Source organism: Shewanella sp. 1CM18E, assembly GCF_023161665.1.
In the GTDB taxonomy this organism is placed as follows: domain Bacteria; phylum Pseudomonadota; class Gammaproteobacteria; order Enterobacterales; family Shewanellaceae; genus Shewanella.
Genome location: NZ_JALNTW010000003.1, coordinates 57,672 through 173,014 on the forward strand (window position 1 = coordinate 57,672; position 115,343 = coordinate 173,014).

Consider the following 115,343-nt stretch of genomic DNA (forward strand, 5'->3'; position numbering starts at 1 on the left):
GCATCGCAGTTCCTTGCGAGCGCTGAAGAAGGTCAAGCAGTGCAAGTGTATGTTGAGCCAAATAATCACTTCCGTTTACCAGAAAATCCAGACACGCCGGTGATCATGGTTGGTCCGGGTACCGGTGTTGCGCCATTTAGAGCCTTTATGCAAGAGCGTGCAGCGCAAGGTGTTGAAGGTAAAGCGTGGCTATTTTTTGGTAACCCACATTTTGAACAAGACTTCCTGTATCAAACGGAGTGGCAACAATATCTGCAAAGCGGTGAGCTATCACGTATCGACTTAGCATTCTCTCGTGATCAAGAACACAAGGTTTATGTACAGCACAAGATTGCTGAGCAAGGTGAGCAATTGTGGCAGTGGCTAGAAGACGGCGCGCATTTCTATATTTGTGGTGACGCAGAGCGCATGGCTAAAGATGTACACCAAGCTCTGCTAGATGTGGCGGTTAAGTTTGGTAATAAAACGCCTGAGCAAGCAGAGCAATATTTAGAAGAGTTAAGAGCCGCTAAACGTTACCAAAAAGACGTTTATTAAGGCCAGCTTGTAGCTGAAGCGTAATGATGAGTGACGCCATGCTAAAGCGGGCGCAAAACAAAAAGAATTTTAAGAGAGTACCTTGCTATGAGTGAGCAAAAGTTAGCAGTAAACGAATATTTAAAAACCGATAGTGATTACCTGCGCGGCACAATTCAAGAAGGCTTAGATACTGCAGTGACGGGTGCTTTTAGTGAAGGCGATCAGCAGTTAATTAAGTTCCACGGTTTTTATCAGCAAGATGACCGCGATTTACGTAATGAACGTAAAGAGCAAAAACTAGAGCCATTATATAGCTTCATGTTGCGTGCCCGTGTTGCTGGTGGCGTATGTTCGCCAGAGCAGTGGTTAGCAGTTGATAAAATTGCCTCAAACCTTACTAGCTCAAACAGTATTCGTTTAACCACCCGTCAAACGTTTCAGTACCATGGCATTCCAAAGCGTAACCTAAAAACCATTATTCAAGATCTTGACCGTGAAGCACTGGATTCAATTGCCGCATGTGGTGACGTTAACCGTAACGTAATGTGTAACCCAAATCCGGTTGAATCTAAGCTACATCAGCAGGCTTACGCTTACGCAAAGCAGCTGTCAGACAATATGCTGCCGCACACAAAAGCCTACGCAGAGATCTGGCTAGATGATGAAAAGTTGGTGACTACCGAAGGTGAAGAAGTTGAGCCGGTATATGGTAAAACTTACCTGCCACGTAAATTTAAGATGGCCGTTGCTGTGCCGCCAGATAACGATGTAGACGTTTACACTAATGACCTTGGTTTTGTTGCTGTCGCTGACGGTGATGAGTTAATTGGTTTTAACATGGTTGCTGGTGGCGGCATGGGCTCAACCCACGGTGAGGTGGCTACCTTCCCGCGTTTAGCCGATGATTTTGGTTATATAAAAGCCGAAGATACTCTTAAATTTGCTGAAGCCGTTATGACCATTCAGCGTGACTGGGGTAATCGTGAAAACCGTAAACTGTCGCGCTTAAAGTACACCATAGTTAAACATGGTTTTGATAAGTTTAAAGCGGAAGTAGAAGCTCGCACAGGGATCAAGTTTGAGCCTAAGCGTGATGTGGTGATCGGCGATCGTGGTGATCGTTATGGTTGGAAGCAAGGTGTCGATGATAACTGGCACTTAACCTTATTTATTGAAGGTGGCCGGGTTAAAGATTTACCGGGTCAACCATTGCAAACGGGTTTACGAGAAATAGCCAAGATCCATAAAGGTGATTTCCGTATGACCTCCAACCAAAACATCATTATTGCAGGCGTCCCCGCTGCCGATAAAGAACAAGTTGAAGCATTAGCAAGACAACATGGGCTAATGGGTAAGCTTATTACTGAAACTCGTGGTCACTCAATTGCCTGTGTTGCACTGCCGACTTGTGCTTTAGCAATGGCTGAAGCTGAGCGTTATTTCCCGGACTTTTTAACTAAAGTTGAAGCGCTACAAGATAAGCATGGTTTCTTAGACCAAGGCATTGTTATTCGCATGACGGGTTGCCCTAATGGCTGTGCACGTCCATTTGCTGCCGAAATTGGTCTAGTAGGTAAGGCGCCTGGTCGCTATAACCTGTATTTAGGCGCGAGTTTTGAAGGTACACGTTTGAATAAACTGTACCGTGAGAATATCCAAGAAGCGGAGATCCTTGCGGAACTAGATGCCCTGTTTGCGCTATATGTTAAAGAGCGTGAAAGTGGCGAAACTTTTGGTAATTACACTGTGCGTAGCGGTGTGGTTACGGCAGTCATTGATGCTGCTAAGGACTTTCATGGCTAACTTTGAATCCACAGTTAACGCTGAGCCAGCAGAAACTGTGATTAGCGCTGATGAGCTGCAAGCCTTACTCAGTGCACCTAAAGTTGAGCAACAAGCTGAACTTGCTCGGGTTAACGTTTTTTTAGCAGCGTTGACCCCAGTACAGCGAGTGAAGTGGGCGTTGCAATATTTACCGGGTAATCATGCGTTATCGTCAAGCTTTGGTATTCAAGCTGCAGTGATGCTGCATATGGTGAGTACTGAAAAAGCTGATATCCCGGTATTGCTAACCGATACAGGTTACTTGTTCAGTGAAACTTATCAGTTTATTGATGAGCTTACCGAGCGACTCAGTTTAAACCTTAAAGTGTATGCTTCACCTTTTAGTGCAGCTTGGCAAGAAGCGCGTTTTGGCAAGCTATGGGAGCAAGATATTGATGGGTTAGATAAATACAACCAAATCAATAAAGTTGAGCCGATGCAGCGAGCTTTAAAGGAGCAAGCTGTAGGCACTTGGTTTGCAGGGTTGAGACGTTCGCAGTCGAGTACCCGTGAAGATTTACCGGTATTAGCTATCCATGGTCAGCGTTATAAAATTCTGCCGATTATTGATTGGAGTAATAAGCAGGTACACGAATACTTAACTCAATTTGAGTTGCCGTATCATCCGTTATGGGATCAAGGTTACGTGTCGGTTGGCGATACCCATTCAAGCAAGCCGCTTGAGTTAGGTATGAGTGAAGAAGAGACCCGTTTCAACGGTTTAAAGCGTGAATGTGGTTTGCACTTTGATATTTAGCGAAAGCTTACTCAGTTCTTCTATGATGTAGAAAAGCCAACTCAGTAAGGCTTAAGTAGTACCAATATGCTACTTAAGTCGATTTGCTTTTTAATCTTTAAGCGTGTTTCTTGCCTCTTAAGTTGTTTTGTAAGTTTTTGTAATTAAATAAATTTAGTTCTTAAGTATTAATCTTTGTTTATTTTTGTACATTATTACTCACAAGGTTATGCACAGACGTTTTTTTTAGGCTATAGTTCAAAGTTCCCGTAGATGGTTTTAGGAAACTGTTCTGTATCAGGTCTAAATAGACTCAGTGATTTTTAGTCTTCCCCTGATTAAGTCGCACAAGCTTAATCAGCTAGAAATTACAGGCAGAGCTGTCAGTATCGAATAAACCAAGTTCGATTGTAAACGTCACATTTTGGCAGTAAACAGACGTTAGAATCGAACATATTGATTGGCTTGCTGGCGCTAGCTTATCAAGCAAACTATCCCCAGGTAACTCGCAGTTGCAGAGTTACCTGGGGTTTTGTTTTATAGCGCTGCTACTTTCCTCACTGTGAGTTTGTATATCTCCCCCGCTGTTACTCTCCTTCTATAGCATTAGCTGGTGTTTACCCGCTCCCTCGTGCTAACGACTATGTATGCTAGGTGCTTTATATTGGCTCTGTGTAGATACTGAAAAGCTAAATGTGCTTTTGCTTAAGTTGGTAATAAGTAGGAATAATGTTGTAGTATTGCAGCGCTAATGGCTTGTTTTTATTTTTACTGGATTAATTGAATTATAAATGGAGTTTTGAATGAATAAGATGCTTATCGCGGCAGCAGTTGTTGCTGCAGGTGCTGGTGGATATTGGTATAGCCAGCAATCGGCACCACTGTCGACAAGCGATGACGTAGTCCTTAGCTACGTACCGGCTGATACCCCTATATTTTCCGCTCAATTACAGCCATTTCCTATTAAGTCTTATATCAATTCTCTATCAGAAGCTTATCGACAGTACCCAGCAGGTGCGTTTAGCGAGCTGGAAAATGAACCAGATGAGCGGGCGCAGTTTTTTGTTAGCTTACTAAAATCATACGCAGACTCGATGCAAGACGGCGATACTTTCATTAAAACCTTTGGTCTTGCTGAAGATATTCGCAGCTACTTTTATACCCTTGGCGCTATGCCAGTGCTTAAAATCGAGGTTGAAAATGCAGATGCAATTTGGGCATTACTAGATAAAGCAGAAGCTGAAAGTGGCTTAGCTCATACCCCGGCTAATTTAAAAGGTGTGGATTACCGCAGTTATCAGCTTACAGATCCTGAAGATCGGGAGCAGATTAGTTTAGTATTTGCAGTACATGATGGCATGTTTACTACCACATTAAGCACCTCGTTTATTGATGCTAGTGTGCTTGAAAATGCACTTGGGGTGACCCCGGTGGATAACTCGATTGTTGATGCCAATATTATTGAAGGCATCATCAAAAAACATGGTTTCACTAACGATGGTGTTACCTACATTAATCATCAAGAGATCGTGACTGGATTAACTAGCACCGACGGTAACCAACTGGCGGGTCAATTATCAAAGCTTTATGGCATCATGGGTGAAGATCCTATTCAAGATTTAAAGTCGCCAGCATGTAGTTCGGAGCTTGCTGCAATTGCTAACAATTGGCCGCGTACCGTTGCTGGTTATGATGAGCTAAACGTTACAGAAAACAGCAGCTCGTTTGGCTTTAGAACGGTAATTGAAGGTGAAAACAAACTGCTACTTGATGCTTATCAAAAGCTACGCGGCTTCCTACCTGCTTACACTCAAGATGTAGATAATAGTGTGTTTAACATTGGCTTAGGCATTGATGTGACTCAAATGGTGCCATCTTTAACTGCTATTTGGGACGATATGCTTACGCCTGAATATCAGTGTGCTGCGCTAGCTTCAATGCAAATGCAGATGAGCCAGCAAAGCCCGGCAATGCTAGGTATGTTTACCGGTATGGCGAATGGCGTTAAAGGCGTAGGTGTCTCGCTCATTGATTATAAAATTAGTGATGATGTCAATTCCCCTCAGCTAGAAAGCTTAGATGCAGTCGTGAGCTTATCTGCTGATAATCCTGCCATGCTATTTAATATGGCGAAGTCTTTTGTACCAGAAATGGCTAGCATTCAATTGTCAGAAAACGGTGATGCGATTGATTTAAAAACCATACTGCCTATTCCGCCTGAAATGAATATTTCACCTAAGTTGGCGTTAAAAGGTAAGCACTTGGTGTTGTTTTCGGGTGATAAAGGCGCTGCAATTGCTGACAGCCTAGCCAGTGAGCAACTGGTTAATAATGGCATGATGGTGGTTTCAGCTGATTACATGAAAATGTTCGATCCACTGTTAACTTTTATCGAGATGACAGGTGAGCCAATTCCTGAAGAGCTAGAAGCGATGCAGAATTATGATATTCGCACCAAGTTCACTGTCGATGTTGCTCCAGAAGGCTTTGAAATCGACACCCATATGAATTCACGTTCATCTAAGTAAAAAGCTTATGCCATAATAGCTTACTCGCCAGCCTAAAGAGGCTGGCGTTTTATATTTTAAGCAGAGTGATTGGTTGGAGCATCGATGGTGGCACAAGTAGTAAGTGGTTTATTTTTAAAAGCCAATGAAGTGAGAGTAGTGAGCTTGTCTGGCAGCCGCAGCGAGCACCAAGTTATAGCACCTAAAGTGAATAAATTCAGTTTGCTTAAAAACCCGCAGCAGGCTGATGTAAAACAGTTTATAGCTCAGCTACAAACTTATTTGGCTGAACATAATGTTGAAAAAGTGGTGTTGAACCGACGAGCAACGACTGGGCAAGGTGCTGGTGGTGCTGGGACGTTTTTAATGGAAGGGGCGATCTTAGCAAGTATTGATATTGCAGTAGAGTTTGTTCACCCAGCAACCCTTAGAGCCACAGATAAACGCTGTGGTGCACTAAAACCTGCTAAACCTACGACGGTTGATTTAGGAAAAGCCTATGATTTAGCATTTGAGGCTTTAGTGGATTAGTATCGACAAGTAAAAATGATCTTTTGTCGGCGACCTGCGTATCACAAGTTAACTAACGATTTACGCTGGCATCGCTTACTGATGAGCTTAGCTAAGTAAACGGAACTATTTAAAAGGGATAGGTAGATAACCATGATTAAACTGCTTTCAAAACTGACACTAACTGCACTTTTTTGTCTGTCTTTTACGGCTCAAGCAACTGATTTAAAAGTTGGCGATGTTGCGCCTAATTTCAAGCTACAAGCAACAGATGGTCACTTTTATCAATTGAGTGATTACAAAGGTAAACAAAACCTAGTGCTAGCTTGGTATCCAATGGCGAACACCCGAGGCTGTACTTTGGAATGTAAGTCGCTAGTGGAAAAGGGTCATCTTATCCGTAAGTACAACGCGGTTTACATGATGGCGAGTGTGGATGATTTAGAAGACAATCAAGCATTTGCTCGTGAGCAAAAAGCAGACTTTCCAATGCTAAGTGACCCGACTAAAGAGACTGCCAAGGCTTATGATGTGCTCAATCTTGTACGTGTTGCCAACCGAGTGACATTTTACATTGGTAAAGATGGCAAGATCCTAAAGATTGATGAAGACATTAACGCTAAGACTGCGGCTGAAGATATCGCGGCAACTCTAGCTGAGCTTAATGTTGAAAAGGCTGAACAAGAGTCTGAGCCAAACATTAGTGAAACAGCACAAGTTGAATAAGCTCTTTAGCTAACAGTTTAACGCAAATAATTAAAGCCCCGTAATACCACTATTACGGGGCTTTATACTGCAAGGTATTCACTTCTTTTTCGGCTAATTAAGTCGATTAATACTGGTCTTTTAATACTCGTCTTCGGTTTCACCTTGAACGCGGGCTTTACGCTCTTGTTCTTCCTCAAATGCTGCCTGAATCTCTGCTAGCACTGAATCGATATCTGCGCTGTGTTCACTTTCAACAAACTCGCCAGTAAGCTCGGTATCTGGTGTTAACTTACCTGACTCAAACTTAAGCCACATCTCTTGTGCGTATTTGCTTTTACGCAGTGACGGTGCGAATTGGCCATAATATTGGGTCATATTATTCACATCACGTAGTAGCATACGCTTGGCGTTATTATTTGCGGCAGCATCAACGGCTTGTGGCAAATCAATAATCACAGGGCCAGTATGATCCAGCAACACGTTAAACTCAGATAAGTCACCGTGAATAAGACCTGCACATAGCATTCGCTGCACATCTTTCATCACCATTGCATGATGAGCAATAGCGACCTCTGGCGTCAGGGTGACATCGTTAAGTCGTGGCGCAACGTAACCCGCTTCATCGGTAATGAGCTCCATTAGCAATACGCCGTCAAAACAGCCGTAAGGGGTCGGTACTCTTACGCCTGCGTAGGCAAGCTTAAATAGTGCATCCACTTCAGCACTTTGCCAGGCTTGTTCTTGTTCTTGGCGGCCGTAGTTAGAACCTTTTTCCATGGCTCTTGCACGGCGAGAATTACGACTTTTGCGTCCTTCTCTATATTCGACCGCTTTTTTAAAGCTGCGTTTATCAGCTTCTTTATAAATTTTTGCGCAGCGCACATCGTCGCCACATCTAACTATGTATACATCGGCCTCTTTGCCGCTCATTAATGGACGAATCACTTCGTCAATTAGTCCTTCATCAACCAGAGGTTGGAGTCGTTTTGGGGTTTTCATAGCGCTCTTATACCTTAGTTGGCCCAGCGATGGAAAGGATTGAATTATTATCGCTGAAAAAAATGGTATTTATCGCTAATACTAAGGGGATTTTGTTAACGCTTTTCGGTTGTCGCAACGGCTACAGTTCCTTTTAGTGGCGCAAGTGAGCGGTTAAGTTTTTGAGCCAAAATAATAGCCCCGACATTACTGTCTTCAAAAGCAAATTGGTGCAGTTGAATTGCTGGTGCTATCCCAACACCCGAGATCAGTTGACCATCTGGGCTATACACTATGCCACTGCTTAATTCGAGCTCAATTCCGCTGTGGGGCAAGGTCACTTTATAACGCGGGCTTAAGCTGCCGCGAGTGGCGCTGCCTACAAGCTCAACATTGGGCCAGTTTTGAGCCGCAAGGGCTATCCATTCGCACTCTTGTTCGCAGTCGCTATCAATTAACAAACTAAGCCGAATCTGCTCTGATGTGGCGGCAGGTATAGTTTGTGTGTTTATTTTGGGCTTATCATTTATTTTAGTGGGAGTATGCAGACGAGCTTGAAAGTCACTCAATGCCGTGGATTGTTTGAGCTGATTATCAAAGCCTTGATTAATCAGGTTAGTTTGTTCAAAAAAGTTGAGTTTATTAACCGAAGTAAAATGCTTGGGTAATTGCTCTGCACGTGAATGTGAGTGGCGCTTGTACTGCAGTACCCCAATTGTTTGCGGTTGGTTGGGCTGACCAAAGTGCATTTTTAGCCACGCCATTAGTTGTGGTTGCGGCTGCTTAATGGTGCGAATATCTATGGCTAAAGGCTGAGTATTTGGTTCGATAGGTTTTGCTAATAATTCGCTTAGTTCATCAAGAGTGGCAGGGGCAATACTGTCGTTTAAGCGGATGAGCTTGTGAGCTATTTGGGATTCAAGTGAATGAGTCTCTGGCGAATGCTGCTTAGTTATTGCAGCAGGCTCAGGGATGGCGCGAGTCAATTTAACAGTACGCTGTATCTGATTATCACCGTTACTTAAGGTAATGATACTGTCTGTTTTGTAGGGTAGGCCTATATCTTGTCTTAGCTTGGAGATTTGTTGTAGCCAGTGTACCTGAGCCGCACTAGAGAGTTTTACGGAGTCAGCTAGGTATGCTTGGCTGGCAATTACCCAGCGTTGTAGTGGGAGGCCATCGATATGAGTGATGTAGGGGAAGTCGAGATATAACTCTTGGGCTATAGCTGAGTGATTTAGCTTATCTGATGCATTTATCTTCCCTGATTCATTTATCTCAGTAGGCTTATTTCCGCTAACTGACAAGGCATGCCAGTGTTGACCATCAAAGCGCAGGATTAACGGTAAAAGCAACGCGGATTCATTTACAGCAGGGCGTGTGATGCTGGCCCCTGGGTCATTGAGTTGACTGATAATGCTTTGTAATGCGTGTTCTAGCTCTATAGTTTGGCTCAGCTGAGGTGCTGTTTTAGCCAGTTTTTGGCTTGATTGGGTGACAGATTCTAGACTTGCTGGCTTTATTACTGCAAATGCCGAGTGCTGCTTAATAGCATTTAAAAATAATGCGATATCTTGCTGGTATTGCTGCGGGGTTAATTCAGTTTTTATGCTAGATGGCGAAAATGACAGGTAAATAAGCTGAGCGGCACTCATGCAAATGAGTACCGCAAAAGCGTTAATGATCCCCTTAAAGCTCAAAGTCATAATCCACCCTAAACAAATCAGCTCTGTTGCACTTTTTTAGGTGCTGTTTATATAGCGTATCTCTTATTGCGGGCTCTTATTCTTGCGAGCTCAGCTTTAGCGTTATAAAAACTATTCAGATCTGATTTAGATGTTGTTGATATCGAGCTTTATGCGTCATGACATAATATTTAGTCTTATTACAAAATGTCGTTAATCGACACCCCGATACCAATTCGTTGGTTATGTACATTGTAGTCGATTAAACTTTCACCGTAGCCATTAAAGTACTGGGTATATAAACGTAAGTTGCCTAAAATAGGGTAGCTCCAGGTAAACTCCACTGCACCATGGCTTGGATGTTGAATAAAATTACGCAACATTAACGTAAATCTATGTTCATCAAGCCCATATACCCCAGTGAATTCAATATTGCCCATGTAGTCGTTTATGTCAGGGTTATCGTCTCCTCGTGGTGATTCAGGCGTTTCTTTTTCATCTTCAGGAATACGCCACCAAGCTTTAGCCTCTAATGCAAACGGGCCGTTATCGAATACCATCATGCCGTATAATCGATTCCAACTACGTGATCGCGAGCCTGACTGACCATTAGACTGATGAACTGCACCGACTCCCCAAAACGAGTTGGTTAATGGGCCTAGTTGCCAGTCGTTAGTGAACACCATAAATATCTCAGGTTCGTGGTTGGTTTCTCGAAAGGGTGAAGAAATATCTTTGTTATATACCTGCCAATAGGATTGGTTGGTATAGGCTGCAAACAGGTGACCATTATCGCCAAATACGTTGTGCCAAAGCGGGAATTTGAAGCTGATTTGAAACTTAGCTTCCATGTTATCTAAGGTAAATGGTTGTTCACTGGCTTCTTCCTCAAACGGCGCCATGTTTGGTGACTTACTATAGGTCACAGGCAGAATATAATTCACTTTATGTGGGGTGATCACATAGGGCAGATCGCCGGTGGCTTTTTCATCGGAGATCCGCTCATCTACTAATGATTGCTGTTTTTTCGGCGAAACTTCTATCTCTGTTTCGGCTGGTTCTGTTTTAGGTTGCGCCTGTAGGCTAAACGCGCAGCCTAAACCTATAGCTAACAATAGCGCAGCTGATTTGTTCATAACATTCCCTGAATTTTAAGTTGAATTACAGCTTTTATTGTTTGTAAGAGATTCTACCTAGCTAAAAGTTGCTTTAACAGTGGTTAAGCAAGTTAGTAACATTTATGCCTACGCTTTGTGATTGTTGATAGATAGCAATCGAAAAGGTTTTGGCTAGATTGAAATGCGATAACTTAGTGCTAAAAAACACGAAATAGTGGCTATGGCCTAGCTAGGATTTATAACGGAAATAGTTAAGTTCTTATTTTACAGATAGTTATGGTGTTTTCTTGTGTTGTAGAGAATTAATGCTAACAAGCTAAATAACAAAAAGTTATAAAAAGTAATAAATTTCTATTTATTATGGAATAAGGAGGCGGCTATATTTCAGCATAACAAATAAGAGTGAGGAAGCGTTATGGAGATTGTAGCTTTACCCGGTCAAGCCGCCACAGGAAAAGTCTGGCTAGTTGGCGCGGGGCCTGGTGATGTTGATCTACTGACAGTTAAAGCCTTTAGAGTTCTGCAAAGTGCCGATGCAGTGCTATATGATGCCCTAGTCAGTGAAGATATCCTTGCGCTTATTCCAAAGCATGCTGAAAAAATTGCAGTGGGTAAACGAGCGGGTAAGCACAGTGCTGCTCAGAGCGAAATTAACCAACTGCTGGTGACCAAAGCTTACACCCGAAAAAATGTGGTGCGCTTAAAAGGTGGTGATCCATTTATCTTTGGTCGTGGTGGTGAAGAGCTTGAAACCATTGTTGCCGCTGGTGTCGACTTTGAAGTTGTCCCGGGGATCACGGCCGCTAGCGGTACCGCTGCTTATGCGGGGATCCCACTGACCCATAGAGATTATGCTCAAGGGGTTAGTTTTATCACTGGACACTGCAAGCTTGAAAGCCGCCCTATGGATTGGCAAGCATACGCTAACCCTAACAATACCTTAGTGGTGTATATGGGGATCCTTAACGCCGAGTTGATTAAACAAGGATTAATGGGGGCTGGGCGAAGTGCTCAGACTCCTGTGGCTATCGTATCGAAAGCGACAACATCAAATCAGCAAACCTTTATCGGCACCTTAAACAATATTGATGAATTAGCCAATCATCCAGATCTTGTGATGCCAGCCTTAATGGTGATTGGCGAGGTAGTAGAGCTTGCCGGTAGCTTAAATTGGTTTACCCCAGATAATAGCCAACTCAATAATCCTGAGTTAGCCGCACAACTTAAATAATTGATTGAAGAATACGGAGAACTAGCATGGGCGCAAAAGAGTTAAGCCATTTGCAACAACTGGAAGCTGAGAGCATTCAAATTATTCGCGAAGTGGCGGCTGAATTTGATAATCCTGTGATGATGTATTCCATCGGTAAGGACTCTTCTGTGATGCTTCATCTAGCTCGCAAAGCATTTTATCCAGGAAAAATCCCCTTCCCACTGTTGCACGTCGATACAGATTGGAAATTTAAAGAGATGATCGCGTTTCGCGATGAGCAAGCGAAAGAATTTGGCTTTGATCTGTTAGTACACAAAAACCCAGAAGGTTTAGAGCTAGGGATTAACCCATTTGAACACGGCAGTGCTAAGCACACCGACATAATGAAAACCCAAGGCTTAAAACAAGCACTGAACAAATATGGTTTTGATGCTGCTTTTGGTGGCGCACGCCGTGATGAAGAGAAATCGCGCGCTAAAGAGCGAGTGTACTCGTTCCGCGATAAGCACCACACTTGGGACCCAAAGAATCAACGCCCAGAGCTATGGCGTACTTATAACGGTGCAGTAAATAAAGGTGAAAGTATTCGTGTATTCCCGCTATCAAACTGGACTGAGCTTGATATTTGGCAGTACATCTATCAAGAAGATATTAAGTTAGTGCCACTGTATTTTGCTCAAGAACGCCCAGTTGTTGAGCGCGATGGCATGATGATTATGGTAGACGATGACAGAATGCCATTGGCTGAAGGTGAGCAACCAAAGCAAGAGTTAGTGCGCTTTAGAACTTTAGGCTGCTACCCACTAACGGGGGCGATGCATTCAGAGGCTGACACGCTAGAAAAGATTATTGAGGAGATGTTGTTGACTCGCTCAAGTGAGCGTCAAGGACGTCTTATCGATGCTGATCAAAGTGCCTCTATGGAGCTTAAAAAGCGTCAGGGATATTTCTAATATCCCGTAAGGGATGTGGCTAAAGAATTCTAAGGGATCATTATGAACCAAGCAGTAACCAATAACGCCCGCTTAGCGGCAGAACTTGAAGATTTAGGTGTTAAACAATACCTGTCATTACAGCAAAATAAGGGCCTATTACGCTTTTTGACTTGCGGTAGTGTTGATGACGGTAAAAGCACCTTAATTGGCCGTTTATTACATGACAGCGCCCAAATTTATGAAGACCAGTTAGCAAGCTTAAAAAGTGATAGCGCTAGACTTGGCACCACAGGTGAAGAAGTCGATTTAGCCCTGTTAGTTGATGGTTTACAAGCTGAACGTGAGCAAGGTATTACCATTGACGTTGCTTATCGTTACTTCTCAAGTGACAAGCGTAAATTTATTATTGCCGATACCCCAGGTCACGAGCAGTACACGCGCAATATGGCAACCGGTGCTTCAACCTGTGACTTAGCGGTTATCTTGGTTGATGCGCGTTATGGTGTACAAACTCAAACTCGTCGCCATGCTTTTATTGCTTCACAACTGGGTATTCGCCACTTTGTTGTAGCGGTAAACAAAATGGATTTACTTGGCTTTGATGAAAAAGTCTTTAACGATATTCAAGCTGAATTTGCCGAGTTTGCCGAGCAATTAGGTGACTTGGATATTCGCTATGTGCCGCTATCAGCACTTAAAGGCGACAATATTGTTGATAGTAGTGAGCACACGCCTTGGTATGACAGCGGTACATTGCTACACCTTTTAGAGACCATAGATACACGTCGTGAACTAACGAGTCTGCCTGTGCGTTTTCCGGTGCAATATGTTCAGCGTCCCGATTTAGATTTTCGTGGTTTTTCAGGCACATTAGCATCTGGCGTAATTAATGTTGGTGATGAACTGGTGGCACTGCCATCGGGTAAACGCAGCAAAGTGGCGCGTATTGTGACTTTTGACGGCGATCTTGAACAAGCGATTGCTGGGCAAGCTGTGACCTTAACCCTTGAAGATGAGATTGATATTTCAAGAGGTGACTTGCTATCACAGGTTGATAACGCACCTGAACTTGCGAACCAGTTGACTGCTGACATTGCTTGGATGGATGAAAAGCCATTACAGGTTGGCCAGCTTTATGATTTAAAAGTGGCGGGCAAAAAACTTCAGGCGAGCGTGGCTAAAGTAGATTATGTAGTTGATATTAATACGCTTGAACGTAACCAAAGCAATGATATTGGTTTGAACGATATGGCTCGAGTAACCCTAGAGCTTAATGAGTCGATTGCAATTGACCCTTATACGCTAGTACGTGATACCGGCGGCATGATCTTAATCGACCGTTTATCAAATGCCACAGTTGCAGCAGTTATGGCCGTTTCGAGTAAAAGAGAGCAAAGCAGTACTCAACAATACAGTGATTTTGAGTTAGAGCTTAACGCGCTTATTCGTAAGCAATATCCACACTGGCAAGCAATCGATATCAGCAAGGTTGACCGTTAATCATGGCTGATTTGTGGGTGTTATCGTGCATATTATTTGCCTTAGTCGCCGCCTTAATGGCGGGGCTATGGACACCTGCAGCTTTGTTTTTTATTGCTTCATTAACCACTTACCTATTAGGCATGGTTGAGCTGGAAACTGCGCTTGCAAGTTTTACTAATGCCAGTTTAGTGACTTTAGTGCTGCTAATTATGTCGACAGCAGCACTGGAGAAAACCTCTTTATTGGGTAAGTTAAGCCAAATGGTTGGTCGCGGATCTTTAGCGTCAACCATGGCAAAGTTGGGCCTTTCTACGGCATTACTATCGTCCTTTACCAATAATACCGCGGTGGTTGCATCGCTTATTGGTGTGGTGCGGCGTAATCAAGCTCACGCGCCAGCCAAGTTACTATTGCCGCTGTCTTATGCGGCGATTTTAGGTGGCACGCTAACCTTAATTGGCACCTCAACTAACCTAATCGTTAACTCCTTTGTTGAAAATGCTGGCCTTGTGCCATTGGGCTTTTTTGAGTTCTCGATGATTGGGATAGTTATCGTTACCGCTGGTGTTGGGTTGCTGGTTTTGCTGGCTAACTGGTTACCAGATAGACGTGAAGAAACCGCTGATGAAACCTTACCTTATTTACTTGAGGCAAGAGTGGCTAAAGAGTCACTACTGATTGGTCACAGTGTGCAAGATAACCGTTTACGCGCACTAAAGAAGTTGTACCTTGTAGAGCTTGAGCGCAGCGGTATTCGCATTTGCCCGGTGCCGCCACACTTAGTGCTACAAAGTGAGGATGTATTGCGCTTTAGTGGCGCGGTAGAGTCGGTGGAATTACTTCATCAATTTGATGGTTTAGAGTGGTTCGGTAAGCAGCAGGCAAAAGGACAAAATCTGATTGAAGCTGTGTTGGCACCAAGCTCTAGCCTAGTTGGTCGCTCCTTAAAAGAATCGACCTTTAGAGAGAAATTTGATGGTGCGGTTCTCGCCATTCGTCGCGGTCATCATCCGCTTAAAGGCGGTTTAGGCGATATAGAGCTACAAGCGGGCGATGTATTACTTATTACCCCTGGTGACAGCTTTAGTCGTAATACTAAGTTGGCATCTGAGTTTGCCGCAGTAAGCGGTTTAGACTTAAGCGTCAGGCTAGATCCGCGCCGAAGCCAATGGGTTCTTGGTGGTTTTCTTATTACCATTTTGGCGAGTTTGACCGGTGTTTTACCGCTGGTTAAAGGGCTTATCTTACTGTTGATGAGCTATATAGCGATTGGTGCGGTCAGCTTGTCGGAGCTTAAGCGGCGTTTTCCGTTTGAGCTAGTGGTCATAGTGGGCAGTGCGTTGAGCTTAGCGAATTTGATGTTATCGACAGGGCTGGCTGATGATATTGCGACATTTATTCTTGGTTCAATAAATGGCTACGGCGTGTTTGCCGCGTTTGTTGCTGTGTATTTAATGACATTGTTGTTAACAGAGCTTATTACCAATAACGCTGCTGCCGCACTGTCTTTTCCGGTCGCCTATGCCATCGCAATGAGTTATGGCGTCGATACCAGGCCATTTATTTTAGCCGTTGTTTTTGGTGCGAGCGCTAGCTTTATTTCACCTTACGGTTACCAGACTAATTTGATGGTGTATAACGCGGGTAATTACCGATTTAGTGATTTTGTTAGGGTAGGCTTGCCTTTATCAGTGCTTTATTCCGCTATCGTATTGTTATTGGTTCCAGTGTTTTTTCCTTTTTAATTAAGGCTATGCAGGGCTAAGTTGAATTGAGTAGAAATTGATATTTCGAATATTGAATTTAGCGAATTTTACAGCTGTATTTATAGATAGAATTTTGGGAGTTTTTATGTCTGATATTGTTTGGCACCAACATAGTATCGATCAGCAATCGCGTGCAGAGCAAAAAGGGCAGAACCCTATTTTGTTATGGTTCACCGGCCTTTCAGGTTCTGGTAAATCGACCTTAGCTGGAGCGCTAGAGCGTGCACTGTTTGATGCCGGATTTCATACTTATTTGCTCGATGGTGACAATGTACGCCATGGCTTATGCAAAGATCTAGGTTTTAGCTTGGATGACCGCGATGAGAACTTACGCCGTGTAGGTGAAGTGGCAAAATTGATGGTAGATGCAGGTTTAGTAGTGCTGTCGGCCTTTATCTCTCCGACTCGCGAAGAACGTGAGCGTGTGCGAGCATTATTTGAAGACGGCCAGTTTATTGAAGTGCATGTTTCAACGCCAATTGAAGTGTGCGAAGCGCGTGATCCAAAAGGCTTGTACAGTAAAGCGCGCGCTGGCGAGATTAAAGATTTTACTGGGATTTCTGCACCATACGAAGTGCCTACTGCTGCGGAGCTCACCATTGACACAAGTAAAGGTGATTTGGCTAATCAAGTACGAGCATTACTAGACTATTTAGCGGCGATTCAAGTGATTGATTCTGAAAAGTTAAAAGCGGTAGTTTAGCGACGACTTATAGAAACTAAAGAGATGGGCTGCACTTTTGCAGCCCATTTTTATGCTTGAAGACTTACAGTAAATCGAGGTTATTCAACTTTAAAGTCATGTGAAAACAGGGCTTTCATTGCTTTGATGTAGCTTTTATCGGTATTGAAATGGACTAATTGAGCCAGTTCATCACCGATAGGGGTAAAGCGGTAATAGCTAAAAAATAGTTGGCCGCTTTTTGGTGTTAGCTTGAGCTTGCTATCGCCAATTGCAAAGTGGATTGGGGTTTTACTGCTAAGCAGTCCAGTTTCTAACTCACTGCGATGTAACAGTCCTGCATCGACTAAGGTGAGGATATTGGAGTAGGGCAGGCCAAACTGCGATAAGCCAATATTTCTTGAAGTGGCTTTTTTAAATAATTGCCCAAATCCACCTGCATGTCTAAAGCCGATAATGAGCTTGAAGCGGCTTTCGGTATTGATAAGCACTGACATGCCTAAGGCCTTTTCTAAAATTTGCGCCTCTTTATGGGTTAGCTGCTTTAGTGTGCTTAATGTGCGTAGGCTAAAATTTCCCGGTGAGGTGATTTCATTAGCTAATATTCTCCCCCATAGCTCCTGCATTTTTCGATTATGGATTTGCTCTGCTAGCTGAAAAAACTGATGCGCCCAGTCCGGATCAAGATCGACACCAGTGACATCTGACGGAGTATGGCTAATGGCAATTTTGTAAATGGTTTCTAAGTTTTCTTGGTATTGGCAAGCTAACTTTTGCGCGCGAAATGTAGCTCGCTCAGCAATCGATGCATTGCTTGCACGGTAGTCATCCTCACTTGCTAATCCTAACATTCGCCCGAGCAGTAAAGCCTTTTTTCGAGCTGATGCATCAGTGGCTTTATTGCTATCTTTTGTTGCATGCGCCACCGCGCCGTCTGTTGCTGTTTCAACCATGGAGCCATTCGCCATTATCAATAATTGTTATTACGCCAATTGTGTTATCTAAAAACAGTTAACTCATACTCGGCTAACTATGGCCGATAGTAATTAAATTATCGGCAATCACTATTAATTCTTGATAGCCGTTAATTTGCTGCACTTGGTCTCACTTTACCAAAGTGGGCAACTTCTTCACCTTGGTCGGGATGACGCGGTACGTTAAGCGCTAACATCAGTGAGCAAACAGCAAATCCTGCACCGATATAAAATACCATTTGCGGCGATGTTAGCCATAAAAAACCGAGTAACGCGGGGATCACGACTGCTGCAATATGGTTAATGGTGAAGCTAACAGACATAGTTGCTGCAATATCTTTAGGATCTGCAATTTTTTGAAAGTAGGTTTTCATCGCAATGGCCATAGCAAACAACAAGTGATCGATTACATAGAGGGCTGCGGCTAATTCAGCTTGTTCAACAAGGGCATAGCTAACAAATACAGCGATAAGACCAACATACTCAATAGTTAACGCATTTCGCTCACCAATGCGGCCAATAAAACGGCCGATAGCAGGGGCAAATAGCAGGTTCACCACATAATTTATTAAAAATAGCGACGTAATTTGGGTGATGCTATAGCCAAACTTTTCAACCATCATAAAGCCTGCAAACACCATGAAAATCTGTCGCCTCGCCCCTGAAAAGAAAGTCAGCATGTAGTAAAGCCAATAGCGTTTTCTTAGGATGATTTTCTTATGCTGCATCTCACCTTGGTTAAAGTTAGGAAAGTAATAGCTAATCGTTAGCACCATTAATAATCCTAAGCTGCCGATAATGGCGTACATCCATTGATAGTCGAGCTTTAGCCAGCTCATGACTAACCAAATACTGCCATAGCCCCCAAGAGCCGCGGCGCTGCGCCATGCTAATGCCTTGCCCATAAACGCAGCTGTGTCTTGTTTATCTACCCATTGCAGAGTCAAAGATTGGTTTACGGTTTCAAAATAATGAAAACCTACCGACATCAATACGGTAGTGATATAGAGACCTAATACTTGTGGGAAAAAGCCGGTAATAGCCACACCGATACATAAAACCGCGAGAGATAATAGCGCAAACGCCTGCTCTCGGATCAGCAATAAAACAAAAATAGCGGTAAAGGCAAGAAACCCCGGTACTTCGCGCAGGCTTTGCAAAATACCAATTTCTGCACCGGTAAATTGCGCTCGCTCAATGACAAAGTTGTTCAATAATGCCTGCCATACAGCAAACACCAGTGACATGATAAATGTCATCCATAGGAGTAGTTTTTGAGGATCATTTCTCATTGGAGTTCCTATCAGTCACTTGCAAACCGGTTGATTTCAGTGCTGCTTTTCTTGGGGATTTAGGCGAAAGAGCAGTATACATGAGTCATCTCTTATTATTAGACCTGAGCGGTAATGAGCTGGTGGCAATAGTAACAATTTACGCATCAGTTGTTTGATCCCCCTTTTTATAAGCTAAATAGCAGGACCTCCACGGTTGGCAATATTTCGCCATTTAGCCCTCGTCATTATTGAGTCATTGATTGTCACTGGTTTTGAACTGTCCCCTTCTTTGATACCTAAGTAGTACTCTTGTGCTAAATGTAAGTTTTCTGTAAATGATAATGTAAGTCATTCTCATTAGGTGTAGTTTGTCTGCGAATTTAGGGGGAGCTGTTTAAGTTGGTTTATAGAGTGCTGAAATCGCCTGAAAGTATATGTACTACTTTATTTTCAACACTTTATTAATTGGCTTACGGCGCAGAATCAAAAATGAGAGACGTCTATGAAGTCCATTTCAAAGCATGCCAAGCTGAACATGCTAGCGCTAGCTATTGCCAGTGTATTTAGCTCGAGCGCATTATCAGCAAGCGATCCAGAAGCATTAGCCGCAGCGATTGCTAAACAAGAAGCAGAGCTTTCGGCCTTGAAAATCCAGTTACAACAGTTGGCAGAACAGCAAAAGCAACAACAAGCTTTATCTGACAGCCAAGCTGAGCAGTTTGCTATTGCAACAACGCCAAAGGAGGCTGAATCATCTTCAAAAAGTCACTGGGATAAATTTTCATTTAAATCCTATGGCAGCGTGATTTATACCAGCGATGAGTATTACGACAATGTTCAAGATACTAGCCCTGAGCGACGTAATCGTTTTGACTTAGAGCGCATTGTTACTGAATTTGGTTACCAGTTTAATGATCAATGGGATATGGAGGTCGAAATTGAGTATGAGCATGGTGGTACTGGCAGCTCGTTAGAATATGACGGCTTTGATGAGTTTGGCGAGTTTGAAGCTGAGGTTGAAGCAGGTGGTGAGGTGATGATCGAGAAAGCCGAGATCCGCTATCGCCCAAGCGCAGCCTTTGGCGTTAAGTTCGGTAATATTCACCTTCCAGTCGGTCTGAGTAGTACGCTACACAAACCCAGTCAATACCTTACGGTGCAACGCCATAAGAGTGAAGCCGCCATGCTACCTGCTGTATGGAACGAAAATGGTATTGGGATCTTCGGTGAAGTCGCGAATTTTCATTATCAAGCTCAGGTTGTTAGCGGCTTAAACTCAGAGTACTTCCGCACTTATAACTGGGTGGCATCTGGTCACCAGAAGCGTTTTGAACATGTTAATGCTGACGACCTTGCTTACGTTGTTCGCCTTGATTATGGCAACTTTAAAACAGGCTCTGCGTTAGGAGCATCTTATTATTATGGTAATACCAGCGGTAACCGTCATAAGACTAACAAACTCAGTGCTGACGGCACTGTAGAAATTCTGTCTGTGGCTGGCGCTTTTGTGGAAGGACCGTGGATCCTACGCGGGCAATACCTATACGGAACGCTTAGTGACAGCGATGCCATCACTCAAGCGAATAAAACCACTCCGGGACTTAAGCCGGGCAACTTCGCTCAAGTTGGTTCAAAATCTGAGGCTTTCTTTGTCGAAGCGGGTGTTGATCTCGGGCAGTTCACCGCTATTCCTATTACAGTATTCGCCAATATCGATTACTCCAACCCATTGAAAGAAGTAGAAACCGGTGTCGCAACCAAGCGCTATGAGAATACTTGGATCAGCGCCGGTGTTAACTACTTTCCTATCCCCGAAATTGTCATTAAAGCTGAAGCTGGTGTGCACCAAGTTGCCGTTTCGGCAATTCCTGACACCAACTTTTTTGCTTTGGGCGTTGGTTATCAATTCTCGCTTTAAATAACATAATAAATGGAGTTTTTATGAAACACTTTACTCATTCTGCGCTTGCTATTGCCCTTATTTCTGCCCTGTCAGCCTGTGGTGGTTCAGGCTCTGACGATACAGCTATCGTTGAGCCTGATACCGGGTTTAGCTTTGCCGCCACAGAGATGATCACCAACCTGACCGATGAGGTGATTGTGGCTGGCTACTCAGATCTTGCTGCAAGTGGCGAAGCCATGCTTCAGGCCACTCAAACCTTAGTTAATACGCCAACACAAGCTAATCTGCTCGCCGCGCAACAAGCATGGAAAGCTGCCCGCCAGCCATGGGAGCAAGGTGAGTCGCACATCTTTGGTCCGGTAGACTCTTTAGGTATCGATCCACACTTAGATAGCTGGCCGCTAAATACCACTGATTTAACCACGGTTCTTGCCAATAATACCGGCTTTGATGCGGAAACAATCAAAGGTTGGAATGATGATGTGCAAGGTTTTCACACTATGGAATACCTGCTGTTTGGCGACGGTGTTGCAGATAACAGCAAGGATATCTCAGAGTTAACAGCAAATGAGCGTGATTATTTAATGGGGCTAGCTGAAGTGTTTCGCGATTATGCCAAAACCCTCGACGACGCATGGTTAATTAGTTATGACGGCCAAAGTGGCAAAGCTTATGGCGAATTACTGAAAAACTCAGGCGCAGATGGCAATACATTTTATAGCTCTGAAGTTGGCGTAGTTGAAGAGCTGATTAACGGCATGATTGGTATTGTAGATGAAGTGGGTAATGGCAAAATTGCCGATCCATTTGGTGATTCATTAGCTAAAGCTGACACCTCAAAAGTGGAGTCACAATATTCTTGGAACTCTTTAACTGACTTTAGCGATAACATTATTGGTGTGCGTAATGTTTACCTTGGTGAGTTTGAAGGCGGTGCTGATAAACAAGGGATTATTGATTTTGTTAATGCTGCCAACCCAGAGCTGGCGACTCGAGTAAAAGCTGAAATTGATGATGCGATTAGCAAGATCCAAGCTATTGCTGGTGACAATGATATGCCGTTCCGTCAAGCGATTAGTGACGCCGATGGTCGCGTACGCATTCAAACTGCCGTTGATTCATTATCAACTCTGCAAGCTAGCTTAGAGTCTGACGTACTGCCACTGCTAAAAGAGTGGAAGATCTAACAACACAATACATTTGGAGGTCAAATTGACCTCCTTTTTCTCATTTAAAAACCTTGTATTTAAAGTGGTTAATTAACCTTTGTAGACTTTTAACTCAGCGTTTGAGAGCGAGAGGTCTACAAATGAGTGTGGAACAACATATGGCAATCGTACTTAAAACAGACATTAACGTCGTGCAGTCAGAGAGTCGTTTTAAAATAAGTTTAATTAAAAAATTAGTTGTTAACTTGAGCAAAGTTGTATTGGTATTGGGCCTTGTAAGTTTGAGCGCTTGTGGTGGCAGCGGTAATGATGAAACGCCAATACCAGAGGAGAAAGTTTACCCAGATTACACTGATATTACTGCCAGTGGTGGCGATACCACGACCTTTGATGCGTCTGAATCTGGCCATGGCTTTTCAACTCCAGCGCCCAATTTAACCGATGCAGAGTTAGCGCTGCATTTAGAGGGCGACTTAAGCTTTGAAACCGCTTTTACTACGGCGCCTAATAGCGCTCATCCAGAACTTGATGGTTTAGGCCCAGTGTTTAATAACGCGGACTGTAATTCTTGCCATCAGCGTGATGGGCGTAATTCCACGCCGACAATTCCAGCAGGCCAAAGCCGAGTAAAGCTTGGCTCTGACGCTGGCATCTTTTTGCGGATCAGCATGGCACCAACAGAGCCTTGTGTGGCTGGCACTTCAAGCAACGATTACTGCGCACCTATCCCTGTGCCGGATTTTGGTGGGCAGCTATTTCATCGAGGCGTGCTGCAAGCCCGTCCTGATTGGCAGCAAAACCAGTTTATTGGTCAAGCAGATGTTTATTTATCCTATGAAACTAAAGTTGTTACCTACGATGATGGCACCAGCGTTACGTTAAAGAAGCCGTTATTTGCAGTGGAAAATCCCTATGACGCACCCGGTGAAACGATAGCCAGCGCGAACATCACCTCTAATTTGTTGCAAGATGATGTATTGATGGGCTGGCGTAATGGTATGCCGGTATTTGGTTTAGGATTGCTCGAGGCGATAGCTGAAGCGGATATTCTTGCTAATGTTGATGAACATGATACTGATAATGACGGTATATCCGGCCGCGCCAATTATGTTTTTGATGCGGTGAAGGCTAAGGCTGGTGACTCTCATCCTGTCTCGTTAGGGCGCTTTGGTTGGAAAGCTAATACACCAAGCGTAAGAGTGCAGTCTCTTGGGGCGCTGCGAGGTGATATTGGTGTAACTAATCCGCTATTTCCTAACGAAAGCATTGCAGGTACGGCGCTACATGATTCATACCTGACTCGTACCGGCTTTGTTGACACGGGCACAGGTGTAGACGGTGAACCTGAGGCAAGTGCAGAGTTTAGTGACTCAGTGGTATTTTATGCCGAAACGTTAGCGGTACCAGCAAGGCGTAACGTTGCTAATAGTAATGTAAGAGAGGGCGCTAGGTTATTTGAGCAGCTCAATTGCACTGGCTGCCATAAACCCAGTTTTGTAACCAAAACTTCGGGCAATATTGGTGGTAGCCCAATGAGTCCAAGTCATATGGGACAAACCATTTATCCGTTTACCGATATGTTATTGCACGATATGGGCGACGAACTCGCTGATGGCAGACCTGATTTCTTAGCTGATGGAAATGAGTGGCGTACTCGTCCGTTATGGGGCATAGGTTTGACCCAAACGGTTAATCCACAAGCAGGTTTCTTACATGATGGCCGCGCAGCAACATTGGAAGAAGCGATTTTATGGCACGGTGGTGAAGCGCAAAAGAGTCAGCAGGACTTTATGGCTTTAACTGCAGAGGAACGCTCGCAAGTTATTGATTTCTTAATGTCACTATAATCAAGATTCGCATATCTGATACCGCCATCTTCGGCTATAAAAACAGCGGACTACCTCTTTTGAGGAGTCCCGCTGTTAATTTTGTGAACTAGATAAAGCTAATTTGGATTATTCCCCCCTACCTCGTGATCTGTTTCATGTAATCTTTTAACTAAATAACCTATGATTTATTGACTAAATGTATTCGCTTTAAAATTAATACTTCATGGAGATGTCTGGTGAGCAAAATTGTTATTGTTTATTCAAGTGTACATGGCCAGACTCGCAAAATTAGTGCTTATCTAGAAGATAAGTTAACGGCTGCGGGCAATAGTGTCACTGCTGTAGGTATTGCAGATAAAGTGGATTTGGCTGAGTTTGATAAAGTGATTATTGGTGCCAGCATTCGTCATGGTAAGCATAATCCAGCAGTTTATGACTTTATTGAAGCAAACCAAGCGCTATTAGAACAAAAGCCAAGTAGCTTTTTTTCGGTTAGCTTAGTGGCGCGTAAGCCATTAAAAAATACTGCTGATACCAACCCGTATATGCGAGCTTTCTTTGAGAAGTCTGCTTGGGTTCCTAAGCTTGCTGAAGTATTTGGCGGTAACCTAAATTATCCAAGTTATGGCGCAATGGACAGAAATATCATTCGCTTTATTATGTGGATCACTAAAGGCCCTACAGCCGCCGATACCAATGTTGAGTATACGGACTGGCAAAAAGTTGATGCTTATGCAGATAGCATCAATCAGTTAACGGCTTAAATTGTAAAAGGTAGAGCAGATGGCGCAGTCTATGTTTAAACGCTTGGCGAGAAAATATATTGATTTGCAGCATGTTTTAATCATCCTAACCTCTGCTTATCTTATCTTTACTAGTAGCTGGGTCCTTATTGGCCGTAGTCTTAGGATTAATGCCAGTATTTGGGATACCAGCCATGTATATCTAGGTTTAGTTGGCGCGTTTTTCTCTATCACATTTCTTATTTCTAACAGTCTTAAAGGCAAGTGGCGTCAGTACTTTCCTTGGCTGGTGGCAGATTTCTCGCAGTTAAAAGCTGATCTTGTGGGCCTAACTAAAGGTAAAATTCCAATTGCTGGTGGTAGAGGTTTATTCAGTATTACCGAAGGCATTGGTATGTTGTTGTTTGTTGCCGTTGGTGTAACTGGCTTGCTGTGGTTTGCCACCCAAGGCACCAGTGCTGCATTAATGTGGCGTGGTTATCATATCGATGCTGCACATGGCTTTATCGGATTTATTATGCTGCACGCAGTCTTTGCCTGTTTGCATCTGTTGGACTTTATTCGTAATTAACTGTATTTGGGTAAAACAATTCTTTTAAATTGGCTGTAATGTCTTTAACTTAATAGATAAGGGATTAAAGTTAAGGAGCTGCTTTGCGGCCAACGGTAGTGCATTTAATCGATGATACTAAGCTCGGCGGCGTTAATTTAGCGCTGGAGAGCCTGGCTGCCTCTGCATTGCAACAATCGTTTAGTTTTAAGCTTATTTACCGCCAATTCAATTCCTGTTTCTTCAAGCGTTACCAAGCCGATATTATAGTGCTGCATGCGGCTGCTAGTTGGCGCAAACTGCCTGCATTCCTAGCATTAAAACTTGCCAATATCGGTACGCCAATACTTTATCAAGAGCACCATTACTGCAGAGAATTTGTTCGTCATTGTGTACTGTCGCCAACTCGTTTTGAATTTATGCTGAAACTGACTTATCGGTTGATGCACAAAGTGTTGTTAGTGTCTCAATCTCAGCAAGATTGGTTAACTGAGCTTGATGTGATTGCTGCGGATAAAATGGCGTTGCTAGGTCAAGGTAAAGAGCTAAGTGCTTTTACTGCATTGCCGGGTAAAGTCGATACAGAGAGTTTATCTCAACCCTTAGCTTATGAACGAATGCAAGAGATAACTCAAGCGCCGGTTCAAGTGCCAGCTCAAGCAGCAGTCCAATCGCAAAGCTCCCCTGTAAAGCTGTTGGCATATGGTCGTTTAAGCAAGCAAAAAGGCTTTGATTTATTGATTAAAGCTATGGCTAAACTACCTGCTGAGCAAGTGCAGTTGTCTATCGCGGGGGAAGGTGAGCAGCGTGAGGAACTCATCCATCTTGCTAAGGGGCTTAGCCATGTTGAGTTTGTGGGTGAGGTGCAAGATGTACCAAGGTTTTTAGCGAGTGGAGATCTGGTTATTATCCCCTCTCGCTGGGAGCCATTTGGGTTAACTTGTATTGAAGCAATAGCGGCAGGTAGGCCGGTAATTGTGGCTAACCTTGACGGCTTAGCTGATCAGGCTAGAGCTTTACGATCTCATTCATTATCTTCGACTCCAGCTTCGTCATGTGGAGCTAAAGAGTCACAAGCCGTTAAGCTACTGGGCGAGTTATCGGTTACAGGTATTGAACAGACAATTTCGCAAGTCATTAATGGTGAGCCGTTACAAGTATCTTCTGAGCAGAGAGCATATTGCGAGGGTGTATGGAAATTGGTATTAGATAATTGGCGCCTGCTGCTGGAGCAAGTAATGGCAGCGCACAAATAAAGCAGTATTGAAGCCTTAAATTTAGAGACTAACTTTATAGATTAAGTCGCTTTTAGCTTAACTGTTGAGTTATTTAAGGTGGTTTTTTTCATTAAAAAAGGCGCTGATTAGCGCCTTTTCTTTAACTATTTTCAAGCTAAAAGCTTGCTAGCAAATTGATAAGTTTAGATTACTTATGCTCTAGCGCTAGGTAGTTCATTAGGTCAATCAATTCACCTAAAGTGCGGATTGACCCCATGTTGATTTGGTACTTATCGTTAACGATGAATGAAGGTACGCTTTGTACTTTAAATTCACGTTGCTGAGTGCGCCATAGTGCTAGCTTGGCATCAGTCTCTTTGCTGTCAGCAACTTTGTCGTATTGCGCTGAATCAACACCAAACTTAGCAAATACCGCTTTGATATCGTCACGGCTCTTAATTGGCTCTTCATGCTTATGCCCTGGTGCGCTATGGTCGTGTTTCTCACCGTTTTCGCCTTGGATTACTTTGAACATAGCGTCAGTTAATGGCTTTTGATTCTTTAAAGATTGAATCACAGCAAGTGAGCGCATTACTTCAGTATTGATTTCAGTATTTGCGAAATCTACGTGCTTGCTGTCAAAAGCAACCTGCTTGTTAAGGTTTGCCTTAATATCAGCCATGTACATCTTTTCCATATTGAAGCAGTTGCCACAATAGAAAGAGTAGAATTCAGTTAGTTTAGGTTCGCTGCTAGGCGCTTTATCTGAAACAACTGTGAAGTGTTTACCTTCGATAAATTGTGCGGCAAAGCTGCTCAATGGAGCAACGGCTAATGTTAACGCTAAAGCAATATGTTTAATCAAACTTTTGTCCTCTAAGTGACGTCTGTATAAGTAGTCAAGCGATAACGAATAATACAAATATTATTCATCCGTTACAGCAAATTACATTGTTGTTAAGAATAAAACCAATTGCTTAATTATGACTGAAATTAGTGATTAGTACATGCTTTAGAGTGTGACCAATATAATGCTTTTAAGCGGAAACATAGATTTTCATTTTAAACTTTGTCGCACTTCACAATCTGACTTTAAAAACACGAGGCTCGGGAACTTTCATGATTTTTGCCGATATAACCAAGTTGAAAAAAGGCTAATGGCTAATGGTTATTAGCTGAAAATAAAAATGCGACCTCATCCATGAGGTCGTGATACTTGGTTGGAAGGCCTAGTATTTAAAGTTTTTGAGCTTACTTTGCCATTACGAAGTCATCTAATAGAATCACATCGAATGCGCCACTGGTGGTGCTATCTACTGCGGCGACACCATATACGCCACCGTTTTCAAGCGTGATAGGCAACGGACCTATGGCGACAGTTTTTGTATCTGCTACCGTTACACTTACTACATAGTCACCAGCAGCTACGCTTAGGCTGCCTGATGTCTCTCTAAAAGGTACATCGGTAAGTACCGGCGTTGCGTCCGAAATATCACTGGTCGCCGTAAGATAAACATCGACTTCAGGTGCAGAGTAAGCGGTGTGCGATACCGTTAATTTGGCTTCGGTCGCGACCATGCGTGGCTGCTCCATAATGATCCAAGGTTGAATGTCATTGTCTGATAGTGAGCCAGTTGCGAAAATTGAATAGCTTGCTCCTAGATCGAGTTCAAAAGGCGCTTTATCGATAACCACAACGCTGTTATCGGCACTCGCAGCCACAGTTGCAGTGTGCTCACCCTCAGGAATATTGACGTAACCTGCAATACCTTTAAACATCAAGTTGCTGATCGCCGCCGTACTATTACCATCTAAAAATACATCTACTGCAGGGGCGTCCGCGACGGCATGAATGACTCTGATATCACTACCGCTGCTTTTATCATTCAGCAGTAGTTGTCCCTCTGGGAGGGCGACCAATAAAGCAACCGGTGAGGCGCCTGACCAAGTATTGGGAATGGCTGAAATAAAGTAATCCCCATCGTCGGCTAAGGGAACGGTACCAGAGTCAAACACGACATCTTTGGCACCCGACGCAGTGATGCGAATTTGGTAATCGGCAGCGGGAACTTCAAGTTGCGGGCTAGCATCCATATAGTTGGCAGACAATGTGGGATCCATCATGCTGATATCTGCCCCTGGCTCCGTTACATACACATCAACTAGTCCTAAAGCTGGCGAGGCATGTAATACCTGTACTCGGGCGTAATTTTCGGCAATATCTTGCTCCGGGTTCTCAATCAACTTAAGCATTAGCGTGTCGTCAGCAACACTGCCAAGTGCTACTGCTGTGTATTCCATGTCTTCTGCAGCATCTAATTCAGCGGTTAGTACTGTGGTTGTGGTGCCATCTGCGAGCTGAGCGTCAACTGCAACTGAGTAGCTGCCTGCGGTTACAGTTGCTAAGCCGCTAGACATGGCATAGTCAACATCATCAACAAAGCTTCCTCCATTGGCTAACACATTAACTAGTGGTGCATCGCTACCTGCATGGATCACTCGTATTTCCGCTTCAGCGACTTCAATCGGCGGAACGGGAGTAGGTTGGTTATTGTCATCGTCATCACTACATGCGGTTAGACCCAATACAGATATGGCTGCAACTGAAAAGTAACGAGTTAATGGGGTTGAAAAAGTCATGTGGATTATTCCTTGATGTTAGGTTTCGACAAACACTACGCAGCCAAAAATTTTTAAGATCAAAAAATAAACATATTTTTTACATTTTATAATTTAGCTAAATACCATGACTCAGCTAAACGCCCATAAATTGTGGGCGTTTAGTTGCTAAAGAGAGGTGAGTAACTAACAGAGGCGAGCTATAGAGGCAAAAACCTTCTAATGTGCTTATTTAGCTCGGTTCAGTCGAGTGTTGTTTGATTAGTTTACGTTCTAAAATACTAGAGGCGATAAACATGCTGACATAACCAAATCCAAGCGCGAGGATCACCGCAACGACATTGTCTGTATGCAGGCGCAAAATGTAAAACATGATAAGTAAGGTGACGACGCCAAGAATGCGGATCAGTAGACTTTGCATAAATAAACCATGTGCTTTGATATAAGCCACTTGGAATGCATTGAGCATCATAAATATAAAAAATAGCGCAAAGTGCATCAAAATTGGCGCTGCTTGGGCGTAAGCTTCAGGGAAAACAAAACTGACAATATTTTTGCTAAAAAGTAGCAATATAATCAGCAGACTAATGCTAATCGCTAAACTGAGTTTTATAAACCAGCGGCGGATTAATACGATTTGTTGGTGTTGATTTCCACGGATACATTGCGCCAACTCAGGCAGTATGTAGCGATAAACCGGAAATACAAATAGCATGGTAAAGTATGCCAGCATAGGGCGTACAACCACCTGAAAGTCCCCCAGTTCATCGATAGTAAAATAACCAATAGTCAGCAATACCGTGATGTAAACCATTAAAATACTTGCGCCTACTTCCAAGGATGACATTACGCTTTTTTTGACAAAATTACGCATATCAGTATCAAGCTGCACCGGGGCTAACGGGGTTGTGGCGATCTGTTTTCGGCGTTGAATGAACATAAATGCAGCTACGGCGAAGTTAGATGAAATTAAGCTGTAAAACAGTGAGGCAAGAGGTGTTTGACCAAACCCGTAATAGCAAGTTAAAAACAGTATCACTTGCACTAATGGTTCTAACCACGTGGTTTTATTGGCGATATCATAAAGGCGGTACATACCAATTTGATTGGTAAAATATACTTTGAAGCCCATTCCCAAAATCACACCCACTAACTGAATATATTCCACATCAATATTGAGTTGATGTTTAATATAGGGCAGCACTAATCCCCAAGTGAATAGCACCATAGTGATCAGTGAATAACGGAAAATATTGGTAATGTCGGCATCATTTTTAGTTTGTGAAAAGCTGACCACCATAGAGGCTCTAAATCCACTAAGCAGGATCAGTGACATAGAGATAATGTCGACAACGGTGTGATACAGGGCGAGATCGCTTTTTGCAACCCACTGCGCCAGCCAGATTTTAAATGCGAGCCCGAGTGAAACGCTGGCTAGAGTTGCCCAAATAGCATTAACAAAAGCGTGCTTAACTCGCGCGAAAGGTGTTTCAGTCATGTTGTCGCATTACTCAATAAACTGGCGATGGGGTGCTAAATATTAATCATTCAAACTCACAGTGCTAGTTTTGTTAGCTAAAGGTGTGAGCTGACAATAGTTATCAGCGACTCTAACTTTAATCGTTGGATAACTATTAGCGTGAGAAAAGTGTAATTTACACAATTACACTTTTTATGTTTAGCGTGAACGGAACCAGCCTGTGATTGAAAAACGTTGCGATGGGCAAAATGGAGCCAGATAGGTTACAGCGTGTACATGTTTAACATCAAACAGGGTCATTGAGTTAAATTCAGGTGTCCAAGCATCTCTAGGAGTTCCGTCATCTTGGTAAAACTGCAGCAGCCCTCCCCAGTCAGGATGCCATTTAGGGGTAAAGCCCAGCACAAAGGCAAGGATTCGACCTTCTCGCTCAACCACATCCCTATGTCTGGTTAGAAAGTTTCCTGGTGTATATCGCGTACCTTGAGCACTGGCTAATTTAATATCTGGTCTATCTGAAATATACCTAATATTTTCTAGCAAGCTATCGGAGTTTAAGTAGTTTTTAACTGTATTGAGTAATTCAGGGCTAGAGGGAGTAACCATATGACGGCCATACCAAAAACCAACCCCTCTTGATGCATCTTGATATAGATTTTGAAATAGTGATTTTTGGGCGTTACTGGTCATATCCCTAAGTTCTTTGTCTGAAGAAACTTGAGGCCGGCCGTTTTGGGTGTAGGCATGAGAGAATTCTGTTTCAGATGTAAGGCATTGATTAATTCTGTTTGCGTCTTCAGGAAGCCAAATATCACTTATTTTTATGCGATCATCTTTTTTATATCGGCTTTTTAGTGCATCCCAATCTAGGTTAGGTGAAAATGATATTGTCAAAATGAGCCTCCAACATATAAATAAACTTATATTTATACAAAATGTTAGACATTAAAAAATTCCGCATACTAAGCTACGGATGCCGTCATTTTAATATATCAGATGCTGCGAAATTGTTAATCAAATTGTTTTGAAAGTATTTTATTAAACTTACCTCAATCGAATACGCGTGGACAGGCTGAGTAATCATTAAAAGCCTCATCCCAACGTCTAACATCATTGGCGCGGCGCCAGCGTCCGTGCCAAAACTCCATCATGCAACTGCCATCATCAATTTCGACTAAAAAGGTGTCTTGCTCTTTTACTTTTTCGTAAGGCGGGTAATGCTGACTCTTGCCCCAAGTGATCCCGCCACGGCTATTCGCCCATCTTTGCCAGAAATCATCGAGAGTTAACCACTGTTGGGTTTGTGCTTGCCAAGCCATAGATTGCCCTGATTGCATTACAACCTGTCCGTTATATTCACCGTCAGCTTGTGCTGCCAATTGTTTTATAGGGCTAAACACTAGTAAGGCGAAGGTAGCGCAAAGTAACGTTAAAAATTGTGTTGTGGATTGCTTAAAGTTTCGAGCCATGGTTTAACTCCTTTTGTTTGGATACAAATTATCAGCGGTTAACTGCTGTGCTTGTTGCCAATGTTGTTTGTTTTTAAGCATAGACCTAAAAATGAGTGATTAAATAACTGCAATTTGCGGCCAAGATCGACCCATTACCGCAGTTGAGCGGTTAACAATCTTATTTTTTAGAATATTAATTGTACAATTTTGCGTTATTTATTCTAATTAGTGGTTGTTATGCTGTGGTTATTACAATCAATAAGGCATAAACAATGGAACTACTTACCCAACATCAAGCACATAAAGCAATGGATGGTGATGGCGTGAATATTCGTCGGGTCGCCGATTTCAATAAGCTAGAGTTCGATCCCTTCTTGATGATCGATGAAATTAAATCAGATGATAAGTCTGATTTTATCGGTGGTTTTCCGCCGCACCCCCATCGAGGTATTGAGACTTTTACTTATATTTTAAAAGGTGGTTTTGAACATAAAGATCAGTTAGGCAATGTTAAGGCGATTCGTGCCGGCGATGTGCAGTGGATGAGTACAGGTAGTGGTGTGATCCATTCTGAGATGCCGCTTGCAGACAGTCATGAAGGGCTGCATGGTTTTCAAATCTGGTTGAATATGCCAGCAAAAGACAAAATGCGCCCAGCGCGTTATCAAGATTCAGGCGAGCTAGTTTTGCCTGAACTCACGGAAGCGGGTGTGCACTTTAAGGTGTTGGCCGGTAGTTGGCACTTTGGCGAGCAAACCTTGATATCGCCTTTATCTGAGCTGGCCGGTAGTGCAAAAATCGCAGATCTTACATTTAAAGCCAATGCTAAAGTTGCTCTCAACCTTGGCGTTGATAACAATGAAAATCAGTTTGTTGGCGTATATCTATATAGTGGCTCGCTGCAACAAACATCGTTTACTAGTCGTGACTCAAACCAGCAAAATGTTGCGTATCCAGCTGGGCAACTATTGGTATTAGATAGTCAAACTCCGCTGCAGCTGCAAGCGGGGGATGATGGTGCGGGGTTGTTACTATTAACTGGGCAAGCGATTAATGAAACTGTGGTGCATATGGGTCCGTTTGTGATGAATACTCAAGCTGAGATCCGCCAAGCCGTTGAAGATTATCAAATGGGCGCTTTGGCCAAATCAACGAGTGATAATTTAGAGCGGTTACATATAAATGCGAGCGAGTATGCTCGTATTTTTATTGGCTAAGCCTTACTATCCAAATCATAAAAGGTATATAAATTTTAAGTGTTATATCACTGAAATTAGATAGTGATTACGCTTATTGGAGAGGGTTAATGGCACTGTGCTTAAATATGTTTTTATTGCCGAATGAGCACATTCGATTTTTAAAAGCGAACCCACAAATGCTGGAAGCCTATTTGCAAGGGCAACAGCCTGATGTTACTCAGCTAGAGCAAACTTTATTCAGTAAAGTGATTAGCTTATTTAAAGGTAGTATTGAGCAAACGATTCCTGAAGATTGGCCGCTAGCCAATATTGTTATGATTGGCCCTGAGGTTGATCATCGCAATGTCGATTTACACCATTATATTGTTAATAATACTGAGGCGCGGGTAAAGGGCGCTGGCAGTGTGTTTCAAACTTGGCTAGATATCAGTCATCACGATGCAATTAAAATGGATGCAGCCAATGAGTCATTTGCGTTTCAAAGCCATGTTTTACCTGAATTACAGCAATTACTCTCTGAGTTAAATGAGCAGACTGTGCGAGATAGGTTCGATGCCTGGCTGTTTATTCATAATCCAGATTACCAGCCACAAGCAATAGAATATCAACAGCTGTGGCAAGGTTATCAGCGCTTTAAACTTGGAGTTTCTCAAGCTGTTGAGCAGAATTTGGGATTAATGTGGGTGACGCAGTAAAGTGAGTCGATTGAAAAGTAGGGTAGCAGCATGAGTTTATTTAAGTTCGGTCTAAGCGCGGATAAATCCGCGATGATTAAGCGCGAGTTAGGCAAAAATGCCGCTGCATACTTTGCAGCTATGCAAGTTGCTGAACAAGCCTTTTTCGCTGAAATAACCAATGAGCAGAACCAACAGTCTTTGGCTTGGTTGCAATTACGAAGCCGCTTAATCACGCGTATCGACGATAGCGAGCTTGCTCGCCTTGATGATTTTGATATAACGCGAGTCCAAAGCGTTACCCCGTCGCTTAATGGTCAGTTACGTCAGGTAACGGTAGTAAATTTAGAGACATTAGACGCAGCAATTGAAGATATTAGCAGTCAGGCTTGGCTAGGTTTCGATACAGAAACCGCCGCCACATTTGAAAAGGGGCGACGTAATACCAATCCGATTTCATTAATCCAAATTGCCACTGCGACTCATTGTTACCTGTTTCGAATGCAGGCTGAAAATATCGAGGCATTCAAGGCGGCATTAATGCCAATTTTGAGTGCTGATAAACAATTGAAAGTTGGTATAGGTTTGCGTAGTGATATTAACGCTATGAAACGCGACTATGGGATCTGTATTAGCCATATACTGGATTTAAATTGGCTAATGAACCAGCTTGGCGCACCTAAGCAATTAGGTACCCAGCAGATGGCAGCGACAGTTATAGGCTTAAAGCTACCGAAAAGTAAAAAGGTGACGCTATCGAATTGGGCTAAACCCTTATCTGAGCCCTTAAGCGAGTTACAACTACAGTACGCAGCAGCTGATACATTAGTGGCGTTAGATATTTTACACGGGCTGATTGAGCAAATTGCGCCTTTTAAAAGTTTATGGCCAAAATCATTATCTCAGCGCTTAGCAGAGCTAGGCTGCTAAGCTTATTTAGCAAGGCTATTAATTTTTTAGTTTGCTAACAGGGTTTGATTGTTAAAGCCGCTTTGCACTAAATACGGAGCAGGTAAAAGCTGCCAAAATAACAATAAGTCGTATGACTACAAGGAATCAATCAATGCGATATACAGGCCAATTAGTACGATGGAACGATGCTAAAGGTTTTGGATTTATTCAGCTAAAAACTCACTCTAAGACTAAGACTGACACTAATACGCAAGCAGATAAAGAAGTGTTTATTCATGTATCAGCTTTGCAAGATAAGCAACGTCGACCTCTGGTCGGTGATGTTATCGAGTTTAATATTTGCTCTGATAAGAGTGGTCGGCCAAGGGCTGAATTTGCGCAGATAGGCCAACATGTTGATCAGCAAACATCTTCTAAAGCGGTGTTAGTCGATAGTGGGCTAACAACGTCAGCGAATACTGAGCACAACAAAGCCGTTAAAGGTGTGCTTATTCGCATCATTTTGATGTTAGCCGCACTGGCTATTGCCAGTTTTGCCTCTAATAGCATTATGGCTGCTAGCCTGACAATACAACAAGCCTATGAGCAGCAACAAAGTAATCAGCAAGTTCAGGGAACTGGGGTCGTGACTCGAATTTTACCTGATGACAATGAGGGGAGTCGTCATCAGAAGTTTATTGTTAAGCTGGCTCATGGCCAAACTATTCTAATCGCTCACAATATTGATTTAGCCCCAAGGATCCCGGCTTTAAATATTGGCGATACTGTGGCATTTTTTGGTGAATACGAGTGGAATAAGCGTGGTGGTGTTGTGCATTGGACCCATCATGATCCTGCTGGCAGACACATTGGTGGCTGGTTAAAACATAATGGTAAAACTTACCAATAGTTGCTTTTATTACTTACAAAACCACTTATCTAAGTAGGTGGTTTTGTTTATAGCTCATCTAAATAGATCTACGTTAGCGCGAGTGTGACAATAACCTCGCAAACCTCGAGTTTTACTCCGATATTCGCCTTGGCTATTTATTGCTGGGATCTTGCAGCGAGTGATTATGTCGTGGCTGCCGCAACTGCTTGAGTAACTGCTCTCCAAACTGATATAAGCTTAAGCCACTTAATACAAAACCAGCGCCAATATCTAAGTAGGTGGTTTTGTTTATAGCTCATCTAAATAGATCTACGTTAGCGCGAGTGTGGCAATAAGCTCGCAAACCTCGAGTGCTACTCCGATATTCGCCTTGGCTATTTATTGCTGCGATCTTGCAGCGAGTGACTATGTCGTGGCTGCCGCAACTGCTTGAGTAACTGCTCTCCAAACTGATATAAGCTTAAGCCACTTAGTACAAAACCAGCGCCAATTATTAGCGATTGGCTGATAGCTTCATCATTTAGTAGAGCGCCTAATATCATTGCAAATACAGGGGTAATTAGGGTTACTAAGGCTACCGTGCTGGCATTTAGGTACTGCAAAATATAAAAGTAAGCAATAAAGCCAAGCAAGGAGCCAAACACGCCAAGATAAACGATGGCTACAATTGATCGATCTTGCCAGCTGGTAATTGTTAAATTGCCATCGAATATCAGCCAAATCAATGCAAACAATGGCGTTGAAACTACCAAGGCCCCAACAGTGCTAGCCAAAGGGTGAATATTAATTTTTACGGTTTTTATTAATACGCCACTCAGACTAAATAGCACGACAGCAATAAGCACCAACACTAGACCTATCCAGCTGTCTTCATCTATTGATAATTTTGATGAACACACTATAGCTAGGCCGATAAAGGCCATTACAAATGCCGATATACGCATCATGCCAAATTTGGCTTCATTGAGCAGTCGTTGGGCGATTAACCCTGAAAGTAGTGGAGATAAGCCAAAAATAAGCGACATAACCCCCGAAGGTAAATATCGAGCGGCAAAATAGCTTAATGACATACCACCAACAATACCAATGGCGGAAAATGAGTAAAGTTTAAAAGCAGTAGCAGTGCAAGGCAGCCTGATGCGGGCGAGCAATAAAATACCTATACCAAGTACCAGAGCAATCAGCATGCGCAATAACACCGCCAAAGTTGGATGCACGGTTTCACTGCTCCAAACTATGCCTAATGGCGTGGTAGACCAAATGAGTACCACGGCAAAAAATGCTATTGGGACTAATCTCGGTAGTGCGGCTGTAACCATCTTTAGCTCCTTGCTGGCTCAGGTTTCGATGAGCGGCTTACATAGATGCACACGCATAACAGGGTATGACTATGTGCAGTAGTGATAAACCAAAAAGGAAGCAAGGCGGAGTGATGAACCATACCGCATTGCTTACTTTGCGGTATGGATTCGAGAACTAACTAAATGACTCTTATCTCTCCGCTAATAAACATAGCCAAAGCACACAGCGATTAAGTCGCAGTGTTTTAACGAATGAGAGATCTGTAAAAATGTCATATATTGCTTAAATGCATAGGAAGTTGTCGAAGCTTCAATAGTCTAATTGTTGTGCGGTATAGTCAATAAGCAATGACTAAATAAATGCGAGATAAAAGCGTATTTAATATGAGTTTTATTCAAGATCAAATCGCTTGAAAGTTGGCGTGAACAAAAAGATTAAACAGGTAGATAAAGCAAGCTGCAAGCTAATGAATCTTGATTGCGAGTTGTAGATAGTCAAAAGGGGCAAAGCCCTTCAGCTTTTGCCCCTTTTGGTGTTTGCGGTTGTAAGACCCTTTGCCTTTTTTCGGCTTTTCCGTTCGGGTTCGAAATAGTGAACTGGTAACGATAGCCTTTAAAGCGTTATCTTTTATGACACCGCGACCACTTTCATGCTCAATCGCAGTATTAGTTTGATGTTTAGCCATCAATATCTCCTTGTGTAAACTGCTTCAATCAAAATAAAAAGCACCACCTTAATATAACGTTATTAAGGTAGTGCGATTATACGCCGTTTTTATCTGGCGACTAGCGATTTGTTGCGCTATTTTTAAGCGATAATTTTACTGCTTAAAATATAATGGTGTATAGGTAACCTGCGGTAATTGCCATACCTAAAATCACAGCAAGAAACGCAGCAATCATTTGGTTTTTAAAGATAGATTTAAGCAAAATAACTTCAGTTAAACTAGCACCAGCACTACCAATAATTAATGCCATCACTGAGCCTAATGCCATACCTTTAGCGACTAATGCCGAGCTTAAAGGGATCACAGCTTCTGCGCGAATGTAGAGTGGGATACCAATCACAGCAGCAATCGGAATGGCATACCAAGTGCCTTCACCTGCGTACTTAGCAATTAAATCTGTTGGAATAAATCCGTAGATAAATGAGCCCAGTAAAATACCTATCATTAAGTATGGAAGCACTTGTTTAAAGTCTTTCCAAGTTGAACGCCATACACGCATCCAGCGGCTATCTTCTTTGACAACAGGGCTAGAGTCGCAGCAACTTGCAGCAGCTTCAACTTTTGGTGCACAGCAGCTTGTTGGTGCGGCAACGGCTGGTTCTGCACAACAACTTGTAGCAGCAACAACCGGTGCAGCGTCTAGTTTAGTCTCTTGTTTAGCCTCTTGTTTAAGTGCCGTGCAGCAACTGGTTTCTGCTTTTGCTGCTACTTTTGCTGTATCACCGCAACTCGTGCCGCAACTTGACGGTTCAGCAGCTTCATAAGCTTCTGGTTTTACATAACGTTCAAAACCAAGCTTCTCAAGCACATAACCCGCTGTTACAGATACCGCCATAGCCACAACAAAGTAAAATAGTGCGACTTTAAAGCCAAAGGTCACGATAAACAGACCTATGATAATTGGGTTTAATAGTGGGCTGGAGAACAAGAACACCATCATAGGACCAAAACCTGCCTTGGCTCGCAATAGCCCTTTTAAGAAAGGGATGGTTGAGCAAGAACAAAATGGCGTAATAGAGCCCAGCAATGCGGCAATGATGTAGCCTTTACCTTTTTTTGAACTCAGAATTGACTGAATTTTTTCTGGCGGAATATATTCTTGCAGTATGCCAACAATATAGCTAATCGCTAGAAATAGTAGCGTTAATTCTGCAGCAAGAAACAAAAACATGCCGGCAGTATCTTTGGCCATAGCCATGATTTCAGGAGTCATAATAGTTACCTCAATATTATCTTTTTGTTATTTCCGGAATTACCGAAATAACGAAGTTGGGTAGATAATAGTCCGATTTAAAAAACTGTCAACCATTATTTCGAATAATATCGAAATAATGGTTTTAGATGTGAGTTCATCAAGTGGTAGCCGCTGAGCTACTACTTTAATTCCTGGGCGTAAAATGATGAGGTCTATAGCTAATCTTGTTGTTATCTTTAATCTTCTCTATGATTAAAAAAATATGAAATTGAGAGAGTTACCATGCTTGACGCAATATGCTTGTTCGATGAATCGAACCCTATTACGTATTCAGTTTTTAAATTTCAAAAACTCGATGAGCTGGATATTGAAAAATATCGGCAAGTTTTGGTGTGCCCAGTTTGTGCGGGTAAAGCCTATTATCGTAAAGCATCCAAAGATGGTAAGGCCGCCTGTTTTGGTTCGCGTTACCATCAATCCGACTGTCGTGAGTTTAAGCCTTCTGCCGCAAAAGTGCGTGAAGAGTTGCATGCCGTAGAGGTCAATCAGCTATTAGTTGATAGTGACGCCATGATTATTGATTTTAGCCGCAGGCCAAGTATTGCCAGTGCTCAAGCGGGTAAGTCTAAAAAAACTGCCGTTGCTAAGGTCACCGATAATAAGCCCGCTGCAAATAAGCACGTTGAGGCTAAGGCTTTAAAGTCTGAGCAACAAGAGGTTCATCAGCCAACATCGGCGCTGCAGGTTGAAGAGCAAACTCAAGCTAGTCCAGAAAAGCGCATTGCTAAAGAAGGGCTTGAGAAAATTTTGCATAGCCTGATGCGCGGCAGTGAGCTAGCAAGTTCAGATCTTTGGGTATACACAGATGAAAAGTATCGTTGGCGCGCTAAAAACCTATTCGTCAATTTTGCCGACGCAGCTCCAACCGATAATGGTTCACCTAGGATGTACTGGGGCACGATTTCTCATACCGATAAAGAAGGGCTTTGGCTAAACCCGGCCGATAGCCAAGAGGTCGGCATTCCAATTGATGGAATTAAAGCGCAATTACAGCAGCGTTTTGGTTTAACTGAGCGGCGTGACTTTGAAGGCGCAGGCATTATTTTGCTCGGTAAGTGTTTTTGGAATAAAGCTAAAAACCGCAAGATTATTCAATTGTGGAATAAAGACCTAAATCGTATGTTTATTTCTAAAGTGGAAGACAATGAATAGGTTAATTTCATTGTTGATTAATAACCACACAAATGAACGGTGATTTTGATGAACTTCACTCAAAATGGCCTATAATTTTTGATCAAATAAAATTAAATTTATTTGAATATTTTCAGTGTTTTGGCTGTTTCTTTTGCTTGGGATTTATAAAAATTCAACCTTAAGGGATATTTATTATTGACTCAGGGGCAAATGGGGATTACTTTCTGCGCGATGTTTTTACTAGGGCGCTAAAAATAGCCCGTAAAATTCAAGGTATCGGCAGGTATCTCAACGGTAGAGCAGCAATTAAACTTCGCAAATAATTGCGTGAGTTTGGTGATTAATTGCCATTTTGGCACTTTATTTATAAGGACGTTAACGCATGTCTGAACCGACAGCATTAAGTCTTATTCCACCTGTGGTGGTTTTGGTGTTAGCAATTGTGCTGCGCCGCCCAATCCTCTCTTTGATTATCGGTGCGTTAGTAGGTTTGGCTATGTATCAGCCAGAAAACTTACTGACTAATTTTGCTGATACCTCTTTATCTGTGATGACTGATGAAACTATCGGTTGGTTGATTCTAGTTTGTGGTGGCTTTGGTGCTTTGATTGCTCTGCTCGTGCGCACGGGTGGCTCAATGGCGTTTGGTCGCTATGCATTAAAGTTTGCCAATGGGCAAAAGTCATCACTATTTATGACCTTTATCTTGGGCGCAATCATCTTTATTGATGACTACCTAAATGCGTTAACCGTTGGCTCAACCATGAAGCGAGTAACCGATAAGTTTAAAGTTTCTCGTGAGATGCTTGCTTATGTGGTCGACTCAACTGCTGCACCTGTGTGTGTATTAGTGCCTTTATCGACATGGGCGGTATTCTTTGGCGGCTTGCTAGTTGATAACGGTATTGCCGAACAAGGCCAAGGTATTGCTGTTTATATGCAAGCGATCCCGTACATGCTTTATGCATGGCTTGCCGTTGCTATGGTATTGCTGGTTATTTTTGGCATAGTACCGGCATTTGGACCAATGAAGAAAGCGCAAATTGCCGCAGCTGAAGGTAAGCCTGCAATTAAACAAGTGGATTTAGATGAAGTACAAACTTCAGATGAATATGCGCTTAAAGCGATTGAAGATGAGTTCAAGCAAGCTGAAACGGGCGGCAAGTTACATAACTTTTTCGTGCCAATTTTATTGTTGGTCGGCTTTACTGTGTACTTCGATATTGATGTGCTAAAAGGTTTGATTGCAACGTTAGCAATTACATTACCTTACTATGGCTTGCAAAAACTGATGCCACTATCAGAAATGATGGATCAGATGATTGACGGTTTTAAGAGCATGTTGCCTGCTATAGGTACCGTTATCGCTGCGTTTATCTTTAAAGATGTGTGCGACAAATTAATGCTACCTCAATACGTGATTGAGAGCTTAAGCCCGTTTATGACGCCGCAATTATTACCTGCTGTGGTGTTCTTAAGCATGTCGATTTTGGCATTCGCAACGGGTTCAAGCTGGGGTATTTTTGCGGTATCAATTCCGATTGTTATGCCGTTGGCGCAATCTGTTGATGCTAATATTCCATTGGTGATTGGCGCGTTATTGTCAGCATCATCATTTGGTAGTCAGGCGTGTTTCTACTCCGACTCTACGGTACTGGCCGCTCAAGGCTCAGGATGTAACTTAGTTAGCCATGCGGTCACTCAGTTGCCTTACGCACTGATTGCAGCAGGTTTGACATTTGTCGGCTTCTTACTAATGGCATAATGCTTTTAGCTAAAAGTGTTCATGAAAAAAACCACTCAATAATCGAGTGGTTTTTTTTGTTCTTTTTATTATTTGTGTAGATAAAATTAGCAATAGCTTAATTTTTATAAATTTTTTATTAGTATGCCTTGCTTTACACTTTTGACGTTTCCTTTGTTACAAAAAAAATACTTATCGTTGACCTTGTTGTGACAAAGTTGTAATTTTGTTGTCAAGATCAGGTGGGACTTGATCAAATAAAGAAACTCAATCTAAAGAAATTGAGTTCTAAATCAACAAAGGGAATGTTCAATATGACGTCAATTAGCAGTTTATCTAAAGCTGTCAGAGTTGCTTTGTTAGCAACGACGAGTGCAGCATTAATGACAAGTGCAGGGGCTTACGCCGAAGAGCAAGAAAACGAAGGCTTTGAAAGAATCGAAGTAACAGGTTCTAAAATTAAGCGTATTGGTGAGCTATCACCTACACCTGTAACAGTAATTACAGGCGCGCAAATGATGGATATGGGTATCACTAACGTAGCTGATATTCTTAACAAGCTTCCATCGTCAACTGTTGGTATTTCACCAGAAACATCAAATAATACGATTTTTGCAAGTGGTTTGAACAAAACTGACTTACGTGGTTTAGGTTCTGATCGTACCCTAGTACTGGTAAATGGTCGTCGCTTTGTTGCCGGTTCAAATGGTGACTCTGCGGTCGATTTGAATACGATTCCAACCGCTATGGTTGCTCGTATGGAAGTGATTACTGGTGGTGCATCTGCTGTTTACGGCTCTGATGCAATCGCTGGTGTAATTAACATTATTACCCGCACAGATGTGCAAGGTGTTGAACTTGACGCATCTTACACTCAACCAGAGCAAAGCGGTGGTGAAGAAAGCCAGTTCTCTATAACTGCTGGTGGCAACTTCTTAGACGATAAGTTATCAACAGTATTTAACTTTACTTATGCAGAGCAAAAAGAGCTTCGCCCAACAGATAGAGACTTTTTAGATAATCCTGTAAGCAGTATCTACAATCCAGATACTTCGGAAGGTGCACCGACACGTATTCCTTATGAAGGCCGCAAGCCGCTATCTTGGATTAATGAAGCAGGTACATTCTTTGGCGGGGACGGTAAACAATATACCTTCGGCTCAGATGGTGCCATGAGAGAGTTTGATTATGGTGAAGGTCTAATCGAAGGTCCAGGCAACAATGGTAATTACTGTGGCCCAAGCTGTGAAGGCTATGACCCTGTAGATTATGGTTTCATTCGTACGCCACTTGAGCGTATGGTTTTCACCTTAAATACTGATTATGAATTGAATGATGATCACAAGATTTTCACTGAAATTACTTATGTAGACTACCAGTCAAATGGTGAAAGCACGCCAGTATTCCATACTTACAATCCAATCATGGCCGATAATGCTTTCCTTCCAGAGGAAACGAAGCAATTAATGGCTGACACCGGAATGGGCGCGTTAAACCTTTATCGTATTGATAGAGAGTTTGGTAACCGTACTTATAACCAAGATCGTGAAACCATGCGTTTCCTTGTTGGTATTGAAGGTGTTATCAATGATGACTGGGATTACTCTTTCCACGCTCAACGCGGTCAGTTAGAAGAGACTAGTCTTTGGAAAGGTGAGATTTGGGCAGATCGTTATGATCAAGCTAAAGATGCAATCTTCGATGATGCTGGAAACATTGTATGTCGTGATGCTGACGCTCGTGCAGCAGGTTGTGTACCATTAAACTTACTTGGTGAAAACCAAGCGAGTCAAGAAGCGATTAACTGGGTGAGCACTAGTGCTGGCCAGACAGCTAAGACGACACAAACAAGTGCTGGCTTAGTCGTTAGCGGTGCACTATTTGACTTACCTGCAGGTTATGTAAGTGCTGCATTCAGTGCTGATTACCGTAAAGAAGAGTCTGAAACAAACCCAGATCAAGAGCTAATTGATGGCACTATTTTTGGTAACACAGCTAACCCAATGCGCGGTGAGTATGATGTAACTGAATTTGCCGCTGAATTTAGCATCCCTCTACTATCTGACATGTTCCTAGCACACGACTTAGGTCTTGATCTTGCGTATCGCTGGATGGATTACAGCACTGCTGGTCAAGACGATGCTTGGAAAGTTGGTTTGAACTGGGCACCAATTGAAGATCTACGTGTACGTGCGACTAAATCAAAATCAGTACGTGCACCTAATATCGGCGAGCTATTTAGCCCTAAAGGTCAAACTTTTGCTAGCTTTACCGATGTATGTGACAAAATTAACGTTGAACTAGGTCCTGATGACAATCGTAAGAAAAACTGTCAAGCAGCAGGTTTACCTGAAGGTTGGAACCCAAGTGATTCTTGGTATCTAAGTAACCACCCTGGGTACAACGCGGGTAACCCAGATCTTAAAGCTGAAACCTCAAACGATTACACCATTGGTGCGGTCTACACTCCTAGCTACCTAGATGGTTTCTCGCTTACAGTCGATTACTGGGCATTTGAAATTTCAGATGCAATTAACTACATCACTGTTGGTACAGCTGTTAAGTATTGTTATGACTCAGAGTCACTAGACAATATTTACTGTGACCTATTTACCCGTGATGCAACTTCAGGTGACATCGTTGACTTCGTTCAAAGCCCTGTAAACTCTGCATCATTTGATGTTAAAGGTTTAGATATTGAGAGTCAGTACAACATTCCTACTGATAGCTTTGGTGATTTCCGCGTTCATTTGATTGCGACTTACCTAGAGCAGTGGGAGTTCAACCCAACTGGGTTTGAAAGTGATTTACAAGTTGAAGTTGGTCAATATGAAGATCCACGTTGGAAAGCAATGTTTAGCTTAGGTTGGCAATATGACTCGCTAAACCTAGAAGCGCGTGCTAACTACCGCCATTCAGCTGTCGCTGATAATGAGTGGAAGCCTGAGAACAACAATTACAACGATATTCCATCGCACACTGTTTGGGACTTCACTGGCTCATATGACTTCACTGATGACTTTACATTACGCTTTGGTATCAAGAACGCATTTGACCTAGAGCCGCCACGTAACCCATATGTATATGATGGTGACGGTTACTACGATACAACAGGTCGTGCATTCTTCTTAGGTGCAAACTACAGACTTTAATTTGAGTTAGCGATAATTCGCTAGTAAAAATTAGTCGTATCATAAAAACCAGTAGCAATCGCTACTGGTTTTTTTCGTCTATAAATAGTTGTTTAAGGTTTAAGGTTTAAGGATTGTTTGATATAAGCCAATCAATATAAAAATTGCTTCATTCGATTTAGCCAATATTATTCTCGCTGAAAGTCTCTCTAAGCAACTTAATTAATGCGCGGCTCTTTTCTGGCAAAAATTGCTTAGAAGGGTAGATGAGTGTCAGCTTTATCTCTGGGAGTTTTTCGTTAATCAGTATTGCTTCAAGCTCGCCTGATTGCAGCGCATCTTTGACTAAGATGGTCGGTAGTAAGGCTACACCTTTGCCTGTACTCGCCATATGCTGAATTAAACGTAGATCATCGGAGCATAACCTAAGTGTTAAGTTGTCGGGTAGAGATGCCTGGTTATAACGGCTAACCATGAGTGGGTGATGAGTAAGCTCGCTAAGCTCTGTGATACTTGGATGACTTTGCAGGTATTGCTGTGAGGCAACTAAACTGCTGGGAAAACGCAGCAGTGTTTGCTGCACATAGTCCTCGTTCTGCACTTTTACCCCATCGGGTAAGATCTGAATATCGATATTTTGTCTCTTAAGATCAATGCTCTCTTGGCAATGCAGTACTTCTAGCTGTACGTCTGCAAATTGCTCAAGGTACTTTTCTAATAAGAGAGCGAACATATTTGAAGTAATAAGTGCGGCAGGTACCGCCACTCTTAACACGCCTTGTACCGACTTTTGTTGATTACTGAGTAACTTGGCTGCTTGGGCGACACCCGTTAAAGGTTGATTGATTTGCTGATACAGTAAACGGCCATTTTCAGTGAGCTCTATCTTACGAGTGGTGCGAATTAGTAGTTGGCAACCTAGCGACTTTTCTAGCTCTTGTAAGCGTCTGCTGACTTTTGAACGTTGTAAGGATTGCTGTTTAGCCGCTGCGCTGATCCCGCCATGCTGCACAGTCAGTACAAATAGCTGTAAGTCATCCATACTAATATTCATTGTCCTACCTGTAGGTTGTAAGCGGCCTATTTATCATTCTATTTAATCTAATTAGTAATATCTATACTACGCAGCCCTCAGATTGACCTTGGATTGATTCATGCAAACCGCAGAACATGCTTTTCGTCGTTGGATGCAAAGCCTCATTATTCTTTTTGTTATTTTGGTCGGCTATATCGTAATTGCAGATCGTTATGCGCCGCTAACCACTGAAAGCAGGGTGCAGGGCTATGTGATTCAATTGGCTTCTGAGGTTACTGGTACGGTTGTTGCCGTGCAGGTTGAGAATAATCAACAGGTCAGTAAAGGCGATAAGCTCTTTAGCATCGATAAGCAAAAATACCAGCTAGCTGTCGAGAAAGCACAGCTCACACTGGAACAAGCTTTTGAGCAAGAGCAGGCCATGTACGCAAAAGTCGCTGCAGCAAAAGCCAATGTGGCAACCAGCAAAGCGGCGTTTGATAATGCCAATAGCGAGTACTTACGTATTAGTCAGCTAGCTAAGCAGCAGCTGGTCTCTGTTTCTATGTTAGATAACGCCTTAGCCAATAATAATGCCTCACGTTCAAGCCTCGATGCGGCTAAGCAAGAATTACTGGCACTTAAGGTGCAGCTTGGTCGTGCGCCGGGACAGAGTAACGGCGTTCGTGCGGCGCAAAATGCACTCAAGCAGGCCAAGCTAGATCTTGCTCATACACAAGTGTTTGCGCCAAGTGATGGGGTGGTGACTAACCTGCAGCTGGAAGTCGGCAGCACTGCCAACGCTAACATGCCTCTACTGACTTTCATTCCTACCGATTCGTTGTGGGTTGCGGCTGACTTTCGAGAAAAGGCGGTGGCTAAGATCAATAAACAGTCAAAAGGATTAGTGGCATTTGATGCTTTTCCCGGGGAGGTATTTGCTTTTAATGTGCAAAGTCGAGACTTTGGCGTAGCGGCGGCGCAGCAAAGCCCAAATGGGCAGTTGACTCAGGTAGAGGTCAATAATCGTTGGGTCAGAGATGCTCAGCGAGTCAGAATTAACCTTGCTAGCGAGCATGCGTTACCTAAGCCACTATTTGTCGGCTCGCGCGCGACTGTGGTGCTATACCCAAGTGAGAACTGGCTATGGGGCTTACTTGCAAAAGCCCAAATTCACCTTGTTAGCCTGCTGCACTATATCTATTAAATCCATTGCTTAATCTAATGATTTTTAGCTGAAGAAGGAGATTGTTGTGCAGCAAGAAACCTTATTAAAGACTCAACGGATCTGGTTTGGTACTGTGCTTGGGCTCGCTGTCACTTTAGTGTTTGGCTGGTCAAATGGCATGTTTGTCGCATTGCTGCCTATGTTTGTGTTAACTCAAATTGATAGGTGGAATAGCGGCTTAATAGCGCAGTTAGTGATTGCTGTTATTTGGGTTTGTATCCAAGTGACCTTCATTATAGGTTTCTTTCAGCCGTACCCCTTGTTAATGACGTTAGTGGTAGCAATTATGCTGCTGTGTAAGTGTATCGCTATGACCCATAAAAGCAGCTATCTGTTTGGTTATGTAGGGTTACTTATGGGCTCAATCCTGCTCAACTATGGCAGTTATCAGGGCTTTGATTTAGAAGACTTTGTGATGGGGCTGGTGGCTTCAGCGTTGTTAACTGGGCCCGTTGTTGCAATGGCATTTTACCTGTTTCCAGAGCCTTGCAACACTGAGCCTTTGTCGCATTTAGCAAACCAAAATCAAGCGAAAACCCATAATGACAATCAACGTAAAGATCATTTAGGCATGGTCAGGCAAGCAGCGCTTGGTTGGATAGTTGCCATGGCGGCATTTATTTTGTTTCAGGTAGCTGATCTAAATGACTCGCTATCAGCGCAAGCGTCAATATTGATAGTGTTAGCGCCAATGACGTTTATCGGCTCTATGGCGGTGGCCAAAATTAGAATCCTAGGCACTTTTTTAGGCTGTTTAGCTGGGATGATATTACAGCTGACTTTATATAGCCTAGCGAACAATATGATTTTGTTTTTGTTGGGCTTTGCTATTGCTGCGGCGATTTTTTGTCGTTGGCTGGCGATAGGTGGCATAAAAGCGGGAATTGGCTTTTCGGCAATGTCTGCACTCACTGTGCCGTTAACCAGCAGTTTTGTGCCTGAGCAACAAGATGCCTTTTTCTCTATCTGTTATCGCTTTAGCTCTATTGTTGTGGCTGTGGTGGTGACTTCACTATTGATATGGCTGGTGCACCACTTTTTAGTACGGGTGATCAGGTTTAAGTCATTAGCCGCTTGTTCGGTAACAGGATAAGCGGCTAATACCTTGTGATAAATCAGACCTCATTAACCACTAGCTTGCTGCTTGTTTTAGGTTCGACAGCCCAAATACTATTGGGCTCGCCCAGTGCAGTGCGGCGCTGGGTTTTGATTGCTGCGAGGTAAAAGATCCCAGCAAACAGTAAAGCCATTAGCTCAATTAATCCGCCACTAAAGTCAGCTGGCGCCCAAGATGTTAATCCCGGCACCCATAGGGTTAATAGCGAGCTTATTGGGATTAACAGGCAGCTCAGTGCCAGCAGTTTGAGTAGGTGAATTGCTGCAACGGCAGCCCCTCGTGCAAAGCTATAGATAAGCGCGGCAAAGAAAACCAGGTAATAACAGCTTAAATAGTGCTGGTTAATCTGCTCGTTGAACAAATACAGCCACTTTGTCGCAAGCATTGCGCTACTCACCCCAAGCATAGAGCCTAAACAAATACCAATGGTGAGTGACGACATAAAGCGCACCGAGCGTTTTTGCTGCGGTTGTTTTTGACGTCGCTTTTCAAGCCAAAGTAGATTGCCACTGTAAAATAAAAATGCCCCTAATAGACCAAGGCTAAAGTAAATCCAACGGGTGAATCCGCCGCCATAATTACCAAAGTGCAGTGCAAAAAAGCTATTAACGATATCGCCATATGGACCGTCTTTTGCTTGATGAACAGTGCTAAATTCAATTTTATAGGTATAGGGATTTAGATAAATGTAATCGCTATAGCCACCGCGCATCACTCGGTCATTGGCAACCACTTCCACTGCAAGCGAGGGCGTGGTGCTAGATAACTTATCGTATTCCATGCTCTTGATTTGGTAATCACTTGCTAGCTGATTAACCCATTCGATATGCTCATTAATTGAAGGTAACTGAGTGACGGAATACTCAATATCTGACTTTGCTCTTGGCTCAAACATAGCTTGCTCACCATAAACTTGCTGCAGCCCACCATAAAAAGGGTCGTGAAAAGCAAACACGACTACAGTCCAGGCTATGATGAGGTGAAACGGCAAGCTAACCACACCAACGAGGTTGTGACTATCTAACCAAAAGCGGTTGGCACCTTTATGTTGGCGTAATGCAAATAAGCTTTTGACTAAGGTTGGCAGTAATACAATGACCCCAGATACTAAAGCAATAAAGTAAAGCAGCGCCGCTAGGCCTAAAATCAACACGCCAATGTCTTCATGACCAAGCTTGCCGGGGATCGCCGCGGTGCGATGTAGCTGATCGATAAGCTCGCCTAACTCATTGGTAGTACTTAGTTGAGTCGTAATATTGCCGTCATCATCTAATGTTGCATGGCGTAAACTATCATCGAGTCTAAAACCGCGTCCGCCGCCTTTCTCAAACCATGTGAGTGGCGATAAATCTGCAGTAAAATTGACCTTAAAGCCATCGGCGGCCTTGTCGTATTGATTAACGGCTTTGCTAATTAATTGATCGTAATCTTGCAGTGCGATTGGGCTTAGCTGAGTGTGCGGTGGGGTTGCCCATTGTTCAATTTGCGGCTTGAACATGGTGAGTGCACCGGCGAAAAAGGCGATGAATAATAGCAGTCCTGTGGTGATCCCTGTCCAAGTATGAATCGATTGATAAGTTCGCAATACATCTGAGCGAATTTTCATTGTAACCACCACAAAAAAGCAAAAATTGAATAAACCAGTGCATTCGCACCTAATAAGGTTATAAAAGCGGTTTTAGCACTGCGAAATAGAAATACGCCAGCCAAAATTGGCAACCAGATCAAGCTAATCATCCACATATTGAACTGCACCTTGACCGGTGCATCGATACCATCTGGGCCGAACCATGCAAACAGGGCAACGCTTCCATAAGCAAAACTTAAGCCTAAAAAGAGGGCTATAAAGCTCTTGCGCCACCAATGAGGCTGAATTTTGTGTTGCTGAACACTTGGCATTAGCACTCTTCTCGGCTATCAAATAAGGTGGAAAGCGGCAGAGCGATTAACAAGGTCATGGCTGTAAATAGCCAAGTAAAGATTGCGGCTGTGGGGGTAAGTAGTTGCCACCAACTTAATAGTGCAAATAACAGCAGGCAAGCGCCTAACCAAGCTAGCACCTTGGGTTGAGGTTTTCGTAGCAAGCGCTGATGTTTGCTAGTGGCATAAATCAGCCCACTACCAATCGCCGTCAGAATGATTGCGGCTAGTTGAAACCCTTCCATTTGTTTCCTCTCTTGTGATCAATATTTCAGATTTGTGTAAATGGTAATGTAAATGTGAACTGTTCGCAATTGCGAGTCATTATCATTTACTGTAAATTACTGCCGCAACAAATTGATACTGACTTTAACTACTTGTAACTAGAGGTAACCCATGGAATTAAGGGTGTTTAGAAGAAATCTTGTTGTCACTGCTATCTTATGTAGTCCTATTTTTACGCCAGCTTATGCTGACAATATGGTGCCTGATGCAGGGATTGAGGTGATTACTGTATACGGTGAAAAGGTTGAGCGTAGCCTAAAAGATACCACTTCATCTGTTGCGGTTATTGATAAAGAGACCCTAGACAGTGGCCAATATCAGTCTGTTTCAGCTGCATTGTCAGAAGTGCCGAACATAGTGGTCACCACTGGGGCGGTTCCTGATGTTCGTGGTGTAACCGGTAATGGTAGCGCGACAGGTTTTAACTCTTTTACTGGTGGTGCTAAAGCGCGTGTTTCGACCTTAGTTGATGGCGTAGCAGAACCTTTTGTTGCTGACCTTACTGGTGATACTGGTCTTTGGGATATTGAGCAAATTGAAGTATTTCGCGGCCCGCAATCAACCATTAATGGTCGCAATAGCATTGGTGGTACGGTATTTATTAAAACCGCCGATCCGACCTTTGACTGGCAAGGGGCGGCGCGTATAGGTTATCGCGATCAAGATAGCTTTGTAGATAGCGCGGTGATGTTGTCGGGCCCGATTCTAGAAGACCAATTAGCATTTCGTATCACTGGCCAAAATGTAACGGGTAACACTTACAATAAAGGTGAAGTTTACTCAACCAACCCAAAAACCTTCGACCAAAATGAATTAGATACCAATCGCTGGCGCGGTAAGCTGTTGTGGCAACCTGCAGGGCTTGAAGACTTAAGCATTCAATACAGTTTTGCTTATAACGATGAACGTGGCGACTCAGGGCGTAACTACTTTAAAGGTGACGACCCTTGGGCCTATGAGCCAATTTTTCAACGTTATATTAAAACCAAATCAAGTACTCATTCAGTCAACTTTGATTACCAGCTTAGCGAGGGCCAAGCATTAGATCTGCTGGTCGCGTATATGGATTACGATTGGGGCTTTGACTCTTACGAGCCCATTGCCACAGATGAAGCTACCGTGGCAATGAATGATAAAAGCTACACGGTTGATGGAAAGTACAGCTTTGGTCTAAACGATAGAGATTTCAATGGTTTTGTTGGCCTTGCTTATTACAAGCGAGAACAAGATTTTAGCAGTGTTGGCGGCTTTAGTTATGGTGGTGACGACAGCAGCACTTCATCATCGGTTTATGGTGAGCTGACCTATGCATTGGCCGATAAGTGGTGGTTAACCGCGGGTGGTCGTGTAATGCGCGACGAGCAAACTCGTAACTTTGCCATGCAGTTTCGTGGCAGCGCCGTTGATGAAATTTTAGATAAAGCCAAAACCGTTGCTTTACCTAAGCTTGTGCTGCAATACGGTTTGAGTGACAGCACAACGTTAGCCCTAAGTGGTCGTCAAGGCTATAACGCCGGCGGTGGTGCACTAGCGCTGACGCCGGGTGGTGGTGATTACTACTATTACGATGAAGAGTCGGTTGATACTTATGAGCTCAGTTCACGTAGTAGTTTTGATAATAGTAACGTTAGCTTAAATGCTAATTTATTCTATAACGACTATGACGGTTACCAAGCTTCAAACAGCTTACGCCGGATCACTAACATCGATAAAGCTGTCACCTATGGTTTGGAGCTAGAATTTATTGCCATGTTGGGCAGTGACTGGCAACTGGTGTCTGGAGCGGGTTGGTTAGAGTCTGAGATCAAACAAGCCGATCCAAGTTACGGTGACATTATTGGTAACGAGCTAAACTCAGCGCCTAATTTTACCGCTAACTTAGGACTAAAATACTGGTTTAATGATGAAATCACCTTTGGTGTATCAGGCAATTATGTTGATGAGTATTTTGCGGATATTGCCAATACACCTGAGCGAGTTGCAGGTGATTACATCGTAAGTCGCTTAAATATTGATTACCAAACGGAGCAATGGCGTATAAGTGCCTTTGTAAACAACCTGTTTGATGAAAAAGCACTGACAGTAAACGAGCCGCCGGGGCGTGGTTATGATCACGGTTATGCCGCTGTCGTTGACCCTCGTAATATCGGTGTGTCAGTGATGTATAGCTTTTAATCGCTAATTTATACGAAGAAAAGGAAGCCTAGGCTTCCTTTTTTATTGATGAAAAATTTACGAGATACTTTCAGATGCTGTTAAAGGTAGTGGTTTTCTACTTGATGAGATCACTTCATCTTTTGCTGCTAGCCAGGCAAAACCGCCCCAAAATAAACTGCATACTGCGCAAATTATTAAAGGTAATTGCCAACTGGCAGTTTGCTCATGTAACTCACCAATCAGCATGGGACCCGTCGCTGCAACAAGGTAGCCTGAAAATTGTGCCATGCCCGATAAAGCTGCAGCTTGTTGCGCGTTAGAGGTGCGCAAACTGATTAGGGTTAGCGCGACAATAAAGCCACCACCGGCACCAAAGCCAAATAACACCGCCCACAACAGCGCCATTTTCGGCATTATGATTAAGCCTATAATTGCAATAAAGGCCATTAAAGTAAGCCCCAAACTTAATAGGCGTTTATCTTTGAGTTTACCCATAAACGGAATAAGCACTAAAGCGGGAACGGCAGTAAACAGCTGTAATACACCGTGAATAGTGCCAGCTTGATGATGGTTAAAACCGCTATCAACCAATATGGTGGGAAGCCAGCTAATAAAGATGTACATCAAGAAAGAGTTTAATGCCAAAAATAGCGTGACGTGCCATGCACTTGGCTCGCGCCAAAGGTAGCTATGACTATCTAACTGTTGAGTATCTTTAGTGGGGGCGGTGTGGTTACGCATTTGGGGTAACCATACCAAAATGGCGATAACAGGAAATATCAATAAACTCGCTAAAGAAAATGCCCAATTAGGTATAAAACTGATGGATATTTGGTTTGCTAGCTCTGCCAGCGGGATAGCGAGTCCGGCGCTCATAGCTGAACCAGCCCCCATCATTAATACGTAAATCGAGGTCATGGTGGCGATACGAGTAGGAAAGTCTCGCTTAATCAAGCTCGGTAGCAAAACATTAGCAATGGCAATGCCGGCACCAATAATGACAGTGCCAGTAAATAGGCCTGTTGAGCTGCCAGTTGAGCGCACGATCAGGCCACTAATGATAAATAACAGTGATAGCATCAGTGCTTGCTCTAAACCGCGTTTCGCGCCGATTTTCGAGGCGACGGGAGAGAAAAAAGCGAAAGCTAATAGCGGTAAAGTGGTTAACATGCCGGCTTGGGTTGCCGAGAGGTGTAGTTCAGCTCTAATGGCATCAAGTAGCGGACCAACGCCGGTAATAGGGCTGCGCAAACTGATAGCAATCAATAGTACGCCCAGCACTAAAAAAGCGCTGCTGGCAAAACGAGAAGGATGCGATAACGACATAATAGGCACCTTGTTCAATAATAAAGTGCGCTAGCTTACGCTTCTAACTGCTTACTGTATTGAGCTATAGTGACTCCATATTGCTAAAAACGGTCAAGTTCTCATGCTAGATACCCTATCATCCATCAATTTTGACTCCGATGATTATCCGCAAGCTGTGGTTGCCACTCGCTTTATTGCTGAACAAGAGTATGCTGAGACGCCGGTGCATCAGCATCATAAGTGTCAGTTGGTGCTTGCCCTTAATGGCTATGTAAAGTGTAAAATTGCAGATGCAATCTGGATAGTACCGCCTAATTGTGCCGTTTGGATCCCAAGCCAAGTCCCCCACAGTAATCAAGTGTCTAAAAATGCCAATGTGTGCATGCTGTTTGTTGATCCTGCGATTGAGGGAATGCCCGCATCGAGTTGCACATTATCGGTGACACCACTGCTAAGAGAACTGATTGCTCATTTAACTGAAGTTGAGCAAAACTACCCCAAAAACAGTGCGACCGATAAGTTGGTCGATGTGTTGATTGAACAATTACGCTCTATGCCAACTGAGCATTTCGATTTTCCGCTGCCAGCAGAACCTAGATTAAAAGCGATTGCGAACCGCTTATTATCAGCGCCGGAAGATAGGCGGACTGTAGGGCAATGGGCAAGTGAGTTTGCCATGAGTGAGCGGACACTATCTCGATTGGTTAAGAATGAAATTGGCCTGACATTTGGGCGCTGGCGAGGACAGCTGCATATCGTCCTTGCCTTGCAAAAACTTTCCACCGGCGATTCAGTACAGCGTATTGCCGATGAGCTAGGTTATGAGTCTGTAAGCGCTTTCATTACGTTTTTTAAGAAAACATTAGGTAAATCACCAAAACAATATATGAAGCTTAAAGAGCCATAACTTTAGCCCAATGAGTGTTCAGCTTTTACAGCTTAATGGTTTCTTTATAGCTGCCGCAGTGAGGCAGACCGCACATTTCATCGTAGGCAGTTTGATACTCAAGCTCTGCGGTTTGATACTGATGACTTCTTAGTAACTGCTTAGCTTGAGCGAGTGACGATACACACTGAATACTCGCCTCTTCATTAAGTTCGATAAAGTTGTTATTGCCATCCACACTGCCTACTAAATAGTGAGTGGCATCTGCTACACCAATGATTTTAGGTTGGGTATTTAAAGATGCTAAAGATTGCGTAACCTGAGGACTATTCATACTTTGCTCCTTGTCGTTTTGGTGCATTACGCCTCTGGTTATCAAATGGTTCAAAAATTCAGCAGTTTGTTTTCTCTAGTGAAGATTAATAAAGTTTAAAAGTCAGTTTTTGAAGAACTAGGTATACTCAGCACCATGGCAGGTTAGCCATTGATTTGTTGGAGAATATAAATGCAGTTTAAGACGGTTATGGTTCCGGTAGCGTTAGCGGTTGGCTTAAGTGGTTGTGGTTATTTTGGTGGCGATGAAAAGCAGCAATTAGAGCAAGCTTGGTTAGCAAAAGATGAGCAGCTGCAGCAGGTTATTGAACAGATCCGTAGCCAAGGCATTGCAGCCGTTGCTAAAGGTGCAGATGCTGGCAGCGTTGCAGCTTGTGTGGCGGGTAAGCTTGAGATGGATCCACTAGGTGAGCTAGTAAACGTTGAAGGCGCTTTAGTTGAGTCGGCAAAGGTTGCTGAGCTAATGAGTGAGCTTGAAGGGCTAATGGAGCAAGATTTTAGCTTAGAGAATATGTCGAGCTTAATGCAAAAAGGCGCAGATGCTGCTGCGTACGCCAAGCAGATTATTGCCGATCAAGGCATTGAAAAAGGCCTTGAACACTTGCAAAAAATGGCCACGGCTAGCGAAGAGTTTGCTAGCCAAGATTTAGGCGCGCATTTCCAGCAGCTATTAAGCGAGTGTCAGACAAAGTAAGCGTTTGCAACCACCATGCAGACCTATTTATGTTGTTGACCAGCGGCGTAAAAGATTTGCATGGGTTTTAGTGATTAAATCGAATTCTTGATTTTTTCCATGCTGCTGCATAATGGCTTTTCTGGCGCAATCGAGATCATACAACATCTCTCTTTGCTCACAGCCTGAAACAAAGCTTTCAATCCAAGTTAGGGCAACAAGGCGTTGACCCTGTGATACTGGGTTTACTCTATGTAATGTGGTGCTGGGATAAATTATCGCATCGCCAGCATTGAGCTTGTACGGCAACTCTACTCCCCCAAGACTCATCACTAGCTCACCGCCTTCATAATCTTCAGGTTCACTGAGAAAAATAGTGCAAGAGATATCGGTTCTTACCATCTGCTCACCGTGCATTAAGGCATCATCAATATGATTGCCATAGCCACCATTATCAGCTGATTGGCTGACAATAAATGGCATCATTTTTTTGGCATAGGTTAGTGCACTAAATTGTGGGTGTTGGGTGAGTTGCTGCAATAAATTCAGCTGCAATTGTTCGTTCACTTCGGCTGCTGCTTGCCATTGCAGATTGTGTTTTACTCCCTGGGCATGCCAGCCAGCGGTCTGTTTACCGCAATAAAACTCGCCTTGAGCGATAGTCTGTTTCAAGCGGCTGATTTGTTCTGCACTCAATACATTATTAATTATTTGGATCATAAGTTTTACCCAATAAAGCCCATCAAATGATGGGCTTGTGATCGTGAGGACTCAATTACTGCTAGAAGGTGTAATTAACGCTAAGGTTTAATGCGCGCGGAGTATTAGGCTGCACGGTAACCCAGTTTGCACCTGCTTCAACTCGGTTTTTGTCCAGTGCATTGTTAAGCACCATAGCAAAGCGCCAGTTGTCTAGGGTGTAGTAAGCGCCGACATCAAACTCAACATAACTCGGTAAATTGAACTCACGTTCGTTACCATCAGTTTTGTCTGACTCGTAACGAATACCTAAGCTAAACGACAGCATGTCGTTTACGTTAAAGTTGTTCCACAGTGCTGCAGCATGCTTGGGGGTATTGTTAACTTGTACGTCTTTAAATTCACCAATGGTATTGTGCGCGTCAGTGTAAGCGTAACTTAAGGTGACGTCGTAATGGTCGTTAAGGAAGTAAGTTGAATCAATTTCGACACCTTGTGATTCAAAGCTTTTACCTGTGTTTTGCAGTAGTTGCCACTGGTCGTCAACTCTAACGAACTCGGTACTATTCTCTCTTTCTAGACTGAACAAGGTTAGCGCAGCGGTAAAGTCACCGTTAAGTAAATCTGCTTTGGCACCCACTTCATAGTTAAAGCCTTCAACCGGTAAATACTCTGTGCCATCAATACCATACTGGCTGATGTACCGAGCGCTAACGGGTTCGTACGCTCGGCTCATTGTGGCGAATAGGTTGATATCTTTAGTGATGGCTTGGACAACACCAAGATCCCAGATCATATCGTCATATTTCTTGTTATAGGTTTCGCCACTACGCTGCTCAGTTTGTTCTTGAGCGATATAGCCAAGACCTGCGACAAAGGTGGTACTGCTGGTAAGTTTTATGCGATCTTTAAAGTAGATATTGGTATCAGTTTGATTTTTATCTCTGGCGTTTACCTCAAATAGACTTGCTGGAATTTCACCAACTAACTGGTTTTCAGGGTTAGCAACTGAAATGATATTTTTACCTAAAGCATCATCATTCTTTTGGAAATTACGCGCAAAGTTAACTTTCATATCACGGTAGTTGTAACCAAGCAGCACGTGGTGCTCCATACCGAATAACTGTGAGCGACCCTGTAGGCTGATATCAAACAAGTGATAGCTATCGTTACCTGCACTATAAACCCACTTACGGTCGATAAACTCATCACCAATTTCATTGTCTAGGCCTGAACTATCAGAAATATACAGATCAAGCGCGTTAGACTTAGTTTTGTTATAACGATATTGCCCCGCTAGTGCCCATTCAGAATTAAAGGCATGGTCGACTTTGAGGCTAAAGCTCTGTGAGTTGTTGTCACCGTTATCTTTTTCACTACCATAGTATTGGCCGCGGTTCATTGGCTCACCATACTCACTTAGATCACCGCTAAAGTAGTTACTGGTAAACACACCGTCAGCGTAGCCACTGCCACCGGTTAGTTGGCGATCGGCATATTCAAATCGCGGTGTAATGCGAGTATTTTCGCTGGCAACCCAAGTAAAGGCGAGATCCGCTAAGGTCTCTGTTTGTTCTCGACGCTCTTGGAAGTGATCGCCCGATGGGGTGTATTTAGCGAGTAAGCGATACAAGTAATCGCTATTGTCGGCAATTGAACCTGTGGTATCTAAATTAAAGCTGGTGTCGTTACGTTCAAAATAACCCGTGTCGTCAGATAAATAGCTTTTGTTTCTAACGCCAATAGTGGTTTCATTAAATTCTTGCGGCTTTTTGGTAATGATATTGATGATACCGCCACCCACGCCAGCGCCGTACAGTAAGGCTTCTGGACCGCGCAAGAAAGTAACACTTTCGGCATTAAATGTGGTTGGTAAGCGCGAACCTGTACCGCCTTCACCACCTTGTAAAGAGCGCATACCATCGACCATAACCGTATCGATTTTAGTGCTCACACCGCGAGCATTATAGCTACGATCTGCAGGGCCATTACCCCTAAAACCCGCGACATAATTGAATGCCTGTTTAACATCTTCAATAGCGCGTAGCTCAAGATCTTTAGCATCGAGAATAGTCACCGAACGACCAACATCTTTTATATCAACATCCATCTTGGTGACGGTTTGATCTTGGCGATTCATTTTATTGGCACGCTGACCATGAACCTTAATCCGTTCGATATTGTCATTAGCTGCAGCTTTTTCGCTAGTAGATACTTGCTCAGCGGCGAAAGCGGGGGCGGAGATCAGCATTGAAGAAACTAGCGCACTATGCAGCAAATGTTGTTTGTTGGCTTTGGGTAGGGGCATGGTTTTAAACTCTTTAATTATGAAATATTTGTTAACCTTTTGTTTGGGTGCGAATGATAATTATTAGCAACAACTACGTCAATTAAATAACCTTGCTTTACACATTGTTTACATTGTATGTGGGTTATATAGCTAATTATCTGTATTTAATAACTTTGTTTATAAATCTCAATCTGTGCGATGTTTGATTTTGTTTTTGGGATTAGTCGCGGTAGCTAATACATGACTTTGTAGAATTAAGCTCGGTAAAGCTGCTGGACTTACATACAAATAAAGTGCAGGGAAAGGTGTGGATGATGATTGCAGATACAAAAAAACCTCCATTTGGAGGTTTTTTGTTTAGCTAATCGCTGATGCAATAAGCTAATAAGAGTTAGCTTTACCGCTTTTATCTACTGAAGGTCGATGGTAACGACGTTAGTCACACCAGGTAGCAAGGTCAATGTGCCAGTGGTATAGAAGTCACCTTGGGTGGATCTTGCTTTCAGATAATATTGACCACTATTAATCATTATTGTTCTAGCATAATGAGCTGAAACAGATTTTTGTGATGTCCAGCCATTGCTATCAATCGCATACAAATAGCTGCTGCTTTTCATGGGGGCGCCACTGTCTTGTTGGTATGAAAGAAAGCGCACCATGGTCATGCCTTTAGGGTTTTTTTCTGACTCAATCGAGCGGATTACACCGTAATTTCGTTTTGTTCTATCAGAATTTGTAATATAGATATTTTCAGATGCGGTTGAGTATTGCTGTTGGTTATGGCTGTACTCTGGAGTAGACGAGTTAGTACTGAATGAACCATCGCTAGAAGAAGACGTGGTTGATGCACCTATACTAGCAATATCAGCAACTGAGCTAGTGATATTTCTAATGTCAGTACTTTTACAGGCGCAAAGGCTAAGTGCTAGGGCATAAAGAACAATCTTTTTCATAGTTTAATCCATTAAGTCAAGACTTTAATCCTTTTAAGTCGCTGCAAATATCAAAAGCAAACTACAGATAATTGCTCTTAAAAAACTACAGCCACTTAAGTTTGCCGGCCAAAGTAACAACTGACTAACAGACCGTCAATAGTAGTAAAGTCTACTTTTACGATCTGTTTTTACAGGTAATTATTAAGAATTACTTCTTACGACCTAGTACTTTTACGCCAGCTTTTGAACCATCGGAGTTGCCAAATACTTCAAGCTTTTTAACGCAGCGTGGGTAAGCGAATTTACGCCAGTCGGTGTATTTGTTTTTCTTTAGGTCACGGTAGAAATGAATTGTCTTAGTTTGACCATTGTTGAAGGTCACTTTGATTTTTTCTAAATTTAGATCACGCTCGGCTTTTACGCGGATAGCATCTGTTTTACGGCAAATAAGTAATGGGATTTTTGCGCCGTGATCGCCGCTGCCTAATAAGATAGTGCGACCTAAAGTAATTTGCTCATCAGCCATAGCTGTATTGCTGATAGTTAGCATACTTAAAGCCATCATAAGGCCAGCGATAAAGGTTTTCATATTCATATATTGGTAAGTAGTTTTAAAGGGCGGCTAAATTAGTGCTTTGTTTGCTTTGGCGCTAGCTTATCTTGAGTGAATTTTGATCTTGCTAGCAAATATTAATGGGATACTGGTTGAAGAGTCTTATTGTTTGAATGTTAGGCTGAAATCTTTGAGGTTTGGCTAACCTGCAGCATGTTAAGTTGATGAGCAACGGATATGTTTACGAGTTAGCCATGATGTTAAAAATACAGGTTTGATCGTTTAAAGGGTCTTGAGCTGACTTTCTAATTCTTTAGTTGTTTTTTGACTGATAAACTCTTTATAGAGTGTTGCTTTGTCAGTGGGGTCAATATTGGAATTTTGACCAACAGACTCATTAAATAACGCCGATGTGACGGTTTTAGGAACAGTAACTAAGGCGCAAACTTGATCAATATTATTAATCTTTATTACGGCGACTTGTTCTACCTGACTCTTTTGTAGAGAAACACTGGTTACTTGTTTGGCTATTTGCTCAAATGAAGATCCTGCTGTTACTAAGCCCGCAGAGTCATCTAACTTTTGGAATGTTTTCTCTAACACGCTGGCTTTTAACTCCATATTTTGCGCTAAAGTTGTACGTGAAAGTGATATTGCATGGTTACGGTCAATGGCAAAATTTCCAGAACTTTTGACGCAATTAGATGCTGAAAAACCATTTGCCGATGCAGGGTTCATCACCCATGCAGGAATATTGTTTGTTGTGTTTAATTGTGCTTGTTCAACGTTAGCGTCTTGGCTTGCGCAACCAGTCACTAATAATGTCATTAATGCTGCTGATAAAATCGTCTTATTCATCGTGTAACCTTTTGTTAGATTGTTGAGCTCTTATTTTTTTCGCTGTATGTCTTTAGCTTGCTATTAACTTTTTCAAGATAATTACGCGTTTCTTTGTAAGGTAAGTTTGTCATTAAGTGCTGGTAAACTTGCTGCGAACTCATAGTGTTAATTTTTTTAACCGTCATATTTACACTCTTGAGTCCAAATGCTTTGGCAATATTGCCTGACCCGGTGTTATATGCTGCGATGACTGCATACGTCGCACTTTGGGGATCTTTAATCCCTTTTAAGTATCTGCTTTTGAGGATCTTTAAGTAGGCTGTACCTGTTTCTATGTTGACTTGAGGGTTGTAAAGCTCATTTGCACTCATTGGTTTATCTTTGCCGCGGTAGAGTTTATTGACATCGTGACCCGCAGTATTGGGCACAATCTGCATCAAGCCAAAAGCGGGAACGTGAGATTTAGCTTTTGGATTAAAATGAGACTCCGTATGCATAATGGCCAGGATCAATGGCGCAGGTAGGTTTTGTTTGACACTTTCAACGTAAATATAGGGCATGTAGTTTTTAGCCCGTTCAGATATTGCCGAAGTTGGAATATCAACCCGATACTGCACGAGTTTTATAGGGGCGCGCGCTAAGGTTTGTTGATTCTTTTTAAAGTTATCTTCGAGCTTCGCGACTCTTTCGAGCTCATGGGCTTTCATTACGCGCTTTTGCTCAATGAGAACCTGCTCTTTTATGGCTTCATCGGTTAACACTTCGCTTTGTTCGGTATAAATATCTAACTGACTCATTTGGCGCTCTGTTTGCGCTTTTATCGTATTTTGTACGTGATTGATAACGTCACTATCCAGCTTTACATCAATGACTTTTGTTGTATCAGGCTTGGCGGTAATGGGCGTTGTCAAGCCAATGCTGGTTAGCAACTCTTGGTTTGAGGCAATAACATTATTGATGCTATCAAGTTGCTGCTGTTTATTTACAGTAGACTCATTAGGTTTGATATCTATAGTTATCTGGTTGTTTTTTAAATCGATTACGGTGCGAGAATAGCTTTTATTATCGACTACTACAATCAAGTCTTGTGAGCTTGTTTTTGCATCCCCCCAACGTGCAATTGAATCTTGCTGTTGCTTATCCCAATCCTCTAAATAAGCGATTTGCCACTGGGTAAATTCATTAATATGTGCTGCATACCACTGATTAAACTCATTCGAATCATCGACGCTCAGTTGACTGACTTCATGATCCAGTTCTGCAAAAGGGTCATTGGCAGCAACATTACCAACGCAACATAGATTAATGGCGATACATAAAATGCTATTTCGAAGTGTTATCAAGGTTTAGTTTTCCGTGGCAAGAATTAAAAATAGGACGACAAGTCATCGGCGGAAGCTCGCTCAAGCTTATCTATGGCATCATGGATATCATTGGCCAGTTGTTGGCAATTCGAGCTTTTACATAACTCAACGATAGCTAGGCTCGTTGTGAGTTGTTCTTGTTGCATTTTCCATTGGGCTAGCCATAACTTGATGTCGTTGCTTTCGACTTTGGTGATATCAACATACTTGTCAAAATAAGCCTCTGCTTTAACAGGAGCTTGTTGTTGAAGTAAGAGAGTTATCATGCTGGCCCCATCCATGGATACCACTGGCTCCTTTATCAAATACGGCAATAGGGGTTTAATGGCTGCATATTGCTGAGTAGTGTAATAAGCAATGGCATAACTTAATCCGGTTCTTGCTAAGTTAGTTGATTTGCCACTGTCAATAATGGTTGCTGAACAAGAGGCTGTTAGGTTTGTCACATTATGGTATTGAATGTTATCAAGTTCGAATTGTAGATTGATCATAGGCCAGTCAGAGAAGGGGGCCTTAATTAGCTGGGCAGCTATCAACTTATTCTCATATTTTGCACGTAAGGGTAATGCGAGTCCTTTACGGCAGAGACTTTTCATTTGAGCGGGTTTTAGGGCTCTTTCACGCTCAATAGAGGCTGAGTAAAAGGGGGATTCCCCACTAACCTGATAACGGGTACCTGAAAACTCCCAGCTGTTGGCTTGATTTGCCATTGCTGGCAAGCTTATTAAGCTTGCCAGCAACAACCCAAAAGATTTACAGCTCATTGATACGGCTTACCTGACCTGAAGGGCCTTGCGAACTTTCAGCTTCGGTTAGGCCACCAGTTGTGTTGACCTTATGAGTACTACCAACATTACCTTCTCTTAATCTCTGTTTATTTTCTGCCGATGCTTTTTTGGCTGCAGCCTCTAATGAAGGAGCATAAACGGCTACGGCAAGAGACCAGTTACCATCGGAACTCGTAAATGTTTTAACAGACACACCCGCTGGAACTTTACCTGCTGCAAATGACTTGTATGAGTCTGATGTTTTCATATTATTGAGGAAAGTATGCTTATCTTCTGCAAGTACCGTAGCATCGGCAGGGTTGATATTGTCAGGTTCGTATTCGAACTGTTCATTCTTCTCAACTTGGTTTTCAGCAAAGCCACCTTGCCAGTATACTTCTTCACCTTGCATCACAGAGATCAAGCTGTTACGCGCCTTAGCCTGTGCTTGTGATTTGGAAGCGCTCAATAATTTACGTTGAATATTCTTGCTTCTATTTTCACGAATAATAGAGGAACCAAAACCAAGTACAAATGACTCACCTGTATCAGCGTTAGTAATCACTTTCGCGCCAACAGGAGGCATCACACCAGCTTGTAGATCATTGATAATTTGCTTAAAGATGATATTAGGTTCAGTTGTTTGGGTTAAGGCACCCACTTGACGTTTGGTTTGCTCACGGGTTTTTGGCGTCGAGATTAAACTTACGCGCACCATTTTTTCTGTTGGATCGTCAAAAACATCGAAGGTGACATAACCAACTAAAGCGCCTTTAACCGACTCTGCACAATTATCACTGGTGAAACTGTGGGTGTTGGCTGCACTTTCTGTGCCCGTATCAATCATGTCCGTCACCTCGGTAACGACAGTGGCGCATGCATTGCTCATGCCTTCCATATTCTCCACTAACTGCTTCTTCGCAATTTGGAAGGCTTTGGTATAAGCAGCACGTTTTGATAATAGTGACGCATTACGGTTTTCGTAGGTTTCGTAGCTTGCAGAACCTGTAGAAAGGATGCCGACTCCAGAGCTAACAGCAATCATTTTCACGCCGTCGCCGTCATCTTCAATGAGGCTTTTATGGGCAACTAACACGGCAGCCTTTGCGTCAGTTGCAACCACTAAACCATCAACTTCTTTGACATCTGAAGTATCAACGGTTTGCGCTTGATCTTCATTTGTTGCAGGCACGAGATCGTTGAGGTCAAAATCAACACTGGCATGGGCAGAGCCTAAGACACTTGCTAATACTAATGACACGAGCGTTTTTTTAAACATGAAAAAATATATCCTTTATGGGCTTACAGTACCTGAATTTGGTATTCATTAAGTACGCTGAGTTTTGTTTGGTATTGTGGCTGGTGAATGCGTAATGATGGCTCTATGTATTGGGCTAAGTCGTTTGCGTTATTTAACGATCTAAGCTGCACTATGACTCTGCCGGATTCAGCATTAATTTTTATATCTGAAACACCATTGATTGCGCTAAGTAAGGTATAAAGCTGACCATGCTTACCTGCTGCTTTCTCCGACAAAATCAATTCACGGACTGGACCACCTCGCATCGCCATCTTATGAACAGAATCATGTAGCTGCTGTTTGAGTGCTTGCTGATTGTCTTCTAAAGCCAGATGGACTGAGGCCAACTCATTGAGCATGTCGGGCTGGTTTGGCAACGTTAAAAAGGTTGGGTCGTTCCGCCAGACACCATATTGGTTACCAGCACGGTCGACTACACTTGCTCTAAGTTCAAGTTGTAGCCCAGAAGGGGTTATCTTTTCGTTTTCTAAAACCTGCAGAATGATACTCGCCGCAGCAGGTGACTCAGATAGATTGAATCCCATGGAGGCCAGCGCATCGGTAAAGGTTTGCTTTACAATGGGAAGCTTAGCATCAATGTAAACGGTGGGTTGTCCAAGACTTGTTATTAGCTCAGCCACTTTTTCTTCGATACGCTTTTTCTCAACAGTAATATCTAGGGTGACTGTCAATGTACCGTCTGGTAATTGCAATGAGCTGACTTCATTCCAGTGGCTTATTAGCCCTTGAGTTTGCAAAGAGAGAGACTGTGTTGCCACCTCTTGCATATTAAAGTCATCAGAGTTCGCAGATGCCGACATATTTGAGCTCGATTGCTGCATAAAGCCAGACTTAACCATCACTCCAAGAACCTGACTTACAGCACGTTGAAATGCATCTTGCTCAGCGGCTTGGCGAGCAGTTAGACCCGCTTTGCTTTTTCCTTCTCCAACAACAACGACAGACATTGTTGGCTCCGAATCCCAGACAACATCTTGCTCGCTTTCTTGAGCTTGAGCAGTGGGGGGAGTCAGACGCACTGTTATGCATGTATCATCACCCTGAATTTCAGGTTGATCATAGTTAGCTCGAATAGTGCCTTGGGTAATACCCGACACCAACAACTCTCGGTTCTGTTGATTATATTGTTCGTCAAACAGTTGAGAGTCGTCAGTAGAGAATGAGAATGAAGTTTCGCCTAACAGAAATAAGCGCAGATTATTTAAAGCTTGCGCCTTTGCTGCCTCTATTGCTAAAGCTCCACGTCCATATGCACAGCCTTGTTCAACAAGAGCCAGCGAAGGCTGGCTCTTATCTAGCTCTAATGCTGAAGCAGACAGGCATACAAATAAGGTACTGAGGGTGAAGCCTTGAGTTAACCTTTTTGTACCCATGTACTACGTTCCTTCATAAACTCAATTGGTACCCCTACACTGACGGCAAAGAGGCGGCGTTGATGGTCTGGACGATAGATGCCTGTTTCCGCTTCATCGCGTACCTGCTCAGCAAGATTACTGTCTTTCCAACGGATAATTTTGCCTTGAGCACTTTGCATGCTTGGGTTAACGGTTGCGACACCAATTGGTTCAACAAATCCTGCGCTATATTCAAACACCACCATTGTTTCATTGGGTAACACACCCGCATTTTGACCGCGGTCTAATGAGATACGGTCTCCTTTGATCCCCATCACTTGTGCAGTGGCTGGCATCTCTTTGAGTAGTCGGGTAAGCATGATGTCGAAGCTACGCGATGACATCTCGTTTAATACCGATTCAACATCCTTGCCGCTGGTGTAGTTAAAACCACGGTAGTATTCGCCGTTAGCAATGACAGTGGTATAACTGCTTTTTTCTCGCACATCGAAGTTAGAGACGCGGATTTTGCCAATATTTGGGTAGCTCAATTTTTCCCGGGTATAAGGATCGATTACACCGGTCGATATTTCCATTGAGGTTTGGAATAAGGATTGAGTTGAGCCAAACAGCATGTCGCCTGTTTTGAGCACATCGACTTTTATGATGTAATCCGTAGATAGTTTGCTCTTACTGCTGGCCTTTTTAGCAACATTAACTGCGCCCTCATCAGCAAGGATCTCTCCCATCGCGGCATTCACAGAATCCGTATCTCGAGTCAAAATGCGGAAGCGGTTAACGCCTGCAAATTGGTTTTCAAGTGTGTTTTCTAGTGCTTTGCTTTGAAACTGGCCGATACTTGAATGCATCGCATTAAATACATCTGCAGACGTACCTTGCAAGTTCTCGCTGACATCAGTTTGCACATCACCGAAATAGAGACGAATGGTCTTCTTGGCTAAAGGGCAGCGACTATCTTTTTCTTCTGCTTCATAAGAGCAAAACTGCAAGCCTTGGGTGTTGAAGTATGCAGGCACCTCAATGTCACTGCTCTCAAAATCATGGGCAGATTTGCCGATAATCAGTGACGAGTTTCCGGCATTACTTTCAACTGAATGTGTCTGGGAGACCTTAGTGCTCTGGCAGCCCGTGATGGCGATACCTATAGCTACTAAACAAGCTACTTTAGTCAGCTTCATTATGCTTTCACTTTCTCTGCTAACACTTTATCTAGGTTTTTTAATTGCTCGATAGTGTCTTGATCCATAGAGATTAAAGTATTGGCATCAAGAGCAAGCTCTGAGCGTGCTTTTAGCTCATTGTATGCTTCAACGATAGGTACGATCTCTTCAGCTTCGCCTTCTTCTTTTGATTCGTTTGAACCAAACTTAAGCACGCTATCAAGGGCGCCTCCTGTCGCATCGTAAGCGATAGCCGTAGCATTTTGGGAAGCAATGTAGGCGATTTCAGCAACTTGCAGGGTAATATCGGCAGCAAGTACTAGGTTTTCATCAAAGATGTCATCAGAGGCTTGTTGGTAGGCTTCTACTTGAGGGCGGATTTTTTTATTTTCAGGTTTTGCCGCATCAAAGTCGTTCATCGCAATAAGCAGTTCTTCGTCAGACTTGTCTGCGTTAACGGCTAAGAAACCTGCTACATCAGCATGCTTTGCAGCTAGAGTCGAGTAGCTATTAAATACTGCACATTGGCGCTCTTGAATTGACACCATAACCTTTGATGCTTTATCGACGGCATAAGAAACAGGTGTGTACTTATCACCAAGAGTGACGCAGGTCTCGGTTAGCTCTACTTTCATTTGAGCGCGATCAGCTGTAGATGATTCTGTACCAGTGATAGAAGCACAGCCAGAGATAAAAGAAAGCATTAGACCTGCAAGGATGGTTTTTTTAAACATTGTTATGTCCTTTAATGTAGCAATGTAAATATTGATTTATTGTTTATGGTATTAATTATTTTTTGTTGTGCGGCATTCTGAGCTGACTCTGCGCTATTTGGCGACTGACCTATTGCGGTAAGTATCTTTTGACTAACGGCTAAGCTGGGGTTACTGGCTTCAAAGAACTGTAACCATAGAGTCTGCTTAGCGATAAATTTCTGCCCTCGTTTACCGTGCTGAGTTTGAGTTTTGATATAAAGCGTAATATGTGCATCTGCAGAAACCATTAATGATTGTGCTAATGTCGATTTTACTGTTGATGCAAATAAATCTGGCGAAGAGGAAATTGCTACACTAATACTCTGAGCCTGATTGTTTAATGTTCGTTCTAAACTTAAATGAGTTTTGTTTAAAGGAACAAGGTTTGTTTCAATCAAGCTTGGTACAAGAGTAATGGCATTCTGTGCTTTAAAAAGTAAGTTGTAAGCCTTATTTAAACGGTTTAGATCTTGCCATGAGAAGCCTTGGCTCGCTAATAAGTCTGCGGCTAGTAAATGATTGTGGTTGATATCATTTAGTAATTTCCTGCCCCACATCGTTTTATTTATTCTAAACTGATATTTACAAGGCTGTTGCTCACAACTTTGGCTAACTAATTCCATGTTACTGATTTCCACAGGCAGAGAATTAATGCTTGAATTAAGGGAGTAGCTAGAAGTAACAATATTATCTGCTTTTTCTTGCTGGCTTTTTTCAGTGACTTCTACCTTGCTATATAGCTGCAATGCTAATTGTTGTTTTGCATCAATTTCTGCACTTCTTTGATCATTGCCATACCCTTTAATTGTTAGGTATGTGTCACTAGCATGAGCACTCTTTGCAATGCTTAGGGTTAGTATTAATTGTAGAGTAAGAAAAGTCTTAATTAGCGACTTCATAACTTAATAAGATTTTGTTATTTTTTATAAAATACGAAAATGCTATCTATATTTCAATTGTATTTATTTTTATTGAAAGTTGGTTTGCTTGTACTTCTAGTCAAAATAATCGATTAGTGTTGTCGGGAAAGGGGCTGTTGTTGCTTTCGTTATATTGGCTTTTAATATAGTGAAGTCATGATTTTTCTGGGGTGATTGTCTAATTCAACGCTTTTTGTTTTTATACTTATAATTGGCAGCTTTATTCGTTTTTGTGAATAATTAGTCATGGTTGCCTGTAATGATTTTTGCTAAAACTGTGATGGTGAGCATGTGGATTAAATATAGCGTGACTTTTTAATTGTTTTGAATTTATATTTTTTTTGGGTTATGTGTTTTTTGGTTATGTCACGCTTGGAATTTAAATATCTTTTAATTGGATAGATGGGATTTGTATTTTGTTGGGTATCTATTTTTTAGATATAATTGGTCGGGTTATAAATATCTGCTAATTAAATAAGTCGGTTAATTAATTACTCTTTTAAATATTTTATTTATGAGGGCTTCACTAGACTGTGGAGCTAACTAAGTGAATTTAGCTTCGCTGAAGGCTACTATGTTCATTAATGGAGGAGAATCGTTTAAGGATGGGGTAAATCTGAAGTGATGGTAATAGGATATGTTTAGAAGTGTTGCGGCTAACTTGAGCGCTATTATTCATTGATAGCTAGTGTCGCTTCGATACTCTAGAATATGGGGTGTTATTTAATGTGTGCAATATGGCTTGATTGGTATCTTATGGTTAGTTTTTATGTTGCTATTTATGGTTGGGGTAGTTAAATCAACTGATATTTATCAATAAATTGAATTTATTCAACGTGACTTAGGTCATGTTTTGCGTCAACATATGATCATTAAAACAGTGAACGTTAAATTAGTATCTAGCTCTATTGCAGCCATAGTGGACCAAGATAGTAGCTCCTTGTGAGGAATCAAATAATGAGATCGGCAAATCCAAAAATTGTGATTGTTGGTGGTGGTGCTGGTGGTTTGGAGTTGGCGACCCAATTGGGTCATAAACTGGGGAAAAAGAACTTAGCCCAGATTATTCTAGTCGACAGAAATCGAACTCATATTTGGAAGCCTTTATTGCATGAGGTCGCCACTGGTTCACTTGATTCTGCGCTAGATGGCGTGGTTTATTCAGCTCATGCAGCTAAACATGGTTATCAATTTCAGCTTGGTACCTTTTGCGGCTTAGATGAGGCTACTCAGTCAATTTCGGTCGCGCCGATTGTTGATGAAGCGGGTAAGGTCATGTTACCTGAGCGCCAAATTCAGTATGACAAATTAGTGATTGCTATCGGCAGTGTTAGTAATGACTTTAATACTCCGGGCGTTAAAGAGAATAGCTTCTTCTTAGACTCACACCAGCAAGCTAATCGTTTCCATAATGCTCTGTTAGACAGCTTTACCCGCGTGCATCAGTCAGAAAGCATCAATGAGCTTAATATTGCCATTGTGGGCGGTGGCGCAACCGGTGTTGAATTGTCGGCTGAGCTCTACCATGTGACTGACATGCTTAAAGTTTACGGCTTAAGTAAGATGACCGCCGATAAGCTTAATATTCACTTGATTGAAGCGGGTGAGCGTATTTTACCGGCACTACCTGAGCGTATTGCGACTTCAGCAAGAATAGAACTCAGTAAGCTTGGGGTTAATGTGATGGAAAATACCCGCATTAGCGAAGCGACTGCTGCAGGCTTTGTGACTTCTGAAGGTAAGCTGATTGAAGCCAATATTATGCTTTGGGCTGCAGGGGTAAAAGCACCTGACTTTATCAAAGATATTGGCCTGTTTGAGCTTAACCGCGCCAACCAAATCATGGTTAAACCAACTCTGCTCAGTACGGTGAGCGATGATATTTACGTGATTGGTGATTGCTGCGCTTGCCAACAAGCTGATGGTAGCTTTGTGCCGCCGCGTGCGCAGTCCGCACACCAAATGGCCGAGTGTGTTGAGAAAAATATTCTCAATGAGCTTAAAGGTGAGCCGTTAATCGACTATGTGTATGTCGATCATGGTTCATTAGTAAACTTATCACGTTATAGCACTGTGGGTAGCTTGATGGGGAACTTAACTAAAAGCAGTATGTTTGTTGAGGGCAAGATCGCGCGTTTAGTGTATATCTCGCTATATCGTATGCATCAGCAAGCGATTCATGGCACTTTTAAAACGATCGCTCTGTGGTGTGCAGAGAAAGTAATGCGAGTAGTGCGCCCACGTATGAAACTGCATTAATGTGTAATAAGTTAAAGTAATAAAAAGGGAAGTTAGTTTAACTTCCCTTTTTTTATTTACTGTTTTAGCTCTATTTTTACCAAGCTAAGTTTGCAGAGCTTTAGTTGTTCGACGCTGAGCCGTCTTCGTCGGTATCAAATGTCGCTTCAATTTGCTGCAACTCTTGCTCTTGTCTAAGTTTAAGCTTTTCTTCTGCTGATAATTTCACTTCATTGAGCAGAGCTGCTTGTCTTTGCTTAAGCTCGTATCTCTCTGGTTTAGTCAGAAACTTATAGGCTTTTGCATTGGAAAGTGCGTAAGCAACAACATCTTCGCCCTTGGTTCTGCGTTCATCTACCCGTTGTGCAAAGCGTTCGTTATCTCGAGCCTTGCGTTGTTCTGCGTTTAATTTTTTCATATCTTGTATCCTCATCAGTTTATTTCGGTAGGATTTGACTACCTTCAGTCAAACAAATGAGATTGGGTGCACATTCATAGAGCTGATAGGGGATTTTAGCATAATACGTGAAGTGAACCCCATGCTATCTAACTTTAGTTAGGTTTTTGGCTCACAGTAATAAATGGCTAAGTTTTGGTGTTTTTGATTTAGTCATTTATTTAGTCACTTGATTTCATTGCTTTTGACTTGTAACTTATTATGTTGAGTATCGTCTGTGAGCTGTCCCTCATAAGAGATACTGATATAACTCAAATTTGAGTTTTCATCTAGCACGCCCTAAACCTCTTTAGTGAGTCTATAACTCCATGAAAAAAATACTGATTATAGCCAGTTTTACGGCAGCTTTGCTGTTGTCTGCTTGCAGTGATACTTCCCCTCCTATTGAGTGTGACACCTTCAATTCTTGTTTCAATTTAAGCTTGGGGTTGGCAGAGAAAGAGACACAGGCTAACCCCGAATTCAGCCAATTAAAAGTGGTTGTGGCGGTGGATTATGACACGGGCGGCAAGATGCACACTAAGGTGAGCGAGTCGAGCGGGTCACCAGAGTTTGACGCCATAGCCACAGAGCAGTTACAGCGTTCGATGGAAGCGCTACTTGTGGTTATGGAGACTTTGCCTGAATCGGAGCGTGAAAGAGGCGAGAGTATTCATATTAACGTTGCCATCAAAACTGCAGACTTTCCGGTACCTCCTAAGGTCAAACCTAAGCCAGTGTTAGAGGAGAACTTTTATGAAAATGGTCAGCTGCAGAGTCGGGGCTATAAGCTTGATGGCGATAAGGTGGGCCATTGGCAGATATTTTTTGATGACGGCAGCTTAAGATTCGATTCTCACCATCCTAGTGGTGTGCAAAAGATGTTTTCTGAAGATGGCCTACTCCTAGAAGAGGGTTATTTTGAAGATGGAGTAAAGCAGGGGACATTTAAGAGCTATGACTTCGATGGTCACTTGGACACTTTGCGCAATTACTTAGATGGTGAGTTGATTGGTGTGAATGAGCGCTATTTTAAAGATGGTGGGCTGCAAGAAAAGACATTGCTTGATGAAAATGGTAATGGCATGCATCAGGAGTTTTGGCCTAACGGGGCAGTTAAGTGGGAAACGACAGTGGCTGCTAGGCAACCTACTGGAGAGCAAAAATATTTCGCCCAAAATGGTGAACTCATTGCTGAAAAGGCCCTAACTGAAGCTAAGGTTATGCAGCAGTCTATTATCGATAAGGATTACGACACTTATATGCGCTTTGCCTTTAGCTACGTGATTGAGTATGCCGGCGGTGAAGCTGCATTTAAAAGGGGAATGGCTGCTTTATCGCAGCAGTTGTTGAGTGAAGGTATTAAGCAGGTCTCGACGATATTCAACGAACCGACAAAAATGTTTCTGCAAGAGGAGGTGGACGAGTATTACGTTTACTTGCCTATTGAGATCAATATGAGCTCGCCTATAGGCGATGCTGTTGCAGAGACGGCTTTGATTGGGCTCTCTAAAGATATCGGTCAAACCTGGAAATTTGTAGAGGCTTCCATTGGTCGCGAGGAAGTGCTTATTTTGCTACCAAACCTGCCGGATGCGCTTGAAATTCCGATTTTCCCAGAGCCTAGATTGATTAATGATAGACCGATTAACTAGTATTGGAATGATAAAAAGCGCTAGCAAAAAATGGACTAGCGCTTTTAGTTACATCATTGAAGTGGTAAAGCTCATTCGTTTAAGGATTTTATCTAAGTGGATTAGCTCAATGCAGCCTCAACCTTGTCACGGATCTTGCGTGACTTCTCTTTAGCGAACAAAGTCATAAACTCATTTCCACCAGCTTGTTTAGCAAGAATATCCACTAACTCAGCTTTAGATTCGATACGCAAAAATGGCAGTAAAGGTTTTAGTTCATCACGTTGTGCCATGGCGATAATGTATTTTCCCATGCATGGGCGATAATTTTTAATCATATATAGCAGTAGGTATTCAGGTTTAACGTTTTGGCTAAACAACCAATCAAGTAGCGCTTGATAAGCCGCCTCTTCATAATCATCCTCATCGCATTCTAAGCGAGTCGCTAAGTCCATCTTTCCTTGCAGGGCAAGCATGTCCATGTAACCTGTGACTAGCCCGTCTGTTATCACTTTATAAGCGCGATAACTGTGATTTGCCAATAACTGAACTAAGCGGCCGCAACGTTCATCATCCAGTAGCCATATATATTGGCTCAGTGAGTGGCTGCGATACTCTTTTAGACTGACAGTGGTTTCATAGCTCACATACTGGTTAAACTGCGGTGCAAACTCGGCATAATCGAGCTCGCCTTGCAGATATGCCCATAGGTTTTGGTTAACTTGGTTTTGGCGTTCTTCAGGAGTCGGTAGGTTTTTTACCGCATCAATCACGCTTTGGGCGTCTATTTTGTCATCGAGGATCACAATCTGGCCGCCAACGTAAAAATTTCCGTCTTTAAAAGCGTCTTTGTCTGCCACAAGAACCAGTAACTCATCGCCAACCTGCTGCAAGACCACTGTGTAGATCCAATCCATTCTATCGTTTTTACGGCTTTGGCTTAGATCGGCGTTAGGGTGCAATTTGACCTGAAAGCGCAATTTTTTAGGCAGTTCAGCCTCGTCAGTGACAAAGTCAGAGAAGATCACATTGTCGCTAAACTTGCTGGCAATCACCTCTTCCCACGAGTTTTGATTAAGCTTAATAAAGTCGGCTAGGCATTGCTTTAGCTGGTTATCAAGTGCAAAAGGCATGCTTGGGAAGCGCATCGCCACATGTTTGTGAAACTCGAGCTTTGTTGGTTGGTAGCTGTAATCTAACCCGCGGAGTAACGCCTTAGCATCATTGCGCCTTGCCGCGGCCATTATGCCTTGCTGCTCATTATCTAGCTCACCCATTAACTCGACTAAGTTTATGTAATCTTCAGTGCGAGACGAGCTAGCGCTAAATTGCTCAACCTGGTAGGCCAAAGTAAAGGCTTTATCTATGCCATGGCTGTTTAACATATCGAAAAAGTGTTGCTCATCGATAGCTGAGTCAAATCTCAGCTTGCGGCTATGTTCGCTATAGGCCTTAGCAATAACATGCACGACTCTGATCGGTGCCATGGTGATCAGCAGTTGCCAAATCCGCTCAGCATTAATGGCTTCAGGAATGTCGAGTTGTTTTAGCCATAAGCAACTTAGGATCACCCGTTGATAGTCATCATTATAGTCATCTAAAAACTTATAGCTCTTTTGCATTGGGCTAATTTTAGGAAAATATAAAAATGCTTGGCGGCAGATATCTTGACCATAAAGATGTTGGTTTAATAGCTGAATCATCTGCAGTTGATTGAGCTCAGGCTTTGCCTCGGTAAAGTAAGCTTTGACTTGTGCTTGTTCACCGTCGTTTAAGCCTTTTTCATCAAAGGGCCCCTCGCCTAAAATATCGGTATTTTCGAGCATCAAGTTAACGGCTCGCTCGAATACGCCATTTAGCCTTACATGTAACGCTTGGGTGTAATCATCTTTGATATTGTTCAGCGTATCTTGCAACAGCAGGTAGGCGCAAAGTGTATCGATGCCGAGTTCATCCTCGGGCCAGTCTTGGCAATTTAGGCAGGCGCGATTAGCAAATAGTTCATCGGTTTGCTTAAGCATCTCGGCAGTGACAGGGGTGTAGTCTATGTCAGTATATTCATCGAGCAGACTTTCAAGCGCTTTTTGCTCTGTTCGACTTACGCCAGAGTCAAGTTTCGGTGTCGCGTCGATAGGCATAAAGCGAGCGTAATAGTCTTCAACACTGATAATTGCCTGATATACCGACTCTCCTGTAAGCATATCGCATAGCTCGTCATCAAAAGGTTGCTGGCCGAATAAACGATAGAAAATATCAACAAAACGCAGCATGGTTTGGGCACTACGCACTTGGCTTTCAGGCTGAGTATTAGCCGATGCCTGCTCCGTATCATTACAATGCGTATCTGCACTAGCGTTGACTCGGCTGATAAAGCCATTGATTGCAGCTTCGCTCATGTCCTCATCATTATCTTGTAGCAAATCTTTTGCTAGGTGCTCCATCACTTCATGGAAGTTATCGCGCACATGGTCAAAGTCGTCCATATCCCAGCAAGACTCTTGGATGGCTTCAAAAAAGGTTAATGCGTGCTTTTCACTGTGAGGAACGATGTTAAAGCATTCAATATCATCAAGGATCTGCGGATTTGCGCCTGCAGAGATATAGGAGAGCAAGGCATGGCTATTTTCAAGGCTCAGCATAAATTCGCTGACCATTTTAAGTCCGCCTAAATACTTATCGCGTGCCTCTTTACGCTCTGCGCGCTCAATTCGTAGCTTTCGTTGTTGGGCAATACTGCCTGCGTAACAATTGAGTTTACCATTAAGCTCTTGCTTTAGTTGGTTTTGTAAATTAATCGCTTCATTTTCAAGGCTATCATTAATGAAATGTTCAGCCAGCTCACTGTCCATTTCTTCACTGTCTTGACCACAGCATTCGGCAATTAGGGTGAGGTATAAATTGAGGATCGGCTTTTGTTCTTCCAGCGAATCATGTTGGCTATAAACCAGTGCGGGCTGAGCATGAAAGCGCTGCTTTACTAACTCAATAAAACGCGGGTATTTATCAGGATTGGCTTTTAAATAATCCCCAAGTGGCTGGTACCTTGGTGCAGGTTGCTCCCAGTCACTGCCGTAAAAAGCGAACCTAAAGCTGTGATTATCACACCAGATAAAGGCGTTAATCATCGCCTCGCACCAACCATGTTTTCTGAGTAGGCCTAACATCATATCGCCATAGCCCACTGCATGTTCATCGTCCCAGTATGGGATAAAAAACTGCGCTAAATAAACGGCGTCATTAGCGTCTTTAGCCGCCATCATATACAGGGGTTCTGCGCCAAATACTCGAGTGTCATCGAGCCACATCTTACTGGTGTCGTTTTCAAAGCGGGCATGGTTGACTATGGCTTGCGCAGTCTTACGCAGCTGTGGGTAAAGCGACTCATGCTCAATGGCTAGGGCAAATAATAGGGTTTCAGATAGATACAGCAGACGTTCATTACTTACAACATAACTACTTAAGTGGCCGCCATCAGGATTGAGTGAGAGTGCTGCCATTACTAGTTGCTGATCTTGTAGCATGTCCAACTGCAGGTGCTCACGCGTGCCATTGCTGTTATCCATAAACATCAAGTTTAATCGACCACCTCTATCAAAGGCTTGATGCGCTTCTAATTGAGCTTGATAGCTTTGCAAAGCTTGCTCGATACTGGCAGGGCTGTGGCGATTAAACTCGATAACTTGTAGTTGGCTAAATGTGTCCATACTAACGTCCTGTTAAAACTGAATGAAATCCATTGGTTATGGATTCAATATTGAGATGCCTCCGAGGATAACTTATTGCTTTTTTTATCGCAGTTATCATCGTGTAAAAGTTGTTGCGAACTTGTTTTTGGTGGGTGTTGCTGATTTTAGAATGAAGGGCGGTTATAAAATGGATTAACAGTTAACTATCTTGAGCTTAAATCTTGCTTTTAATGAGCGCGACTAGTGATTAGCAAGTTTGTAGATGAGCTTGATAAAAGCGCTAACAAAAGTATTATAAAAAATGAGACCACCCTTAGAAATTTAATAACTGCTATCTGCTACACCGCCCATTTACTGTATATAATCCCGCGCCCTAATTAATTCTTCGCTGATTGCCTATTCTATTCATTTAAAGCAAGCGGCTTATTTATATACTTTTTGTGAGCAATCATGATTAAAAAATTCCTTTTAGTTCCGCTAGCGCTATCTGTGCTATCGGCGTGTGGCGGTGGTGGAAGCAGTGAGTCAGAGCCATCTGGCGGCCAAGTGTTGGGCTCTGTGGTTGCAGATGCCTATTTGTTTGATGATAAGGCTCTTGCGAGAGTTAACTCGCGTCGCGGTAGCAATTACAGTGCTGAAAACGGCGAGCAAGGTGAAGCTGAGTTAGATACTTGGCATGTATGTGGCGATGCTTATAACAGTTTGGTTAATCCGAGCTTATATAACCAAGATTACAATAACGATGGTGTTGCAGATACCAACCTAACTGACGATAAAGGTAATCTTTACTTCAATATCGACCTTAATGGCGACAAGTTAACAGAGTTAAACATACTGACTTCTCGTGAGGGGATTTACCTAAACGTTGATATGACTTGTGACGCCAAAGCAGACATAAATATCGATAAAGATTTTGATGGTATTAGTGATTTAAATATCGATGTTGATGGCGACATGGTCGCAGATCGTTTAATCGATATTGATGGTGATGGCGAGCCAGACTTTTCTTATACCGATAGCGATGGTGTATCGCTTGCAGGCGTTAAAGTATTGCTGCAAGGTAAATATGGTGAGTTTGAAACCATTACCGATGACAACGGTAAGTTCTCATTTGAGCGCATTCCAACCGGCAGTTACACCTTAAAAGCTGACGATGTCGCCCTAGATGGCTCTAATATTTGGACTCGCACTATTGTTGAGATTGAAGAATTTGATGATTCGATTGGCGCGTTCAGAATGCACCAAGATCCGATCATTACGCAGGTTAATGTCAATAATGAATCCCATCAAAAAGGTTTCTGGCAGGACTTCTCTTGGTATTCGAGCGACATTGAAACTGAATATGCGGTAGGTGATAGTGTATGGGTAGAAGTGACGGTTGAAGATCCTAATAATCGTCCTGTCGTTGGTAAGTTTAACGTTGATTCTGATCTTGGTACTGAAGAAGTTGTTACCGGAAGTGGAGTTTATCAATACCAGCATACGATTACCGCAAAAGACGCCGATGAATACATGGTGTCTATTATGGCAGAGTTAAGTAACGACGACGGCTTTTTTGGCTTAAACGGCATGACTGATGTTATGTTTGGTGCTCAGTTTATGATGGCGGATTACGTCGAAACTGAAGAGCTAGAAGTGGAAACGGTTACTGTTGGTGAGGAAGTGTTTAATAACCCACCAGACTCAACTTATATGCAGGTTGAAGTGCAAAAGCCGATTGCAATTGATGGTAGTGTGCAGATTGATATCGAGGTGACAGGCCCTGATGAGCGTATTACGGAGTTTCACGTAGTTGGTAGAAAAGACAGTACAGCCGAGCTACCAAAGGGTGACAGCTTCCTATTTGAAGCCGATAGCGCTTACCCTCACTACACCTATGAAATCCAGTACTTGACCTATAATGATTTTCTTAATGAACGTGAAGAAGTCTACATCCGTATTCCACTCGATACTCAGTTAAAGCCTGCAATGGTTGATAACTTATTAATTGATGGTGTCGTGGCTACGGATGTAATGGCTCGAGTTGGCCATACTTATCAGCTTAAGGCGCTTTATAGCGACCCTCAAAATGATGTAGTGCAGTGCCGTTTTGAAAAGGGCGGTAATCATAGTGCGTTAGATAGCGTGATTAGCGATTGGGGCGTCTGTGAAGTGGGTTACACTTTTAAAGAGGAAGATGCCGTAGAGCAGTTTAATATCCGAGTTAATATTCGCAACAGCGATGGCATTGTGACTTGGGATTATTACGATGATCTAGAAACTTATGATGTTAGTGTTACTAAGTAATCAGCTGTGACAATTAAAAAGGCTGCCAATGGGCAGCCTTTTTTGTGTTGCTAATAGCTTATTTTAAATGGATTAACGTCCGCCTGGCTCGGCAAAGCGAGTCATCCAATCTTCTACTTGGTTGTACCAATAGATAGAGTTGTTTGGCTTCATGATCCAGTGATTCTCATCTGGGAAGTAGATCATCTTTGATTCAACGCCGCGGGTTTGCAGAGTACGGAACAGTTCAAAACCTTGACCAACTGGCACGCGGTAATCAAGCTGACCGTGGATCACTAACGTTGGCGTATTAAAGTTCTCTGCAAAGTAATGCGGAGAAATTGACTTGTAGATCTCAGGCTTTTCCCAGTAGCTGCCAAAACGGGTGCTGTGAACAGAGAAATCAGCCGCCATTTGCGAGTACATGTTGTACACAGCCGCATGGATCATTAGCGCATTAAACGGATGCTCTTGACCAAGAATTATCGAAGTTAAGTAACCGCCATAACTTGCACCACCTGCTACCATGCGCTCGCTGTCGATCCAGTCTTTTTGCTCAAACCAGTCGGCCGCTTTAAGCACATCTTCTAGTGACTTGTTTTTCCAGTCAGGGTTGATGCTGTCTGCAAACTCTTGACCAAAGCCGCTTGAACCGTGGAAGTTAGGCCATGCCGTCACATAACCCCAAGAGGCAAAAGTTTGTGCGTTCCAGCGGTAGTGGAAACCATCAGAGATCGCATTGTGTGGACCACCGTGAATAAGCATCATCAGTGGGTACTTCTTGCTGCGATCAAACCCAGGAGGGTAGTGTACCCACATCTGAATGTCTTGGTCGTTATAGCCTTTGTAGGTTACCGACTCATAAGTGCCCATATCAACGTCAGCAAGAATATCGTCGTTAAAGCTATCTAGACGGGTGGTTTTGCCATTGCGCGGGTTAATGGTCACTAAACGTGCTGGATACAAGAAGCTGTCGTTAGTAGCAACGATAGTGCCGTCTTCTGCCATCACAGGCTTACCAAAGTTAGTGTCTTTAGTAATCGCTTTTACTTTGCCGTTTTTGGCATTGATGTGGTAAATACGGCTCGTGGCGGCATCATCAATGGCCGCATAGAAACCTTTGCTGTCTTTAGTCCAGCCAAAGCGCGATACCGAGCGGTCCCAAGTGTCGTTAAGCACTTTAGGCTGACGCTTTTTCATGTCCATTAATACTAGGCGTGATGTATCAGCGTAAAAACCATGGATCAACTGCTGAGTATAAGCCAAGGTTTTGCTGTTAGGGCTAAACTGTGGATTACTGTTTGGCGCTTCGTTATCAGGAGTTAAGTTTTCAGCTTTACCGCTACCGATTTTCGCTAAGAAGATATCAATCTTAGGATCAACTTCGCGGGTCTTCTTTGCTTGATCCCAGCCGTTGGCGGTAAAAGCAATCCACTGCTCGTTTGGCGCAATATCATAGCTTGAGGCGCTTTGTGATGAGCGAGGTAGCTGGTGTTTTAGTGGTTGAGTGATAGCCTCAATGTCGCCGCCCTTGGCTGGGATACGAAATACATGCGCCTCGCGGTCTTCATCAATCCAGTGGTCAAAGCTTGAGTAAGGCAGCTCGGTCCATTGGTGAGCTGAAACCTTAGTGTCTTTATCGGCTTTTAGCTGCTCAGTCATCTCATCCCAGTTCTTACCCGGGAAAATACGGCTGATAAAGTAAATGTGTTTACCCACCCACTTCATGCCATATACGCCGCCTGGTACTTCAGTAAGCTTTTGCGCTTCACCAGGTCCATTCATAGGTAGTAGGTATACTTGGCCGGCTTTATCGTCATCACGCTTAGAGATAAACGCTAGTGTTTTACCATCAGGTGAGAAGGTGGCTTCGCTTGCACGCATGCCTTTAGCTGTCAGTGCTTGCTGGCTATCGCCATCTTTATCAAACAACCAAAGTTGGGTTGAGTCTTTGTCTTCTGGCACATCATATTGGGTCACAGGCGCAACGACTTTGTCGCCGTCCGGTGAAATAATTGGACTGCCTATACGGTTTAGTTGCCACAGCACATCAACCGAAAGGGGTTTAGTTGATTCTGCATAGGCACTTGCCATCGGCATTAGCATAGACAGTAACAGGATCCCGGCTTTCTTCACGAGTGGTTCTCCTTAGGAGCAATTTGTTGAGTTTTTTATTAGTGTTTTAGCCAGCTTGTTACTGGCGAAGCTAGTATAGCCGCGAATATTACAAAAAGGATATTAATATCAAGAGGCTGTTGCAGATGGTTGCATAACTGCTTTAAACAAAGATTAATTGCTGGGAAAAAGCAGAATGAAGAAGAGAGTGAGGTTGAAATAAAAATGGCGGCTGAACCTTGAGTTCAGCCGCCATTAGTTTGTGTGGTTTTAGCTATGATGCTAGCTGCGATTAAGCGAGATTAAAAATCTTCGTCGTCGCCACCGAAATCACCAAAACCGCCATCATCAAAGCCGCCGAAGCTTTCATCACCGCCAAAGCCTGTGTTAGCAAAAGTGTCTTCGCTAGCATACTCAGAAGCAAAACCAGAGTTGTCATCTAAGAAGCTTGAACCTGTATCTTCAGGTGCAGCGGTATCAGCAGCTGCAGTTTCAGTTGGCGCTTCAGCTTCTGCAGGTGCTTCTGGAGCCACTTCAGGTGCCGCTTCAGCTGTTGCAGGCGCTTCGTCACCAAATAGTGCGTTGCTGATTAAGTTACCAGCAACCATACCCGCTGCAACACCCGCTGCAGTTTGCATAAAGCTACCAAAAGCACTTGGCTGACGCACAGGTTGTGGTTGAACTGGCGCTGGGTTAGCACCGCCCATCATACGGCTTAGTGCGCCACGCTCAGATTCTTTTCTGAAGTGATCAACTTGAGTCTGTAAAAAGTCGCTCTTTGACTTAAGTTCTTTAAGTGCCATCTCTTGTACAAGTACCGCTTGAGTTAACTTGTAAACGATATCTTCTTGAGAAGCGATCTCTTGGCTAATCAGCGTTTCAGCTTCTGCATCTTTTGGCTTGTTCGGGCTAGCCTTTAGTTTATCGGCTACGTTTTGAATCAGTTCTTGTTCTTGTGGAGTCATTGTCAAATTCCTAAATGTAAGGATACGTCTTTACGTATTTGACGCGCATCCTAGCTTAAGGTTCACAGAGTGCGTATAACTAATAATTAATCAGCTAATCAACAGCTTAAATAACTATCAGTTAACAACAATTAACAAACAAGCAGCTTTAAAAACTTACAAAGATTAAGAGATTTTTATCTAAAATTGCTTAGGTATTGAGAAGGGGTGTATGGAACTGAGGAAGCTAGATAATGCTAGCAAAGCTAAGTGATACTATGTGCTAGACGATACTATGTGTTAGACAAGTGCTTACCCCATTACAGGGTAAGCACTTGCAGTGGGTCGGTTATGGTCTTAGAAAGACATAAATAGACCAACAACCGTCGCTGATAATAGGTTAGCCAGTGTTGCGGCTAACAGTACTTTCATACCAACAGACGCGATGTAGCTAGACTTATTCGGGATCATGGTGCTTAGCGCCGCAACCACCATAGACACTGAGCCGATATTAGCAAAGCCACATAGTGCAACAGTGATGATAGCCACTGATTTTGGTGACATCACTTCGCCAGTCGCTGCAACAACCATGTCACCAGATATGTATGGTGCAAAACCTGCGTAAGCCACAAACTCGTTAAGTACTAGCTTTTGCGCAATAAAGTTACCTGCTACGTTGGCTTCAGCCCAAGGTACACCGATTAACCAAGCGATTGGTGAGAATGCATAACCCATCAATAGTTCAAGGGTAATGTCGGCATAACCAAATAAGCCACCAGCCCAGCCAATTAAGCTGTTTAGCATTGCCATTAAACCGATACAGGCGATAAGGATTGCACCCACTACCGCCGCAATTTGCATACCGGCAATGGCACCTTTAGCAATAGCATCAATAAAGTTTGATGGCTTTTCATCATCTGGTAGTGCAGGCGCATCGTTAACTGGCTGCTCAGTTTCTGGGATCATTAACTTCGCAAATAGTAGACCGGCAGGCGCACTCATAAAACATGCCATAACCAAGTAGCGAACTTCAACGCCCATACCAGCAAGACCGGCTAATACAGAGCCCGCGATAGAGGCTAAACCGCCCACCATGATGGCAAAGATTTCAGATTTAGTCAGATGTTGGTGCCAAGGCTTAACAAATAGAGGCGCTTCAGTTTGACCACATACAGTGTTAGCAATGGCGTTCATTGATTCGGCTTTAGATGAACCAATCAGCTTTTGCAGACCACCACCTAGCACTTTAACCACAAAGCCCATAATGCCCATGTAGTGCAGTAAGCTTACCAGTGACGCAGTAAAGATTATCGCTGGTAGTACTTGGAAAGCAAAGATAAAACCTAGGTTTTCAACTTGGAAAGTCACTAGGTTACCGAATACAAAGCTAATACCTTTAGACGCGAAGCCTAAAACGTTAGCAACGCCGTTAGATAAAGACAGTAATACGCTTTCACCAAAGCTGGTGGCCAATACAAAGCCTGCAATGGTTAATTGGATGATTAGCGCGCCACCGACGGTACGCCAGTTAACTTGCTTTTTCGCATTACAAAAAAGGTAGCCGACGACAAGTAGCGCTACGATACCTAATATGGATTGAAACATAATAGTTATAACCTATTGTTTATTTGATTAATTAAGCGGATTTACTCAGTTAGTTGAGTAAATGGGTTAAGCGCTCTACATGTTGTTGAGCTAATTGCATAACGGTGTTTTGATCGCCGCCTTCATCAGGTGTTGAATTCATCTCGAAGGTGATAACCGTATCGACAATTTCCATTTGTGCAGCCTTAACGGGATGCATAGCGGCTTGTAAATATTGCTCTATAGGCAAGAAGTTAAACTCACCTGGTTGATAGGATTTTTCAGTTGCACCACAGGTAATCGATAAGATCACTTTTTTGCCTTTTAGCTTGTCGCCGTTAGGACCAAAGGCAAAGTTGTAGGTAAACACTTCATCAAACCACAGTTTCATCAATGCCGGATAGGTTGACCAGTACAGTGGAAACTGGAAAACAATCGTATCGGCTTGAGTCAGTAAGGCTTGTTCAGCGGCGACATTAATTCGAAAGCCTTGGCAGGCCTCATCGAGTTTATGGATCTTAATCTGGCTAGTTGTCGCTAGCTGGTTAAGTATTTCGCTATTAGCAATTGAGCGCTGAAGATCTGGGTGGCCCGAGATCAGTAGCACATTGCTGTTGGTGTCATTCATTTTGTGTACACTTAAAGTCGTCTAAAAGTCATAAATAAGTGCGCGCAGTCGACCTCAAAACCATTGTTTTTGAGGTTAATATTAGTTTTATAAAGTTGACCTTTTATCAGGTCTAGCGCTGCGGCGCGCTAATATTGCACAGACGCCTATTAATGTGGATTAACTTGATAGGATATTGGCGGGCGAGTCACACTTACCTTGTGGCTCTTGCCTGATTGTTAGGCTGTTTGCGGTGTATTTAGCCAGTAGCAATAATATTGCTAGCGCCAAAACTATTATCAGCTCATTTATCTAAGGCTGTTTTACTGCTTATTTAGTAGGGAGCTTTTGGCTAACTTCTATCTTGGATTGCGTCTTAGTGAAATATCGCCGCTAATAATTTCGACTTGCTCACCAGTTAAACTCACCAACTTAGCTTCAATATGCATCGACATCGGAAACTGACTATCGGGTTGCTTAATGATCACTTCAGCATAGGTTCTTACCCGATTAGATAAAAAGTAATAGCGGCCATCCCAGGTACAGTCAAAGTAGAAGTTTTTCTCGCTAAGATTAATGTTCTCTAGTCGATTTTTAGCGTGCCTTAGATAATTGTCGGTGGTGATAATGCTGCAAGTGTTCTTGTTACTGCCATTGGCGTTAGTAAATTTAAAATTGAGCGCTGACTTATTATTGAGTTTGCCTTCTGTGCCGCCTAAGTACTTATTGAGCGTAATTGTGGTCATTGGGGGTTTATTATCTGGCTTATTTGAATCAGTTGCGTTAGCTGAATTTGTTGCCGGTGTCGTTACAGTTGTTTGCGTTAGGCTCTTTGCCGTCGCTTGGGTTTTTAGTGATAACAGCAGCAAACTTACCGCAACACACATGGCCGCGAACCAAAGTAGAATACGCATGTAGCCTCCCTTGCTATTTCGTTTGATTATCAAATGATGCACATCGCATTTTGATTAAATCATGCACTGGAATGTGAACTGGAGCAAGTTTGGTTGAGTAATTAAGCTTTTGAAAATTAAGCAATTAAACCTTAAGTATTTGCGAATATTATTTTTAAGTGCTCGTTGCGAGACAATAAAAAAGCAGCCTAAAAGGCTGCTTTTGAGTCATGCTGATTAATTTACAGCGCTGCTATGGCGCTTGATTAACCTTAAACAAACTAACTTATACTTAACTACTGCACTTTTTGTGCACTTAGCTCAGTGGTCGACTCTACCGCTGCGGCAATATCACTTTCATTAAACAAGAAAGGACGGAATTGCTTGCTTGTAGAGTAACGCTCAGTTTGGTCGTTAAAATACGGGCTCAATCTATTGGTTGATTGTGAGTAGGTTAAAATTCCTTTAGCAACAGGGCCGTCATCGGTAAAGCTCACAGCCATCATCCAACTTGAACCATAACGAATCGCGTAACCTTGCTCAGACAAGCCTGATGCTAATGGCTTACCGGTTACAGCGTCCATCACCGCGGCGTAGCTATGTTGCGGCACTAACGTATCGTCACCGCTTAAGCTAGTTGAGAACACGTTAAAACCACCTTCAGCGTTATGGGTACCCGGCCATGGTTGCTTGTTACCTGATGGCATGCCATCTGGCAGTGATTTTTCAACAAACTGCACTGTACCCATGGCTGCATCAACAGCGAAACCTGCTGCTTCAACGTTTAATGCCGCTTTGGCTAAGGCAACGAGTGCACTGCCGTCAGTGGCTAAGGTATTTGGAGTTGTTGCAGCTTGCTCAAAATCAAATGGCACAGTTAGCATGCTATTTTGATCAAATTGATGTGCAAACTCACGGATTAATGCTCCACCAATGCTGTCGTTATCTTGCTTACCATTCCACTGTTTTAGTGCGGCGCAGGCAGCGCTGATATCTTTAGATTGGTTAGCGCTTACCATTACAGGGGTATCACCTTGAGCCTCACACTGTGCGATCAAATCATCAAATATTAGACTATCAAGATAAATATCGTTACCCAGTGCGGCAGCTTCTAACTCATCAAGATTAAACTTGCCATCTTCACCGCCAGCCTCAGCCATTAACTTTAATGCCATACGAGTACGTAGTGATTGTTGTCCACGCTCTGGGCCATACATGGCAGAGTAGCCTTCAAGTGGTGCGTCAAGGTTAGTTGACCAGAATGAGTTATTAGAGTTTTGCACAAAGTCAGTACGTTCAAGCTTAGGCGCATACTCGTAAGCGAGCGGCGCGTCGTAAGCAAACATAGAGGTGTTACCTGGCAAAATGGTAAAGCCTGCTTGCTGGCGGGCAGCAATAATATCCGGGTTGGTTTTCAGTAAGCTAATGGCAATACCTGATAACCCCGGTACCGTCGAGTCATCAATATAGAAGGCGTTACCTTCTTTATCGGCATACATGGTGTTATTGAAAATCACCCCGTCAAAGTCTTTAAAGGCTTGCTGGAATTCGTCTTTATTGGTTGCACGGTTCATGGCGAGCCAGTGATCGATAGGGTCTTTGTTAGCCATATTGGCATCTTGCAGCATATAGGCTTGACCATCATCCCAACCAAATGGTGCCTGAGTCGCAGGCGCCTCAGCGATTGGACCTTTTGCTGTGGTGTAGATATCTTTTTCCGCCACTAACATGCCTGCAGGACCGCCATTCACTAGAATCTGCACAGTTTCTTTAGTGATTGGCATAGCTTCGCCATCAAACAAGTATTGCATGCGATCGCCACTGACCAGCTCTAGGTTATAAAGCACAAAGTGCTCCGCGGTTGAGAAGGTATGGGTCCAAGCTACATCTTTATTGAAACCAATATTAATCGCGCCCGGCATACCCACCAATGAGCCACCCATTACATCAATATGACCTGGAATAGTTAAGTGAGACTGCCAAAAGCGCAGGTTACCTGTGTGTGGAAAATGCGGATTACCCAGCACCATACCTTTGCCGTTTTCGGTTTTGTCTTTACCCAGGCCCCAGCCGTTTGAACCGAGATCGCGTGGATTGGTTTCTGGGGTGGTAATGGCATTTTGGAAAGCGCCAAACTTGCTATTCACATCTTGGATAAAGGCGGTTTGTGCCTCGGTTGCAGCTTGAGTCGGAGCTGGACCAATAATGCGTGGCAAATACTCTTGGCCATCTCCAGGGTTGGCGTAAAAAATCAGGTCAAGGAAATTAGCTGCGCCAGGCAGCAGGGCGATGGAAAATAGATAGTTGGCAACATCGACACCATCAACAGGCTTTACCCAAGGTAGGCCTGCACAAAATGGATCGCCGTTTTGTGTGCCGGCTTCAACATCGGCTAAATATTGGTTATAACCGGCACTAAAGCCCTCCATTAAGGCACGGGAGTTATAACTAAAGCTTGGATATTGTGTTTCAGCTTTCTCACGAATTTTAAGGGCTTTATAGGCAAAATCAGAGATTAAGTTACCGTTATCTTCAGCGGTCGGTAAGCCCGTGGTGAAGTCGAGCGAAGCGTGCGGACCAAAGTACATCGAGCGTTCAGAGTTAGCTTTAATAAAGCCATCGGCGAGGATACATAGATTGTCTTGAGCCTGAGCGTAACCACTACCAAAACCTAAGCTTTCAAGGTTATCAGCCTTAATGTGCGGTACACCAAAGCTGGTTCGGCGAATTTGTGCATTGAGCTTTCCATCTGGAGCAAATGCTTGTAGTGGTGGAATAACTTCAGGTGTGGGCTCTGGCACAAATAGTGAGTCACTATTGTCGGTTTCATCATAGCCACAACCTACTAAGGTAACTGTTGAAGCTATCCCTAAAGCGAGCACTAATTTATTTAGGCGCATTAAAAGATCCTTTTTATTTGTTGTTCCACCAATCAATGTTGATGGATACTTTTATTATGTCGGATGTCCTAATTTTGATAGTAAAACATATACTTATTGAGCTATTGCACCAATAAGTACCCAAAATGTTTTTATCAAATACAGCAAGGGCATGGCTGTTAGTTAATCAGTCATTTAAACGTTTGTCTACATACGCGCAACATTTGCTAATACTTAATGCTTAGTAAGCAATGACTCGACTGCCAAAGAGCAAATCAGTGGCATAAATGGCTAGAGTTAGCGGGATTTTCGGTGAGATTGAAGGGCGGAATTATTAGCGGAGAAGACGGCTATAGAGTCATAGCCGTTTTGATCAGTTATAGAGTTACTAGATAGTTTTAAAGCTCGTTAATGATTAATCCAGTATTGGCAGGCAAGTGCGGCGACATCGAGTTCAATATCATAAGGTACTGGCTGCGGAGTAGGTGTTAGCGACTTCGCGTTTAGTGCAATGCGCTCAAGACTTAATGATTGTAGGGCAAGACCCAGATCCATAATTTCAATCGGGTTGCCATCGCCAGCGGCAAGGTTGACTAGGTTTGCATCAGATAGCACAAACAGGGTTTTACCGTTGAAGTGATAGCCAGTCACTTGCGGGCGAATAGCATCTATTGAATCCGCAAGTTGAGCTAATGCAGCTAGATTGATTTCACGTTGAAAATGGCCGGCATTAGCAATAATCACATTGTCGGCCATTAGCTCAAAGTGTTGCTTATCGAGTACATTGTCGCGGCCGGTAATGGTGATCACCATATCGGCATTAGGCAGTGCATCTTCTAATGATGCGGTATAAAAGCCTTCCATGTGCGCTTCTAATCTGGTTAATGGATTAGGCTCAACCACGGTCACATGGGCACCCATGCCTCTAAGTCTTTGTGCTGTGCCGCTACCGCAATAACCATAGCCAATAACCACCACTTTTTTACCGTGTAGCATCACATTGGTGGCGCGCATAATGCCATCGACAACCGATGAGCCCACGCCAAAACGGTTTTCAATAATGCGTTTTGCTTGGGTATCGTTAATGATCAAGGTGGCGAATTTATCGGATTTAAAGTCTTCACGTAGGCGGTTTGCGCCTGTGGTGGTTTCTTCGGTTGCGCCAAGTAAACGGGCTATGAGATGTTGGTTTTGTGGCAGGGTAAATAGCAGTTCATGCAGGTCGGCGCCATTGTCAGAAATAATATCTGGCTGGTGGTCGAGTACCTTTTGGCAATAGCGTAAGTGGTCTGCAAAGCTTTCATTGCGCTGGCTGTAAACATGCACACCGTAGTCTTCAACAATGGCTGCAACAGTTTCATCTTGAGTGGTACCTGGTGAGCCGGTGATTGCGACCGTCGCGCCGCCTTTGGTTAACGCTTCAAGCCAAACGCCGGTTTTTGCCTCTACGTGTAAGCAAATCCCAATAGTTAAGCCTTTAAATGGCTGATCTTGTTCAAAGCGCTCGATAATATTGCGCATAATTGGCATATGGGCACGAGCCCACTCAATCCGTTTCCTGCCAAGTGGGGCAAGGTTAATATCGGCAATTTCGTAATTGTTATTGGTAGTTGTGCTGGTAGCAGTGGTATCTGTTGTCATGATGAATATCCTTGTTATTGTTTATTCATCATTGACTAGGGCCGTTGTTTTAACAATTTCACATATTGAACAATACTCTTTCCAACAAAGCACTAATATCTAAGTCGCTGAGTTAGAATGGCTAAATCGACACTCATACATAGGATAATCAGGTGAAACCTAGCTTTAACCTTAACTTGTTGACTAGCTTTTACGCCGTGGCTCGCCATGGCTCATTTGCGGCGGCGGCCGATGAGCTGTGCTTAACTCACTCGGTAATTAGTAAGCACATAAAGCAGCTTGAATCGAGTTTACAAAGTCAGCTGATTATCCGCACTACGCGGGCACTGGATTTAACCGAAGAAGGGGATTTTCTGTATCTCAAGTGCCAGTCTATTTTTAATGAAGTGACCCAAATAACAGATTTTATTGATGACAAGAAGCGGGTGGTCAGTGGGCGTCTCGTCATTAAAATGCCAAGCATCTTAAAGCACGATGATGGCATAGCAACAAGCCTCGAGTTTATGCATTTAACTTATCCTGATCTAATGCTGGATATTGTGTTTGACGACAACCTAGGCGATTTAGTTAAAGAGGGCGTTGATATCGCATTTCGTATTGGTAAGCTCGAAGACAGCAGTTATCTGTGCCGTAAGATCCGTGATATTGACACCTATGTGGTGGCATCGCCTGAGTATTTAAAAGTGGCTGGAACCCCTACTCATCCTAATGAGCTAACTCAGCACAAATGTCTGCACTATAGTCATTGTCTTACTGGGCTGAACTGGTCGTTTAAACAAGATGGTGCGCAGTTCAATGTGCCAATAACGCCGGCATTATCTTCAATGAGTGAGTCCATGCTCGCACAATATGCATGTAAAGGCTTAGGGATAACTACCACGTTAGATTTTGTTACCGGTAAACAAATAGCATCCGGGCAATTGGTGAGCTTGCTTAAAGCTTTCACTTGGAAAACAGAGCTGTTTTTAGTTTTTCCCTACGCAGCTGTTGTGCCATTAAAGACGCGTACTTTAATTGACGTAATATTGGCCGAGAGCACTAACTAAGTTGTTTTAGCCATTTCTGCGAGATTAACCTTTACCTCTTTATGCAAGTTATCCCACTCAATGTAACTTTTTAAGCCTCATTTCAGCGTCTTAAGTGTTGCAGAATTAGTCTTAAGTAGTGATGAATTTAAACATAAGTACAGTCGTTAAATTACCATCTGCTTAAATAAAGTGGTTGAAAAAATATCATCCTCAATCATAGACAGGTGAACAGTAAAAAGTTACTTTAGCCAGCCCATAAATTAAACAACTATTTAACATGGTTGTGTGTTGCTAGTGATATGGAGTTTCGCTCTTTTATGATCTAGTGACAGGTTTTAGATTCAAAACTAGGTAAATGATGACTTAGTTTATACATATTCAGGAAGAAAATATGACAGCAAAAAAATGGACGTTAACTGCATTATCTGCTTTGGTTTTAACTGCCTGTGGTGGGGGGGATAGTTCATCTGACTCTGGAGGTAATAATGGTTCTTCAGGTGGTTCTTCAGGTGGTTCATCAGGCGGAAGTGCCCCGCAAATCACCTTAAATACTGTAACTAGTAATTGGTGTGGAATTGAAAAGCCAAAAGCTGGTGTTGATGTGTTTGTGCATAATAGTACAGGTGAGATTATTGCTGAGTACGTTACAGATAGTAACGGCGGGCTCACTGCAGATTGGCCGAGTAACGCTAAACACCTCACACTAACGGCAAATAATCAATCTTATTATAATGACCTGCCTACTCTTACGGTGATCTCTAATGTTGATGTTGAAGCGGGCGATCAAGGTATTACGTATTTTTGGGATGATAATGATCAAGCTGGTTGTGATTGTAAGTACGTTGAGTTTCCTGTGCAGTCACTTATTGCTGATGCGCCTGACAGCAGGCTTTATCTGGGAGGAAGCAGCTATGAGTTAACACCATTTAGCAGTTCTCCTACAGTTGAGTGGTGTGATGGTGCGGGTACAATGGATGTGCAATTGATTGCGGCCGATGGCCAAAGTAGTCTCGGCGGCAGTATTGATTTAACCAATAAAACCGAATATGCATTGAGTTTGAACGATTTCACTCACGAAGGGGTAGCCGTTGATTATGTTAATCCATATGACGCACGGATCTTATATGCGCTGTCGTTTGACGGTTGGCGTAATTACAGCCAGGATGATTTAGTTTTTGTTTACCCGACATTGACTAACAAGAGTTATGTTTGGCCTGCGCGATACGGTCAAGAGTATATAGGAAATGCGACAGCTGACAGCTATAGCTCTGCACGACATCTAGTTACAGCTGAAGGGGCAACCTCCCCTATTATGCTTTGGGATCCCGCTAACGGTTATTCTGATGCTGTATATGCTTTATTTAATGAAATCTCTACAGGTAAAGCACCATATCAATATGATTTTACTGGTATTAGTAATGTCGCGATGACTCATATGACGCTATCGGGCGATATCGATAATGGTGACGCTGAATGGACTATTTGGGGTGGCGCATCAGGCAGTATGCCAGATCTTAAATTGCCAACAGCTTTAGACGCAAAATTTGATTCTCTTTATTCCGCTAGATTGCAGATTGGCGTAAGAGGCTACGGTTCGGAAAAGCCACTAAGTGAATGGCGTAAGTTACTATTAGAAAGAAGCGTTATGGAAGATAACGAGATTAGTGTGCTTGATTACGAAACGAATTATATGCGACTGAGTTTTGACCTTGACCAGTAGTCTTATATAGATTAGTTGATCAAGATATTATCCATCAGTGATAAAAAGCAAAAAGACAGCATAAGCTGTCTTTTTTGACTTTTTAACTCGACCTTGTAGAACTGAGTTTACTATACGCGAGCGCTTAAAACCCTTGTGAAACACGCTTACAGTAGCGCTGTTCAAAATGAAATGGTGTCATTTTAAGCGTGCGGAATGCATCAACCCAACCTACGACCATAGGCACAAGTGTCCAGCTGAATGCCAGATATAAGCTGCCTTTTAGGTGTTGCCCTAGGTAGAACTTGTGCAGGCCTAAACCGCCAAGTAGCAAGCTAAACCAGATAGCCAGTTTCTGGTTTTTAATGCGGATATCAGGATCTACGCCGGATAGAGAATCAAAACCTTGTGCAGCATGACATTGAGGACAAGTAACTACATTAAGGTCGATCTTATGGTTGCACTGTGGGCAATCTAGGGTTTGCATTACGGACTCCAATTGTCAATTTGCGATAGAGCCATTATGTGTACAAGTGTGCGCTGAAAAATAGGTGCGCAGCTCACAAAATGAAAATAAAGCAATTTGAAACCGCACAGGGATCACGCTTGATTAATCATAGTTGCGGTAGGTTGATATCAGTGTGCAGTTACATCCTGTTTAATGAGGCGAGAAAGTTGCTGATTGATATAGCCCGTGAGTGGATTTAAATTTAATTGAACGCATAACTGAAAAGTTGCATGATCGGCCAGTAAAGGCTCTGTAATAGGGGCGTAGTCAAAGAATCATTATGAAATTTTTAATTTTATCGCTCGTTTTGTTATTGGTTGGATGTGCAAGCTCTGATCTTGGTTCTGACTATGCCATCGAGAGTAATCGCAAGGCTGCTGAACAAGGCGATGTCGATGCGCAATATAAGCTGGCACGCTTTTATGATTTTGGAATAGGTACATTGAAGGATAAACAGAAAGCGATTGAGTGGTATCAAAGCGCGGCGGCACAAGGTCATGCTGACGCGCAGTATACACTGGGTACCTTTTATGACTATGGGCTTGGCGTACCAGAAAATAGGCAACAGGCATTGCATTGGTATTATCAAGCGGCTGAGCAAGAGCATATCCAAGCGCTTTATGCTATCGGTATGATATTTCACTCAACTAAGCAAAATTATCCACAAGCCATTTATTGGATCAGAAGAGCGGCAGATAAAGGCCTCAATGAAGCCCAATATGATATGGCTAGAATGCTAACTTTTGGTGTTGGAATTGAAGAAGACAGACAGCAAGCGTTTGCATGGTATATGAAGGCTGCCGAGCAAGGCCATGTTGCCTCGTTATTTTATATCGGTTCAGCCTATGATTTCGGCCAAGGTGTTGCTGCAGATCCGGTCAAGGCTTTTACTTGGTATCAAAAGGCGGCGAATAAGGGCCATGCCAAAGCGCAGTTTTATCTAGGTTTAATGTTTGAGCAAGGTCAAGGCACTCAGGTTGACAAAGTACAGGCAATTAAATGGTATTTAAAAGCGGCAGAGCAGGGGAGCATTGGTGCGTAATATAGCCTTGGGGTGATGTTTGAACTGGGCGAAGGTGTAGTGCAAAACATACCTGAAGCGATAACCTGGTATACAGCCGCAGCTGAGCAAGGCGATGCTGAGTCGCAATATGTTTTGGGCACGATATATGAGTCGGATAACAGTGAACCGCAAAATCAACATATTGCAAATAAATGGTATCTAGAAGCTGCGGCGCAGGGACATAAAGAGGCACTCGCAGCGTTAATGCAAAATCCTACAGGAGCTGTCATAGCCCATTAAGACTATTCGGTTTAATTTTCAGCTTTAAAATACAGAGGTGCCTCATTATGTTGCTACAAGTCGTAGCAACATAATTGCAAAGCTCAAAGCCCTGAGCCCTTAATCTCCTAAGTCCATAGCCCTGAGCTCCTAGTTTTGAGTATTCACTCCTGAGCCTTATCTCAACACTTTACTTAAAAACGCCTGAGTTCTGGGCTCTTTAGGATTGCTAAATAGTGCCTCAGGTTCACTCTGCTCAACAATGTGGCCGCCATCCATAAAGATAACTCTATCGGATACATCGCGCGCAAAGCCCATTTCATGGGTAACAATCACCATGGTCATGCCATCTTCTGCCAATGATTTCATCACATCGAGTACATCGCCGACCATCTCAGGATCGAGTGCCGACGTGGGCTCATCAAATAACATAAGCTCTGGCTTCATGGCTAACGCTCTTGCAATAGCAACACGCTGCTTTTGTCCGCCAGATAAGCTCGAAGGGTAGGCATCGGCTTTGTCTTTTAGACCCACTAGGGTTAGCAACCTATCGGCTTCTGCGCCCGCTTCTTGCTGGTTCATCACCCCCAACTTTACAGGAGCTAGCATGATATTTTGTTTAACTGTTTTATGAGGGAACAGATTAAAGTTTTGAAACACCATACCGACTTTTTGTCTTAACTTATCAACGCAAGCTCCCGCGGCGGTAATGGATTGACCATCAATGAAAATATCACCTTGAGTTGGTTGCTCTAGTAAGTTGATACAACGTAAAAAGGTACTTTTACCGCTCCCAGATGGACCAATAACGCTGACCACTTCGCCTTTATTAATTTGCTCGCTAATGCCTTTGAGTACTTGGTTATCGCCAAAGCTCTTATGTAAGTTATTTATTTTAATCACTTTGTTTTAGCCTCGTTTCAAATTTAGATAGCATAAAGGTGAAGATATACGTCAATAGTAAATAGATAATGGCACAGGTAAATAGCGGTACGCTGTCTTCAAATGTACGGCTACGGATAATTTCACCTGCCCGCATTAAGTCGACGCCGCCGATAAAGCCAATAACCGCAGTCTCTTTGAGCAATACAATAAACTCGTTACCTAGCGATGGCAGAATGTTCTTAATCGCTTGCGGTAAAATCACTTCTTTCATCGTTGACCAGTGCGATAAACCGAGTGATCTCGCCGCCTCCATTTGGCCTTTATCAACAGCTTGAATTCCGGCTCTGATGATTTCAGAGATATAAGCACCACTGTTAAGGCCAAAAGCAATAATGGCTGCAGTGATTTTATCTACATCGAGTGATGCCAGTACGATGAAGTAAAGGATCACTAACTGGACAACCACTGGCGTTCCACGGATCACGCTAACATATAAATTAGCAGGCCAGCTAAAGTACCACTTTGACGACATTTTCATTAAGGTGGTGGCAACGCCAAGAACAGAACCCATTATCATGGCAAAGAAGGTAACGATTAACGTGACTTTCAAGCCGTTTAAGATGAGATAGATCCCGATTAAACCGTCTTCGCCAATGGGCGTAAATAAAGAAGCGTTTATTGCATCAATCATCAGTCGCTCACTTCATGTATTTGGTCACAAGGGCATCGTACTCGCCATTGCTTTTCATGGATTTAAGGGTGGAGTTGATACTATTTAATAGCTCTGTTTTACCTTTAGGTACTGCTAAGCCATAAAACTCAGCATTAAAGTCCAACTTCACCATTTTCAATTGTGGGTTTTTATTCAAAAAGCTTATCGCCGGCTCACTATCAAATAGTACTAAATCGACTTTATTGTTTTTCAGCTCCATGACCGCTTCAAAACCTGTGTTGAAAGCGGTGACGTTCTGGCTGTAGCTCTTTGCCATAATGTCGCCGGTAGAGCCGAGCTGCACAGCGATATGCTTATCTGTTAGATCGTCAAGGCTGTTGATAGTGGTGTTATCTTTATTCACCAACACCAGTTGGGTTGCTTCGTAATATGGCGCTGAGAAGTCGACGCTTGCTTGACGCTCAGGTGTGATCGTCATACCTGAGGCGATAAAATCAATTTTGCCCGCATTTAGCGCAACGATGAGTGAGTCAAAGTTCATGTTTTCAACTTTGAGTGTCTTACCTGCGTCTTTAGCAATTTGCTTAGCTAGGTCGATGTCAAAACCTTTAATCTCATCGCCGCTTACACCACCTACATATTCAAAAGGCGGGAAGGTGGCATTAGTGCCTACTACAAGTACATCATCGCTCTTGCCACAGCCAGCCAATAATAGAACGCTTGCTAACCCTAAACTTACTAAACCTGTCACTGACTGCTTCATCTCAAACTCTCTTAATCAAATTACTTAACTGGTGACGACTATAAACCACGACTAAATTAAATCAATAGTTATTCATTAAAAATGAGTAAAAATTCAATCAGATCATATTTAACTGTTTTTTTATTGAGCTAAATCATTGTTTATTAACTGTTGCGCAACTTTATCACCTTATATTCGTTACTTAATTTTTTGAATATTATTTCAGGTTATATAGACAAGCTGACTTGTGATGGCTTCAGCTTGCTTAAAAAGTGCAGGGCATGGTTATTTGCAATCATTTGTACTTAGTTTGCTGCATTGGAGCGAGATCACATTTTCGAACCTTTCTGCTAAGGTGATTTGCTAGGTTGTCGATAGTTATGGTTACAAGTTGTTTCGTTTGAGTTGTTAGTGTTACAAGTGTGTCGCTGCAGGGGCTTGAGATGCTTATTTTAGTGCATGAAAATAATAATAAATTGGAGAAGGATTTTATGAATCTATTGAGCGTAAATAACGGCAAAGGATTTTTTGTTGAGCATAATCAATCACTATCGAGCGTTAAAAGTAGTTCGCTATTTGATCGCTCACAAAGCCCAATTCAAAGTGATAACCAAGACAAAGTATTCATATCTGAATCGGCAAGGGCTGCACTGGCTTCTAGCTTAGGTAAAGAGCTGCATGATGATCAAAGCGTTGTACAAAGCAAAGCTACTGTAGTGGAATCACAGGAGGGGGAGACAAAACAAAAAATTGATGAGGTCATTGCTTTATTAAAAAAGCAACTTGATGAGCTTCGCCAAGCTTTACAGGCTTTAGAAGGGGATAATACCGAAGCTGGCGCAGAAAAACGCAAAACGCTTGAGGCACAAATCGGCGCTTTATCTGCTCAGCTTTCAGAGCTAATTAACCAAAAGCTGGAGTTGGAAAAGAAAAATATACGTGAAAATGGCCGTTGATAATATATCAAACAGAATTACCGCCAACTGTTTTCACGCTGGAATCCCCTATCTGGCTCACAGCGTAAAACTTGATCATAACAGTTTAGCGGCTTAAGCCTGCATATCTTCTAAAAAGTTAAATTTTTACACAGGTAAAAATAGCATTGCCTGAATGGCCATTCCAAGTCAGAATTTTTTCATAATCATGCTCAAACATATGCACTTCAAAGTAGGGGGCAAGTAGTTGTTTAAGCTCTGCAAAGCTGACGGCAACCATAGGGTGCTCGTCTTGCCATGACTGGCTAATGAGATCGGTGGTTTTTTCAATACTGACTTTGAGTGATTGCCTTTCGCCTTCGCCGCAATAGTCCCAACCCGAGCTAAAAGTGAACTGACTATTTTCATGCTCTAGTTGATATTGGGCAAAAGAGTTGTTCACTATCATGCTTTTTTCGACAACGTTAAAGCAAAAAACACCACCCGTGTTGAGTGCTTGATGTGCGCTAGCAATACACTGTTTTAGCTTTTCAATTCCATCGCTATAGTGAATGGAGTACAGAAAACAGGTAATTAAATCCAGTTTTTCATCGACCTTAAAATCACACATATCTTGCAGGCTAAACTCAGCTTCCGGGCAATGTAACTTGGCAATATCAAGCATTGGCTGGTTAATATCTAACCCTTGGCTTTGATAACCATTATTGATGAAATGCCTTACATGTGGACCTGTGCCGCAAGCAAGATCTAAATGACGTTTGTCACCATTACCAAAGAGTTGATGATGTCTGCGAATACACTCGCTTTGTGTAAGATAGTCGATATTAGCACACATTAAATTGTAGTAACTCGATAAGTCAGTATATAACGCGTTGGTTGTTGCAGTTTGCAAGGAAGGTGACCAGTAAATTGGGGTGCGGCATTTTATAGCAATAAGGCGTTTTAGCGATGAGTAATTAAGCGATTTGCGATCTAAATCTCGCTATATTTGTCACTGAAATGGGTTGTTGATGAGTCCTAGGGAGGAAGGAGTTAGCGAGCACATGGTTGTACTCGCTAAAGGGCTAACAAGTTTGTTAGTGAAGTTTACGCAACAAACTGTAATAGGTGCTGTTTTACAGCATCAGATGCGAACGAGTTATTGGCGCTGATTTTATAGATAGCCATGTAATCTTGTTCGGTTAAGTTAAACTTCTCTACTGCAAGTTGTAACTCTTTGGTCATATTGGTGTCAGACACTGTGCGGTTATCAGTGTTAATAGTAACCAGTAAGCCATCGCGATAGAAATCACCAAAAGGATGACTTTCTAAATTCTCAACCGCCTTAGTTTGCACATTACTGCTTGGGCAAGTTTCTAAGGCAACGGCTTCAGCACGCACTAAATCGTACGCTTGTTTGTGGCTGTTAATATGAATACCGTGTCCAATACGTTCAGCGCCTAGTAACGCAATGGCGTCATACACGTTTTGACCTACACCTTGCTCACCGGCATGAATTGTAATGCGGTAGCCTTTTTCTAACGCGTACTTAGCGTAAGGAATGTATTCATGGCAAAAGCCAGGCTCTTCACTTGCTGCTAAGTCGAATGCGACTACACCGTTATCAAGGAACTTAGCACCAGCGTCTATCACATCATTGATGTCATCTTTTGGTAGCACCTTAATAATCGACAGGATGTAGTTACCCTTAATATCGTATTGGGCTTCAGCTCTGCGCATACCTTTGACAACACTGCCAATGATCTGCTCAAAGTTAAGGCCTTGCTTACGATGTAATTGTGGGCCAAAACGGACTTCTAGGTACTTCACGTTTTCTTTTGCTGCGTCTTCAAATAGCTCAAACGAAATACGCTCTAATGCCGCTTCTGTTTGCATAACCGATACAGGCAGTGCAAAGCGGGTAAGGTATTCATCGAGGTTTGGGCAAGATTCAGGTGCCACCATTAGCGCTTTCATCTCGTCAACGTTATCGCTAGGAATAGCTGTGCCTTGGATTTTAGCAAGGTCGATAACTGTTTGCGGGCGTACGCTACCGTCTAGGTGGCAATGAAGATCAATTTTAGGTAGCTGTAGAAAATTCATGAAGCTCTCCTTTATTAAGTGGTTATACCAACTATAGGCAAATAACGATTCATATTTTGTTGCACAAAATAGAAACAATATTACTTAGTTAGCATTACATAAAGTAAAGTCTTCATAATCAAGAGTTTAGGGCTCTTGGTAGAAACTCTCAAACCATATCATTGAGATTATACGAAGTGTTAACAGTCAATATTAGCACTCATTAAGCTAGTTGCGAAAGAGCCTAATAACAAATAAGGCCAGAGGGGGCATTGTTTGCCTAACACAAAATCTGCTTTAAGCACGCACTTTCTAGCTATTTGGTGCGCAGTTTTTCCCCCTTAAAGGCGACTAGGCTGAGTTTAGTCGCAATAAGAGATGATTCGAAAAAGAGATTAAAGCCAAAAGGATAACGTTATCGCCTAGGCTTATTTTTAGTTGAATTAACAGTGCTCAGTGCTTTTCTCGCTAAACGTCACTTCGATTCGTTATGGTGAGCTTGAAGCTTATGGAATAACACATCTTTTAAGTTAGCGCGTTGCACTTTGAGTTGGTGCATATGTTCGTCATCGGTAGGGCTGCCGGCGATTTCTAACTGACGAATGTCATAATCAAGCAGATGGTATTGCTTGGAAAGCTTGTCAAACTCTTGGTCGGTATAGTTCAAGTAAACAATGTCTTGTTTAAATTCTGGAAAGTCGAAAATAAGCGCGTGGTTCTCATTTAACATAGTTGCTCCTTGAGGTGCTGAACTTACTTCTTACTGGGACTAAATAACGAACGAAATATTTACAACGGCTTTGACTATAACACCGCAGTTTATAGCAAAGTGAGATCTTGGCAGCTTTTTAGTTAAGGGGGCAGCTTTCATCTTTTGATAAAAAAGTAATAAACACCTATGGCAGTTGCGGCGATGGCTAATAGATACACATCAATCATATAGGGGACATTGAAAAAAATAAGCACCGCGATAAACAAGGAGGCTAAAACTTGTAACCCTATTTTGTAGCGCATATTTTTATTCTCAATTAGCAAGGTGAGCCTTTGTGCTTAACAATAACAATGGCCTAGCAATAAATAAAATGTTTACACTCTGCCGCTTGACTATTTTTTGGCTAAATCAGGTTCTATGCTGATGTTCTGTTATCATGCTTGGCATAATAAAAATAAAACATATGCAGTTGGAAATTATGAAAGAATTTATCATTATTGGCGCTGGGCAGTCTGGCTTGTCTATGGCCTATAACTTATCGCAACATAAAAAAGATTACCTTATTTTAGATGCCAATGAGCATATTGGTGCGCCTTGGCTAAAGCGTTGGGATTCTTTAAAACTATTTACTCCAACCGAATATAACCACCTACCAGGCATGCCGTTTCCTTTCCCAAAAGGCTATTACCCTAATAAATATGAAGTGGCGGATTACTTAAAAAATTATGCCGAGAAGTTTTCGATACCGATTGAATTTAACCAAAAAATCATCTCGGTAAAGAAAGTGAATGGCATCTTTGAGATCACCAGCGCCACAGCAAGTTACCAAGCTAAGCAGCTGATTATTGCCACCGGCCCGTTCCATACCCCCTATACACCAGCTTGCCATGCGGACATCGCTAAAGATGTAAAACAAATTCACAGTGAGAACTATAAAAGTCCGGCACAGCTGCAAGAGGGTGATTGTTTAGTTGTTGGCGCAGGTGACTCCGGCGTGCAAATTTTATCGGAAATCGCCGATACCGGACGCAAAGTACACTTTTCCGGTACGGATAAAATCCCTGCAATTCCGCAGACCTTTTTAGGTAAAACCCTTTGGTGGTGGTTTACTAAAATAGGCTTTTTGTCGGTTAACCGTTATAGCAAAATCGGTCAGTGGTTAAGTAAGGGCGTGCAGCCGGTTATTGGTACGGATGTGAAGGCATTACTGGCAAAAGACAATGTGATTCATATGGGCAGAACCCTGTCAGCTGATGACAGCAGTATCAAATTTCAAAAAGGCAGCGTCAGTAGTATTAAGAATATTGTTTGGGCTACAGGCTTTAAACCTAACTTCTTTTGGATTGAAGATATCTCTTTTGATGAAATGAACTACCCAAGTAATTATCGCGGCGTCAGTAAAGATATCGATGGCTTATTTTTTATTGGCCTACCTTGGTTGTACACCCGCGGCTCGGCAACTCTAGGTGGCGTCTGGAAAGATGCTAAATACTTGATGACGCATATTCTAGAAACTCAACAAGCGAACAGTAAACCTGCGCACAAGAATCAGCCAAGCAAACAAGCTGCCAAGCCAATTGCTGACGCTAGCTAGTATCGAAGGTGCTTATTCACCATATTGCATGCAAGGTTGCGTTTAATATGGCGTATTGCAGTGTTCATTCTTGGATTCCTAGATAACTTATGCCTGGTTCAGAGCTGCACCGCTAAGAGTTTTAGTACCAGAGGCAAGGTTGAGCTTTTTATTTCAGTCATTGTTGTTAAGCGTAAAAGAGTGAGTGGTCTTTATTTACAACCACTTGGTGGTAATTTGCAGTCAATCCCTTAGCTAGCCTGAGTTTGCTGAGTTTTACAGCAAAATATATTGTACCTATAGTTAATGGATAAGCAGTTAACTAAGCATGTTGCTTGTAGTGAGATGTCATACGGTAATCTTTGTATGAACCGCTTACTTTTATTTAGGCAATGGTTTATCAAGTGGTGCGGTATATGATTTCTTATCAAAGTAAGGCGCAGCTATTTCCCTTACTGCATTTGTTAGATGATTTTAGCCAATTTCAACTGCAGGGCGGCTTTATCAAAACACTTGCCGAAAAAGACTTACGCTTACAAGCTCCGGTGTCAGCGAATCTTGCTGAGTTAGCAAATATCCCCTGTGTGAGTATTTATGACTCGCCAACCCATACCACTTCTTCTGCACTACAGCGGCACTTTTGTAGTAAAAGCCAAGATGATGAATTTGTCAGTCATCAAGTATTCAAGAGTCTAATTCCAGTTAGTCGTTTATCGCCAAGCCGCCACCAAAGGCATTATCAGCTGGTGGCGTTTTTAGAGGAGCAAAAGCAAACTCCAGTGGCGTTTGTCACCTTTAATCTTGGTTTACTCGACTCTTGGTATACAGATGACAATGCCAGCGATGAGAGGCATGTTGGTGTGTGTTGTTATTTGCTGTATGCATACGTAGTCCCTGAGATGAGGCATCTGGGGATTGGCAGTAGCATGTTTCACCTGATCTCAAATTTATTTTGGTCGCAGTTACAATATGTTGATGCTCAGGCGCAGCCGCATAACTTAACTATGGTGCCTTTGGTATATGAGAGCACAACAGCCAAAGGGGCTGAGGGCTTAATGCAGCAATTGGAAAGAAATATTAACCAGTATAAGGCGTTACTCGTTAATAATGATAATGCCTCGGGAGAGATAAAGCCCTGTATGAGTAATCTTAGTTAGGCTTAGTTTACAGAACAGAACAGATAAGCAGCTTGCAAACCAAACGATTTTCTTTACTAAGCCCCTTATTCAGGGGCTTAGTTTTTACTTTTTTACTCAGGATTCAATTACTCAGGATCCAATTACTCAGGGTCATAGTCCAACACAGGCATTAACCAGCGCTCGGTTTCCTCTATGCTCATGCCTTTACGGGCGGCATAATCTTCCACTTGATCGCGGCCAATATTAGTTACCCCAAAGTAGCGAGACTTAGGGTGAGCAAAGTACCAACCAGAAACCGCAGCTGTTGGGAACATGGCATAACTTTCAGTGATATTAAGGTCGATAGTTTCATCAGGCTTTAATAGGTCCCAAAGTAGGCCTTTTTCGGTGTGATCTGGACAGGCTGGGTAGCCTGGTGCTGGGCGAATACCTTTATATTTTTCACGAATAAGCGCTTCGTTATCAAGGTTTTCATCACTGGCATAACCCCAGAACTCTTTACGAACTCGCTCATGCATCCGCTCGGCAAAGGCTTCAGCTAAACGGTCTGCTAAACACTTAAGCATAATGGCGCTGTAGTCATCGTGGTCAGCTTCAAAACGAGCCACATGCTCGTCAATGCCATGGCCTGCAGTGACAGCAAAGCCGCCCATGTAATCGGCCACACCACTGTCTTTTGGCGCAACAAAGTCGGCTAAACAGAAGTTGTCGTTGCCAACACGTTCAATCTGCATCCGCAGGTGATGAGTCGTCAATTCAAGTTCGCTGCGGCTCTCATCGGTATACAGTTCAATATCGTCATGGTTAACGGTATTCGCTGGGAACAAGCCAATAACCGCTTTCGCAGTAAGCCATTTTTCACTGATGATTTTATCTAGCATGGCTTTACCATCGCTAAACAGTTTACGTGCTTCTTCACCAACGACTTCATCTTCTAAAATTCTTGGGAAATGCCCATGCAGCTCCCAACTTCTGAAGAATGGTGTCCAGTCGATACGTTCAACCAAATCTTCTAGTGGATAGTCATCAAACACTTGGCGACCCAGTTGGTTGGGCACAAACGGGGTGTAGTTTTGCCAGTCGTGCTGGCAGCGGTTTTCACGGGCAGCTTCGATGCTGGTGATCTCTTTGCGCTTGGTTTGTGATAAACGCTTTTCACGCATCATATCGTATTCAGCATAAGCCTCATCGATAGTCGCTTGACGAGTGTTGTCATTAATCAGCTTAGACACCATAGGCACTGCGCGAGAAGCATCGGCAATATAGATAGCCCCTTCAGGTGAGTGCGGGGCGATCTTGACTGCGGTATGGATTTTCGAGCAAGTAGCGCCTCCAATAATCGATGGAATGGTTAAGCCTGCTTTATGGAAGCTCTTAACGTTATGCACCATTTCATCAAGGCTTGGGGTAATTAGCCCTGACATGCCGATAATGTCGACGTTTTCAGCAATGGCCACTTCGATGATTTTCTCTACTGGTACCATTACGCCAAGGTCAATCACTTCATAGCCGTTACAAGCGAGCACTACGCCAACAATGTTTTTACCAATATCGTGTACGTCACCTTTTACGGTGACCATTAAGATCTTACCGTTTGACTGGCCTTCTACTTTCTCAAGTTCGATAAATGGATTTAAGTAGGCCACGGCTTTTTTCATGACTCGGGCAGATTTAACCACCTGCGGCAGGAACATCTTACCTGAGCCAAATAGGTCACCAACGATATTCATACCATCCATCAATGGCCCTTCAATCACATCTAGCGGGCGGCTGGCTTGTTGGCGGGCTTCTTCAGTATCTTCATCAATAAAGTCGGTAATACCTTTTACGAGTGCATGGGCTAAGCGCTCATTCACTGGCTTAGTACGCCACTCTAAATCTTCTTTTTTAACGCTTTGGCTGCCGTCACCACGGAATTTTTCTGCGACTTCCAGTAACAGCTCGGTGTTATTGGTATCAGCCACAGTGCAAGGCAAGTTCTGCACAATCGCTTCAACGCGCTCTTTTAGCTCCGGGTCAATATCATCGTAAATGGCCAGCTGACCGGCGTTAACAATACCCATGTCCATACCCGCTTGAATCGCGTGATACAGGAACACTGCGTGGATTGCTTCACGCACCGGGTTGTTACCACGGAACGAGAACGACACGTTTGATACGCCGCCAGAGATCATTGCATGGGGCAAAGTGCGTTTGATTTCACGAGTCGCCTCAATAAAGTCAACGGCGTAGTTGTCGTGCTCTTCAATACCTGTGGCAATGGCAAAGATGTTTGGGTCGAAGATGATGTCTTCGGGTGGAAAGCCGACTTTATCGACTAATACATTATAAGCACGAGTACAGATCTCGACTTTACGCGCTTTAGTGTCTGCTTGGCCGACTTCATCAAATGCCATCACAATGGCTGCAGCGCCATAGCGCTTAACTAGCTTTGCCTGTTCGATAAACTTCTCTTCGCCCTCTTTGAGCGAGATAGAGTTAACGATGCCTTTACCTTGAATGCACTTAAGGCCAGCTTCAATCACTTCCCATTTAGAGGAGTCGATCATAATGGGTACGCGAGAGATATCTGGCTCAGAGGCGATGAGGTTAAGAAACTTATGCATGGTTTCAACGCCATCGAGCATGCCTTCATCCATGTTGATATCGATGATCTGCGCGCCGCTCTCAACTTGCTCACGAGCTACTGACAGTGCTTCTTCATATTCACCAGTTTTAATTAGGCGCAAAAATTTAGCCGAACCGGTGACGTTGGTGCGTTCACCTACGTTTAAAAATAGCGAGTTGGCATCAATGGTTAGCGGTTCAAGCCCCGATAGACGACATGCTACCGGAATGTCTGGCAGCACACGGGCAGGGTGCTTAATTACTGCTTCACGAATAACGCGGATATGATCTGGCGTGGTACCACAGCAGCCACCAATAATGTTTAAAAAACCTTCCTTAGCCCACTCTTCAATCACCTCAGCCATCTGCTCTGGTGTTTCATCGTAACCACCAAACTCATTAGGTAGTCCAGCGTTAGGGTGCGCTGATACATAGCATTCAGAAATCTTAGAGAGTTCTTCTACATATGGGCGCAGCTCGGTTGGTCCTAATGCACAGTTAAGGCCGATAGATAAAGGCTTAACGTGGCGCAGCGAGTTGTAAAACGCTTCAGTTGTTTGGCCGGTAAGGGTACGGCCTGAGGCATCGGTAATGGTGCCTGAGATCATAATCGGTAGGCGGAAACCTTGCTCATCAAATACGCTTTCAATAGCAAACAAGGCGGCTTTAGCATTAAGAGTATCGAAAATGGTTTCAACCATAATCAAATCTGCGCCGCCAGCAATTAACGCATTAATCGATTCAATGTAGGCTTCAACTAGCTCATCAAAGCTAACGTTACGATAACCCGGATCGTTTACATCTGGGCTGATTGAACAAGTGCGGTTGGTCGGACCCAGCACACCTGCTACATAACATTGACGACCGGTTTCAGTTTCAACTTCATTGGCCGCTTCACGGGCAAGGCGGGCACCGGCTAAGTTAATCTCAGCAGAGTGCGCCTGCATGTCGTAATCGGCCATGGCAATACGCGTGGCGTTAAAGGTGTTGGTCTCAATAATGTCTGAGCCAGCTAGCAGGTAGTCTTTATGGATCTGTTTAATCGCTGCAGGCTGAGTCAGCACCAACATATCGTTGTTGCCTTTTACATCGCTGTGCCAATCTTTAAATTGTTCACCACGAAAATCAGCTTCTTCAAATTTGCGGTCTTGGATCATGGTGCCCATAGCACCATCGAGAATGAGGATCCCCTCTTGAAGCTTTTGGGTAAGTACTGCTAACACCTTTTCGGCAGTGTCTTGAGAGTGTGCTACTGCGCTCAAGGCATGTGTTGGGGTACAGGTTGCCATAGATAATTCCTACCAGTTCGCAAATCGTTATTTTTGTAATTTATGCATCATGCCCATTATTTGTGATTAAATCGCTCGTTGATTTAACCTGCACTTTTATTTGTTTGGACATTTATACGTATAGACGTCCATAATACCTAAGGCTTACTCAAAAGTGCAAGTGCTAAAGCATGATACTTTTTCAGCATTAAAAGCCTGTTAAAATTCGTAAGTGTATGATTAATAATGAGGATGCTTTGACACCATGCAAACCACTAGGCTTACTTTATTACGACATGGTCAATGTGAGGGTGGTAATATTTTGCGCGGTCAAGTGGATGTAAGCTTGAGTGAACAAGGTAAGTTACAGATGCAAAACGCATTTTCTGAGCTAATTTTAGCCGCAGAGCCGACGCTTAGTGACTCGCCTTTAGTGGTGATTAGCTCTCCGCTTATTCGCTGTGCAGCCCCAGCTAAAGCATTCGCTACATCGCATCAGTTGCTCTTATTTATAGACGATGGCTTTAAAGAGCTGAACTTTGGCGATTGGGATGGAAAAACATTTGATGCGCTATATCAAACCGATGCCAAAGCACTGGATAGTTACTGGGCTAATCCTTGGCTTGCTGCACCGCCTAATGGTGAGTCGATGCAAGCATTTGAATTGCGTATCGAGCAAGCTTGGCAAAGCATGATTGAGCAGCATCAAGGCAAACAGATAGTGCTGGTGACTCATGGCGGCGTGATGCGCTATTTAATGAGTAAAGCCCTTGGCGCGGCAAATTGTGCCGGCTTTTATACTGCACTTAAATTGCCTTATGCCGCCAAAGTACAAATAGATGTATTGCACCACGGCAAGGAGCAACACTTGAGTTTGCATTGGGCGTAAATAAAGCGAATAGATGGCTCACTTCTGCTCGATTAGCAAAGGTGATGTTAGCTATAGGTGGATGATGGTAAACTGCGACATTAGTCTTACTCGCTAAGAAAGCTTAGCGTAAGTAATAAATCAAGTTAGGTGCTTAACAGCATAAAGGGAACCGGAAGTCGTAGTCATTGCTAAGACGTAGTCCGGACTGTACCCGCAACTGTAAGAAAGCTGCACACATGTGCGGCTTTTAAGTCAGATACCTGCCTAACTTCATCGAATATGGTTTATCTAAATCGGTATTGATAAGCCAAAGTGCACATAGTTAGCTGCACATTAACTCGAGCGGGCGACTCGAGGGAGATAATCAAATGATCTGTATTGCTTGGGTGATTGCCAAACATGGCTGAATCAGAGGCAAACCCGCAGCTAAACACTGCGTTAGACGCACAACTGATATCGCAGGAAAAGACTGTGCTGTCGGTTACCGATCTAAGTTGGCAACTCGCCGGTAAAGCCATTTTATCGGCAATCGACTTTAGCTTAGCTGAAGGCAAAATGCTGGGTATTATTGGCCCCAATGGTGCGGGTAAGTCGAGCTTACTGCGCTGTTTATACCGTTTTATTACGCCAACATCTGGCAATATTGAGTTGTTTGGCCAGCAAATTACTGCGTTATCTTCCAAGGCTTTTGCCAGACAAGTAGCGGTAGTTTTACAAGATACGCCGCACCATTTTGAAATGACCACTTCGCAGCTTATCGCACTTGGTTTAACTCCCCACAAAGGCGCGTTTGACTTTACCAATAAGCAAGACCGTGAAGAGGTAGCTAGAGCTCTCGATAAGGTCGGTTTAACGGATAAAGCTAACCAAGCATATGAAAGTCTATCAGGCGGTGAAAAGCAGCGAGCACTCATCGCCCGCGCAATAGTGCAGCGGCCAAAACTGCTTATTCTTGATGAACCCACTAATCACTTAGATATTCGTTACCAGATCCAAACTTTGGAGCTGTTGCGTACTCTTAATATTACCGTGATTACATCGATTCACGACCTTAACCTTGCAAGCGCTTTATGTGATGAATTGCTGCTACTTAATAATGGCCAATGCGTGGCTAAAGGTGAGCCCAAAGCTGTGCTTACCGAGCAAATTATTGCCAAGGTGTTTGATGTTTGCTGTGAAATAAAACCGCACCCTCAGCATGGTAATCCACTTATCTGTTATTTCTATGGTTACCAAAATCAGGGTTATCAAAATCAAGGTTACCAAAATAATGGCTATCAAAATCATGCTAATCAAAGTCATGACATCCAAGAGAGCGACGAGCATCAAGCTGTAAAAGCACAAAAGTTAGGAGGCCTTGATGACTCAGGCGATTAGCCCTTCAAAAGGCTTTGGCAATGCGCGGCGGCCGCTAGAGTATTTACTATATGGTGTATTGGCATGTTTAACCTTACTCACGCCATTCGCCGCTACCAGCTTTGGCGCTGCAGCCATAAGTGTTGCCGATGTAGTTAGCGTGCTTAGCCATAAATTATTGAGTGTTGGCGAGTCGCTTGGAGTACGTGAGCGTATTATTTGGGAGCTGCGATTACCACGAGTATTACTGGCGTTTATTGCTGGGGCTGGACTCTCTATTGCTGGTAGCGTATTGCAAACCGTTACCCGTAATCCGCTGGCCGACCCTTATCTATTTGGTATTTCATCGGGAGCTTCATTTGGCGCAGTGGTGTCGTTAACCCTATTTAGCCAGAGTATTTTATGGCTCAGCTTACCTTTGGGGGCGTTTATTGGCGCCAGTCTATCTGTGGTGATGGTACTCGGTTTATGCGGGCGTAACTTAAGTACGCAGGTGGAGCGCATGTTGCTCTCTGGGGTGGCGATTTCATTTATGTTTGGAGCCATGGCCAGTCTTATGTTGTATTTCTCCAGTCCCCAAGCTGCAGCCTCTGTGCTGTTTTGGACCTTAGGCAGTTTTGCTAAAGCCAGTTGGCAAGGCTTGTGGTTACCCGCAACAGTAGTGCTAATTGCCATGCTGATAATTTTAGTTAATAAACGCCAAATTGTAGCCATGCGTGCCGGCGATGAAACCGCCCACACCTTAGGCATTAACGTCAGTCATTTACGGCTTAATATGCTGTTACTTTGCTCACTGATCACCGCGATTTTAGTGGCAAACTGTGGTGGGATTGGCTTTATCGGTCTAATGGTGCCACACACTGTGCGCTTGCTGTTTCCCGGGCGTTATCCACTATTGTTAACTGCGCTGGTGGGCGGATTATTTATGGTCTGGGTAGATGTACTTGCAAGGACCTTATTGAGTTACCAAGAGCTACCTGTAGGAATTATTACATCGGTTATGGGCAGTATCTTCTTTTTATTTATTTTAGCGAGTCGTAACGCCAAGCGTATTTAGCGATGAACGCCCAAGTTAAGTGGTCAAGGGATTAAAGATGTTTGATATAAAACCAGTTAATACTGATTTCGATAATGAAATTCAGCACAAAATAGACACCAAAACTAAGCCTCTTGGCGCGCTAGGTGATTTAGAAACGCTGGCGCTGCAAATTGCCCGCGTGCTAGGTAAAGATAAGCCGCAAATTAGCAATCCTAAAATGATGGTGTTTGCTGCTGACCATGGTATTGCTGACTCTGGCGTGTCAATTGCGCCAAGTGAAGTGACCACTCAGATGGTGGTTAACTTTATGAATGGTGGCGCGGCAATTAACGTGTTTACTCGTCAAGAGGGCTTTGACTTAGAAGTGATCGATTGCGGTATTGTAAAGCCGCTAGAAAATGTTGAAGGTGTGATTAATCAACGTTTAGGTGCTGGTACTGGGCCGATTCACAAACGTGCTGCAATGACGCTTGGTGCCGTTAAACAAGGCTTTGAGATGGCAACCGCTCGAGTTGAATTGCACCACCAAAATGGCTGTAATTTGATTGCCTTAGGTGAGATGGGGATTGGCAACACCACATCAGCAGCGGTAATGATGGCTGCGCTTACTGGTATGAAAGGTGAAGACTGCGTTGGCCGCGGTACAGGCATTGACGCTGCGACTTATAAGCGTAAAAAGATGTTAGTTGAGCAAGCATTGCTACTGCATCATAGCGAGTTGAACGACCCAATGCAGGTGCTTGCTTGTGTCGGTGGTTTTGAAATTGTACAGATGACAGGCGCTATGCTGGCTGCCGCTGAGCGCAATATGCTTATTGTAGTTGATGGCTTTATTGCCTCGGCAGCTGCACTCGCTGCGGTAAAGATTAACCCTAATGTGCGCGATTACATGATTTTTGCCCATCAGTCTGGTGAAAAAGGTCACTACCTAATGCTGGAGTTTTTACAGGCTAAACCACTGCTAAAGCTTGGTATGAAGCTAGGTGAAGGCACTGGCGCAGCATTGGCATTGCCACTGATTCAAGCCGCGGTGAATTTCTATAATGAAATGGCTAGTTTTGAAGATGCAGGCATAGATATCTAGGACGGTTGCAATGAGTCAGTGGCAAAAGCAGCTCAATCTGTTTTTTATCGCAATGGGATTTTTTACCCGTATTCCAATGCCAAAATGGATTGAGGTCGATGCAGACAAGCTCAATAAAGCTAGCCGTTACTTTGGCTTAGTGGGTTTGTTGGTGGGCGCGATTAGCGCATTGGTGTATACCGTGATGCTGCATTGGGTGTCGCCATCTATTGCAATTGTGTTTGCGATGATCACTAGCGTTTTGGTGACTGGCGGATTCCATGAAGATGGCCTTGCAGATACGGCTGACGGCCTAGGTGGCGGTTGGACGGTAGAAGCCAAGCTTAACATTATGAAAGATTCACGCCTTGGCAGTTATGGTGCATTAGCACTGGTGTTAGCGCTTATTCTTAAATGGCAATTACTTACCGAGTTGGCATTATTTGACCCTAGAAGTGTCAGTTTAGCTTTGCTGTTAGGCCATTGTTTGAGCCGAGTGGTAGCAGCGAGTTTTATCTTCTCAGAAGAGTATGTCAGTGATACTGACACCAGCAAAAGTAAGCCGCTAGCCCAGCAACAAGGGTTAAATGAACTGTCGATTTTATTAGCCACTGGCGTGCTTGCTTTACTGCTTGTGAGCATGATGCAAGCCATAGTATTGATCGCTGGATTAGTCATTGTTCGCTATGGCTTTGTAAGATTATTTAGAAAGCAGATTGGTGGCTATACAGGAGACACACTAGGCGCTGCCCAGCAAGGCTCTGAGCTAGCTTGCTATCTACTGCTGTTAATATTGGGAGTAAGTTGGTGATCCACTTTGTTTTAGGCGGGGCACGCAGCGGTAAAAGCAGCTATGCAGAATCGCAGGTGCAACAATATCTGCAGGCTACAGAGTCAAACAAGGCGATACATAGTTTCTATTTTGCTACTGCACAAGCATTAGACAGCGAAATGCATCAGCGTATTGAGCATCATCAAGCTCAGCGTCTAACAGATGCTATTGCCTGGCAAACCATTGAATGTCCAACTGAATTAACCCAAGCATTAAGGTCCTATTCATCAACTGACAGCATTATATTGGTCGACTGTCTAACCCTATGGTTAACCAACCACCTATTACAGACTGATGATAACTGGGCACAAGTAAAGCGTGAGTTTCTACTAACCTTAGCTGACATCGAGGGGACGGTCATTTTTGTCAGTAATGAAGTCGGTTGCGGCATTGTGCCCATGGGCGAAATTAGCCGCCGCTTTGTTGATGAGGCCGGTTGGCTGCACCAAGATATTGCTGCAATTGCAGATAAAGTCACCTTAGTGACAGCAGGCTTGCCCCTGCATTTAAAAGGTTAGGAGAGCGCTAAAGTGTCAGAGATAGTGACAGAGAAAGTGGCATTAACAGATAACAATAAAGCCAAACCTGAGTGTAAAGTGCTTATGGTGCAAGGCACCACTTCCGATGCCGGTAAAAGCACTTTAGTTGCTGGCTTATGCCGTCTGTTTGTTAAACAAGGGCAAAAAGTCGCCCCTTTTAAACCGCAGAATATGGCGCTTAATAGTGCTGTCACCATAGATGGTGGCGAGATAGGCCGCGCACAGGCATTGCAAGCTGTCGCTTGTAAGCTAGAGCCGCAGATCGACTTTAATCCAATCCTATTAAAACCTAGCTCAGATACAGGCTCGCAAGTCATTGTGCACGGTAAAGCCTTGATGAAGATGGAAGCTGAGGACTATTTTGGTAAAAACGCCAATGGTTACCGGGTTAAGGCGATGGCTGCGGTTAAAGAGTCGTATCAGCGCTTAACCAGTGACTACAACATGCTGCTGGTGGAAGGTGCGGGTAGCCCAGCTGAAATTAATCTGCGTGAAGGCGATATTGCCAATATGGGCTTTGCTGAGGAAGTGGATTGCCCAGTAATCATCATTGCTGATATCGACAAAGGCGGTGTATTCGCTCACTTAGTCGGTACGCTTGCACTATTGAGTGAAACAGAACAAGCGCGAGTAAAAGGCTTTGTGATAAATCGTTTTCGCGGCGATATAAGCCTATTAAAAGGTGGCTTAGATTGGCTAGAAAGCTACACCCAAAAGCCAGTACTTGGGGTGTTACCTTATTTACACGATCTGCATTTAGATGCAGAAGATGCATTAATTGCGGCGCCTGAAAAATCATCAGAAACCAAACTTAAAGTGTTAGTACTTGTGCTGCCACGTATTAGCAATCATACCGATTTTGACCCACTAAGATTACATCCGCAAATCGAATTCAATTATGTGTCGTTGCAGACTCAAGCACAAAACTCAAATAAAGGCGCTAACACACTTCCACAAGCTGATTTAATCATTATTCCAGGCAGTAAAAACGTTCGCGCCGATCTCGAGTTTATCTGTGAGCAAGGCTGGGATAGCGCTATTGAAAAGCATCTGCGTTATGGCGGTAAAGTGCTAGGGATCTGCGGTGGTTACCAAATGCTGGGGATGATAATTGATGATCCTCAAGGGGTAGAAGATAGTCCGGGTAATAGTGAAGGACTTGGCTTATTGCCGCTGGCTACTGAGCTAACGAGTCATAAAGTTCTGCAGCAAGTCGAGGGCAGTTTAAACCTACTGGGTGAAACTGCAGAGGTTACTGGATATGAGATCCATTGCGGTCGTTCACGTTCATTAATGCCGTTGACTCAGCCTTTACAATTGCGAGCTAAAAACGACTCTCAATTAGACTCAACAGCTGGCACTGCAATTGACGCTAGCAAGGTTAATGACAATGAAGCTCCCGCAGCACCTGAAGGTATGTTATCGAATGATGGCCAAATATTGGGTACATATGTGCATGGCTTATTTGATTCGCCAACAGCATGCCAATTGATTTTGAAGTGGGCAGGAATGCACGATGCAGAAGTCGTTGATGTTAATCAAGTACGCGAACAGCAATTAGATCGACTGGCCGATGTGTTAGAGCGGCACCTAGATCTCGATCTTGTTAACAAGATCTGGGATCCAAGCTAAATAAACATTTAGCGCTGCATTGTGGTAACGCATTAAAAATAGCCGTTACGAGCAAAGATTAAACGTTATCTGAGCATCAACTAAACAATTAAAATATGATACGCATTCATCATAATTTAAATCGCTTAAACCCTCACCAACACTGAGGTTGAGCTTATATTTACTTGCTACTAAATTGTTATTAGGTTGTGGGTTGTTTGGCTGCTTTGAATTCAAACAACCTAGTAGGTGTGAGTTTAATAAAACAGATTTTCAGGGACAAAATAGGAACGGAATAATGACTGATAATAAATCGGCCGATGCAGTGAAAGCAGAGCGTCATAAAGCCCGTCAACAAAGGATCAAAGAGGGCGTAGATGCTAAGATCGCTCGCGCCCAAGAAGAAAAAGGCATTTTGCTGGTATTAACTGGCAATGGCAAAGGTAAATCGACCTCAGGTTTTGGTACGGTTGCACGGGCGGTTGGCCATGGTAAAAAAGCGGCTGTAGTGCAGTTTATTAAAGGTAACTGGGACTGTGGTGAGCGCACATTGCTAGAAGGCGCGGGTGTTGAGTTCCATGTAATGGGCACCGGCTTTACTTGGGAAACCCAAGACCGTGAAAAAGATACCGCTGCCGCCGTTAAAGCATGGGAAGCCACTGAAAAACTACTGCAAGATGACAGTATCGATTTAGTTATGCTCGATGAGCTGACTTATATGGTGAGTTACCACTATCTAGAAGTAGAAAGAGTGATTGAAGCGCTAAAGAATCGCCCGCCAATGCAGCATGTGATAGTAACGGGCAGAGCTTGTCACCGAGCAATCGTGGAGCTTGCCGATACGGTCAGCGAGGTGCAAGTCGTAAAACACGCATTTGATAATGGCATAAAAGCTCAACCCGGCTTCGATTACTAAAAAATGGCTATTGCAGAAGCGAATTACTGCGTTACGTCCTCGCTCACAACTCGCCTACCTAAAGGTATGTCTTCGTTGTTCGCTGCGGGGCGCCTTGTACTTCGTTTCTTCATGACGCCATTTGCTTTCTTCGCTTTCTTTGTTGTGGCGTTATTGTCTGCGTATTTTGATTAAACAAGGGCTCACCCAATCAACGGGATCTTGAAAAGAGTCGTATGCTCATGGGCTGAGAAAGCTTGGACGGCTTAGCCACAGTTTCGAATACCGTGAAATATTGCTGATACTTGGGCTACCATAGGCAGCCCAAGTATCAGATGGCTTCTAAGCGTATTTGCACGCTATTTTAGATGGGGTTGATAGCGAAAACCGCCAAAGCGTGT

96 protein-coding genes and 2 riboswitches (2 of these 98 cut by a window edge) are annotated in these 115,343 nt (G+C 43.1%); of the genes, 47 read left to right on the forward strand and 49 right to left on the reverse strand.

What is annotated here, in order from left to right; translation table 11 throughout:
• From MSG37_RS05830 to MSG37_RS05855, 6 genes are all read left to right on the forward strand, one after another.
• A protein-coding gene (locus MSG37_RS05830) for an assimilatory sulfite reductase (NADPH) flavoprotein subunit (protein WP_248469643.1) crosses the window boundary here: on the forward strand, positions 1 to 537 show its final stretch. It extends 1,260 nt beyond the left edge of the window; the window shows 537 of its 1,797 coding nt (coding positions 1,261-1,797); its start codon lies beyond the left edge, outside the window; the stop codon is at positions 535 to 537.
• Between the two features lie 87 nt (positions 538 to 624).
• Complete coding sequence (gene cysI / locus MSG37_RS05835) at positions 625 to 2,322, forward strand: assimilatory sulfite reductase (NADPH) hemoprotein subunit (protein WP_248469644.1); 1,698 nt, start codon at positions 625 to 627, stop codon at positions 2,320 to 2,322.
• Positions 2,315 to 3,100: a phosphoadenylyl-sulfate reductase gene (locus MSG37_RS05840; RefSeq protein WP_248469645.1), complete on the forward strand. Its 786-nt coding sequence runs from the start codon at positions 2,315 to 2,317 to the stop codon at positions 3,098 to 3,100. The genes cysI and MSG37_RS05840 overlap by 8 nt, the downstream gene beginning before the upstream one ends.
• A 782-nt stretch (positions 3,101 to 3,882) precedes the next feature.
• Complete coding sequence (locus MSG37_RS05845; RefSeq protein ID WP_248469646.1) at positions 3,883 to 5,607, forward strand: hypothetical protein; 1,725 nt, start codon at positions 3,883 to 3,885, stop codon at positions 5,605 to 5,607.
• Positions 5,608 to 5,691: 84 nt separating this feature from the next.
• Complete coding sequence (locus tag MSG37_RS05850) at positions 5,692 to 6,117, forward strand: DUF3010 family protein (RefSeq protein WP_248469647.1); 426 nt, start codon at positions 5,692 to 5,694, stop codon at positions 6,115 to 6,117.
• A gap of 132 nt (positions 6,118 to 6,249) precedes the next feature.
• Positions 6,250 to 6,822, forward strand: coding sequence for a redoxin domain-containing protein (locus tag MSG37_RS05855; protein WP_248469648.1), 573 nt, complete (start codon positions 6,250 to 6,252; stop codon positions 6,820 to 6,822).
• Positions 6,823 to 6,942: 120 nt separating this feature from the next.
• On the opposite strand, the gene MSG37_RS05860 is transcribed toward MSG37_RS05855, so the two are convergent.
• From MSG37_RS05860 to MSG37_RS05870, 3 genes are all read right to left on the reverse strand, one after another.
• Positions 6,943 to 7,803 carry a PA4780 family RIO1-like protein kinase gene (locus MSG37_RS05860; protein WP_248469649.1) on the reverse strand — a complete coding sequence of 287 codons (861 nt, stop codon included), beginning with the start codon at positions 7,801 to 7,803 and terminating at the stop codon, positions 6,943 to 6,945.
• 95 nt (positions 7,804 to 7,898) lie between these two features.
• Entirely contained in the window at positions 7,899 to 9,488 is a 1,590-nt protein-coding gene (locus tag MSG37_RS05865) for a S41 family peptidase (RefSeq protein ID WP_248469650.1), read from the reverse strand.
• Between the two features lie 179 nt (positions 9,489 to 9,667).
• Positions 9,668 to 10,603 carry a phospholipase A gene (locus tag MSG37_RS05870; RefSeq protein ID WP_248469651.1) on the reverse strand — a complete coding sequence of 312 codons (936 nt, stop codon included), beginning with the start codon at positions 10,601 to 10,603 and terminating at the stop codon, positions 9,668 to 9,670.
• 397 nt (positions 10,604 to 11,000) lie between these two features.
• Between MSG37_RS05870 and cobA the strand changes: the two genes are divergently transcribed.
• From cobA to cysC, 5 genes are all read left to right on the forward strand, one after another.
• Positions 11,001 to 11,816 (forward strand): uroporphyrinogen-III C-methyltransferase, encoded by an 816-nt coding sequence (cobA, locus tag MSG37_RS05875; protein WP_248469652.1) that lies wholly within the window; start codon positions 11,001 to 11,003, stop codon positions 11,814 to 11,816.
• Positions 11,817 to 11,842: 26 nt separating this feature from the next.
• The gene (cysD, locus tag MSG37_RS05880) at positions 11,843 to 12,751 is read left to right on the forward strand and encodes a sulfate adenylyltransferase subunit CysD (protein WP_248469653.1); all 909 of its coding nucleotides are present in this window, start codon (positions 11,843 to 11,845) and stop codon (positions 12,749 to 12,751) included.
• A 42-nt stretch (positions 12,752 to 12,793) separates the two neighbouring features.
• Complete coding sequence (gene cysN / locus MSG37_RS05885) at positions 12,794 to 14,233, forward strand: sulfate adenylyltransferase subunit CysN (RefSeq protein ID WP_248469654.1); 1,440 nt, start codon at positions 12,794 to 12,796, stop codon at positions 14,231 to 14,233.
• 2 nt (positions 14,234 to 14,235) lie between these two features.
• Positions 14,236 to 15,960 (forward strand): SLC13 family permease, encoded by a 1,725-nt coding sequence (locus MSG37_RS05890; RefSeq protein ID WP_248469655.1) that lies wholly within the window; start codon positions 14,236 to 14,238, stop codon positions 15,958 to 15,960.
• Between the two features lie 106 nt (positions 15,961 to 16,066).
• Positions 16,067 to 16,684 (forward strand): adenylyl-sulfate kinase, encoded by a 618-nt coding sequence (gene cysC / locus MSG37_RS05895; protein WP_248469656.1) that lies wholly within the window; start codon positions 16,067 to 16,069, stop codon positions 16,682 to 16,684.
• 80 nt (positions 16,685 to 16,764) lie between these two features.
• On the opposite strand, the gene MSG37_RS05900 is transcribed toward cysC, so the two are convergent.
• Positions 16,765 to 17,616, reverse strand: coding sequence for a TIGR03899 family protein (locus tag MSG37_RS05900; protein ID WP_248469657.1), 852 nt, complete (start codon positions 17,614 to 17,616; stop codon positions 16,765 to 16,767).
• A 131-nt stretch (positions 17,617 to 17,747) separates the two neighbouring features.
• Entirely contained in the window at positions 17,748 to 18,929 is a 1,182-nt protein-coding gene (locus MSG37_RS05905; RefSeq protein WP_248469658.1) for an MFS transporter, read from the reverse strand.
• 484 nt (positions 18,930 to 19,413) lie between these two features.
• Here MSG37_RS05905 and MSG37_RS05910 point away from each other — a divergent pair, with 484 nt between their 5' ends.
• From MSG37_RS05910 to MSG37_RS05935, 6 genes are all read left to right on the forward strand, one after another.
• A complete protein-coding gene (locus MSG37_RS05910; RefSeq protein ID WP_248469659.1) occupies positions 19,414 to 20,829 on the forward strand; it encodes a hypothetical protein in 1,416 nt (471 codons plus the stop codon).
• A 23-nt stretch (positions 20,830 to 20,852) separates the two neighbouring features.
• The gene (locus MSG37_RS05915; protein WP_248469660.1) at positions 20,853 to 22,001 is read left to right on the forward strand and encodes an imelysin family protein; all 1,149 of its coding nucleotides are present in this window, start codon (positions 20,853 to 20,855) and stop codon (positions 21,999 to 22,001) included.
• A gap of 122 nt (positions 22,002 to 22,123) precedes the next feature.
• Positions 22,124 to 23,830: a di-heme oxidoredictase family protein gene (locus MSG37_RS05920; RefSeq protein WP_248469661.1), complete on the forward strand. Its 1,707-nt coding sequence runs from the start codon at positions 22,124 to 22,126 to the stop codon at positions 23,828 to 23,830.
• A 218-nt stretch (positions 23,831 to 24,048) separates the two neighbouring features.
• Positions 24,049 to 24,576, forward strand: a complete 528-nt coding sequence (gene hemG, locus MSG37_RS05925) for a menaquinone-dependent protoporphyrinogen IX dehydrogenase (RefSeq protein ID WP_248469662.1) — start codon at positions 24,049 to 24,051, stop codon at positions 24,574 to 24,576.
• Positions 24,577 to 24,595: 19 nt separating this feature from the next.
• Positions 24,596 to 25,126 carry a cytochrome b/b6 domain-containing protein gene (locus MSG37_RS05930; RefSeq protein WP_248469663.1) on the forward strand — a complete coding sequence of 177 codons (531 nt, stop codon included), beginning with the start codon at positions 24,596 to 24,598 and terminating at the stop codon, positions 25,124 to 25,126.
• A gap of 83 nt (positions 25,127 to 25,209) precedes the next feature.
• Positions 25,210 to 26,361, forward strand: coding sequence for a glycosyltransferase (locus MSG37_RS05935; RefSeq protein WP_248469664.1), 1,152 nt, complete (start codon positions 25,210 to 25,212; stop codon positions 26,359 to 26,361).
• 169 nt (positions 26,362 to 26,530) lie between these two features.
• On the opposite strand, the gene MSG37_RS05940 is transcribed toward MSG37_RS05935, so the two are convergent.
• The 5 genes from MSG37_RS05940 to MSG37_RS05960 form a co-directional block, all read right to left on the reverse strand.
• Positions 26,531 to 27,187, reverse strand: coding sequence for a thiol:disulfide interchange protein DsbA/DsbL (locus MSG37_RS05940; RefSeq protein ID WP_248469665.1), 657 nt, complete (start codon positions 27,185 to 27,187; stop codon positions 26,531 to 26,533).
• Positions 27,188 to 27,573: 386 nt separating this feature from the next.
• The gene (locus MSG37_RS05945; RefSeq protein WP_248469666.1) at positions 27,574 to 28,962 is read right to left on the reverse strand and encodes a DUF4397 domain-containing protein; all 1,389 of its coding nucleotides are present in this window, start codon (positions 28,960 to 28,962) and stop codon (positions 27,574 to 27,576) included.
• A gap of 211 nt (positions 28,963 to 29,173) precedes the next feature.
• Positions 29,174 to 30,439 carry a lipid II flippase MurJ gene (locus MSG37_RS05950; RefSeq protein WP_248469667.1) on the reverse strand — a complete coding sequence of 422 codons (1,266 nt, stop codon included), beginning with the start codon at positions 30,437 to 30,439 and terminating at the stop codon, positions 29,174 to 29,176.
• A 180-nt stretch (positions 30,440 to 30,619) separates the two neighbouring features.
• A complete protein-coding gene (locus MSG37_RS05955) occupies positions 30,620 to 31,315 on the reverse strand; it encodes a 2OG-Fe(II) oxygenase family protein (protein WP_248469668.1) in 696 nt (231 codons plus the stop codon).
• A gap of 155 nt (positions 31,316 to 31,470) precedes the next feature.
• A complete protein-coding gene (locus tag MSG37_RS05960) occupies positions 31,471 to 31,890 on the reverse strand; it encodes a hypothetical protein (RefSeq protein WP_248469669.1) in 420 nt (139 codons plus the stop codon).
• A gap of 254 nt (positions 31,891 to 32,144) precedes the next feature.
• Between MSG37_RS05960 and MSG37_RS05965 the strand changes: the two genes are divergently transcribed.
• From MSG37_RS05965 to MSG37_RS21375, 4 genes are all read left to right on the forward strand, one after another.
• Complete coding sequence (locus MSG37_RS05965) at positions 32,145 to 33,089, forward strand: pirin family protein (protein ID WP_248469670.1); 945 nt, start codon at positions 32,145 to 32,147, stop codon at positions 33,087 to 33,089.
• Positions 33,090 to 33,178: 89 nt separating this feature from the next.
• Entirely contained in the window at positions 33,179 to 33,766 is a 588-nt protein-coding gene (locus MSG37_RS05970) for a hypothetical protein (protein WP_248469671.1), read from the forward strand.
• Between the two features lie 30 nt (positions 33,767 to 33,796).
• Entirely contained in the window at positions 33,797 to 34,675 is an 879-nt protein-coding gene (locus MSG37_RS05975; protein WP_248469672.1) for a 3'-5' exonuclease, read from the forward strand.
• 133 nt (positions 34,676 to 34,808) lie between these two features.
• Positions 34,809 to 35,546 carry a DUF3465 domain-containing protein gene (locus MSG37_RS21375; protein ID WP_348984453.1) on the forward strand — a complete coding sequence of 246 codons (738 nt, stop codon included), beginning with the start codon at positions 34,809 to 34,811 and terminating at the stop codon, positions 35,544 to 35,546.
• Positions 35,547 to 35,902: 356 nt separating this feature from the next.
• On the opposite strand, the gene MSG37_RS05990 is transcribed toward MSG37_RS21375, so the two are convergent.
• The 3 genes from MSG37_RS05990 to MSG37_RS06000 form a co-directional block, all read right to left on the reverse strand.
• Positions 35,903 to 36,847 (reverse strand): DMT family transporter, encoded by a 945-nt coding sequence (locus MSG37_RS05990; RefSeq protein WP_248469673.1) that lies wholly within the window; start codon positions 36,845 to 36,847, stop codon positions 35,903 to 35,905.
• Positions 36,848 to 37,293: 446 nt separating this feature from the next.
• Entirely contained in the window at positions 37,294 to 37,515 is a 222-nt protein-coding gene (locus tag MSG37_RS05995; protein ID WP_248469674.1) for a ribosome alternative rescue factor ArfA, read from the reverse strand.
• 142 nt (positions 37,516 to 37,657) lie between these two features.
• Positions 37,658 to 38,770 carry a permease gene (locus tag MSG37_RS06000; protein WP_248469675.1) on the reverse strand — a complete coding sequence of 371 codons (1,113 nt, stop codon included), beginning with the start codon at positions 38,768 to 38,770 and terminating at the stop codon, positions 37,658 to 37,660.
• Positions 38,771 to 39,034: 264 nt separating this feature from the next.
• Between MSG37_RS06000 and MSG37_RS06005 the strand changes: the two genes are divergently transcribed.
• From MSG37_RS06005 to MSG37_RS06015, 3 genes are all read left to right on the forward strand, one after another.
• Positions 39,035 to 39,964 (forward strand): hypothetical protein, encoded by a 930-nt coding sequence (locus MSG37_RS06005; protein WP_248469676.1) that lies wholly within the window; start codon positions 39,035 to 39,037, stop codon positions 39,962 to 39,964.
• A 364-nt stretch (positions 39,965 to 40,328) separates the two neighbouring features.
• The gene (locus MSG37_RS06010; protein ID WP_248469677.1) at positions 40,329 to 41,711 is read left to right on the forward strand and encodes a Na+/H+ antiporter NhaC family protein; all 1,383 of its coding nucleotides are present in this window, start codon (positions 40,329 to 40,331) and stop codon (positions 41,709 to 41,711) included.
• A 293-nt stretch (positions 41,712 to 42,004) separates the two neighbouring features.
• The gene (locus tag MSG37_RS06015) at positions 42,005 to 44,842 is read left to right on the forward strand and encodes a TonB-dependent receptor (protein WP_248469678.1); all 2,838 of its coding nucleotides are present in this window, start codon (positions 42,005 to 42,007) and stop codon (positions 44,840 to 44,842) included.
• Between the two features lie 157 nt (positions 44,843 to 44,999).
• Here the strand turns inward: MSG37_RS06015 and MSG37_RS06020 are convergent, their stop codons facing one another.
• Positions 45,000 to 45,875, reverse strand: coding sequence for a LysR family transcriptional regulator (locus MSG37_RS06020; protein WP_248469679.1), 876 nt, complete (start codon positions 45,873 to 45,875; stop codon positions 45,000 to 45,002).
• A gap of 100 nt (positions 45,876 to 45,975) precedes the next feature.
• Between MSG37_RS06020 and MSG37_RS06025 the strand changes: the two genes are divergently transcribed.
• Entirely contained in the window at positions 45,976 to 47,043 is a 1,068-nt protein-coding gene (locus tag MSG37_RS06025) for an HlyD family secretion protein (RefSeq protein WP_248469680.1), read from the forward strand.
• A 46-nt stretch (positions 47,044 to 47,089) separates the two neighbouring features.
• A complete protein-coding gene (locus MSG37_RS06030) occupies positions 47,090 to 48,157 on the forward strand; it encodes a DUF2955 domain-containing protein (protein WP_248469681.1) in 1,068 nt (355 codons plus the stop codon).
• 22 nt (positions 48,158 to 48,179) lie between these two features.
• Here MSG37_RS06030 and MSG37_RS06035 read toward each other — a convergent pair whose 3' ends face one another.
• The 3 genes from MSG37_RS06035 to MSG37_RS06045 are packed head-to-tail and all read right to left on the reverse strand — an operon-like array spanning position 48,180 to position 50,346.
• Positions 48,180 to 49,787 (reverse strand): PepSY-associated TM helix domain-containing protein, encoded by a 1,608-nt coding sequence (locus MSG37_RS06035; RefSeq protein ID WP_248469682.1) that lies wholly within the window; start codon positions 49,785 to 49,787, stop codon positions 48,180 to 48,182.
• Positions 49,784 to 50,080, reverse strand: a complete 297-nt coding sequence (locus MSG37_RS06040) for a hypothetical protein (protein WP_248469683.1) — start codon at positions 50,078 to 50,080, stop codon at positions 49,784 to 49,786. Before MSG37_RS06040 ends, MSG37_RS06035 begins: the two co-directional genes overlap by 4 nt.
• Positions 50,080 to 50,346 (reverse strand): hypothetical protein, encoded by a 267-nt coding sequence (locus MSG37_RS06045; RefSeq protein WP_248469684.1) that lies wholly within the window; start codon positions 50,344 to 50,346, stop codon positions 50,080 to 50,082. The genes MSG37_RS06040 and MSG37_RS06045 overlap by 1 nt, the downstream gene beginning before the upstream one ends.
• 151 nt (positions 50,347 to 50,497) lie before the next feature.
• Between MSG37_RS06045 and MSG37_RS06050 the strand changes: the two genes are divergently transcribed.
• Complete coding sequence (locus MSG37_RS06050) at positions 50,498 to 52,561, forward strand: TonB-dependent receptor (protein WP_248469685.1); 2,064 nt, start codon at positions 50,498 to 50,500, stop codon at positions 52,559 to 52,561.
• Positions 52,562 to 52,618: 57 nt separating this feature from the next.
• On the opposite strand, the gene MSG37_RS06055 is transcribed toward MSG37_RS06050, so the two are convergent.
• A complete protein-coding gene (locus tag MSG37_RS06055) occupies positions 52,619 to 53,869 on the reverse strand; it encodes an MFS transporter (RefSeq protein WP_248469686.1) in 1,251 nt (416 codons plus the stop codon).
• A gap of 103 nt (positions 53,870 to 53,972) precedes the next feature.
• Here MSG37_RS06055 and MSG37_RS06060 point away from each other — a divergent pair, with 103 nt between their 5' ends.
• Positions 53,973 to 54,758 (forward strand): helix-turn-helix transcriptional regulator, encoded by a 786-nt coding sequence (locus tag MSG37_RS06060; protein ID WP_248469687.1) that lies wholly within the window; start codon positions 53,973 to 53,975, stop codon positions 54,756 to 54,758.
• 25 nt (positions 54,759 to 54,783) lie between these two features.
• On the opposite strand, the gene MSG37_RS06065 is transcribed toward MSG37_RS06060, so the two are convergent.
• Positions 54,784 to 55,071: a DUF6482 family protein gene (locus MSG37_RS06065; protein ID WP_248469688.1), complete on the reverse strand. Its 288-nt coding sequence runs from the start codon at positions 55,069 to 55,071 to the stop codon at positions 54,784 to 54,786.
• A 171-nt stretch (positions 55,072 to 55,242) separates the two neighbouring features.
• On the opposite strand from MSG37_RS06065, the gene MSG37_RS06070 reads away from it, so the two are divergent.
• Positions 55,243 to 55,764 (forward strand): hypothetical protein, encoded by a 522-nt coding sequence (locus MSG37_RS06070; RefSeq protein ID WP_248469689.1) that lies wholly within the window; start codon positions 55,243 to 55,245, stop codon positions 55,762 to 55,764.
• 27 nt (positions 55,765 to 55,791) lie between these two features.
• Here the strand turns inward: MSG37_RS06070 and MSG37_RS06075 are convergent, their stop codons facing one another.
• The 12 genes from MSG37_RS06075 to MSG37_RS06130 all read right to left on the reverse strand — a co-directional run bounded on the left by MSG37_RS06075 (position 55,792) and on the right by MSG37_RS06130 (position 68,681).
• Entirely contained in the window at positions 55,792 to 56,463 is a 672-nt protein-coding gene (locus MSG37_RS06075) for a Fe2+-dependent dioxygenase (RefSeq protein WP_248469690.1), read from the reverse strand.
• 61 nt (positions 56,464 to 56,524) lie between these two features.
• Complete coding sequence (locus MSG37_RS06080; RefSeq protein ID WP_248469691.1) at positions 56,525 to 58,750, reverse strand: TonB-dependent receptor; 2,226 nt, start codon at positions 58,748 to 58,750, stop codon at positions 56,525 to 56,527.
• 392 nt (positions 58,751 to 59,142) lie between these two features.
• The gene (locus tag MSG37_RS06085) at positions 59,143 to 59,685 is read right to left on the reverse strand and encodes a hypothetical protein (protein ID WP_248469692.1); all 543 of its coding nucleotides are present in this window, start codon (positions 59,683 to 59,685) and stop codon (positions 59,143 to 59,145) included.
• A 190-nt stretch (positions 59,686 to 59,875) separates the two neighbouring features.
• Complete coding sequence (locus MSG37_RS06090; protein WP_246616111.1) at positions 59,876 to 60,217, reverse strand: DUF2541 family protein; 342 nt, start codon at positions 60,215 to 60,217, stop codon at positions 59,876 to 59,878.
• A 285-nt stretch (positions 60,218 to 60,502) separates the two neighbouring features.
• Complete coding sequence (locus MSG37_RS06095) at positions 60,503 to 61,078, reverse strand: hypothetical protein (protein WP_248469693.1); 576 nt, start codon at positions 61,076 to 61,078, stop codon at positions 60,503 to 60,505.
• 14 nt (positions 61,079 to 61,092) lie between these two features.
• Positions 61,093 to 62,403, reverse strand: coding sequence for a transglycosylase SLT domain-containing protein (locus tag MSG37_RS06100; RefSeq protein WP_248469694.1), 1,311 nt, complete (start codon positions 62,401 to 62,403; stop codon positions 61,093 to 61,095).
• 23 nt (positions 62,404 to 62,426) lie between these two features.
• Positions 62,427 to 63,188 carry a hypothetical protein gene (locus MSG37_RS06105; protein ID WP_248469695.1) on the reverse strand — a complete coding sequence of 254 codons (762 nt, stop codon included), beginning with the start codon at positions 63,186 to 63,188 and terminating at the stop codon, positions 62,427 to 62,429.
• Complete coding sequence (locus MSG37_RS06110; RefSeq protein WP_248469696.1) at positions 63,178 to 64,470, reverse strand: hypothetical protein; 1,293 nt, start codon at positions 64,468 to 64,470, stop codon at positions 63,178 to 63,180. Before MSG37_RS06110 ends, MSG37_RS06105 begins: the two co-directional genes overlap by 11 nt.
• 23 nt (positions 64,471 to 64,493) lie before the next feature.
• Entirely contained in the window at positions 64,494 to 65,885 is a 1,392-nt protein-coding gene (locus tag MSG37_RS06115; protein ID WP_248469697.1) for a hypothetical protein, read from the reverse strand.
• Positions 65,867 to 67,045 carry a hypothetical protein gene (locus MSG37_RS06120; RefSeq protein ID WP_248469698.1) on the reverse strand — a complete coding sequence of 393 codons (1,179 nt, stop codon included), beginning with the start codon at positions 67,043 to 67,045 and terminating at the stop codon, positions 65,867 to 65,869. The genes MSG37_RS06115 and MSG37_RS06120 overlap by 19 nt, the downstream gene beginning before the upstream one ends.
• Positions 67,045 to 67,761, reverse strand: a complete 717-nt coding sequence (locus tag MSG37_RS06125) for a hypothetical protein (RefSeq protein ID WP_248469699.1) — start codon at positions 67,759 to 67,761, stop codon at positions 67,045 to 67,047. The genes MSG37_RS06120 and MSG37_RS06125 overlap by 1 nt, the downstream gene beginning before the upstream one ends.
• A gap of 11 nt (positions 67,762 to 67,772) precedes the next feature.
• Positions 67,773 to 68,681, reverse strand: a complete 909-nt coding sequence (locus tag MSG37_RS06130; RefSeq protein WP_248469700.1) for a hypothetical protein — start codon at positions 68,679 to 68,681, stop codon at positions 67,773 to 67,775.
• A 978-nt stretch (positions 68,682 to 69,659) separates the two neighbouring features.
• Between MSG37_RS06130 and MSG37_RS06135 the strand changes: the two genes are divergently transcribed.
• Positions 69,660 to 70,961 (forward strand): NAD(P)/FAD-dependent oxidoreductase, encoded by a 1,302-nt coding sequence (locus MSG37_RS06135; RefSeq protein WP_248469701.1) that lies wholly within the window; start codon positions 69,660 to 69,662, stop codon positions 70,959 to 70,961.
• 100 nt (positions 70,962 to 71,061) lie between these two features.
• Here the strand turns inward: MSG37_RS06135 and MSG37_RS06140 are convergent, their stop codons facing one another.
• Positions 71,062 to 71,358: a DNA polymerase III subunit epsilon gene (locus MSG37_RS06140; protein ID WP_248469702.1), complete on the reverse strand. Its 297-nt coding sequence runs from the start codon at positions 71,356 to 71,358 to the stop codon at positions 71,062 to 71,064.
• Between the two features lie 347 nt (positions 71,359 to 71,705).
• On the opposite strand from MSG37_RS06140, the gene MSG37_RS06145 reads away from it, so the two are divergent.
• Positions 71,706 to 73,031 carry a hypothetical protein gene (locus MSG37_RS06145; RefSeq protein WP_248469703.1) on the forward strand — a complete coding sequence of 442 codons (1,326 nt, stop codon included), beginning with the start codon at positions 71,706 to 71,708 and terminating at the stop codon, positions 73,029 to 73,031.
• 101 nt (positions 73,032 to 73,132) lie between these two features.
• Here MSG37_RS06145 and MSG37_RS06150 read toward each other — a convergent pair whose 3' ends face one another.
• Positions 73,133 to 76,714, reverse strand: a complete 3,582-nt coding sequence (locus MSG37_RS06150) for a hypothetical protein (protein WP_248469704.1) — start codon at positions 76,712 to 76,714, stop codon at positions 73,133 to 73,135.
• Between the two features lie 432 nt (positions 76,715 to 77,146).
• Here MSG37_RS06150 and MSG37_RS06155 point away from each other — a divergent pair, with 432 nt between their 5' ends.
• On the forward strand, positions 77,147 to 78,982 hold the full coding sequence (locus MSG37_RS06155; protein WP_248469705.1) for a carboxypeptidase-like regulatory domain-containing protein: 1,836 nt from the start codon (positions 77,147 to 77,149) through the stop codon (positions 78,980 to 78,982).
• Positions 78,983 to 79,054: 72 nt separating this feature from the next.
• On the opposite strand, the gene MSG37_RS06160 is transcribed toward MSG37_RS06155, so the two are convergent.
• The 7 genes from MSG37_RS06160 to MSG37_RS06190 form a co-directional block, all read right to left on the reverse strand.
• Positions 79,055 to 81,097, reverse strand: coding sequence for a S9 family peptidase (locus MSG37_RS06160; RefSeq protein ID WP_248469706.1), 2,043 nt, complete (start codon positions 81,095 to 81,097; stop codon positions 79,055 to 79,057).
• Positions 81,098 to 81,378: 281 nt separating this feature from the next.
• Positions 81,379 to 82,041, reverse strand: a complete 663-nt coding sequence (locus MSG37_RS06165) for a DUF2076 family protein (protein ID WP_248469707.1) — start codon at positions 82,039 to 82,041, stop codon at positions 81,379 to 81,381.
• Between the two features lie 336 nt (positions 82,042 to 82,377).
• Positions 82,378 to 83,625 (reverse strand): nucleoside transporter C-terminal domain-containing protein, encoded by a 1,248-nt coding sequence (locus MSG37_RS06170; RefSeq protein ID WP_248469708.1) that lies wholly within the window; start codon positions 83,623 to 83,625, stop codon positions 82,378 to 82,380.
• A gap of 49 nt (positions 83,626 to 83,674) precedes the next feature.
• Positions 83,675 to 84,232 carry an NAD(P)H-dependent oxidoreductase gene (locus MSG37_RS06175; protein WP_248469709.1) on the reverse strand — a complete coding sequence of 186 codons (558 nt, stop codon included), beginning with the start codon at positions 84,230 to 84,232 and terminating at the stop codon, positions 83,675 to 83,677.
• 338 nt (positions 84,233 to 84,570) lie between these two features.
• Positions 84,571 to 85,125: a hypothetical protein gene (locus tag MSG37_RS06180; RefSeq protein ID WP_248469710.1), complete on the reverse strand. Its 555-nt coding sequence runs from the start codon at positions 85,123 to 85,125 to the stop codon at positions 84,571 to 84,573.
• A gap of 275 nt (positions 85,126 to 85,400) precedes the next feature.
• A complete protein-coding gene (locus tag MSG37_RS06185; protein WP_248469711.1) occupies positions 85,401 to 88,004 on the reverse strand; it encodes an acylase in 2,604 nt (867 codons plus the stop codon).
• Between the two features lie 387 nt (positions 88,005 to 88,391).
• Positions 88,392 to 89,624: an adenosylhomocysteinase gene (locus MSG37_RS06190; RefSeq protein ID WP_248469712.1), complete on the reverse strand. Its 1,233-nt coding sequence runs from the start codon at positions 89,622 to 89,624 to the stop codon at positions 88,392 to 88,394.
• 152 nt (positions 89,625 to 89,776) lie between these two features.
• Here MSG37_RS06190 and MSG37_RS06195 point away from each other — a divergent pair, with 152 nt between their 5' ends.
• Positions 89,777 to 90,670, forward strand: a complete 894-nt coding sequence (locus MSG37_RS06195; RefSeq protein WP_248469713.1) for a LysR family transcriptional regulator — start codon at positions 89,777 to 89,779, stop codon at positions 90,668 to 90,670.
• A 373-nt stretch (positions 90,671 to 91,043) separates the two neighbouring features.
• Positions 91,044 to 92,372 (forward strand): hypothetical protein, encoded by a 1,329-nt coding sequence (locus MSG37_RS06200; RefSeq protein WP_248469714.1) that lies wholly within the window; start codon positions 91,044 to 91,046, stop codon positions 92,370 to 92,372.
• 124 nt (positions 92,373 to 92,496) lie between these two features.
• On the opposite strand, the gene MSG37_RS06205 is transcribed toward MSG37_RS06200, so the two are convergent.
• The gene (locus MSG37_RS06205; RefSeq protein WP_248469715.1) at positions 92,497 to 92,838 is read right to left on the reverse strand and encodes an NINE protein; all 342 of its coding nucleotides are present in this window, start codon (positions 92,836 to 92,838) and stop codon (positions 92,497 to 92,499) included.
• A gap of 301 nt (positions 92,839 to 93,139) precedes the next feature.
• On the opposite strand from MSG37_RS06205, the gene MSG37_RS06210 reads away from it, so the two are divergent.
• Both MSG37_RS06210 and MSG37_RS06215 read left to right on the forward strand, forming a co-directional pair.
• Positions 93,140 to 93,901: a tetratricopeptide repeat protein gene (locus MSG37_RS06210; RefSeq protein WP_248469716.1), complete on the forward strand. Its 762-nt coding sequence runs from the start codon at positions 93,140 to 93,142 to the stop codon at positions 93,899 to 93,901.
• 12 nt (positions 93,902 to 93,913) lie between these two features.
• Positions 93,914 to 94,162 carry a hypothetical protein gene (locus MSG37_RS06215; protein ID WP_348984454.1) on the forward strand — a complete coding sequence of 83 codons (249 nt, stop codon included), beginning with the start codon at positions 93,914 to 93,916 and terminating at the stop codon, positions 94,160 to 94,162.
• Between the two features lie 156 nt (positions 94,163 to 94,318).
• Here the strand turns inward: MSG37_RS06215 and MSG37_RS06220 are convergent, their stop codons facing one another.
• From MSG37_RS06220 to MSG37_RS06230, 3 genes are read right to left on the reverse strand one after another with little or no spacing between them, the layout of a single operon-like run.
• Entirely contained in the window at positions 94,319 to 95,044 is a 726-nt protein-coding gene (locus tag MSG37_RS06220; protein ID WP_248469718.1) for an amino acid ABC transporter ATP-binding protein, read from the reverse strand.
• Positions 95,037 to 95,717 carry an amino acid ABC transporter permease gene (locus tag MSG37_RS06225; RefSeq protein WP_248469719.1) on the reverse strand — a complete coding sequence of 227 codons (681 nt, stop codon included), beginning with the start codon at positions 95,715 to 95,717 and terminating at the stop codon, positions 95,037 to 95,039. Before MSG37_RS06225 ends, MSG37_RS06220 begins: the two co-directional genes overlap by 8 nt.
• Before the next feature lie 7 nt (positions 95,718 to 95,724).
• Positions 95,725 to 96,462 carry a basic amino acid ABC transporter substrate-binding protein gene (locus MSG37_RS06230; RefSeq protein WP_248469720.1) on the reverse strand — a complete coding sequence of 246 codons (738 nt, stop codon included), beginning with the start codon at positions 96,460 to 96,462 and terminating at the stop codon, positions 95,725 to 95,727.
• A gap of 422 nt (positions 96,463 to 96,884) precedes the next feature.
• On the opposite strand from MSG37_RS06230, the gene MSG37_RS06235 reads away from it, so the two are divergent.
• Positions 96,885 to 97,397: a hypothetical protein gene (locus MSG37_RS06235; RefSeq protein WP_248469721.1), complete on the forward strand. Its 513-nt coding sequence runs from the start codon at positions 96,885 to 96,887 to the stop codon at positions 97,395 to 97,397.
• A 118-nt stretch (positions 97,398 to 97,515) separates the two neighbouring features.
• Here the strand turns inward: MSG37_RS06235 and MSG37_RS06240 are convergent, their stop codons facing one another.
• The 3 genes from MSG37_RS06240 to MSG37_RS06250 form a co-directional block, all read right to left on the reverse strand.
• Entirely contained in the window at positions 97,516 to 98,211 is a 696-nt protein-coding gene (locus tag MSG37_RS06240; RefSeq protein WP_248469930.1) for a class I SAM-dependent methyltransferase, read from the reverse strand.
• Positions 98,212 to 98,462: 251 nt separating this feature from the next.
• Positions 98,463 to 99,458 (reverse strand): adenosine deaminase, encoded by a 996-nt coding sequence (add, locus tag MSG37_RS06245; protein WP_248469722.1) that lies wholly within the window; start codon positions 99,456 to 99,458, stop codon positions 98,463 to 98,465.
• A 95-nt stretch (positions 99,459 to 99,553) separates the two neighbouring features.
• Positions 99,554 to 99,653, reverse strand: a riboswitch (purine riboswitch).
• Between the two features lie 259 nt (positions 99,654 to 99,912).
• On the reverse strand, positions 99,913 to 100,167 hold the full coding sequence (locus tag MSG37_RS06250) for a YdcH family protein (protein WP_248469723.1): 255 nt from the start codon (positions 100,165 to 100,167) through the stop codon (positions 99,913 to 99,915).
• Positions 100,168 to 100,627: 460 nt separating this feature from the next.
• Between MSG37_RS06250 and MSG37_RS06255 the strand changes: the two genes are divergently transcribed.
• Both MSG37_RS06255 and MSG37_RS06260 read left to right on the forward strand, forming a co-directional pair.
• Entirely contained in the window at positions 100,628 to 101,743 is a 1,116-nt protein-coding gene (locus MSG37_RS06255; protein ID WP_248469724.1) for an NAD(P)/FAD-dependent oxidoreductase, read from the forward strand.
• Between the two features lie 395 nt (positions 101,744 to 102,138).
• Positions 102,139 to 102,879, forward strand: coding sequence for a hypothetical protein (locus MSG37_RS06260; RefSeq protein WP_248469725.1), 741 nt, complete (start codon positions 102,139 to 102,141; stop codon positions 102,877 to 102,879).
• Positions 102,880 to 103,001: 122 nt separating this feature from the next.
• Here the strand turns inward: MSG37_RS06260 and metH are convergent, their stop codons facing one another.
• Positions 103,002 to 106,757, reverse strand: coding sequence for a methionine synthase (metH, locus tag MSG37_RS06265; RefSeq protein WP_248469726.1), 3,756 nt, complete (start codon positions 106,755 to 106,757; stop codon positions 103,002 to 103,004).
• A 244-nt stretch (positions 106,758 to 107,001) separates the two neighbouring features.
• Here metH and MSG37_RS06270 point away from each other — a divergent pair, with 244 nt between their 5' ends.
• The 8 genes from MSG37_RS06270 (at position 107,002) to cobO (ending at position 114,963) form a co-directional block, all read left to right on the forward strand.
• Entirely contained in the window at positions 107,002 to 107,625 is a 624-nt protein-coding gene (locus MSG37_RS06270; protein WP_248469727.1) for a histidine phosphatase family protein, read from the forward strand.
• Positions 107,626 to 107,735: 110 nt separating this feature from the next.
• Positions 107,736 to 107,890, forward strand: a riboswitch (cobalamin riboswitch).
• A 116-nt stretch (positions 107,891 to 108,006) separates the two neighbouring features.
• Complete coding sequence (locus MSG37_RS06275; RefSeq protein WP_248469728.1) at positions 108,007 to 108,984, forward strand: ABC transporter ATP-binding protein; 978 nt, start codon at positions 108,007 to 108,009, stop codon at positions 108,982 to 108,984.
• The gene (locus MSG37_RS06280) at positions 108,968 to 110,020 is read left to right on the forward strand and encodes an iron ABC transporter permease (protein ID WP_248469729.1); all 1,053 of its coding nucleotides are present in this window, start codon (positions 108,968 to 108,970) and stop codon (positions 110,018 to 110,020) included. The genes MSG37_RS06275 and MSG37_RS06280 overlap by 17 nt, the downstream gene beginning before the upstream one ends.
• A gap of 37 nt (positions 110,021 to 110,057) precedes the next feature.
• Entirely contained in the window at positions 110,058 to 111,086 is a 1,029-nt protein-coding gene (cobT, locus tag MSG37_RS06285; RefSeq protein WP_248469730.1) for a nicotinate-nucleotide--dimethylbenzimidazole phosphoribosyltransferase, read from the forward strand.
• A gap of 10 nt (positions 111,087 to 111,096) precedes the next feature.
• The gene (locus tag MSG37_RS06290; RefSeq protein WP_248469731.1) at positions 111,097 to 111,876 is read left to right on the forward strand and encodes an adenosylcobinamide-GDP ribazoletransferase; all 780 of its coding nucleotides are present in this window, start codon (positions 111,097 to 111,099) and stop codon (positions 111,874 to 111,876) included.
• The gene (gene cobU, locus MSG37_RS06295) at positions 111,873 to 112,415 is read left to right on the forward strand and encodes a bifunctional adenosylcobinamide kinase/adenosylcobinamide-phosphate guanylyltransferase (protein ID WP_248469732.1); all 543 of its coding nucleotides are present in this window, start codon (positions 111,873 to 111,875) and stop codon (positions 112,413 to 112,415) included. Before MSG37_RS06290 ends, cobU begins: the two co-directional genes overlap by 4 nt.
• Positions 112,416 to 112,499: 84 nt before the next feature.
• On the forward strand, positions 112,500 to 114,068 hold the full coding sequence (locus tag MSG37_RS06300) for a cobyric acid synthase (protein WP_248469931.1): 1,569 nt from the start codon (positions 112,500 to 112,502) through the stop codon (positions 114,066 to 114,068).
• A gap of 277 nt (positions 114,069 to 114,345) precedes the next feature.
• A complete protein-coding gene (cobO, locus tag MSG37_RS06305; RefSeq protein ID WP_248469733.1) occupies positions 114,346 to 114,963 on the forward strand; it encodes a cob(I)yrinic acid a,c-diamide adenosyltransferase in 618 nt (205 codons plus the stop codon).
• A 338-nt stretch (positions 114,964 to 115,301) separates the two neighbouring features.
• Here cobO and MSG37_RS06310 read toward each other — a convergent pair whose 3' ends face one another.
• Positions 115,302 to 115,343, reverse strand: the end of a protein-coding gene (locus MSG37_RS06310) for a hypothetical protein (RefSeq protein WP_248469734.1). 2,274 nt of this gene lie beyond the right edge of the window; 42 of the gene's 2,316 nt are visible here — the last part of the coding sequence; the start codon falls outside the window, past its right edge — the gene reads right to left on this strand; its stop codon occupies positions 115,302 to 115,304.

Coding starts and splice junctions, on each gene's coding strand:
- cysI (WP_248469644.1), top strand. CDS start 625: ATGAGTGAGCAAAAGTTAGCAGTAAACGAATATTTAAAAACCGATAGT.
- MSG37_RS05840 (WP_248469645.1), top strand. CDS start 2,315: ATGGCTAACTTTGAATCCACAGTTAACGCTGAGCCAGCAGAAACTGTG.
- MSG37_RS05845 (WP_248469646.1), top strand. CDS start 3,883: ATGAATAAGATGCTTATCGCGGCAGCAGTTGTTGCTGCAGGTGCTGGT.
- MSG37_RS05850 (WP_248469647.1), top strand. CDS start 5,692: ATGGTGGCACAAGTAGTAAGTGGTTTATTTTTAAAAGCCAATGAAGTG.
- MSG37_RS05855 (WP_248469648.1), top strand. CDS start 6,250: ATGATTAAACTGCTTTCAAAACTGACACTAACTGCACTTTTTTGTCTG.
- MSG37_RS05860 (WP_248469649.1), bottom strand. CDS start 7,803: ATGAAAACCCCAAAACGACTCCAACCTCTGGTTGATGAAGGACTAATT.
- MSG37_RS05865 (WP_248469650.1), bottom strand. CDS start 9,488: ATGACTTTGAGCTTTAAGGGGATCATTAACGCTTTTGCGGTACTCATT.
- MSG37_RS05870 (WP_248469651.1), bottom strand. CDS start 10,603: ATGAACAAATCAGCTGCGCTATTGTTAGCTATAGGTTTAGGCTGCGCG.
- cobA (WP_248469652.1), top strand. CDS start 11,001: ATGGAGATTGTAGCTTTACCCGGTCAAGCCGCCACAGGAAAAGTCTGG.
- cysD (WP_248469653.1), top strand. CDS start 11,843: ATGGGCGCAAAAGAGTTAAGCCATTTGCAACAACTGGAAGCTGAGAGC.
- cysN (WP_248469654.1), top strand. CDS start 12,794: ATGAACCAAGCAGTAACCAATAACGCCCGCTTAGCGGCAGAACTTGAA.
- MSG37_RS05890 (WP_248469655.1), top strand. CDS start 14,236: ATGGCTGATTTGTGGGTGTTATCGTGCATATTATTTGCCTTAGTCGCC.
- cysC (WP_248469656.1), top strand. CDS start 16,067: ATGTCTGATATTGTTTGGCACCAACATAGTATCGATCAGCAATCGCGT.
- MSG37_RS05900 (WP_248469657.1), bottom strand. CDS start 17,616: ATGGTTGAAACAGCAACAGACGGCGCGGTGGCGCATGCAACAAAAGAT.
- MSG37_RS05905 (WP_248469658.1), bottom strand. CDS start 18,929: ATGAGAAATGATCCTCAAAAACTACTCCTATGGATGACATTTATCATG.
- MSG37_RS05910 (WP_248469659.1), top strand. CDS start 19,414: ATGAAGTCCATTTCAAAGCATGCCAAGCTGAACATGCTAGCGCTAGCT.
- MSG37_RS05915 (WP_248469660.1), top strand. CDS start 20,853: ATGAAACACTTTACTCATTCTGCGCTTGCTATTGCCCTTATTTCTGCC.
- MSG37_RS05920 (WP_248469661.1), top strand. CDS start 22,124: ATGAGTGTGGAACAACATATGGCAATCGTACTTAAAACAGACATTAAC.
- MSG37_RS05930 (WP_248469663.1), top strand. CDS start 24,596: ATGGCGCAGTCTATGTTTAAACGCTTGGCGAGAAAATATATTGATTTG.
- MSG37_RS05945 (WP_248469666.1), bottom strand. CDS start 28,962: ATGACTTTTTCAACCCCATTAACTCGTTACTTTTCAGTTGCAGCCATA.
- MSG37_RS05950 (WP_248469667.1), bottom strand. CDS start 30,439: ATGACTGAAACACCTTTCGCGCGAGTTAAGCACGCTTTTGTTAATGCT.
- MSG37_RS05960 (WP_248469669.1), bottom strand. CDS start 31,890: ATGGCTCGAAACTTTAAGCAATCCACAACACAATTTTTAACGTTACTT.
- MSG37_RS05965 (WP_248469670.1), top strand. CDS start 32,145: ATGGAACTACTTACCCAACATCAAGCACATAAAGCAATGGATGGTGAT.
- MSG37_RS05970 (WP_248469671.1), top strand. CDS start 33,179: ATGGCACTGTGCTTAAATATGTTTTTATTGCCGAATGAGCACATTCGA.
- MSG37_RS05975 (WP_248469672.1), top strand. CDS start 33,797: ATGAGTTTATTTAAGTTCGGTCTAAGCGCGGATAAATCCGCGATGATT.
- MSG37_RS21375 (WP_348984453.1), top strand. CDS start 34,809: ATGCGATATACAGGCCAATTAGTACGATGGAACGATGCTAAAGGTTTT.
- MSG37_RS05990 (WP_248469673.1), bottom strand. CDS start 36,847: ATGGTTACAGCCGCACTACCGAGATTAGTCCCAATAGCATTTTTTGCC.
- MSG37_RS05995 (WP_248469674.1), bottom strand. CDS start 37,515: ATGGCTAAACATCAAACTAATACTGCGATTGAGCATGAAAGTGGTCGC.
- MSG37_RS06000 (WP_248469675.1), bottom strand. CDS start 38,770: ATGACTCCTGAAATCATGGCTATGGCCAAAGATACTGCCGGCATGTTT.
- MSG37_RS06005 (WP_248469676.1), top strand. CDS start 39,035: ATGCTTGACGCAATATGCTTGTTCGATGAATCGAACCCTATTACGTAT.
- MSG37_RS06010 (WP_248469677.1), top strand. CDS start 40,329: ATGTCTGAACCGACAGCATTAAGTCTTATTCCACCTGTGGTGGTTTTG.
- MSG37_RS06015 (WP_248469678.1), top strand. CDS start 42,005: ATGACGTCAATTAGCAGTTTATCTAAAGCTGTCAGAGTTGCTTTGTTA.
- MSG37_RS06020 (WP_248469679.1), bottom strand. CDS start 45,875: ATGAATATTAGTATGGATGACTTACAGCTATTTGTACTGACTGTGCAG.
- MSG37_RS06025 (WP_248469680.1), top strand. CDS start 45,976: ATGCAAACCGCAGAACATGCTTTTCGTCGTTGGATGCAAAGCCTCATT.
- MSG37_RS06035 (WP_248469682.1), bottom strand. CDS start 49,787: ATGAAAATTCGCTCAGATGTATTGCGAACTTATCAATCGATTCATACT.
- MSG37_RS06040 (WP_248469683.1), bottom strand. CDS start 50,080: ATGCCAAGTGTTCAGCAACACAAAATTCAGCCTCATTGGTGGCGCAAG.
- MSG37_RS06045 (WP_248469684.1), bottom strand. CDS start 50,346: ATGGAAGGGTTTCAACTAGCCGCAATCATTCTGACGGCGATTGGTAGT.
- MSG37_RS06050 (WP_248469685.1), top strand. CDS start 50,498: ATGGAATTAAGGGTGTTTAGAAGAAATCTTGTTGTCACTGCTATCTTA.
- MSG37_RS06055 (WP_248469686.1), bottom strand. CDS start 53,869: ATGTCGTTATCGCATCCTTCTCGTTTTGCCAGCAGCGCTTTTTTAGTG.
- MSG37_RS06060 (WP_248469687.1), top strand. CDS start 53,973: ATGCTAGATACCCTATCATCCATCAATTTTGACTCCGATGATTATCCG.
- MSG37_RS06065 (WP_248469688.1), bottom strand. CDS start 55,071: ATGAATAGTCCTCAGGTTACGCAATCTTTAGCATCTTTAAATACCCAA.
- MSG37_RS06070 (WP_248469689.1), top strand. CDS start 55,243: ATGCAGTTTAAGACGGTTATGGTTCCGGTAGCGTTAGCGGTTGGCTTA.
- MSG37_RS06075 (WP_248469690.1), bottom strand. CDS start 56,463: ATGATCCAAATAATTAATAATGTATTGAGTGCAGAACAAATCAGCCGC.
- MSG37_RS06080 (WP_248469691.1), bottom strand. CDS start 58,750: ATGCCCCTACCCAAAGCCAACAAACAACATTTGCTGCATAGTGCGCTA.
- MSG37_RS06085 (WP_248469692.1), bottom strand. CDS start 59,685: ATGAAAAAGATTGTTCTTTATGCCCTAGCACTTAGCCTTTGCGCCTGT.
- MSG37_RS06090 (WP_246616111.1), bottom strand. CDS start 60,217: ATGCTAACTATCAGCAATACAGCTATGGCTGATGAGCAAATTACTTTA.
- MSG37_RS06095 (WP_248469693.1), bottom strand. CDS start 61,078: ATGAATAAGACGATTTTATCAGCAGCATTAATGACATTATTAGTGACT.
- MSG37_RS06105 (WP_248469695.1), bottom strand. CDS start 63,188: ATGAGCTGTAAATCTTTTGGGTTGTTGCTGGCAAGCTTAATAAGCTTG.
- MSG37_RS06110 (WP_248469696.1), bottom strand. CDS start 64,470: ATGTTTAAAAAAACGCTCGTGTCATTAGTATTAGCAAGTGTCTTAGGC.
- MSG37_RS06115 (WP_248469697.1), bottom strand. CDS start 65,885: ATGGGTACAAAAAGGTTAACTCAAGGCTTCACCCTCAGTACCTTATTT.
- MSG37_RS06120 (WP_248469698.1), bottom strand. CDS start 67,045: ATGAAGCTGACTAAAGTAGCTTGTTTAGTAGCTATAGGTATCGCCATC.
- MSG37_RS06125 (WP_248469699.1), bottom strand. CDS start 67,761: ATGTTTAAAAAAACCATCCTTGCAGGTCTAATGCTTTCTTTTATCTCT.
- MSG37_RS06130 (WP_248469700.1), bottom strand. CDS start 68,681: ATGAAGTCGCTAATTAAGACTTTTCTTACTCTACAATTAATACTAACC.
- MSG37_RS06135 (WP_248469701.1), top strand. CDS start 69,660: ATGAGATCGGCAAATCCAAAAATTGTGATTGTTGGTGGTGGTGCTGGT.
- MSG37_RS06140 (WP_248469702.1), bottom strand. CDS start 71,358: ATGAAAAAATTAAACGCAGAACAACGCAAGGCTCGAGATAACGAACGC.
- MSG37_RS06145 (WP_248469703.1), top strand. CDS start 71,706: ATGAAAAAAATACTGATTATAGCCAGTTTTACGGCAGCTTTGCTGTTG.
- MSG37_RS06150 (WP_248469704.1), bottom strand. CDS start 76,714: ATGGACACATTTAGCCAACTACAAGTTATCGAGTTTAATCGCCACAGC.
- MSG37_RS06155 (WP_248469705.1), top strand. CDS start 77,147: ATGATTAAAAAATTCCTTTTAGTTCCGCTAGCGCTATCTGTGCTATCG.
- MSG37_RS06165 (WP_248469707.1), bottom strand. CDS start 82,041: ATGACTCCACAAGAACAAGAACTGATTCAAAACGTAGCCGATAAACTA.
- MSG37_RS06170 (WP_248469708.1), bottom strand. CDS start 83,625: ATGTTTCAATCCATATTAGGTATCGTAGCGCTACTTGTCGTCGGCTAC.
- MSG37_RS06175 (WP_248469709.1), bottom strand. CDS start 84,232: ATGAATGACACCAACAGCAATGTGCTACTGATCTCGGGCCACCCAGAT.
- MSG37_RS06180 (WP_248469710.1), bottom strand. CDS start 85,125: ATGCGTATTCTACTTTGGTTCGCGGCCATGTGTGTTGCGGTAAGTTTG.
- MSG37_RS06185 (WP_248469711.1), bottom strand. CDS start 88,004: ATGCGCCTAAATAAATTAGTGCTCGCTTTAGGGATAGCTTCAACAGTT.
- MSG37_RS06190 (WP_248469712.1), bottom strand. CDS start 89,624: ATGACAACAGATACCACTGCTACCAGCACAACTACCAATAACAATTAC.
- MSG37_RS06200 (WP_248469714.1), top strand. CDS start 91,044: ATGACAGCAAAAAAATGGACGTTAACTGCATTATCTGCTTTGGTTTTA.
- MSG37_RS06205 (WP_248469715.1), bottom strand. CDS start 92,838: ATGCAAACCCTAGATTGCCCACAGTGCAACCATAAGATCGACCTTAAT.
- MSG37_RS06210 (WP_248469716.1), top strand. CDS start 93,140: ATGAAATTTTTAATTTTATCGCTCGTTTTGTTATTGGTTGGATGTGCA.
- MSG37_RS06225 (WP_248469719.1), bottom strand. CDS start 95,717: ATGATTGATGCAATAAACGCTTCTTTATTTACGCCCATTGGCGAAGAC.
- MSG37_RS06230 (WP_248469720.1), bottom strand. CDS start 96,462: ATGAAGCAGTCAGTGACAGGTTTAGTAAGTTTAGGGTTAGCAAGCGTT.
- MSG37_RS06235 (WP_248469721.1), top strand. CDS start 96,885: ATGCTTATTTTAGTGCATGAAAATAATAATAAATTGGAGAAGGATTTT.
- MSG37_RS06240 (WP_248469930.1), bottom strand. CDS start 98,211: ATGTGTGCTAATATCGACTATCTTACACAAAGCGAGTGTATTCGCAGA.
- add (WP_248469722.1), bottom strand. CDS start 99,458: ATGAATTTTCTACAGCTACCTAAAATTGATCTTCATTGCCACCTAGAC.
- MSG37_RS06250 (WP_248469723.1), bottom strand. CDS start 100,167: ATGTTAAATGAGAACCACGCGCTTATTTTCGACTTTCCAGAATTTAAA.
- MSG37_RS06255 (WP_248469724.1), top strand. CDS start 100,628: ATGAAAGAATTTATCATTATTGGCGCTGGGCAGTCTGGCTTGTCTATG.
- MSG37_RS06260 (WP_248469725.1), top strand. CDS start 102,139: ATGATTTCTTATCAAAGTAAGGCGCAGCTATTTCCCTTACTGCATTTG.
- metH (WP_248469726.1), bottom strand. CDS start 106,757: ATGGCAACCTGTACCCCAACACATGCCTTGAGCGCAGTAGCACACTCT.
- MSG37_RS06270 (WP_248469727.1), top strand. CDS start 107,002: ATGCAAACCACTAGGCTTACTTTATTACGACATGGTCAATGTGAGGGT.
- MSG37_RS06275 (WP_248469728.1), top strand. CDS start 108,007: ATGGCTGAATCAGAGGCAAACCCGCAGCTAAACACTGCGTTAGACGCA.
- MSG37_RS06280 (WP_248469729.1), top strand. CDS start 108,968: ATGACTCAGGCGATTAGCCCTTCAAAAGGCTTTGGCAATGCGCGGCGG.
- cobT (WP_248469730.1), top strand. CDS start 110,058: ATGTTTGATATAAAACCAGTTAATACTGATTTCGATAATGAAATTCAG.
- MSG37_RS06290 (WP_248469731.1), top strand. CDS start 111,097: ATGAGTCAGTGGCAAAAGCAGCTCAATCTGTTTTTTATCGCAATGGGA.
- MSG37_RS06300 (WP_248469931.1), top strand. CDS start 112,500: ATGGTGCAAGGCACCACTTCCGATGCCGGTAAAAGCACTTTAGTTGCT.
- cobO (WP_248469733.1), top strand. CDS start 114,346: ATGACTGATAATAAATCGGCCGATGCAGTGAAAGCAGAGCGTCATAAA.